At 62.1% G+C, this 115343-nt stretch carries 107 protein-coding genes and 1 pseudogene (1 of these 108 cut by a window edge); 51 read left to right on the top strand and 57 right to left on the bottom strand.

The genetic code is table 11. From position 1 onward, the window contains the following. The 3 genes from leuC to trmD all read right to left on the bottom strand — a co-directional run. Positions 1-582 carry the 5' portion of a 3-isopropylmalate dehydratase large subunit gene (gene leuC, locus ON753_RS21125; protein ID WP_265965172.1) on the bottom strand. 831 nt of this gene lie to the left of the window's left edge, so the window shows 582 of its 1413 coding nt (coding positions 1-582); the start codon lies at positions 580-582; its stop codon lies off the left edge, out of view. Positions 583-885: 303 nt separating this feature from the next. Then, entirely contained in the window at positions 886-1356 is a 471-nt protein-coding gene (rplS, locus tag ON753_RS21120) for a 50S ribosomal protein L19 (protein ID WP_265965171.1), read from the bottom strand. A 327-nt stretch (positions 1357-1683) separates the two neighbouring features. Further along, on the bottom strand, positions 1684-2394 hold the full coding sequence (trmD, locus tag ON753_RS21115; protein ID WP_265965170.1) for a tRNA (guanosine(37)-N1)-methyltransferase TrmD: 711 nt from the start codon (positions 2392-2394) through the stop codon (positions 1684-1686). A gap of 172 nt (positions 2395-2566) precedes the next feature. Between trmD and ON753_RS21110 the strand changes: the two genes are divergently transcribed. After that, positions 2567-3079 (top strand): VanZ family protein, encoded by a 513-nt coding sequence (locus ON753_RS21110; RefSeq protein ID WP_265965169.1) that lies wholly within the window; start codon positions 2567-2569, stop codon positions 3077-3079. On the opposite strand, the gene rimM is transcribed toward ON753_RS21110, so the two are convergent. The 8 genes from rimM to ON753_RS21070 all read right to left on the bottom strand — a co-directional run bounded on the left by rimM (position 3034) and on the right by ON753_RS21070 (position 10221). Further along, positions 3034-3579: a ribosome maturation factor RimM gene (gene rimM, locus ON753_RS21105; protein WP_265965167.1), complete on the bottom strand. Its 546-nt coding sequence runs from the start codon at positions 3577-3579 to the stop codon at positions 3034-3036. The two genes, ON753_RS21110 and rimM, sit on opposite strands and share 46 nt — an antisense overlap. Positions 3580-3626: 47 nt before the next feature. After that, positions 3627-4019, bottom strand: a complete 393-nt coding sequence (rpsP, locus tag ON753_RS21100; protein ID WP_265965165.1) for a 30S ribosomal protein S16 — start codon at positions 4017-4019, stop codon at positions 3627-3629. 18 nt (positions 4020-4037) lie between these two features. Then, positions 4038-4367 (bottom strand): chorismate mutase, encoded by a 330-nt coding sequence (locus ON753_RS21095; protein ID WP_265965163.1) that lies wholly within the window; start codon positions 4365-4367, stop codon positions 4038-4040. Beyond that, complete coding sequence (gene ffh, locus ON753_RS21090; protein ID WP_265965160.1) at positions 4364-5920, bottom strand: signal recognition particle protein; 1557 nt, start codon at positions 5918-5920, stop codon at positions 4364-4366. Before ffh ends, ON753_RS21095 begins: the two co-directional genes overlap by 4 nt. A 505-nt stretch (positions 5921-6425) precedes the next feature. Next, on the bottom strand, positions 6426-7298 hold the full coding sequence (locus ON753_RS21085; RefSeq protein WP_265965158.1) for an isocitrate lyase/PEP mutase family protein: 873 nt from the start codon (positions 7296-7298) through the stop codon (positions 6426-6428). An 11-nt stretch (positions 7299-7309) separates the two neighbouring features. Beyond that, positions 7310-8584, bottom strand: coding sequence for a TRAP transporter large permease (locus tag ON753_RS21080; RefSeq protein WP_265965156.1), 1275 nt, complete (start codon positions 8582-8584; stop codon positions 7310-7312). Continuing rightward, positions 8581-9075 carry a TRAP transporter small permease gene (locus ON753_RS21075; RefSeq protein ID WP_265965154.1) on the bottom strand — a complete coding sequence of 165 codons (495 nt, stop codon included), beginning with the start codon at positions 9073-9075 and terminating at the stop codon, positions 8581-8583. The genes ON753_RS21080 and ON753_RS21075 overlap by 4 nt, the downstream gene beginning before the upstream one ends. A 153-nt stretch (positions 9076-9228) precedes the next feature. Beyond that, on the bottom strand, positions 9229-10221 hold the full coding sequence (locus tag ON753_RS21070; RefSeq protein ID WP_265965152.1) for a TRAP transporter substrate-binding protein: 993 nt from the start codon (positions 10219-10221) through the stop codon (positions 9229-9231). Between the two features lie 225 nt (positions 10222-10446). Here ON753_RS21070 and ON753_RS21065 point away from each other — a divergent pair, with 225 nt between their 5' ends. After that, on the top strand, positions 10447-11886 hold the full coding sequence (locus tag ON753_RS21065; protein ID WP_265965150.1) for a TrkH family potassium uptake protein: 1440 nt from the start codon (positions 10447-10449) through the stop codon (positions 11884-11886). A 303-nt stretch (positions 11887-12189) separates the two neighbouring features. Here ON753_RS21065 and ON753_RS21060 read toward each other — a convergent pair whose 3' ends face one another. Next, positions 12190-12858: a YggS family pyridoxal phosphate-dependent enzyme gene (locus ON753_RS21060; protein ID WP_265965148.1), complete on the bottom strand. Its 669-nt coding sequence runs from the start codon at positions 12856-12858 to the stop codon at positions 12190-12192. A 312-nt stretch (positions 12859-13170) separates the two neighbouring features. Between ON753_RS21060 and leuS the strand changes: the two genes are divergently transcribed. The 3 genes from leuS to holA are packed head-to-tail and all read left to right on the top strand — an operon-like array spanning position 13171 to position 17415. Then, complete coding sequence (leuS, locus tag ON753_RS21055) at positions 13171-15792, top strand: leucine--tRNA ligase (protein ID WP_265965146.1); 2622 nt, start codon at positions 13171-13173, stop codon at positions 15790-15792. After that, positions 15779-16354 (top strand): hypothetical protein, encoded by a 576-nt coding sequence (locus tag ON753_RS21050; RefSeq protein ID WP_265965144.1) that lies wholly within the window; start codon positions 15779-15781, stop codon positions 16352-16354. Before leuS ends, ON753_RS21050 begins: the two co-directional genes overlap by 14 nt. Before the next feature lie 20 nt (positions 16355-16374). Beyond that, positions 16375-17415, top strand: a complete 1041-nt coding sequence (gene holA / locus ON753_RS21045) for a DNA polymerase III subunit delta (protein ID WP_265965142.1) — start codon at positions 16375-16377, stop codon at positions 17413-17415. Positions 17416-17534: 119 nt separating this feature from the next. On the opposite strand, the gene ON753_RS21040 is transcribed toward holA, so the two are convergent. From ON753_RS21040 to hemE, 9 genes are all read right to left on the bottom strand, one after another. Further along, positions 17535-18440, bottom strand: coding sequence for a ParB/RepB/Spo0J family partition protein (locus ON753_RS21040; protein ID WP_265965140.1), 906 nt, complete (start codon positions 18438-18440; stop codon positions 17535-17537). A 99-nt stretch (positions 18441-18539) separates the two neighbouring features. Then, on the bottom strand, positions 18540-19364 hold the full coding sequence (locus tag ON753_RS21035; protein ID WP_265965138.1) for a ParA family protein: 825 nt from the start codon (positions 19362-19364) through the stop codon (positions 18540-18542). Between the two features lie 20 nt (positions 19365-19384). Beyond that, positions 19385-20041: a 16S rRNA (guanine(527)-N(7))-methyltransferase RsmG gene (rsmG, locus tag ON753_RS21030; protein WP_265965136.1), complete on the bottom strand. Its 657-nt coding sequence runs from the start codon at positions 20039-20041 to the stop codon at positions 19385-19387. Then, positions 20041-21924, bottom strand: a complete 1884-nt coding sequence (mnmG, locus tag ON753_RS21025; protein ID WP_265965134.1) for a tRNA uridine-5-carboxymethylaminomethyl(34) synthesis enzyme MnmG — start codon at positions 21922-21924, stop codon at positions 20041-20043. The genes rsmG and mnmG overlap by 1 nt, the downstream gene beginning before the upstream one ends. A 399-nt stretch (positions 21925-22323) precedes the next feature. Continuing rightward, complete coding sequence (mnmE, locus tag ON753_RS21020) at positions 22324-23673, bottom strand: tRNA uridine-5-carboxymethylaminomethyl(34) synthesis GTPase MnmE (protein ID WP_265965132.1); 1350 nt, start codon at positions 23671-23673, stop codon at positions 22324-22326. 444 nt (positions 23674-24117) lie between these two features. Further along, positions 24118-24690: a GNAT family N-acetyltransferase gene (locus ON753_RS21015; protein WP_265965130.1), complete on the bottom strand. Its 573-nt coding sequence runs from the start codon at positions 24688-24690 to the stop codon at positions 24118-24120. A 114-nt stretch (positions 24691-24804) separates the two neighbouring features. Then, positions 24805-26070 (bottom strand): transcription termination factor Rho, encoded by a 1266-nt coding sequence (gene rho / locus ON753_RS21010; protein ID WP_265965129.1) that lies wholly within the window; start codon positions 26068-26070, stop codon positions 24805-24807. A gap of 304 nt (positions 26071-26374) precedes the next feature. Beyond that, positions 26375-26803, bottom strand: coding sequence for a protoporphyrinogen oxidase HemJ (hemJ, locus tag ON753_RS21005; protein ID WP_265965127.1), 429 nt, complete (start codon positions 26801-26803; stop codon positions 26375-26377). A 4-nt stretch (positions 26804-26807) separates the two neighbouring features. Continuing rightward, positions 26808-27836: a uroporphyrinogen decarboxylase gene (hemE, locus tag ON753_RS21000; protein ID WP_265965125.1), complete on the bottom strand. Its 1029-nt coding sequence runs from the start codon at positions 27834-27836 to the stop codon at positions 26808-26810. A 491-nt stretch (positions 27837-28327) separates the two neighbouring features. Between hemE and ON753_RS20995 the strand changes: the two genes are divergently transcribed. The 5 genes and pseudogenes from ON753_RS20995 (at position 28328) to dnaQ (ending at position 32060) form a co-directional block, all read left to right on the top strand. Further along, entirely contained in the window at positions 28328-29113 is a 786-nt protein-coding gene (locus ON753_RS20995; RefSeq protein ID WP_377047390.1) for a pyruvate, water dikinase regulatory protein, read from the top strand. A gap of 23 nt (positions 29114-29136) precedes the next feature. Then, positions 29137-29730 carry a Maf-like protein gene (locus ON753_RS20990; protein ID WP_265965121.1) on the top strand — a complete coding sequence of 198 codons (594 nt, stop codon included), beginning with the start codon at positions 29137-29139 and terminating at the stop codon, positions 29728-29730. Then, positions 29727-30572 carry a shikimate dehydrogenase gene (locus tag ON753_RS20985; RefSeq protein WP_265965118.1) on the top strand — a complete coding sequence of 282 codons (846 nt, stop codon included), beginning with the start codon at positions 29727-29729 and terminating at the stop codon, positions 30570-30572. The genes ON753_RS20990 and ON753_RS20985 overlap by 4 nt, the downstream gene beginning before the upstream one ends. After that, a pseudogene (gene coaE / locus ON753_RS20980) lies at positions 30569-31155 on the top strand (dephospho-CoA kinase). The gene ON753_RS20985 and the pseudogene coaE overlap by 4 nt, the downstream one beginning before the upstream one ends. Before the next feature lie 194 nt (positions 31156-31349). Then, positions 31350-32060 carry a DNA polymerase III subunit epsilon gene (gene dnaQ, locus ON753_RS20975; RefSeq protein ID WP_265967221.1) on the top strand — a complete coding sequence of 237 codons (711 nt, stop codon included), beginning with the start codon at positions 31350-31352 and terminating at the stop codon, positions 32058-32060. A gap of 89 nt (positions 32061-32149) precedes the next feature. On the opposite strand, the gene ON753_RS20970 is transcribed toward dnaQ, so the two are convergent. Further along, a complete protein-coding gene (locus ON753_RS20970; RefSeq protein ID WP_265965116.1) occupies positions 32150-33037 on the bottom strand; it encodes an aminoglycoside phosphotransferase family protein in 888 nt (295 codons plus the stop codon). A 33-nt stretch (positions 33038-33070) separates the two neighbouring features. Next, positions 33071-34057, bottom strand: a complete 987-nt coding sequence (locus ON753_RS20965; RefSeq protein WP_265965114.1) for a 2-hydroxyacid dehydrogenase — start codon at positions 34055-34057, stop codon at positions 33071-33073. A gap of 309 nt (positions 34058-34366) precedes the next feature. Here ON753_RS20965 and ON753_RS20960 point away from each other — a divergent pair, with 309 nt between their 5' ends. Next, complete coding sequence (locus tag ON753_RS20960) at positions 34367-34864, top strand: SH3 domain-containing protein (RefSeq protein WP_265967220.1); 498 nt, start codon at positions 34367-34369, stop codon at positions 34862-34864. Positions 34865-34942: 78 nt separating this feature from the next. Here the strand turns inward: ON753_RS20960 and fabI are convergent, their stop codons facing one another. The 3 genes from fabI to fabA form a co-directional block, all read right to left on the bottom strand. Beyond that, positions 34943-35758 (bottom strand): enoyl-ACP reductase FabI, encoded by an 816-nt coding sequence (gene fabI / locus ON753_RS20955; RefSeq protein WP_265965112.1) that lies wholly within the window; start codon positions 35756-35758, stop codon positions 34943-34945. A 10-nt stretch (positions 35759-35768) separates the two neighbouring features. Further along, complete coding sequence (gene fabB / locus ON753_RS20950) at positions 35769-36992, bottom strand: beta-ketoacyl-ACP synthase I (RefSeq protein WP_265965110.1); 1224 nt, start codon at positions 36990-36992, stop codon at positions 35769-35771. A gap of 137 nt (positions 36993-37129) precedes the next feature. After that, a complete protein-coding gene (gene fabA, locus ON753_RS20945) occupies positions 37130-37636 on the bottom strand; it encodes a 3-hydroxyacyl-[acyl-carrier-protein] dehydratase FabA (RefSeq protein WP_265965108.1) in 507 nt (168 codons plus the stop codon). Between the two features lie 351 nt (positions 37637-37987). Here fabA and irrA point away from each other — a divergent pair, with 351 nt between their 5' ends. Further along, positions 37988-38407: an iron response transcriptional regulator IrrA gene (gene irrA, locus ON753_RS20940; RefSeq protein ID WP_265965106.1), complete on the top strand. Its 420-nt coding sequence runs from the start codon at positions 37988-37990 to the stop codon at positions 38405-38407. Positions 38408-38420: 13 nt separating this feature from the next. On the opposite strand, the gene ON753_RS20935 is transcribed toward irrA, so the two are convergent. Continuing rightward, positions 38421-38981, bottom strand: coding sequence for a GNAT family N-acetyltransferase (locus tag ON753_RS20935; protein ID WP_265965104.1), 561 nt, complete (start codon positions 38979-38981; stop codon positions 38421-38423). Next, on the bottom strand, positions 38978-39793 hold the full coding sequence (gene nth, locus ON753_RS20930; RefSeq protein ID WP_265965101.1) for an endonuclease III: 816 nt from the start codon (positions 39791-39793) through the stop codon (positions 38978-38980). Before nth ends, ON753_RS20935 begins: the two co-directional genes overlap by 4 nt. A 22-nt stretch (positions 39794-39815) precedes the next feature. Here nth and ON753_RS20925 point away from each other — a divergent pair, with 22 nt between their 5' ends. Beyond that, the gene (locus ON753_RS20925; protein WP_265965100.1) at positions 39816-40337 is read left to right on the top strand and encodes a DUF2244 domain-containing protein; all 522 of its coding nucleotides are present in this window, start codon (positions 39816-39818) and stop codon (positions 40335-40337) included. A 2-nt stretch (positions 40338-40339) separates the two neighbouring features. On the opposite strand, the gene ON753_RS20920 is transcribed toward ON753_RS20925, so the two are convergent. Then, entirely contained in the window at positions 40340-41536 is a 1197-nt protein-coding gene (locus tag ON753_RS20920; RefSeq protein WP_265965098.1) for an MFS transporter, read from the bottom strand. Between the two features lie 103 nt (positions 41537-41639). Beyond that, on the bottom strand, positions 41640-44366 hold the full coding sequence (gene mutS, locus ON753_RS20915) for a DNA mismatch repair protein MutS (RefSeq protein WP_265965097.1): 2727 nt from the start codon (positions 44364-44366) through the stop codon (positions 41640-41642). 133 nt (positions 44367-44499) lie between these two features. Between mutS and ON753_RS20910 the strand changes: the two genes are divergently transcribed. The 5 genes from ON753_RS20910 (at position 44500) to ON753_RS20890 (ending at position 49711) form a co-directional block, all read left to right on the top strand. After that, a complete protein-coding gene (locus ON753_RS20910) occupies positions 44500-46782 on the top strand; it encodes an NADP-dependent malic enzyme (RefSeq protein ID WP_265965096.1) in 2283 nt (760 codons plus the stop codon). A gap of 185 nt (positions 46783-46967) precedes the next feature. Then, positions 46968-47255, top strand: a complete 288-nt coding sequence (locus tag ON753_RS20905; protein WP_265965094.1) for a GIY-YIG nuclease family protein — start codon at positions 46968-46970, stop codon at positions 47253-47255. A 159-nt stretch (positions 47256-47414) separates the two neighbouring features. Beyond that, positions 47415-48059: a phosphoribosylanthranilate isomerase gene (locus tag ON753_RS20900; protein WP_265965092.1), complete on the top strand. Its 645-nt coding sequence runs from the start codon at positions 47415-47417 to the stop codon at positions 48057-48059. 34 nt (positions 48060-48093) lie between these two features. Beyond that, entirely contained in the window at positions 48094-49308 is a 1215-nt protein-coding gene (gene trpB / locus ON753_RS20895; RefSeq protein WP_265965090.1) for a tryptophan synthase subunit beta, read from the top strand. 232 nt (positions 49309-49540) lie between these two features. Beyond that, complete coding sequence (locus ON753_RS20890; RefSeq protein WP_265965088.1) at positions 49541-49711, top strand: hypothetical protein; 171 nt, start codon at positions 49541-49543, stop codon at positions 49709-49711. A gap of 78 nt (positions 49712-49789) precedes the next feature. On the opposite strand, the gene ON753_RS20885 is transcribed toward ON753_RS20890, so the two are convergent. Continuing rightward, positions 49790-50026, bottom strand: coding sequence for a hypothetical protein (locus tag ON753_RS20885; protein ID WP_265965086.1), 237 nt, complete (start codon positions 50024-50026; stop codon positions 49790-49792). 316 nt (positions 50027-50342) lie between these two features. On the opposite strand from ON753_RS20885, the gene trpA reads away from it, so the two are divergent. The 5 genes from trpA to ON753_RS20860 all read left to right on the top strand — a co-directional run bounded on the left by trpA (position 50343) and on the right by ON753_RS20860 (position 55465). Further along, positions 50343-51176, top strand: coding sequence for a tryptophan synthase subunit alpha (trpA, locus tag ON753_RS20880; RefSeq protein ID WP_265965084.1), 834 nt, complete (start codon positions 50343-50345; stop codon positions 51174-51176). Positions 51177-51244: 68 nt separating this feature from the next. Next, complete coding sequence (gene accD / locus ON753_RS20875; RefSeq protein WP_265965082.1) at positions 51245-52213, top strand: acetyl-CoA carboxylase, carboxyltransferase subunit beta; 969 nt, start codon at positions 51245-51247, stop codon at positions 52211-52213. A gap of 166 nt (positions 52214-52379) precedes the next feature. Continuing rightward, positions 52380-53696 carry a bifunctional folylpolyglutamate synthase/dihydrofolate synthase gene (locus ON753_RS20870; RefSeq protein WP_265965080.1) on the top strand — a complete coding sequence of 439 codons (1317 nt, stop codon included), beginning with the start codon at positions 52380-52382 and terminating at the stop codon, positions 53694-53696. 88 nt (positions 53697-53784) lie between these two features. Then, positions 53785-55047 carry a hypothetical protein gene (locus tag ON753_RS20865; protein ID WP_265965077.1) on the top strand — a complete coding sequence of 421 codons (1263 nt, stop codon included), beginning with the start codon at positions 53785-53787 and terminating at the stop codon, positions 55045-55047. A gap of 232 nt (positions 55048-55279) precedes the next feature. Next, positions 55280-55465, top strand: coding sequence for a transposase (locus tag ON753_RS20860; protein WP_418068011.1), 186 nt, complete (start codon positions 55280-55282; stop codon positions 55463-55465). A 523-nt stretch (positions 55466-55988) separates the two neighbouring features. On the opposite strand, the gene ON753_RS20855 is transcribed toward ON753_RS20860, so the two are convergent. Then, complete coding sequence (locus ON753_RS20855; protein WP_265965074.1) at positions 55989-56123, bottom strand: hypothetical protein; 135 nt, start codon at positions 56121-56123, stop codon at positions 55989-55991. Here ON753_RS20855 and ON753_RS20850 point away from each other — a divergent pair. Next, positions 56122-56718: a hypothetical protein gene (locus tag ON753_RS20850; RefSeq protein WP_265965071.1), complete on the top strand. Its 597-nt coding sequence runs from the start codon at positions 56122-56124 to the stop codon at positions 56716-56718. The two genes, ON753_RS20855 and ON753_RS20850, sit on opposite strands and share 2 nt — an antisense overlap. Before the next feature lie 160 nt (positions 56719-56878). Here the strand turns inward: ON753_RS20850 and ON753_RS20845 are convergent, their stop codons facing one another. Continuing rightward, on the bottom strand, positions 56879-57796 hold the full coding sequence (locus ON753_RS20845) for a bifunctional helix-turn-helix domain-containing protein/methylated-DNA--[protein]-cysteine S-methyltransferase (RefSeq protein WP_265965069.1): 918 nt from the start codon (positions 57794-57796) through the stop codon (positions 56879-56881). Between the two features lie 100 nt (positions 57797-57896). Then, entirely contained in the window at positions 57897-58358 is a 462-nt protein-coding gene (locus ON753_RS20840; protein ID WP_265965068.1) for an Lrp/AsnC family transcriptional regulator, read from the bottom strand. A 130-nt stretch (positions 58359-58488) separates the two neighbouring features. Here ON753_RS20840 and rocF point away from each other — a divergent pair, with 130 nt between their 5' ends. Both rocF and ON753_RS20830 read left to right on the top strand, forming a co-directional pair. Beyond that, a complete protein-coding gene (gene rocF, locus ON753_RS20835) occupies positions 58489-59430 on the top strand; it encodes an arginase (RefSeq protein WP_265965067.1) in 942 nt (313 codons plus the stop codon). Positions 59431-59442: 12 nt separating this feature from the next. Further along, complete coding sequence (locus ON753_RS20830; protein WP_323054761.1) at positions 59443-60525, top strand: ornithine cyclodeaminase; 1083 nt, start codon at positions 59443-59445, stop codon at positions 60523-60525. A gap of 88 nt (positions 60526-60613) precedes the next feature. Here the strand turns inward: ON753_RS20830 and pyrF are convergent, their stop codons facing one another. Continuing rightward, positions 60614-61342: an orotidine-5'-phosphate decarboxylase gene (gene pyrF / locus ON753_RS20825; protein ID WP_265965065.1), complete on the bottom strand. Its 729-nt coding sequence runs from the start codon at positions 61340-61342 to the stop codon at positions 60614-60616. 313 nt (positions 61343-61655) lie between these two features. Here pyrF and hisB point away from each other — a divergent pair, with 313 nt between their 5' ends. Genes hisB through coaA form a run of 8 tightly spaced genes read left to right on the top strand, consistent with a single transcriptional unit; the run spans position 61656 to position 66617 of the window. Beyond that, on the top strand, positions 61656-62249 hold the full coding sequence (hisB, locus tag ON753_RS20820) for an imidazoleglycerol-phosphate dehydratase HisB (RefSeq protein ID WP_265965063.1): 594 nt from the start codon (positions 61656-61658) through the stop codon (positions 62247-62249). A gap of 15 nt (positions 62250-62264) precedes the next feature. After that, complete coding sequence (locus ON753_RS20815) at positions 62265-62765, top strand: DUF2628 domain-containing protein (RefSeq protein WP_265965061.1); 501 nt, start codon at positions 62265-62267, stop codon at positions 62763-62765. Next, on the top strand, positions 62762-63415 hold the full coding sequence (gene hisH / locus ON753_RS20810; RefSeq protein ID WP_265965059.1) for an imidazole glycerol phosphate synthase subunit HisH: 654 nt from the start codon (positions 62762-62764) through the stop codon (positions 63413-63415). The genes ON753_RS20815 and hisH overlap by 4 nt, the downstream gene beginning before the upstream one ends. A 21-nt stretch (positions 63416-63436) precedes the next feature. Then, entirely contained in the window at positions 63437-63724 is a 288-nt protein-coding gene (locus ON753_RS20805; protein ID WP_265965058.1) for a DUF1330 domain-containing protein, read from the top strand. A 6-nt stretch (positions 63725-63730) separates the two neighbouring features. Beyond that, complete coding sequence (gene hisA / locus ON753_RS20800; RefSeq protein ID WP_265965055.1) at positions 63731-64474, top strand: 1-(5-phosphoribosyl)-5-[(5-phosphoribosylamino)methylideneamino]imidazole-4-carboxamide isomerase; 744 nt, start codon at positions 63731-63733, stop codon at positions 64472-64474. Then, complete coding sequence (gene hisF / locus ON753_RS20795; protein WP_265965053.1) at positions 64471-65250, top strand: imidazole glycerol phosphate synthase subunit HisF; 780 nt, start codon at positions 64471-64473, stop codon at positions 65248-65250. Before hisA ends, hisF begins: the two co-directional genes overlap by 4 nt. 34 nt (positions 65251-65284) lie before the next feature. Then, complete coding sequence (locus ON753_RS20790) at positions 65285-65608, top strand: phosphoribosyl-ATP diphosphatase (protein WP_265965051.1); 324 nt, start codon at positions 65285-65287, stop codon at positions 65606-65608. A gap of 43 nt (positions 65609-65651) precedes the next feature. Then, positions 65652-66617, top strand: coding sequence for a type I pantothenate kinase (gene coaA / locus ON753_RS20785; protein ID WP_265965049.1), 966 nt, complete (start codon positions 65652-65654; stop codon positions 66615-66617). A 95-nt stretch (positions 66618-66712) separates the two neighbouring features. Here the strand turns inward: coaA and ON753_RS20780 are convergent, their stop codons facing one another. After that, positions 66713-68119 (bottom strand): NAD-dependent succinate-semialdehyde dehydrogenase, encoded by a 1407-nt coding sequence (locus tag ON753_RS20780; protein ID WP_265965047.1) that lies wholly within the window; start codon positions 68117-68119, stop codon positions 66713-66715. Positions 68120-68306: 187 nt separating this feature from the next. After that, the gene (locus ON753_RS20775) at positions 68307-68705 is read right to left on the bottom strand and encodes a RidA family protein (protein ID WP_265965044.1); all 399 of its coding nucleotides are present in this window, start codon (positions 68703-68705) and stop codon (positions 68307-68309) included. Positions 68706-68913: 208 nt separating this feature from the next. Here ON753_RS20775 and ON753_RS20770 point away from each other — a divergent pair, with 208 nt between their 5' ends. Further along, positions 68914-69483, top strand: coding sequence for a TetR/AcrR family transcriptional regulator (locus ON753_RS20770; RefSeq protein WP_265965042.1), 570 nt, complete (start codon positions 68914-68916; stop codon positions 69481-69483). A gap of 78 nt (positions 69484-69561) precedes the next feature. Here ON753_RS20770 and ON753_RS20765 read toward each other — a convergent pair whose 3' ends face one another. Together ON753_RS20765 and ON753_RS20760 are read right to left on the bottom strand one after the other, a co-directional pair. Next, entirely contained in the window at positions 69562-71253 is a 1692-nt protein-coding gene (locus ON753_RS20765; RefSeq protein ID WP_265965040.1) for a methyl-accepting chemotaxis protein, read from the bottom strand. A gap of 179 nt (positions 71254-71432) precedes the next feature. Continuing rightward, positions 71433-72854, bottom strand: a complete 1422-nt coding sequence (locus ON753_RS20760; RefSeq protein WP_265965038.1) for a VHL beta domain-containing protein — start codon at positions 72852-72854, stop codon at positions 71433-71435. A gap of 28 nt (positions 72855-72882) precedes the next feature. Here ON753_RS20760 and ON753_RS20755 point away from each other — a divergent pair, with 28 nt between their 5' ends. Next, the gene (locus ON753_RS20755; protein WP_265965036.1) at positions 72883-73392 is read left to right on the top strand and encodes a hypothetical protein; all 510 of its coding nucleotides are present in this window, start codon (positions 72883-72885) and stop codon (positions 73390-73392) included. A gap of 165 nt (positions 73393-73557) precedes the next feature. On the opposite strand, the gene ON753_RS20750 is transcribed toward ON753_RS20755, so the two are convergent. Both ON753_RS20750 and ON753_RS20745 read right to left on the bottom strand, forming a co-directional pair. Continuing rightward, positions 73558-74115 (bottom strand): ActR/PrrA/RegA family redox response regulator transcription factor, encoded by a 558-nt coding sequence (locus ON753_RS20750; RefSeq protein WP_265965033.1) that lies wholly within the window; start codon positions 74113-74115, stop codon positions 73558-73560. 125 nt (positions 74116-74240) lie between these two features. Beyond that, positions 74241-75572, bottom strand: coding sequence for an ActS/PrrB/RegB family redox-sensitive histidine kinase (locus ON753_RS20745; protein WP_265965032.1), 1332 nt, complete (start codon positions 75570-75572; stop codon positions 74241-74243). A gap of 176 nt (positions 75573-75748) precedes the next feature. Between ON753_RS20745 and secB the strand changes: the two genes are divergently transcribed. Next, complete coding sequence (gene secB, locus ON753_RS20740; protein ID WP_265965031.1) at positions 75749-76249, top strand: protein-export chaperone SecB; 501 nt, start codon at positions 75749-75751, stop codon at positions 76247-76249. Positions 76250-76396: 147 nt separating this feature from the next. Here the strand turns inward: secB and ON753_RS20735 are convergent, their stop codons facing one another. Together ON753_RS20735 and hrcA are read right to left on the bottom strand one after the other, a co-directional pair. Then, on the bottom strand, positions 76397-77200 hold the full coding sequence (locus ON753_RS20735; RefSeq protein WP_265965029.1) for a HesA/MoeB/ThiF family protein: 804 nt from the start codon (positions 77198-77200) through the stop codon (positions 76397-76399). Between the two features lie 60 nt (positions 77201-77260). Continuing rightward, on the bottom strand, positions 77261-78331 hold the full coding sequence (gene hrcA, locus ON753_RS20730; RefSeq protein ID WP_265965028.1) for a heat-inducible transcriptional repressor HrcA: 1071 nt from the start codon (positions 78329-78331) through the stop codon (positions 77261-77263). A 150-nt stretch (positions 78332-78481) separates the two neighbouring features. On the opposite strand from hrcA, the gene rph reads away from it, so the two are divergent. From rph to ON753_RS20695, 7 genes are all read left to right on the top strand, one after another. Continuing rightward, positions 78482-79195 (top strand): ribonuclease PH, encoded by a 714-nt coding sequence (rph, locus tag ON753_RS20725; RefSeq protein ID WP_265965027.1) that lies wholly within the window; start codon positions 78482-78484, stop codon positions 79193-79195. Positions 79196-79207: 12 nt separating this feature from the next. After that, the gene (gene rdgB, locus ON753_RS20720) at positions 79208-79846 is read left to right on the top strand and encodes an RdgB/HAM1 family non-canonical purine NTP pyrophosphatase (protein WP_265965026.1); all 639 of its coding nucleotides are present in this window, start codon (positions 79208-79210) and stop codon (positions 79844-79846) included. Next, positions 79843-81012 (top strand): radical SAM family heme chaperone HemW, encoded by a 1170-nt coding sequence (gene hemW / locus ON753_RS20715; protein WP_377047383.1) that lies wholly within the window; start codon positions 79843-79845, stop codon positions 81010-81012. The genes rdgB and hemW overlap by 4 nt, the downstream gene beginning before the upstream one ends. A gap of 321 nt (positions 81013-81333) precedes the next feature. Beyond that, on the top strand, positions 81334-82857 hold the full coding sequence (gene phaZ / locus ON753_RS20710) for a polyhydroxyalkanoate depolymerase (protein ID WP_265967218.1): 1524 nt from the start codon (positions 81334-81336) through the stop codon (positions 82855-82857). A 154-nt stretch (positions 82858-83011) separates the two neighbouring features. Then, a complete protein-coding gene (locus ON753_RS20705; RefSeq protein WP_265965023.1) occupies positions 83012-83698 on the top strand; it encodes a glycosyltransferase in 687 nt (228 codons plus the stop codon). 227 nt (positions 83699-83925) lie between these two features. Further along, positions 83926-84354, top strand: a complete 429-nt coding sequence (locus tag ON753_RS20700; RefSeq protein ID WP_265965021.1) for a DUF2852 domain-containing protein — start codon at positions 83926-83928, stop codon at positions 84352-84354. A gap of 136 nt (positions 84355-84490) precedes the next feature. Next, positions 84491-85228: a M48 family metallopeptidase gene (locus ON753_RS20695; RefSeq protein ID WP_265965019.1), complete on the top strand. Its 738-nt coding sequence runs from the start codon at positions 84491-84493 to the stop codon at positions 85226-85228. A gap of 57 nt (positions 85229-85285) precedes the next feature. On the opposite strand, the gene ON753_RS20690 is transcribed toward ON753_RS20695, so the two are convergent. The 10 genes from ON753_RS20690 to ON753_RS20645 all read right to left on the bottom strand — a co-directional run bounded on the left by ON753_RS20690 (position 85286) and on the right by ON753_RS20645 (position 100365). Continuing rightward, entirely contained in the window at positions 85286-87517 is a 2232-nt protein-coding gene (locus ON753_RS20690) for a transglycosylase domain-containing protein (RefSeq protein WP_265965017.1), read from the bottom strand. A 196-nt stretch (positions 87518-87713) separates the two neighbouring features. Beyond that, complete coding sequence (olsB, locus tag ON753_RS20685) at positions 87714-88664, bottom strand: l-ornithine N(alpha)-acyltransferase (protein WP_377047392.1); 951 nt, start codon at positions 88662-88664, stop codon at positions 87714-87716. A gap of 396 nt (positions 88665-89060) precedes the next feature. After that, entirely contained in the window at positions 89061-91484 is a 2424-nt protein-coding gene (locus tag ON753_RS20680; RefSeq protein WP_265965015.1) for a PAS domain-containing hybrid sensor histidine kinase/response regulator, read from the bottom strand. 247 nt (positions 91485-91731) lie between these two features. Next, the gene (gene trpS / locus ON753_RS20675) at positions 91732-92811 is read right to left on the bottom strand and encodes a tryptophan--tRNA ligase (RefSeq protein WP_265965013.1); all 1080 of its coding nucleotides are present in this window, start codon (positions 92809-92811) and stop codon (positions 91732-91734) included. 122 nt (positions 92812-92933) lie between these two features. Further along, positions 92934-94496 carry a murein biosynthesis integral membrane protein MurJ gene (murJ, locus tag ON753_RS20670; RefSeq protein ID WP_265965012.1) on the bottom strand — a complete coding sequence of 521 codons (1563 nt, stop codon included), beginning with the start codon at positions 94494-94496 and terminating at the stop codon, positions 92934-92936. 30 nt (positions 94497-94526) lie between these two features. Continuing rightward, positions 94527-97361, bottom strand: coding sequence for a [protein-PII] uridylyltransferase (locus tag ON753_RS20665; protein ID WP_265965010.1), 2835 nt, complete (start codon positions 97359-97361; stop codon positions 94527-94529). A gap of 100 nt (positions 97362-97461) precedes the next feature. Continuing rightward, positions 97462-97833: a helix-turn-helix domain-containing protein gene (locus tag ON753_RS20660; protein WP_265965007.1), complete on the bottom strand. Its 372-nt coding sequence runs from the start codon at positions 97831-97833 to the stop codon at positions 97462-97464. Positions 97834-97837: 4 nt separating this feature from the next. After that, entirely contained in the window at positions 97838-98407 is a 570-nt protein-coding gene (locus tag ON753_RS20655; RefSeq protein ID WP_265965005.1) for a Smr/MutS family protein, read from the bottom strand. A 3-nt stretch (positions 98408-98410) separates the two neighbouring features. Then, positions 98411-99640, bottom strand: coding sequence for a murein transglycosylase A (gene mltA, locus ON753_RS20650; protein WP_265965003.1), 1230 nt, complete (start codon positions 99638-99640; stop codon positions 98411-98413). A 2-nt stretch (positions 99641-99642) separates the two neighbouring features. Further along, positions 99643-100365, bottom strand: coding sequence for a Tim44/TimA family putative adaptor protein (locus ON753_RS20645; RefSeq protein ID WP_265965001.1), 723 nt, complete (start codon positions 100363-100365; stop codon positions 99643-99645). 238 nt (positions 100366-100603) lie between these two features. Between ON753_RS20645 and ON753_RS20640 the strand changes: the two genes are divergently transcribed. The 3 genes from ON753_RS20640 (at position 100604) to polA (ending at position 105420) form a co-directional block, all read left to right on the top strand. Further along, positions 100604-101119 (top strand): FxsA family protein, encoded by a 516-nt coding sequence (locus tag ON753_RS20640; protein WP_265964999.1) that lies wholly within the window; start codon positions 100604-100606, stop codon positions 101117-101119. A 228-nt stretch (positions 101120-101347) separates the two neighbouring features. Continuing rightward, the gene (locus ON753_RS20635) at positions 101348-102379 is read left to right on the top strand and encodes an acyltransferase family protein (protein ID WP_265964998.1); all 1032 of its coding nucleotides are present in this window, start codon (positions 101348-101350) and stop codon (positions 102377-102379) included. Between the two features lie 56 nt (positions 102380-102435). After that, positions 102436-105420: a DNA polymerase I gene (polA, locus tag ON753_RS20630; RefSeq protein ID WP_265964996.1), complete on the top strand. Its 2985-nt coding sequence runs from the start codon at positions 102436-102438 to the stop codon at positions 105418-105420. Positions 105421-105517: 97 nt separating this feature from the next. On the opposite strand, the gene ON753_RS20625 is transcribed toward polA, so the two are convergent. Then, positions 105518-106426, bottom strand: coding sequence for a LysR family transcriptional regulator (locus ON753_RS20625; protein WP_265964995.1), 909 nt, complete (start codon positions 106424-106426; stop codon positions 105518-105520). A 164-nt stretch (positions 106427-106590) separates the two neighbouring features. Here ON753_RS20625 and ON753_RS20620 point away from each other — a divergent pair, with 164 nt between their 5' ends. From ON753_RS20620 to ON753_RS20605, 4 genes are all read left to right on the top strand, one after another. Next, entirely contained in the window at positions 106591-107625 is a 1035-nt protein-coding gene (locus ON753_RS20620; RefSeq protein ID WP_265964993.1) for a hypothetical protein, read from the top strand. 7 nt (positions 107626-107632) lie between these two features. Then, the gene (locus tag ON753_RS20615; RefSeq protein ID WP_265964991.1) at positions 107633-108757 is read left to right on the top strand and encodes an MFS transporter; all 1125 of its coding nucleotides are present in this window, start codon (positions 107633-107635) and stop codon (positions 108755-108757) included. Positions 108758-108882: 125 nt separating this feature from the next. Continuing rightward, a complete protein-coding gene (locus ON753_RS20610; RefSeq protein ID WP_265964989.1) occupies positions 108883-109110 on the top strand; it encodes a hypothetical protein in 228 nt (75 codons plus the stop codon). A gap of 177 nt (positions 109111-109287) precedes the next feature. Then, a complete protein-coding gene (locus tag ON753_RS20605) occupies positions 109288-110814 on the top strand; it encodes a YifB family Mg chelatase-like AAA ATPase (protein WP_265964986.1) in 1527 nt (508 codons plus the stop codon). A gap of 233 nt (positions 110815-111047) precedes the next feature. Here ON753_RS20605 and ON753_RS20600 read toward each other — a convergent pair whose 3' ends face one another. From ON753_RS20600 to ON753_RS20590, 3 genes are all read right to left on the bottom strand, one after another. Then, positions 111048-113174 carry a methyl-accepting chemotaxis protein gene (locus ON753_RS20600; RefSeq protein ID WP_265964984.1) on the bottom strand — a complete coding sequence of 709 codons (2127 nt, stop codon included), beginning with the start codon at positions 113172-113174 and terminating at the stop codon, positions 111048-111050. Between the two features lie 284 nt (positions 113175-113458). Continuing rightward, complete coding sequence (locus tag ON753_RS20595; protein WP_265964983.1) at positions 113459-114223, bottom strand: DUF1326 domain-containing protein; 765 nt, start codon at positions 114221-114223, stop codon at positions 113459-113461. A gap of 435 nt (positions 114224-114658) precedes the next feature. Beyond that, positions 114659-115081: a VOC family protein gene (locus ON753_RS20590; RefSeq protein WP_265964981.1), complete on the bottom strand. Its 423-nt coding sequence runs from the start codon at positions 115079-115081 to the stop codon at positions 114659-114661. Between the last annotated feature and the right edge of the window lie 262 nt (positions 115082-115343).

The following is a 115343-nucleotide window of genomic DNA, read 5'->3' as shown; positions in this document are numbered from 1 at the left end:
GCCGATCTTGCCGATGATCGCCAGTACGATGTCCTTGGCGGTGACGCCGGCCGGAACCTGGCCGTTGACCTTCACCAGCATGTTCTTGGCTTTCTGCTGGATCAGGGTCTGCGTGGCGAGCACGTGCTCGACCTCGGAGGTACCGATGCCGTGCGCCAGCGAACCGAACGCACCATGGGTGGACGTGTGGCTGTCACCGCAGACGATGGTCATGCCGGGCAGGGTAAAGCCCTGTTCGGGACCGACGATATGGACAACGCCCTGACGCAGATCGAGCTCGGAATAATATTCGATATCGAATTCGGCCGCGTTCTTGGCCAGCGTGTTGACCTGCAGCGCGGATTCCGGATCGTCGATGCCGTGGCTGCGGTCGGTGGTCGGAACGTTATGATCGACCACGGCCAGCGTCTTCTGCGGCTGGCGCACCTGGCGTCCCGTCATGCGCAGGCCCTCGAAGGCCTGCGGACTGGTGACCTCGTGCACCAGATGACGGTCGATATAAAGCAGGCCGGTGCCGTCCGGCTGCATGTCGACCACGTGGTCGTCCCAGATTTTGTCGTAAAGCGTCCGTGCCTTGGCCATGGGTCTCTCCTCATTCCGGCCGGATCGGCCGCGCGCTTGTCCGCTGCGCTTGCCTCCGGCGCTTCTTGCCGCGTCCATGTAAAGCCGCAGACAAGATGCTCTGACATTTCAAGAGCGATCAACTTTCCGCCTTCACGCAGGATGCGCATGAAAGCAGGTCGACCTAGTGAATGACGCAGCTCCGCTTCAAGGTCAAGCGTTGCGAGTTGAGCTGAATTCAACTGAGATTGACCGGGAGTGCGCCTTTAACAAAAAAAGGCGGCCCGAGGACCGCCCTTTCGTGAACTTGCCTGCCGTGCCGGCTTATTCGGCTGCGTTCTCTGCAGCGTCCTTCTCGGCCTGCTTCGCTTCGGCCTTTGCAACCTTGGCAGCGGTGGCTTCGGCGCGGGTCTCTTCGTTGAGACGCTTGGCGCGAACATTGGTGTTTTCGACGATACGGGCGGACTTGCCGCGGCGGTCGCGCAGGTAGTAGAGCTTCGCACGGCGGACTTTACCGCGGCGGACAACCTCTACGCCTTCCAGCATCGGCGAGAAGATCGGGAAGACACGCTCGACGCCTTCGCCGTAAGAAATCTTGCGGACCGTGAAGCTTTCGTTGATGCCGCCGCCGGAACGGGCGATGCAGACGCCTTCGTAAGCCTGGGTACGGGTCCGGGTACCTTCGGTGACCCTCACGTTGACGCGGACGGTGTCACCCGGAGAAAATTCGGGAAGCTTGCGCTGATCCTCGATTCTCGCCATTTCCTCAGCATTGAGCTGCTCGATGATATTCATGGCATTTTTCCCTTTTCAATTACAAAGCGGTCAGAGCGTTCCCCGCTCGGGGCCAGGAACGAATTCACCGACTTTGGGCCATGTCGCATATCCGCCGGATTTCATGGGCTTTTCGGGTGTTCAGGTACCCTCGCTCACATTCGGGGGAGCCTGAGACAGGCCCCTGCCTTCATCCTGCTTGGCGGGCGTATACAGGATTTTCCCGGCCATGTCATGCGCTTTTTCGGGCACAGCCGCGTCTGCCAGGCAAACCGCATTCCGACCTTGGCCGGAGAGCAAGCCGGCAGAAAAGGCCCACAGTTCGTATCCACCGGAGCTGACCGGAGCCTAATCCACGTCGTCCTCGTCCGCCATATAGGCCTCCCAGAGATCGGGCCGGCGCTGGCGGGTCAGGCGTTCGGCCTCGGCCATGCGCCACTCATGGATTTTCCGGTGGTTGCCGGAGGTCAGAACCTCGGGGATCGGCATGCCTTCGAAATCGGCCGGGCGCGTATAGTGGGGATGTTCCAGCAGCCCCGTCTCGAAACTTTCCGTATCGCCGCTTTCCTTGTTGCCCATCACGCCGGGAATGAGGCGGACCACGGCGTCCAGCATGGTCATCGCGCCGATTTCACCGCCAGAAAGGATGTAGTCGCCGATGCAGATTTCCTCCAGCCCACGGGAATCGATCACCCGCTGGTCCACCCCCTCGAAACGGCCGCAGACAATGACGGCGCCCTGCCCTTCGGCAAGCTCGCGCGCCCTTGCCTGGTTGAACGGATGGCCGCGCGGGCTCATCAGAAGCTTCGGGCGCGGATCATCTGCCGGCGCGGCCGCATCGATCGCCCTGGCAAGGACATCGGCCCGCAGCACCATGCCGGCGCCGCCGCCGGCCGGCGTATCGTCGACGGACCGGTGCTTGTCGGTGGCAAAGTCACGGATCTGGCGGGTTTCCAGCTCCCACAGGCCCTTTTCCAGCGCCCGGCCGGAAAGGCTGTGGCCCAGAGGCCCGGGAAACATGTCCGGATAGAGCGACAGGATCGTTGCTTTGAAGGCCATGAGCCGGTCCGTTCTCGTTCAACCACCAGATGCTGCAGCCGAACCGCAGCAAGACTTTGTTAACCAAACCCGCGAAACACGCCTTTTTCAGCGGGGTCATTTGCCGGCTGGAAAGCTCTGATTAAGGCTCCCTGTCTAAACTGACAAGCGCGTTTCAATCGGGTATCCGGCCGTGCTCAAGTTCCCTGTCATTCGTTTCAAGCTTCCCGCCTTTATGCAAGGACGCATCGCTCGGCATTATATCGATTTTTCCCTGAGCCGGGTGCTGCCGCTGACGGCTCTGATGAGCTTCGGCATCCTGATGGGCCTGGTGTTCAATACCGGCGTCGGGCACCCTTATGACAAGGTCATTCATATCGGCTTTTACGCCCTGCTGACCCTTTCCATCCACGCCCTGTTCTGCTGCCGCTTGCGCATTTCCGCCGTTGTCGCCTTCACATTGGGCCTGGGGGGCGAAGTGATGCAGGGCTTCCTGCCACATCACGAAATGTCGCTGTCCGATACGGTGGCAAACGGCATCGGCGTCGCGCTGGTGGTGGCGCTTATCGCATTGGTCCGCTCGGAATCGCGACAGGCCCTGCTCGACGACACGCAAGACCTCGATCTCGGGAAAATGGGACTGCAGGCGGTGCCGACCCGTTACCTGTCCGGCGCTTCTTCCGAAGGCTCGCCCTCGGACAAATAGTCCTCCGGCAGGTCGATCTTCACCAGCTTCTCGTCCAGGTCGATTTCCGGAACGAAGTCCTTCGTGAAGGGAATATAGAAGCTCTTGCCGCGCGCGGGGCGGATCTCCAGGAGATCGCCTGCGCCGAAATTCTGGACGGCGACGATCTTGCCGCGCGTCTCGCCGCTCCGGTCAAGAACGGTCAGGCCGTTCAGATCGGAATAGTAGAATTCGTCTTCTTCAGGTTCGGGCAACTGGTCGCGGCTGACATAAAGATCCAGCCCGTTCAGTTCCTCCGCCTGATTGCGGTCCGTGATCCCCTTGAACTTGGTGACCACGACCGTCTTCTGCACCCGCGCCTTTTCGACTTCGAAGGATCTGCCGTCCTTCGTGGTCAAAACGCCGTAGTCGGTGAAGGACAGCGGGTCATCGCCGAACGGCTTGACCCGCACCTCCCCGCGAATGCCGTGCGCCGCGCCGATTTTGGCCATCAGGACCTTTTGATCCTCTGACGAAGTCATGTCATCGGGCCTCTGACTGGAAAGCCGGTGCGGCACAGGTCATCTGGTTATTCGGCGGCAGCTTCTTCGGAAGCGGCTTCCTCGGCCGGAGCGGCGGCGGCTTCTTCATCGGCCAGACGCTTGGCTTCCAGGCGTTCCTTCGCCTTTGCGCCCGGCGCGGCTTTTTTCGGGTTGTTGCGCGGCTCACGCTTCACGAGGCCGGCAGCGTCCAGAAAGCGCAGAACGCGGTCGGTCGGCTTTGCACCGTTGTCGAGCCAATACTGGATGCGTTCCACATCCAGCTTTACTCGCTCTTCGGATTCCTTCGGCAGCATCGGGTCGTAGGAACCGACCTTTTCGATGAAGCGGCCATCGCGCGGAGAGCGGATGTCAGCAACAACGATGCGGTAGAACGGGCGTTTCTTGGAACCGCCGCGTGCCAGGCGAATTTTCGTAGCCATTTTGTATCTCCAGTTTTTTCAGTTGCCGGCTTCAGCGGCAATGGCTTCATGGTGCCGGATCACTTCGTGAACGATGAAGTTCAGGAACTTCTCGGCAAAGTCAGGATCGAGATTGGCGTCGCCAGCAAGCTGCCGCAGCCGCTCGATCTGAATCTTTTCCCGCGCCGGATCGGCCGGCGGCAGATTGTTGGTCGCTTTCAGAACACCCACCTTCTGGGTGCATTTGAACCGTTCGGCGAGCATGTGAACGAGCGCCGCGTCGATATTGTCGATGGAAGCCCGGAGCGCCTTCAGCTCCTCGAGGGCCTCGCTCTGGCCCAGCCGGGTTTCGGCTTCGCTGACGCTCATCGTTTCTTGCCTTTGCCCGTGCCCGGCAGGCCGGGAAGTTTCGGCCCTCCGAGGCCCGGCAGGCCGGACATTCCAGGAGGCAGCCCGGGGCCGCCCATGCCGCCGGGGAGACCGGACATTCCGCCCGGAAGGCCCTTCGGCAGGTCCACGCCGCCCGGAAGCTGGCCAGATTTCGCCATTTCATCAAGCTGCTTGGGATCGACATTCGGCATGCCGCCGCCCAAGCCGCCCATCAGCTTGCCCAGCATGCCTTTTTTCTTGCCCATGGACTTCATCATGTCGCCCATCTGGCGGTGCATCTTCAGCAGCTTGTTGACCTCGGCCACCTCGACGCCGGAACCGGCGGCAATGCGCTTCTTGCGGCTTGCCTTCAGAAGGTCCGGCTTGTGGCGCTCGGTCGGGGTCATGGACTGGATGATGGCGATCTGGCGCTTGAAGACCTTGTCGTCGATATTGGCCGCCTCGATCTGCTTCTTCATCTTGCCGACGCCCGGAAGCATGCCCATCATGCCCGACATGCCGCCCAGCTTTTCCATCTGCTGGAGCTGCTCGGCGAGATCCTCCAGGTCAAAATGACCCTTCTGCATCTTCCTGGCCATCTTGGCGGCTTTTTCCGCATCGATGGCTTCCGCCGCCTTTTCGACGAGCGAGACGATATCGCCCATGCCCAGAATGCGGTCGGCGATCCGCTTCGGATGGAAGTCTTCCAGCGCATCGGCTTTTTCGCCGGTACCGACCAGCTTGACCGGTTTGCCCGTGACGGCGCGCATGGAAAGTGCAGCACCGCCGCGCCCGTCACCGTCCATACGGGTGAGCGCAATGCCGGTGATGCCCACGCGTTCGTCGAAACTCTGGGCCAGATTGACCGCGTCCTGACCGGTGAGGGAGTCGGCGACGAGCAGGATTTCATGGGGCCGGGTGGCGGCCTTGACGTCCGCCATCTCCACCATCAGCGGCTCGTCGATATGGATCCGGCCCGCCGTATCGAGCAGGACCACGTCATAGCCGCCCAGCTTGGCGGCGGAAATCGCCCGCTTGGCGATCTCGACCGGTCCCTGGCCCTGGATGATCGGCAGCGTGTCGATGTCGTTCTGCTCGCCCAGGATCTTCAGCTGTTCCTGGGCCGCCGGACGGCGGGTGTCGAGCGAGGCCATCAGCACCTTGCGCTTGTCGCGCCGGGTCAGGCGCCGCGCAATCTTGGCCGTCGTCGTGGTTTTACCCGAGCCCTGCAGACCCACCATCATGATCGGCACGGGTGCCGGGGCGTTCAGGTCGAGCGGCTCGGCTTCCGTTCCCAGCATCTCGACGAGCTGGTCATGCACAATCTTGACGACCATCTGGCCGGGGGTCACCGATTTGACCACTTCCGCGCCAACCGCCCGGTTGCGGACCTTGTCGGTGAAGGAGCGAACGACCGGCAGGGCGACGTCAGCCTCGATCAGCGCGCGGCGGATTTCGCGCAGCGCTTCATTGACGTCATTTTCCGACAGCGCACCGCGGCCGGTTAGCTTGTCGAAAATTCCGCTTAGTCGATCGGACAGGCTTTCAAACATCAACTGGTCCTTACAGTCATCGGTTTCGGGAGATCTCCCGAACCATATGGGCAACCGTGCTTCAAATCCAAGCCGCGGCGCTTGCGCAAAGCGGTTTGCCACCCGAGGGCGCAACGCGCTGTCGGGTGTTGACCTCCGGGCTCTCTTTAGACCTTTGCGGGTCCCGGTCGGCGGATCAGATTGTCGGTCACTCGTATGGAGTTGGCGGGTCTATGCCTGAAAGAACCGGAAGAGTCAAGGAATGCGCCGGATTTCGTGAGAGCCGGTGATCAGGGGCCTGTCGCAGGAGCCACGTCGCTGGCGGAGATCAGGGATGTCCGTCATTCCGAACAAGTGCAGCAACGCTGCGCGCAGATCCGGAATCCAGAAATGGGCGTGAGCGAAGCGAACTCATTATTCATGCAAAATTCAGACGCGCCTGCGGCGCGACATATACCTGGATTCCGGATCTGCGTTCGGCTCCGCCTCCCTTGTCCAGAATGACGGTTGCAGACAATGCTGCCCCTCAATCACGCCTGGACGTTTCGTACCGCGAAGACACCTCGTAATAGTCGTTGAACCCGATCCGTTCGCGCAATTCGCCGAAATCCATCAGATCCGCAGTCCGGTCCTGACCGGATTTCAACCGCTCCAGCGTGTGGACCATGGCCTTCATCGCGCTTGCCATCAGCGTCAGCGGATAGGCGGCGATCGCGAAACCGAGGTCTTCCAGTTCCTTGTGCGGCAGGTCTGGCGTCTCGCCGCCCTCGACGATATTCGCCATTTTCGGCCCCGGCAGCTCGCGGCAGATGGTCTCCATTTCCTGGACGGTCCTCGGCGCTTCCACAAAGAGGATATCCGCGCCCAGTTCGCTGAACTTCGCCGCCCGCCCGATCGCTTCTCCGAGCCCGTGTTCGTGGCGGGCGTCGGTGCGGGCGAGGATCAGGATATCAGCGCCCGCCGCTTTGGCGTCATTGGCGGCCCGAATCCGGTCAAAGGCCTCCTCGCGCGCGACGACGGCCTTGCCCGGCGTGTGGCCGCAACGTTTTGGTGCCACCTGATCCTCGATCATCACCGCTGCGGCGCCGGCCTTGGCAAAACCGGCCACCGTCCGGCGCACATTCATCGCGTTGCCATAGCCGGTATCGCCGTCGGCCAGCAGCGGGATCCGGACCGCATCGGCTATATTGCGGGTCTGGTCCAGCACTTCGCCATAGGACATCAGGCCGAGATCAGGCTGGCCGATCCGCGAGGCGGATGCGGCAAAGCCGGACATGAAGGTCAGTCCGAAACCCGCCTGCTCGATCAGCCTGGCGGACAGCGCATCGAAACAGCAGGGCATGACGTGCAGCTTGTCCTGCGCAAGCAGGGCGCGGAGCTTGTCGGCCGGAGACGGCATGGCTTGGAACCTCAGAGCTTGAACGGGATGTAAAGGGCAAGATCGGTCCAGACGTAGAGGATCGCAACCGTTATCAGCATCAGCAGCAGAAACGGCAGCACGCCTCGGGAGACTTCCGACAGTCTGGCGCGGGCAACCGACTGGATCACATAGAGATTGAGCCCGACCGGCGGGGTGATCAGCGCACATTCCACCATCACCACCATATAGACGCCGAACCAGATGGGATCGAAGCCGAGCGTCAGGGCAGCCGGCAGCAGGACCGGCGTCATGATCAGCACCATGGACAGCGCCTCGAACACCAGCCCCATGATCAGCAGCACCACGGAAACGACGAGGATAAAGGCAAGCGGCGTATCGATGTTCTGGCCGATGAATACGGAAATATCCTGCGGGATCCGGTAGAGCGTGATCGCCTTGCCGAAGACCTTTGCCCCGGCGACGATCAGCAGGATGGCGACCGTCGTCACCATGGACTCCAGCGCCGCCTCGGTGAATGTCTTCAAGGTCAGGGTGCGCAGAAAGAGTCCGGTGATGAGCAGCGCCACCGCGAAGCCGATGGCCGCCGCTTCGGTCGGCGTCGCAACGCCGGTATAGATGACGCCGATAACGATCAGCGCAAGGGCAATCGACGGCAAGGCGCGCACCGTGCTGTCGATGCGTTCGCGGGTACTTGAGGCCGGTTCCGGCGTATAGCCGCCGAACCAGCGCGCATAGATCATGGAAAAGCCGATGAACACCACGACAAGCAGGAGCCCGGGTCCGATGCCGGCCAGGAACAGTGCGATCACCGACTGTTCCGTGACAAAGCCGTAGACGATCATCGGAATGGAGGGCGGAATGAGGATGCCGAGCGTGCCGCCCGCCGCCAGCAGCCCGTAGACGAACTTCCGCTCATACCCGCGCTGGATCATTTCGGGAATGGCGACCGTGCCGATGGTTGCGGCGGTGGCGACCGAGGAGCCGGAAATGGCGGCGAAGATGGCGCAGGAGACGATGGTTGCCACCGCAAGACCGCCGGGCCAGTGGCCGACCCAGGCATGGACGGCGGCAAAGAGGTCCCTGCCGACGCCGCCCTTGAGCAGGATGTTGGACATCAGCAGGAACAGCGGAACCGCCAGCAGGATAAAGCCGTCCAGCGTGGAAAGGATCGCCTGCGGTGCCATGAGCGGCGAAAATCCGCCGAAGATCAGCAGGGCAAGACCGAGTCCGCCAAGCGAAAAAGCCACCGGCACGCGGATGAGCAGCAGGGCGAAAAGCGCCGCGAGAATGAGGAGCGTCGTCATTCCGGCACCGCCTCTTCGGCATTCGAGCCCTTTGGCTCGCTTGCCACTTCAATCAAAGCCTGGACGAACAGGAGCGCAAACCCGACCGGAATGGCCAGCTCGGCGACCCAGGTCGGCAGGTCGAGCATGGATCCGGTTGTCCGGCCGCGCGCGAACGACTCGTGGAAGATGGCGCCGCCCTTCCAGGCGACCACCGCGCTGAAAGCGGCAATGACGAGCATGGCGAGCACATGGCACAAGCGCCTGCCCGCCGGACCGAGGCGGTCCGTCATGGCATCGACGGAGATATGCCGCCCCGTCTTCAGGAGCCAGGGCATTCCGATCATCGTGCCCCAGATCAGGCACAGCTGGGCAAGCTCGGCGGCCCAGATGGTCGGCGCGATGAACAGGTACCGTGCCAGAACCTCGTAGGTGAGCATGCAGCCGGCGAGAATGAACAACAGCGCAGCAGTCCAGGCGAGCGCCTGAAGAAACAGGAAAAAGGCTCTCATGAGACCATCGGACGGTGGGGCAAGATCGATTGCCGCTGGATGAAGGCGTAAGGCGAGCAGGGATGTTTGAGGCGATCCGGACGGCTCCGGATCATTTGTCGCGGGGCGGACGGCTGAGCGTCCGCCCCGCGATGTGACTGTCGTCAGGGTGGATCAGAGTGCGCTGGCCGCCTCCATGACCTTTTGGCCGAGAGGCCCGGCCTTTTCGACAAACGTGTCGTAGACCGGCTGACTGACGGCCTTCCAGGCGGTCATTTCCTCCTCGGTCGGGGTATAGACCGTCATGCCGTTTTCCTTCGCAGCTTCATAGGCCTGCGCTTCGATCTCGGACATGCGGTCCCGCACATCGGATTCGGCCTTCAGGGCGGCGGCCTGGATGATCGCCTTGTGTTCCTCGGGCAGACCGTTCCAGAAATCCGTGTTCACGACCACGATGAATTCGATATCCGCATTGTTGGTGACGGTTATCGTGTCCATCACTTCCCAGAGCTTCCTGGACTTGACCCCGGAAACGCCGGTCATGCCGACATCGACCGTGCCGCGCTGGTAGGCGAGATACTGCTCGGATCCCGAAATGAGTGTCGGCGCCCCGCCGGCCGCCGTCACGAAATCGCCGAGCGTCTTGCCGAAAACGCGGACCTTCTTGCCCTTCAGGTCGTCCGGCGTCTTCACCGGCGCCCCCTTGGACAGCATGATCGCGCCGCCATAGGCCTGCCACCACAGGACCGTCGATCCGGTCTCCTTGATGGCTTCGTCCAGGGGACCCCGCACGGGCGACCCGGGAGCGACCGCGGCCCGGACCTTTTCTTCCGTATCGAACAGGAACGGCTGGTAGAATATGTCGACGGCCGGAATGTCGCCGACATAACGGGTCAGCGAGGCGACGCCCATCTCGATGGATCCGGACCCGACGGCCGCGGGAACTTCCTTGTCCTTGTAGAGCTGAGCGGAATCATAGATTTCAACCGCAATCTCGCCGTTTGCATTCTTCTCCACTTCCTCTTTGAACAGAAGAACGTTCTGACCCAGATGGCTCGTCAGCGGCAGTTGAAGGGAAATGCGCAGTGTCGTGTCTGCGGCGCCGGCGGAGCCGACCGACACGCCAAGCGCGAGCGCGGCACCAAGTGCCCAGGAAAATGCTTTCATAATTCATGTCCTCCCAATCTATGGGGGCAGTCTGGCAAACGGGCAATCACTGGTCAATACAGGTCGCGGCTGCCCGGGAGGTATAAAAATTCAACAATCAATTGAGACGTTTAACGCGTCGCGATAGCCGGACCTTGCTTTTTGCAGTGCACGCGCAGATAAGGAGGCCAACCTGCAACTTCGACTGCCGCCCTGACAGCCGATGGTCCCGGGATTGTACGGTACATGAATTTTCGCGCCATAGCGTTGCCGATCGGTCGGTTGCTGCTGCTGATTTCGCTCCTGATGATCATCCCGGCGATGGCGGATGTTTTCGCGTCAAATCCGGACTGGCAGGTCTTCCTCACATCCGCGCTGGTTCTCGGCACCACGGGCGTCCTGATGACCCTGGCGTTCCGGGGCGAACGCCCGCCCGGCAATTTCCGCGAGGCGCTCATCTTCGTGAATGCCGCCTGGTTCGCCTTTTCCTTCGCCGGCGCGATCCCCTTCTATTTCAGCGGCCTCGGCATCAGTTTCACCGACGCGTTTTTTGAAACCGCTTCAGGCGTGACCACGACCGGGTCCACCATTCTCACCGGCCTCGATGTCCTGCCGCCCGGCATCCTCCTGTGGCGCAGCCTCCTGCAGTGGATCGGCGGGATCGGGGTTATCGCCATCGGCATCTGGCTGTTGCCGGGCCTGCGTGTCGGCGGAAGCCAGCTCTTCGCGCTGGAGTCGTCTGAGAAAACCAACAAGCCTTACGGTCATGTTGGTCCGTTCGTTTACCGGCTGCTGGCGATTTACGGCGGGCTGACGGTGTCCTGCGTCCTGCTCTACCTGATGTGCGGCATGAGCTTCTTCAACGCCGTGAACCATGCCATGACCACGGTCTCGACCGGCGGGTTTTCGACATCCGACCAGTCATTCGGGCAGTTTCCGGGTCTTGCCGCCTATTGGGTGGCCATTTTCTTCATGCTGGCCTCGGCCGTGCCGTTTCTCTATCTGATCAGGAGCATCGAGCACAGGCGCTTCGGCGAGGACATCCAGATTATCCTGCTGCTGGGCATCGTGGCCGCCGCTGCCTTTACTGTCTTTCTGCTCCAACGGTTCATGGTGGAAGACGCGCCGTTCCAGACCTTCACCTTCGCGGCCTTCAATGTCGTCTCGGTCATTACGACAACCGGCTATGCGGCCAACGACTACCTTCAATTCGGCACCGCCGTCATCGCGATCTTTTTCGTGCTGACATTCTTCGGCGGCTGCAGCGGATCGACCTCGGGCGGTTTCAAGATGTTCCGGGTCGCGATCTTGACCAGCTACATCAGGGCCCTCCTCCGCAGAATTGTCCGTCCGCACCGCGTCATCGACGCCCGGTACCAGGGACATGCCGTCAGCAACACCGTTCTGGAAGGCATTCTCGTGTTCGCGGTGCTCTACACCGGCGCGTTCGCGGCCTTTTCCGTAGTCTATATGATGCTGGGCATGGATCTGGAAACCGCCTTGAGCGCCTCGATCACCGCCCTGGCAAATGTCGGCCCCGGCATCGGCGAGACGATCGGCCCCTCGGGAACATTCCAGTCGCTTTCCGACACCGCGAAATGGTTTCTGGCCAGCGAGATGATCCTCGGCCGGCTCGAGATCCTCGCCGGAATCCTGCTGCTGAGCCCGGATTTCTGGCTGGAATAAACGGAAACCACCGCCGGCGTGGCCGTCCGGCGGTGGCTCCAAATCAGGCAATCGCGCCGCTTTCACGGACTACGGGGGGTATGATTGCCTGAAGCCGGCCTATGGATGAACGGTTGAAGACTCTCCGGATCCAACAGGCTGCGCTGGTTGAATCCTTGCGGCGCGGCTCACGAAAAACTCTGCTGCCCAATCCCGGCTGCTGAAAGGCTTCTCTTGGGAAAGATCGCGGCAATGTTGTGACCGGCGGCCGGGCGCAGCCACAAGCGGGTCAGATTTACGTCACTTTGCAGCGTATCCGGCAGGTCACGCGTAGTCGCGTGCGCCAAAGATCGCCGATCCGACACGCACATGGGTCGCCCCGAAGCCGATGGCGATCCCGTAGTCGGACGACATGCCCATGGAAAGACCGCTCAGGCCATTGCGCCTGGCGATTTTTTCAAGAAGCGCGAAATGCGCGCCCGGCGCTTCGTCGATCGGCGGAATGCACATCAGGCCGACGATGTTGAGCCCGACCTCGCCGCGGCAGTCTTCGACGAAGGCGTCGACGTCCCCCGGGGCGATGCCGGCCTTTTGCGGCTCCTCCCCGGTATTCACCTGGATGAAGCAGGCAAGATCCCTGCCCTGTTTGTCCATCTCCGCCTTGAGCGCCCGGGCGATCTTCGGCCTGTCGACCGTGTGAATGACGTCGAAGGTCGCCACCGCTTCCTTTGCCTTGTTTGACTGCAGCGGCCCGATCAGGTGCAACTCGATGCCGTCATAGTCCTCCCTGAGCCCCGGCCATTTGCCCATGGCCTCCTGGACCTTGTTTTCCCCGAAGATCCGGTGACCCGCGTTCAGGACCGGGCGGATATCCGCGGCCTCGAATGTTTTCGACACGGCGATCAGCGAAACGGAACCGTCCGCCCGACCATATTCGGCCTCGGCACTGCGGATATCGGCCTTAACCTCGGACAGACGGTCGGCAGCGGACATGAGTTGCTCCAGTTTTGTTCGGAAAAGATCTTCCGTGACGGTTGTCGAACTCTTAGCAGATTACCGAAAAGCACTTCAAACCCGTTCTCCTCAATCCGATTGTCCCCGGAGCGAGGGTGGGGAAGCGGGCCCGGTTTGCCGGCCGCCCGCGACCCAAGAGCTTTACGAATGCGGCAATGCGAAATAAACAGACATCTGCAAGACCAACAACTTTTCGCATGTTGACCGCGGAGCTGATTTCTGGTGACAGTCCGCCAGTCAATCATACAGGAATTCCGCCGGTCCCGGCGGTAGCAACAGACGGCACATTTGATGGCAACGGAACGGTACAATGCGCGCGAAGTGGAAGCGCGCTGGCAGAAGATCTGGAACGACAAGGACGTCTTCGTCACCCATAACGACGACCCTCGCGACAAATATTATGTCCTCGAGATGTTCCCCTATCCGTCCGGCCGCATTCACATGGGCCATGTGCGCAACTATGCGATGGGTGACGTCGTCGCCCGCTACAAGCGCGCCAGGGGCTTCAATGTCCTGCACCCCATGGGCTGGGACGCATTCGGCATGCCGGCGGAGAATGCCGCCATGCAGAACAAGGTCCATCCCAAGGACTGGACCTATGAAAACATCGCCACCATGCGCGACCAGCTCAAGATCATGGGACTTTCCCTGGACTGGAGCCGCGAATTCGCGACCTGCGACGTCAGCTACTACACCCAGCAGCAGCGCCTGTTTCTGAAATTCCTCGACGCCGGCCTCGTCTATCGCAAGAACGCCAAGGTGAACTGGGATCCGGTCGACATGACCGTTCTGGCCAATGAACAGGTGATCGACGGCCGCGGCTGGCGCTCCGGCGCCTTGGTGGAACAGCGCGAACTGACCCAGTGGTTCTTCAGGATCTCCGATTATTCGGAAGATCTCCTGGAGGCGATCGATACGCTGGACCGTTGGCCGGACAAGGTGCGGCTTATGCAGAAGAACTGGATCGGCCGGTCCGAAGGCTTGCGCGTCCGCTTTGAATTCACCCAGCCGGCTCCCAACGGCGACAAGACGCTCGAGATCTTCACCACCCGTCCGGACACCCTGTACGGCGCGTCCTTCATGGGCCTGTCCCCGGACCATCCGATTTCAGCCCGGGTCGCCGAGACCAATCCGGAAATCAAAGCCTTCATCGAAGAATGCCGGCGGATCGGAACTTCCGAAGAAGCTATTGAAAAAGCTGAGAAAAAGGGCTTGGACACCGGCCTGCGCGTCAAGCATCCGCTCGACGATTCGATCGAACTGCCGGTTTATGTCGCCAACTTCATCCTGATGGATTACGGCACCGGTGCGATCTTCGCCTGCCCGGCGCACGACCAGCGCGACCTGGATTTCGCCCGCAAGTACGGACTGCCGGTCAAACCCGTCGTGCTGCCGAAGGACGCCGATCCGGCGAGCTTCGACGTGGATGATGAAGCCTTTACCGATGACGGCGTCATCTTCAATTCCGATTTCCTAGACGGACTTTCCATTGCCGACGCCAAGGAAGCCGTCGCCCGGAAGCTGGAAGGCGTAAAGGTGGACGGTGCACCCCAGGCCGAGCGCCAGGTAAACTACCGCCTGCGCGACTGGGGCATTTCCCGTCAGCGCTATTGGGGTTGTCCGATCCCGGTCGTTCATTGCGACGACTGCGGCGTCGTTCCGGAAAGGGACGAAAACCTGCCGGTCCAGCTGCCGGACGACATCAATTTCGACAAGCCGGGCAACCCGCTCGACCGTCACCCGACCTGGCGCGACACCTCCTGCCCGAATTGCGGCAAGGCGGCAAGGCGCGAAACGGATACCATGGACACGTTCGTGGATTCCTCATGGTATTTCGCCCGCTTCACCGCGCCTGACTGCGACCAGCCGACCGACCCGGAGGCGGCGAACGGCTGGTTGCCGGTCGACCAGTATATCGGCGGCATCGAGCACGCGATCCTGCACCTGCTCTATTCGCGCTTCTTCACACGGGCGATGCAGAAGGTCGGGGCGCTGGATCTGAAGGAACCCTTCAAGGGCCTCTTCACCCAGGGCATGGTGACCCACGAGACCTATCGTCTGGGTGAAGGCGGCAACGGCCGCTGGATCGCCCCGGCCGATATCCGCATCGAGGACGTCGACGGCAAACGCCGCGCCACCCTCATCGACACCGGCGAGGAGGTCGCGATCGGCTCGATTGAAAAAATGTCGAAGTCGAAAAAGAACACCGTCGACCCGACCGACATCATCGACACCTACGGCGCCGACACGGCACGCTGGTTCATGCTGTCCGACAGCCCGCCCGAGCGCGACGTCATCTGGACCGAAGACGGCGTCCAGGGCGCCTGGCGCTTCGTTCAGCGCGTCTGGCGCCTGATCAGCGACATTGCCGAAAAGACCGAACCGCGCAGCCGCTCCGCACCGAATGTCGAAGGGAAGGCCCTCGATCTGCGGCGCGCAAGCCACAAGACGCTGGCCGCCGCTTCGGCCGATCTCGACAGTCTCGGCTTCAACCGGGCGGTCGCGCGCCTCTACGAGCTGGTCAACATGCTCAGCAAGGTCTGCAATGAGGGCGTGGAAGATGCCGGCACCGAATACGCGGTCCGGGAAGCGGCGGACTATCTGGTCCAGATGATGGCGCCGATGATGCCGCATCTTGCCGAGGAATGCTGGTCGGTTCTCGGCCACGACAACCTGATTTCCGATGCCAAGTGGCCCGAAGCCGACGAAGCTTTGCTGAGCGAGGACACGGTTACCTATCCCGTTCAGATCAACGGCAAGAAGCGCGGCGAACTGACGATTGCAAAAGAGGCTTCCAAAGAGGAGGTCGAAGCAGCTACCTTGGCGCTGGATGTCGTTCAAAAAGCGCTGGCCGGGAACCCGCCGAAAAAGCTCATCGTGGTGCCGCAAAGGATCGTGAATGTCGTTGCTTGACAACCTCCTCGAAAACAAGGGCGCGCTGCGGCGGGCCGCCTTTTGCGCAGCCATTGCGGTGGGCCTGACCTTGAGCGGCTGCCAGGTGCGCCCGCTCTACGGCACAAGCACCGGCGAACTCGGCTCGACGCCGTCGTCGGTCGCCGGCGAACTTGCCGCAATCGATGTGGACGAGATTTCGGCCAGGTTTGCAAACGACGAAGGCGCCCGGGTTCTCTACAACGAACTCATCTATCACTTCGAACGCGGCGCCGCGGTACCGCCCAAGAAATACAGTCTCAAGGTGCTGATGGATGTCAATAACGCGGAAGTCGGTGTCGAGCGGTTTGCAGACGTTCCCTCCGCCTACACGACCACGATGAACTCCACCTTCATCCTGAGCGACATGGAGACCGAAGAAACGCTGATGACCGGCCGGACATTCAAGTCCGCCTCCTATGACTTCTCGAACCAGCGTTTTGCCAATCAGCGCGCCTACCGGGACGCGCAGGAACGGGTGGCCAAGGCCGTCGCCGATGACATCGCCTCGCGTGTCGCCGGCTATTTCGCCAGCAAGTCCTAAGGGTCGGGAGCCCCTCTGCCGTGACCGTCCTGAAAGCAGGCGACATTGACCGCTACGTCGCCAACCCTCCGGCGGAAGGCGGCGTTGTCCTGATTTTCGGCCCCGATACGGGCCTGGTTTCGGAGCGGGCCGCAAGGCTGGTGGCAAAAGCCTCCGAAGGCCAGGACGATCCTTTCAATCTCATCAAGATCGACGCTTCCGACATCAGCTCGGATCCGAATCGATTGATCGACGAAGTGCTGACCGTGCCGCTTTTCGGCGGGCGGCGGGTCGTCTGGGTGAAAGACGCGTCGGCCAAGAACCTCAATCCGGCTGTCGAGCCGGTGCTCAAGCTGGACGACTGGCAAACGCTGGTGGTGCTGGAAGCCGGTGACATCAAGAAGGGTGTCGGCCTCAGAAAACTGATCGAAGCTCACAAACGCGCCGTCGCCCTGCCATGTTACGCCGACAGCGACCGCGGCATTGACCAGCTGATCGACGAGGAAACGCGAGAAGCCGGCCTTTCGATCAGCCGCGAGGCCAGGGCTGCCCTTCACAGCCTGCTTGGCGGCGACCGCATGGCGAGCCGCGGAGAGCTCAAGAAGCTCTGCCTCTATGCACTCGGCAAGGGCCGCATCGACAGCGAGGATGTCGAGGCGATTATCGGCGATGCCTCCGCTTTCGAAACCTCCCAGCTGATAGATGCCGCCGCATCCGGCGATCTCGCCACGCTGGATCACGGGCTGGAACGGTTGTCGGAAGCCGGATCGAAAGCCTCCGTGATCGCCAACCAGGCCCTCAAGCATTTCCAGCATTTGCATCGGATGCGAATCGATATCGACAAGGGCAGGAACGCCCAGCAGGTGGTCGATAACCAGCGCCCGCCGATCTTCTTCAGCCGGAAGCCGAAATTCGCGCAGCAGCTACGCATCTGGTCCCTGAATGATCTGGAGCGGGCCATGGGCATTCTGAGCGAAGCCACGAAGATATCGCGCCTGAATGACGCGCTCGGCGTCCCGGTGCTCTCCGAAGCCCTGCTGAAACTCGGCCGCGCCGCCCGGGCGCGCAACCAGCGGCGATAGCGGACGTTACCAAGCAGGCCGTTCCGCTGCCGTTATTGTCGATCACGGCAAGGATGAAAAACGGCAAGGGCCGAGACCTGTCCCCGGTCCCGGCCCTGCAAACACTTCCGGATGATCTATCAGCGTGTCTCGACGCCCAGCTTCCGGCAGATTTCGTCGAGCTGCTCCAGCGACGTGTATTTGATCTTCAGATCGCCGGATTCCTTGCCCGGCTTATGACCGACGATGACCTTGAGCCCCAACGAGTCGGACAGACGCTTTTCCAGCGCCTTCGTATCGGCATCCTTTTGCGGCTTCTCACTCTGCGTCTTCGCGCCCTTCAGCCGTGCCAGGGCTTCCGGATCCTGGGAAATCTTTTCAGCATCACGAACCGTCAGTCCTCTTTCGACGATCAGCTCGGCAAGCGCCGCAGGATCGTCGACAGTGATCAGCGCCCGCGCATGACCGGCCGTCAACAGGCCTTCCGCCAGATAATCCTTCACCGAATTGGGCAGCTTGAGGAGCCGCATGGTATTGGCGACGTGGCTGCGGCTCTTGCCGATGACCTTCGCCAGCTCGCCCTGGCTGTAGCTGAACTCCGCCGTCAGCTGCTCATAGCCCATGGCCTCTTCGATCGGATTGAGGTCGGCACGCTGAACGTTTTCGATGATGGCAAGTTCGAGCGCTTCCTGATCGGTGACCTCGCGGATGATGATCGGCGCTTCGTGCAGGCCGGCCTTCTGCGCCGCGCGCCAGCGCCGTTCGCCTGCGATGATCTCGAAGCGGTTCTCCTTGCCCGCTGCCGGACGCACCAGGATCGGCTGGACGATGCCCTTGGACTTGAGCGACTCGGCCAGGTCCATCAGATCCTTTTCCGTGAAGGTCTTTCGCGGGTTACGCGGGTTCGGCTCAAGATGCTCGATCGGAACCCTGCGCGAGTCGCGAATGAACTTTTCCGGCGGCGGCGCAGTCTCCTGGGCGGAATCCCCGATCAAAGCGGCCAGACCTCTGCCCAATCGTTTGTTCTTGACGTCTCTTTCCGCCATTACCGCACCTATTTCTTCTTATATTTCAATGGATTAACCCATAGAACCCGTCGTCTGAGCGCCGCCTGACGAAAGGTTTTCGGTTCGGAACCGAACCTCTCAGGCGGCCACGCGGCGCAACTCGCGTTCCCTCTGGATGATTTCAGAGGCGAGGCGGAGATAGGCCTGACTGCCGGCGCATTTCAGATCGTAGAGCAGCGCCGGCTTGCCATAGGACGGCGCTTCGGAAATGCGCACGTTTCTGGGTATCACCGTCTCGTAGACCGCATCGCCCATGGTCTCGCGCACATCGGCGACCACCTGGCTCGAGAGATTGTTGCGGCTGTCATACATGGTCAGAACAATGCCGTGGATGGTGAGCTCCGAGTTCAGCGCGTTTTTCACTTGCTCCACCGTGCTCAGCAGCTGGCTCAGACCTTCGAGCGCGAAAAATTCACACTGCAACGGCACCAGAATGGAATGGGATGCCGAAAGGGCGTTGATTGTCAGCAGGTTAAGGGACGGCGGGCAGTCGACAAGAACGTAGGTAAATCCGATTTCCTGAAACAGGCGCGACCTGGTGAGGCCCTCGACAGCATTTCGCAGCCGGAACGCCCGGTCGCTGGTCGAGGCGATCTCCAGCTCGAGACCCAGCAGGTCCATGGTCGACGGCGCCACCCACAGGCGCTGCACGGCGGTTTCCCGCACGGCTTCGGCCAGTGAGCAGTCGCCGCTGAGGACCTCGTAGGTCGACACGCCGCGATCCCGGTGCTCGATTCCGAGGCCGGTCGATGCGTTGCCCTGCGGATCGAGATCGATCACCAGAACCTTTTCCCCGATCGCCGCCAGGGCCGTTCCGAGGTTGATAGCCGTGGTGGTCTTGCCCACCCCACCCTTTTGGTTAGCAAGCGCGAGAACGCGCGGTGATTCGGGAAGCATGCTCATTGCCACCACACCTTCCTGAGCTAATGGGGCCGGGCTGAAATGTTTGAAAATATTAGCATCCGGCTCACGGGATCGACGAGACTTATCTTTTCTACCAGATCGAAGTGCCAACGGGCAGATACTTCATCGACTTCCCGCTGAAAATCCTGTCCTTTGTGGAAAACAGCCTTTGCCCCTTGCGCGGTAAACGGCTCCGCAAGGCGGAAAAGAAGATCCAGGGATGCCAGAGCGCGCGCGGATACTGCATCGACCGGGCCGTGGGGCCAGTCTTTCGCAACCGATTCGATTCGGCCCGCATGGACGGTACCCCGAGATCCGGTTTCCCTGAGAGCGGTGCGCAGGAAAGCCGCCTTGCGCTGGTTGCTTTCAATCATATGGACATGCCCGTCGGGATCGTCCGCCAACAGAATGGCGGTCACCACGCCGGGAAATCCCCCGCCGCTGCCGATATCGACCCACGTCCTCGCCTCCGGATAACTCCACTGGGTCTGAAGGCTGTCGGCCACGTGACGTGTCCAGATATCCGGTATCGTCGAGGGAGAGATGAGGTTTTGTGCCGGCTGCCACTTGAGGACGAGGTCTACGAAGACCTGCAGACGCTCCAGAGTTTCACGTGAAACATCCCCATACTTATGCACAACCTGTCCAGAACTGTTCAACACAACAGGGGCGCTCATCAGGCCGCCCCACGCTGGCTGTTGCGCTTGAGATGGGACAGGATCAGCGTCAGAGCAGCTGGCGTCATGCCATCCATACGGGAGGCCTGGCCGAGCGTCGCCGGCCGGATATCCGTGAGTTTCTGGCGGATTTCGTTGGAAAGCCCGATGATCGCCTCGTAACTGAAGCTGTCCGGAATGGCCAGGGCTTCGTCGCGCTTCAGCGCTTCGATATCCGCCATCTGCCGATCGAGATAGACCGCATAGAGCGCGTCGGTCGCCACCTGCTCGGCAATCGCTGCATCGATGCCGCCAAGCTCCGGCCAGATCGCCGTCAGGCCTTCATAGGTGACGTTCGGATAGGAAAGCAGATCAAAGGCCGACCTGCGGATGCCGTCCTGGTTGACCGGCAGACCCTTCTTCTGGGCCTCGGACGGCGTCACCGTCAGCCGTGTCAGCAGATCCCTCGCCTCGGAGATCTTCCGCAACTTGGCTTCGAACGCCTTGTGCCGGGTTTCCGACACGCAGCCGGCCAGGATCCCCAGCGGCGTGAGACGCTGATCCGCGTTGTCCGCCCGCAGCGACAGACGGTACTCGGCGCGCGAGGTGAACATCCGGTAGGGCTCGCTGATGCCCCGCGTGATCAGATCATCGATCATCACGCCGATATAGCCCTGCGAGCGGTCCACCACGAAAGGTGCCTTGTCCGCGGCGCGCAGCGCAGCGTTGAGACCGGCAACCAGCCCCTGCGCACCAGCTTCTTCATAGCCGGTCGTGCCGTTGATCTGGCCCGCCAGATAAAGACCCGGGCAGCGTTTGGCTTCCAGCGTCGGCCGCAGCTCCCGCGGGTCCACATGATCGTATTCGATCGCATAGCCCGGCTGCAGGACCTTAACATCCTCCAGACCCGGAATGGTCCTCAGGAAAGCCACTTGGGCGTCCTCGGGCAAGGAGGTCGAGATGCCGTTCGGATAGACCGTGTGATCGTCCAGGCCTTCCGGCTCCAGAAAAATCTGATGCCCGTCCCGGTCGCCAAAGCGGACGATCTTGTCCTCGATGGACGGACAATAGCGCGGGCCGCGCCCCTTGATCTCGCCGGAATACATGGCCGACCGGGAGAGATTGTCCCGGATGATCCTGTGCGTTTCCGGCGTGGTGCGGGTGATATGGCACGGCACCTGCGGCGTGGCGATCCTGTCCGTGAGCGTCGAGAACGGGATCGGATCCTCGTCACCGGGCTGCACTTCCAGCCGGTCCCAGTGGATCGTCCGGCCGTCGAGGCGCGCCGGCGTCCCGGTTTTCAGGCGTCCAAGCTGAAAGCCGATTTCCTCCAGGGACTCCGACAGCCCCATTGCCGGCGCCTCGCCAGACCGGCCCGCCGGGATCTGCCTGTCGCCGATATGGATAAGACCGCGCAGAAACGTGCCGCTGGTCAGAACGATGGCCTTGCACGAAATGGTTCGGCCGTCCGCCAGGTCCAGACCGGAAATCATCCGGTCGCTGCCTTCGGCAAACCGGATGCGGTGCGCCTCGCCTTCCACCACGGTCAGGTTTTCCGCGGCCGCGATCTCCCTCTGCATCGCTTCCCGGTAGAGCTTTCGGTCGGTCTGGGCGCGCGGGCCACGAACCGCCGGTCCCTTGCGCCGGTTGAGCATCCGGAACTGGATACCGGCCTGGTCGGCGACACGGCCCATCAGACCATCCAGGGCATCGATCTCGCGAACCAGATGACCCTTGCCCAGTCCGCCGATGGCCGGATTGCACGACATCACCCCGATCGTATCGAAGCGGTGCGTCACCAGCGCGGTGCGTCCGCCGGCACGCGCGGAGGCCGCGGCCGCCTCACAGCCGGCATGGCCACCGCCAATCACCACAACGTCAAATGTCAGTTCGTGTTCGCTCATATTCTCACCGCTCACAGGTACAGGGCGAAGCCTCATGCACCCGGCACCATCCGGATCGATTTTCGGGATCGGCCTCCGGCGCCCTGGCGCCAGATTATCACAAGGCCGATATCACGGCACTTGGTTGGCGCAACTTATAAGGGGTGGCGCGCGTGAGGTCAAAGCGGAATTCCTTGCGCAGCGCTCGCCCGCATGAGCTCGCCGGGATCGATGCGTTCGCACCAAAAGAACGTCATGTCCAACGAATAACAGGGACAAACATGACTGTCCGAGCCGACGTTGATCCGCCACGGAGAAGGATGGTTTCGGCGCCGGTGCTTCTTCAAAACGGATTCACGTGAAACATGTTCCGGTTATGAATCGATCCTTTGAACTGCTCAATGATTCACGTGAAACAGGTCACTTGCCGATACAGAAATCCCGGAAGATGACATCCAAAAGATCCTCCACATCAATCCGCCCGGTAATCCGGCCAAGCGCATCGGCGGCCCGTCTCAGATCTTCCGCCCGCAACTCCGCGGGAAGATCGGCAGCTTCGACCGCCGACTTCAATCCGGCGAGACACGCATTCAGATAATGCCGGTGCCGCTCCCGTGTTGCCAGCGGGGCTTCGCTGAGCGAAATCGTTTCCTCTGCAAAACGGGTTAAACGGGAAAAGAGGTCCGCCATTCCTTCCGGACTTTTGATCGAACAAGGGATTTGCTGGATCATTCCGGAAGAGTCTTGTTCCGGAAGAGTCTCAAGATCTGCCTTTGTGCGGACCGTCCAGACCGGAACGTTGTCGCGCAGGTCCTCCGGTAAACCGGAAGATGGATCGTCCTTGCCCACGCCGCCCGGCTCGACCGCCCACAGGATCAGATCCGCCTGCCGGCCCATGGCCTCCGCCCGCCGGATCCCTTCCCGCTCGACGATACCGTCCGTCTGTCGCAGCCCTGCCGTATCGACCAGCGTGACGGGATAGCCACCGAGATCGAGATGAACCTCGATCACATCCCGCGTCGTTCCGGCTTCTTCGGTGACGATGGCAACGTCCCGCCCGGCGATCGCGTTGAGGAGGCTCGACTTGCCGGCGTTGGGCGCCCCCATCAGCACCACCTGCAGTCCGCTGCGCAGGCGTTCGCCGCTTCTGGACTTTTCCAGATGATCGGCGATCTCCGCGTAGACCCTGGCCGCCTGCGCCCAGACCTCATCCGCCACGCTGCCGGGCACGTCCTCTTCATCAGCGAAATCGAAATCGGCTTCGATCATCGCCCGCATATGGATGAGCCGCTTGCGCCAGTCCTCGTAAAGCTGCCCGAGCGCACCGTCCATCTGGCGCATCGCCTGGCGGCGCTGGCTCTCGGTTTCCGCGGCGATGAGGTCGGCGAGGCCCTCGACCTCCGTCAGGTCCATGCGCCCATGATCGAAGGCCCTGCGGGTGAATTCGCCGGCATCCGCCGGTCGGCAGCCCGCGACGGATCCGAGTACCCCGAGCAGGCTGCTCACCACGGCCCGTCCGCCATGACACTGGAATTCGGCCACATCCTCTCCGGTAAAGCTTGCCGGTCCTTCGAAGAAGAGCACCAGCGCTTCGTCCAGGATATCCCTGGTCTCGGGATGACGCAGCCTGGCAAGCAGCGCCTTGCGCGGCTCCGGCACCCGCCCGCACAAACCCTCCACGATCTCTCTCGTCCTGCTGCCCGACAGCCGGATCACCGCAACACCCGAAGGCACGGCCCCGCTTGAAAGTGCATAGATCGTGTCAGCCATTTGTTTCCTTCCGAAGGGCCGGCGCAGCGCCCCCATGAGCCAGATCTGGTTCGCCTCTTTATCAATAACCATTGAGGACGGGAAGACGGGTCAGACGCGAGGTGATATTCCGTGGGCAGATCGATAGACGCTCAAGCCGGCCGGATCTGTTTCACGTGAATCATTTTCCTGGAAAGCGCTGTCGGTCGGACGCTCGAGCGGGTCGGACTGACGGCGTACTTTTGGCACCGGAAGAGGCCAGACGGCAACCGGTCCAGACCGCTTCCCCCGATGTTGAGAAATGACTTTACTTCCGCACCGCAAGGCTCTGTCCCGGCGTGACAATTCCGGCGCTTCGGAACGGATCCGATTCAAACGGACGGTTCCCCTGGCCCGAGACCGCTCCGCCGGTCGACCTCAGTGTTTCACGTGAATCGCAGTCGATCCGAACCGAGGCGTCCCGCTTCACCGATCCGACAACCGCCAGTCGTCCTTCGTCAGGCGATAGAGCACATGAAGCGCCATCGCGTGGTCTGCCGGAAGGGCCGGGTGAAGAAAGTCGCCCTTAAGATCCCTGCTCATGCAGAGACGCTTCATCACCGCTTGGGAGGGCGTGTTGTCGGGGAGCGTGAAGGCGACGATTTCGTCGAGATCCAAGGTTTCATATCCGAATCGAAGCCACGCCCGGGAAGCCTCGCTCGCATAGCTTTTGCCCCAGGCAGATCGTTTGAGCCGCCAACCGATCTCGACGCAAGGATCGAAGGGCAAAGGCCCGCCATAGGTGGGAACACTCAAGCCGACAAAACCGAGAAATTCGCCGGTGTCTTTCACTTCAACCGGACTGAAACAAAAACCGTCCGCGTCGGCCTTTTCCCGGCACCTGGAAATCAGAAAGGCTGATCGGTCCCGGGACAGAGTCTCGGGAAAATAACGCATGACCTCCGGATCGGCACACATTTCGGCAAGGGGGTCGAGATCCTCGTTCCGCCACGGCCTCAGTAGCAGCCGTTCGGTTTCCAGAAGAATGTCCATGCTCATGAAATCGGATCCGAATCAAAGGAAGGGATTCACCTGAAACAAGGTTTAACAAAACGTTAAAGGCGCGAACCCTTTCGGGCCGCGCCTTCTGATAACGTCCCGATCCCGCTGGGATCAAGTGTTCATGCTGTCGAAGAATTCGTCGTTGGACTTGGTCTGCTTCAGCTTGTCGAGCAGGAACTCGATCGCATCAACGGTCCCCATCGGGTTGAGGATACGGCGCAGCACGAATGTCTTCTTGAGACGCTCGGGCGACACCAGCAGCTCTTCCTTGCGGGTACCGGACCTCTGAATGTCGATCGCCGGATAGACGCGCTTGTCGGAGATCTTCCGGTCGAGGATGATTTCGGAGTTACCCGTTCCCTTGAACTCTTCGAAGATGACTTCGTCCATGCGGCTGCCGGTATCGATCAGCGCCGTTGCGATGATGGTCAGCGAGCCCCCTTCTTCGATGTTACGGGCCGCACCGAAGAAGCGCTTGGGACGCTGCAGCGCGTTGGCGTCGACACCACCGGTCAGGACCTTGCCCGAGGATGGCACGACGGTGTTGTACGCACGGCCGAGGCGCGTGATGGAGTCCAGCAGGATGACGACATCGCGGCCGTGCTCGGTCAGGCGCTTGGCTTTCTCGATCACCATTTCGGCCACCTGGACGTGGCGGGCCGCTGGTTCGTCGAATGTGGAAGACACCACTTCGCCGTCCACGGTCCGCTGCATGTCGGTCACTTCTTCCGGACGCTCGTCGATCAGAAGAACGATCAGGTAGCACTCGGGATGATTGGCGGTGATGGATCTTGCGATGTTCTGCAGGAAGACCGTCTTACCGGTCCGCGGCGGCGCGGTGATCAGTGCGCGCTGGCCTTTGCCGAGTGGCGCCACCAGGTCGATGACCCGGGCGGACAGATCCTTGATGGTCGGATCTTCGATTTCCATCCGGAAACGTTCATCCGGATAAAGCGGCGTGAGGTTGTCGAAGTGAACCTTGTGCCGCGCCTTGTCCGGATCTTCGAAATTGATGGTGTTGACCTTGAGAAGCGCGAAATACCGCTCACCTTCTTTCGGGCTGCGTATCTGGCCTTCTACCGTGTCCCCTGTCCGCAATGAAAAGCGGCGGATCTGCGAGGGCGAGACGTAAATATCGTCCGGGCCCGGCAGGTAGTTGGCATCCGGAGATCGCAGGAAGCCGAAGCCGTCCTGCAGAACTTCGACGACACCTTCGCCGATAATGTCCACATCCTGAGCAGCAAGATTTTTCAGGATGGCGAACATCAGCTCCTGTTTGCGCATGGTGCTCGCGTTTTCGACTTCGAGTTCCTCTGCGGTCTGCAGCAGCTCGGTCGGCGTTCTTAGTTTCAGGTCTTTGAGTTTCATTTCCCGCATCGAGTTGGGGTCTTTGATCTTGTTATGGATATTGGTTTGGAAGGTCGCTCTGGGCCGTCTCGCAATGGGAGGCCAGAAGCTATCTGAGAGACTTTTGGACGTGTCCAGATTGTTCGGCGTTTGCTGAGTGACTTGATACAACCACAGCGCCGTTTTGGAAGTGGCCGGAAGATACGTTGTTTTCCGGTAAAGCGCAAGCCCCGGATTTCTGCGGATTTATCGCGGGTTTTCGGGCCGTTCGACACCCGAAAAACCGGCAGCCGCATCGCCGCGGCCACCGAGGCCGGCACGGAAGCGGACCGACCTAGAACGGCTTGCCGATCACCAGAATCACGATCACGATCATCAGAACCGTCGGAACCTCGTTGAGGATCCGGTAGAACCGGGCCGGCCTGGTGTTCTCGTCCTTGGCGAATGTCTTCACGCACCGCGAAAAGTAGCCATGAACGCCCGACAGGATGAACACCAGCGTGAACTTGGCGTGGAACCATCCGTCCCGCCAGGCCTCCAGTTCGTAGGCCATCCACAAGCCGAAGATCCAGGCGGCGATCATCGCTGGATTGATAATGGCCTTGAGCAGCCTTCGTTCCATCACCTTGAAGGTTTCCGACTGGACGGACCCCGCTTCCGCCTCCGCGTGATAGACGAAAAGCCGCGGCAGATAGAGCATGCCGGCCATCCAGGCGATGATCGAAATCACGTGGAAGGACTTGATCCAGAGAAACAGATCCATTCGCTTAGCCCCGCCTTACCTGTTCAACCATGCGCGCCACGTTGTCCGGATCCGCATCCGGAGTAACGCCGTGGCCGAGATTGAAGATCAGGGGTCCCTTGTCGAATGTGCGAAGGATATGCTCGACACCCTCCTCCAGCGCCTTGCCGCCGGCAACCAGCCGCATCGGGTCGAGATTGCCCTGGATCGGAACCTTTTTCTGGATTTCGAGAGCAAGATGATCCGGTGCCGTCCAGTCGAGCCCGGCCGCATCGATACCCGTGCCCTCGATATAGGCGCTCATCCTGGCCGAAGATGCTTTCGGGAAACCGATGATCTTGGCATCCGGCCGTTCCGCCTTGACGCCTGCCACGATCTTCCGGGTCGGCTCGATGCTCCAGCGCTGGAAACCTGCATCGTCCAGGACACCGGCCCAGGTGTCGAAAATCTGGACAGCGTCCGCGCCTGCATCCAGCTGGCGGATCAGATAGCGGATCGAAGCCGTGACGAGCTGATCGATGAACCGCTGCATGAGATCCGGATCACGATAGGCCCCAACGCGGGCGGCCACCTGGTCCTGCGTCGTGTGTCCGGCCACGGAGTAGCACGCAACGGTCCAGGGCGCGCCGCAGAAGCCCAGCAGCGTCGTTTCCCTGGGCAGCTCCGCCCGCAACCGCGAAACCGTCTCTATGACCGGTTTGAGATGATCCTCGGCCCTGTTCTGTTCCAGCCGATCGAGAATGCTGGAGGAAAGCGGTTCGAGGACCGGACCACGCCCTTCTTCAAAACGAACCGGATAGCCGATGGCGTCGGGAACCACGAAGATGTCGGAGAAAAGGATGCTTGCATCAAAACCGTACCGGCGGATCGGCTGGAGTGTGGCCTCGGTTGCAAGATCGGGGGAATAGCAGAATTCGAGGAAACTCGACGCCTTGGCTCTGACTTCCCGGTATTCAGGCAGGTAACGTCCGGCCTGGCGCATCATCCAGACGGGAGGCGGCCAGAGCTTTTCTCCTGAGAGAACCCGCATCACGGCCCTGTCTTGAGACTTCATGAGGTAGCGCCTTTCCCATCTTCCCAATCTAAAAAAGATTCTTATTTTGAATCTGTTTTTTTTATTAGAGCGTGGATTACCGGGATCATTTTCTATCCACAATCCGTCCGCTCTAATTTCTCGCTGGGAAAAACTCCGCCGGTTGCGTGGCAGAATCTTTCCCTAGGGAGTCGATAACAGGAATAGATACGATTTTACAATCACTTGTTCGCTTGTTTACCTTTCGTTAAGAAATTTGGCGTTGGTGGACAATCTGTCGATATGTCACAGCGCTCCTGTGAATTCACACCAATGCACAACCATTTCGGGATCGGTTTGCGCGCGTTTAGGTTTTGTTAACAAATGATGCGGAGCGGGGACAAACTTCATGCTAGGCAGGGGCCAGGCGGAAAGACTCCCAATTCATCAACAGCCCTGGGGATGACAGCGTGAATAAGTCGAGACACTATTTCCATCTGCACCTTGTGTCCGACTCCACCGGTGAAACGCTGATGACCGTGGCGCGCGCGGCAACGGTTCAATACGAGAATGTCCAGGAAATCGAGCACGTCTATCCGCTCGTGCGCTCCCACAAGCAGCTCGACCGGGTGATCACCGAAATCGAAAAAGCCCCCGGGATCGTGCTTTACACCCTTGTCGACGATGATATCGCCAGGCGGCTCGAGCAGAAGTGCCGGGAACTCGGCGTGCCTTTCGTGAACATCCTGGATCCGGTGTTTGCCGTCTTTCAGTCCTATCTGAACGTAACCCAAACCCACCGGATCGGCGGACAGCACGAGCTGGATGCCGAGTATTTCCGCCGGATGGAGGCGCTGAACTTCACGATGCTGCACGATGACGGCCAGGAATGGGACGATCTGGAATCGGCCGATATCGTGCTGATCGGCATATCCAGAACCTCCAAGACGCCGACATGCATCTATCTCGCCAACCGGGGCATCAAGGCGGCCAACGTGCCACTGGTGCCGGGCATTTCGCTGCCCCCTCACGTGGCCAGGCTGAAAAAGCCGATGATCGTCGGACTGATCGCCTCCGTCGAGCGCATCCAGCAGATCCGCCGCAACCGCGTCTTGTCGCTGAACCGGGACGGCTATGCCGACACCTACATTGACCGTAAGGAAATCTCTCAGGAGATCAACATGACCAGGCGTCTTTGTACGGAACATGACTGGCCGCTGATTGACGTCACCCGCAGATCGGTGGAGGAAACGGCCGCTGAAATCATGACGCTGTTCAAGGAACACAAATCCCTGCAGGAACGCAGCTCCGGAAGCTGATTCCGCGCAAACTGGAGGTTTTCATGGCACTGGTACTGGCAAGCGGCAGCAGGATCCGCGCTGAACTCCTGAAGAACGCCGGACTTGGCATCGAGGTCGATCCGTCGGATATCGACGAGCGCGCGGTCGAGGCTCCGCTTCTTGCCGCCGACATGCCGCCGGACGATCTGGCCGGCATTCTCGCCGAAGCCAAGGCAAACGACGTCAGCAGCCGCCGTCCCGGCGACCTGGTGATCGGCGCGGACCAGATCCTGGCTCTGGACGGCGAGCGGAAGACAAAACCCGAGGATATGGAGGCCGCCCGCCGGCAGCTGCTCGCGTTCTCCGGCAAGACCCACGAGCTTCATTCCGCCGTGGTGATTTCCCAGGACGGCGAGGCCATATGGCGGCACGTTTCCACCGCCAGCCTGACGATGCGCCGTCTCACGCCGGAATTCATCGGGCATTACCTGGCGTCGGCCGGCAACCCGGTGCTTTCAAGCGTCGGTGCCTATCAGCTGGAAGGCCTCGGCATACAGCTCTTCGAGCGCATCGAAGGCGACTATTTCACCATTCTCGGTCTGCCGATGCTGCCTCTCCTGAACCAATTGCGCACCCTTGGAGTGATTGAAACATGAGTGAAAACCGGAAAGCGGCGATCACCGGACATCCGGTCATCCATTCCAGGTCTCCGCTCGTCCATGGTTACTGGCTGAAGAAGCACGGGATCGACGGCGAATACGGCCGTCTCGATGTTCCGCCAGGTGAGGCCGAAACGTTCTACCGCAACTTCTCCGCATCCGGCCTGATCGGCGCGAATATCACCGTGCCGCACAAGGAGACGGCTGCTGCTGCCTGCGACTGGCTCGACGATGCGGCCAAGACCATGGGCGCAGCCAACACGATATGGCTCGACGAGGACGGCAGACTTTGCGGCGCGAACACGGACTGGCTCGGGTTCCTGGGCAATCTCGACCAGCTGGCGCCCGGTTGGGACGTGGAGCCGGGCACCGCTGTGGTGCTGGGCGCCGGCGGTGCGGCCCGCGCTGTCGTCTTTGCGCTTCTGTCACGAAACTTCAAGGCTGTGCATATCGTCAATAGGACGATCGAAAAGGCGCAGAAAATTGCCGGCGAGTTTGGCTCCAAAACGATTGCTCACGGCTGGGATAAGCTGGGGGAACTGCTTGGAAAGGCGGATCTTCTGGTGAACACCACGTCGCTCGGCATGACCGGAAAACAGCCACTCGAAATCGACCTGTCGCCCCTGCCCGGAACCGCGCTCGTCACCGACGCGGTCTATGCGCCTTTGGAAACCGATCTGCTCAAGCAAGCCGCGGCACGAGGCAACCCGACGGTCGACGGTCTCGGCATGCTGCTCCACCAGGCCGTTCCAGCTTTCGAGCGCTGGTTTTCCGTGCGCCCGCAAGTGGACGATGAGCTTCGCGGTCTCATCGTCAAGGATCTCGGAGGCGGATCGTGATCCGTATCGGCCTGACCGGTTCGATCGGCATGGGCAAATCAACCACCGCAAGAATGTTCGCGGCCGAGGGCGTTCCTGTTCACGACGCGGACGCGGCCGTTCACGCGCTTTATGGCGGACGGGCCGCCCCCTGATAGAGGCCGCCTTTCCCGGAACCGTTGTCGGCGGCAAGGTCGACCGGGCGCGGCTTTCCCTCCATGTGCTGAACAAGCCGGAAGCCATGAGGCGGCTGGAGCAGATCGTGCATCCGCTGGTGCGCGAGGAAGAGGAAGCCTTCCTTGAGCGGGCGAGAGCCGCCGGGAGGCGCATGGTCATGATGGATATCCCGCTTCTGTTCGAAACGGGCGGCGACCGGCGGATGGATGTCTCGGTCGTGGTGACGGCCGATGCCGACATTCAACGCCAGCGGGTGCTGGCCCGCCCGGAAATGACCGCGGAACGGTTTCAGGCGATTTTGGCAAAGCAGATGCCGGACGCCGAAAAGCGGCGGCGCGCCCACTTTCTGGTCGATACCGGCCTTGGAATGGAATCCGCGCAGCGCAGCGTGCGCGCGATCCTGAAAGCGCTCGCCTCCGCGGCCTGATTTACGCCTGATCTTGCGTGGAAAACCCACGCGTCGTCTTGAAGATTTCCGCAAGGCCTGCACAGTGGCTTCAGGACTTTGAAAACGATCAGCCGATTGAGCGTTCGCTGATCCGGACCGGCCTGCAGCCAGGCTGGTTCACCCTTGTGCGGAAAGCCGGCGCTTTCGACGTGCCGGGGCAACGGGGCGAAAACATGCGCGAAATATCCTTCGATACGGAAACCACGGGCCTCAATCCCCGCACCGGCGACCGTCTGGTCGAAATCGGCGGCGTGGAACTGATCAACCACGTCCCAACCGGCAACGTCTACCACGTCTACATCAACCCCGAGCGGGATATGCCGGAGGAAGCGTTCCGGGTGCACGGCCTCTCGGCAGAGTTCCTGTCCGACAAACCTCTGTTCGCCCATATTGCCGACGAGTTCCTCGAGTTTGTCGGCGATGCAACGCTGGTCATCCACAATGCGGCCTTCGACATGGGCTTCATCAATTTCGAGCTGGAAAAAGTCGGACGGCGGAAGATTCCCAACAGCCAGGTGATCGACACGCTGGAAATTGCCCGGCGCAAACACCCCACCGGCCCGAACTCCCTCGACGCGCTGTGTTCCCGCTACGGCATCGACAATTCCAGGCGCATCAAGCACGGAGCGCTACTCGACGCCGAGATCCTTGCCGAGGTCTATCTGGAACTGATCGGCGGACGGCAGACCGCGCTCGGCCTCGTTCTGGTGGAAGAAGAGATTACCGTCAGCGGCATCGTTTCCGAGCCGGGCCAGCTCGGCCCGTTCAACGCCAGATCAAGGCCGGCGCCGCTTCCGCCCCTCCTCCTGGAACAGGAATATCAAGCGCACAAGGTGTTCGTGGAGGGCATGGGCGAGGACGCCATCTGGGAAAAGTACCGCTGATTCGGGGTCCTGCCGCCAAGCCACTCGCAGGCGTGCGGGAAAATTGGTGTTGTGGGACACTCAGGCTGCGGCCTTGTATGTCCTGACGGTCAGCGCACCAGAAGCCAGCGCGCGGTGTCGAAATGCCGCTCGGGACAAGGGCTGCTGAAGCTCCAGGCCATTGTTTGGCCGATGGTCCAGAAGCGAGCCCGCTCGCGATCAAGCTCCAGGTCCTCGGACAACCGGTCCAGACGGAGAAGCGCGGCGGACTTGCTGTGGCCGATTTCGAAACTTCGCACGATGGGGCTCAGGCAAAATGCGGGGTCGCCGACAAGCGGCTTCGGATCGATCGCCAGCCATGGTTCACGTTCCGCCGACAGAATATTGTGCCCGTGAAGATCCTGGTGCAGGAGGGTCCCGCCTGGATCATCGCACGATAGTGCCCCCAATGCGGAAACGGCAGCCTCCACCAGATACTTCTCGCAAGGCTTGCCCGCAGCTCTCCAGTTGTTCTCCATCGATTGAGCCCACCGGCCCGCTTCCTCCTGCAGGCGGGCAAAAGGCGCATCCGCCGGTATCAGCAGCCGGCGAAGCAAGTCCGCAAGGATGTCAAGCTTGTCGGCCCGCGGACCTTCCGCCAGAAAACGGCCCGGGCGGCAGCGCTCCAGCAGCAGGGCTCCGATCTCCGGCGCGTGGTCAAGCAGCCGGATGGCGCCATTGCCGTTCCAGGCCTTGAGCGCATCTGCTTCGTGGCGTGTTTCCCGGTCGAGGAATTGCAGCTTGAGGACGGCGTCGGCGCCAGGGCGGGTGACAGGAAGAACGAAGGAGACACAGCCGCCTGCAAAGGGGGGTCCGGCCACGTCCACGTTGAAGCGATTGCAGGCCGCGGCCAGCAAATCCGGAAGAGACGCCAGCCAGGCTGCTCCGGCCTCGGTCTTCTCCAGCCAGCAAAGGCTTTCCGGAATGGGAAGGCCGGATGGGGATGGAACGCCTGACAAGAACCTGTTCCGGATGGTTACCTTCCTGCCGCTCTACAGCATGGACGGCAGAACGCGGTCCGGCGGACGGTGGCCGTCCATGAAGGTCTTGATGTTGATGATGACCTTTTCGCCCATCTCGATGCGGCCCTCGATCGTCGCCGAGCCCATATGCGGCAGCAGGAGGACGTTTTCCATCCTCGCCAGCTTCGGATTGACCGCCGGCTCGTGTTCGAAGACGTCGAGACCCGCACCCGCCAGTTCGCCGGCTTCCAGCATCCGGATCAGGGCATTTTCGTCGATGACTTCACCGCGGGCCGTGTTGACCACGTAGGCGTCTTTTTTCAGCAGTTTCAGGCGCCGGGCGGACAGCAGATGGAACGTTGCCGGCGTATGCGGGCAGTGGATCGAAACCACGTCCATGCGTGCCAGCATCTGGTCGAGGCTGTCCCAATAGGTCGCTTCGAGTTCTTCCTCGACGCTCTCCATCACGCGGCGGCGATTGTGATAGTGGATCGACATGCCGAAGGCCTTCGCCCGGCGGGCAACGGCCTGGCCGATGCGTCCCATGCCGATGATCCCGAGCCGTTTTCCCCAGATCCGGTGGCCGAGCATCCAGGTGGGCGACCAGCCGGCCCAGTCGCCGTCTTCGAGCGCCTTGATGCCTGCGGCAAGTCGCCGCGGCACGGCGAGCATTATCGCCATGGTCATGTCGGCGGTGTCTTCGGTCAACACGCCCGGGGTATTGGTGACGTTGATTCCCCGGTTGTTGGCGGTCACCACATCGATATTGTCGACGCCGTTGCCGAAGTTCGAAATCAGTTTGAGGTTTTCGCCGGCCTGGGACAGGACCGAGGAATCGATCCGGTCGGTCACCGTGGGGACGAGGACATCGGCAGTCCGGACGGCTTCCACCAGTTCCGCCTGGCTGTAGGGCCTGTCATTTTCATTGAGACGCGTTTCGAAAAGCTCACGCATTCTGGTTTCGACGACGTCCGGGAGCTTCCGGGTCACAACGACGACAGGCTTCTTCTTCGCCATACCAACTGCCTTTCGCGCTTCGTTGAGGAATTGTTAACCTCAACGGTTCCACCTTGACGCTGCGCGTTGCGCGAGCGGAAGAGACATCCCTTTCCTTACCAGATGGTCCGCCAGAAACAAGGGATCGGTTTCAATCGCCTCGCTTTCGGTCCGGCCAGAATCGGCCCGCTGGTTTTTGCGCAGCTTTTTCGGTACAGGTTTGCCTCGACGCAACGAACAATAACAGTTGGACATCCGGACAATATGGCCCGCTCAGTGGAATGCACCCGCCGTCTCTCCAGTCTGATCGCCAGACTGCTCGCCTGCGCAATGACAGTCATTGCCGCAACGGGTGGCACTGCTCTCGATGCTTCGGCGCAAGGCACGACCACCGGCGCGAGCGGCTTGCCGGTTCCCCGGTTCGTCAGTCTGAAGTCGGACCGCGTGAATGTCCGTGTCGGGCCCTCCCGCGACCACGATATTGCCTGGACGTTCGTCCATTCCGGACTGCCGGTCGAGATCATCCAGGAGTTCGACAACTGGCGCCGGATTCGCGATTGGGAAGGCAAGCAGGGTTGGGTGTTTCACTCGCTGCTGTCGGGCCGGCGCACGGCCCTCGTCACACCCTGGGAAAAGAACGACCGTACCCCGCTACGCGCCCGCGCCCGATCGGATGCGGATATCGTCGCGGAGCTTCAGCCCTTCGTGCTGACTTCCGTCAGCGAATGCGCGGGAGGCTGGTGCCGGGTGAATGGAGAGAAGTATGACGGCTGGCTCGACCAGACCCGGCTGTTCGGCGTCTATCCGGACGAAGTGATCGACGACTGATCGTCAAGGCGGACTGAATAAGCCAAAGGCGGCCGCCTGGCCGCCTTTTTGTTATTTGAAACCTGCCGGTGGCGGATTTTATTCCGCCTTCACTTCTTCCTGAACCTTCAATTCGCCCAGGCGCGGCATGGACATGATGTTGTAGCCGCTGTCGACGAAATGAATTTCGCCGGTTACGCCGCCCGACAGGTCGGAGAGCAGATAGAGCCCCGTGCCGCCGATCTCATCCAGCGAGACCGTCCGGCAGAGCGGCGAATTCCGCTTCTGGTAGTTGAACATCAGCCGGGCGTCCGAAACGCCCGAACCGGCGAGCGTACGCACCGGCCCGGCGGAGAGCGCGTTGACGCGGATATTCTGCTCGCCATAGTCGACCGCCAGGTAGCGCACGGAGGACTCCAGCGCCGCCTTTGCAACGCCCATGACGTTGTAGTTCGGCATCACCCTGGTGGACCCGCCATAGGTCAGCGTCACCATGGAGCCGCCATTCGGCATCAGCGCCGCGGCCCGCTTGGCAATTTCCGTGAAGGAGAAGCAGGAAATCAGCATCGTGCGGGCAAAGTTTTCCCGCGTGGTGTCGGCATATTTGCCGCGCAGTTCCGACTTGTCGGAGAACGCGATGGCGTGCACCAGGAAATCGATGCTGCCCCATTCTTCCTTCAGCGCATCGAAGACACTGTCGACAGAGGCGATGTCTTCAACGTCGCACGGAAGCAGGATGTTGGAGCCCACGGAGTCGGCCAGCGGCTTCGTCCGCCGCCCGAATGCCTCGCCCTGATACGTGAATGCGAGTTCCGCCCCTTGATCGGCAAGGGCCTTGGCGATCCCCCAGGCAATGGAATGATCGTTGGCAACGCCCATAATCAGGCCGCGTTTGCCCTTCATCAAATCAGACATTCAAAACTCCTCAGCCGTGGTAACGCGACAGCGCGAGCGACGCGTTTGTGCCGCCGAAGCCGAAGCTGTTGGAGAGCACGGTATCCAGTCCGGCGTCGTCAACACGCTCCATCGCGATCTCGCCAGGCTTGAGGGCCGGATCGAGCTCGGTGATGTTGGCCGAGGCGGCGATGAAATCATTTTGCAGCATCAAGAGACAGTAAATCGCTTCCTGAACCCCGGTGGCCCCAAGGCTGTGGCCGGTCAGGGACTTGGTGGAAGACGCCGGCGGCTGGTCTTCTCCGAAGACGCGGCGGATGGCTTCGATCTCGCCGAGATCGCCGACAGGTGTCGAGGTTCCGTGGGTGTTGATGTAGTTGACCTTGCGCTCGCCCAGGGATTCGATGGCAAGACGCATGCAGCGCTCACCGCCCTCGCCGGACGGGGCAACCATGTCGTAGCCGTCGGAATTGGCGGCATAACCGGTCACTTCGGCGTAGATCTTGGCGCCGCGGGCCTTGGCATGTTCCAGCTCTTCCAGAACCACGACACCGCCGCCGCCGGCAATCACGAAGCCGTCGCGGGTTGCGTCATAGGCGCGGGAGGCGCTCGCCGGCGTGTCATTGTACTTGGAGGACATGGCTCCCATGGCATCGAACAGGCACGACAGGGTCCAGTCGAGCTCCTCGCCGCCGCCGGCAAACATCACGTCCTGCTTGCCGAACTGGATCTGCTCGGTGGCCGCGCCGATGCAATGCGCGGAGGTGGAGCAGGCGGAGGTGATGGAATAGTTGATGCCCTTGATCTTGAACGGAGTCGCAAGGCAGGCGGAGTTGGTCGAACTCATGCAGCGGGTCACCATGAACGGACCCATGCGCTTCGGCGAGCCTTTTTCCAGAACCGTCTGGTGAGCCTGGAACAGGTTCTTGGTGGACGGTCCGCCGGATCCCATGATCAGGCCGGTGCGGGTGTTGGAAACATCGGTTTCTTCCATGCCGCTGTCGGCGATTGCCTGCTGCATGGCGATGTAGTTGTAGGCCGCGCCCTCGCCCATGAAGCGAAGCTGGCGCTTGTCGACCAGAGACGCGATATCGATGTCGGGTTTACCGTGGACCTGGCTTCTGAAGCCGTGTTCCGCATAATCCGGGGCGAAAGTGATACCGGACTTGCCCTCCCGCAGGCTCGTCAGCACTTCCTGTGCGTTCGATCCGATGGACGACACGATTCCAATGCCGGTGACGACAACGCGTCTCATTGCGGCCTCCTACTTTTCTCTCAAGTGCAGCATAGCTCCGAAAGGATTTAGAGCACGCATGCCTGTACACAATGTGCAAACCGGCGCTCCCGGGAAAGAAGAAGCGCCGGCCTGATATCGAACTCTATGGCCTGGGGTCAGGCCTGCGCCAGGCCCACGCGCAGGTCGGTCGCCTTGTAGATCTGTTCGCCGTCGGCCTTCAGCCAGCCATCGGCGATGCCGAGCACCAGGCGACCCTTCATGATCCGTTTGAAGTCCACGCCGTATTCGACCAGCTTGACTTCCGGCGTCACCATGCCCTTGAACTTCACTTCGCCCGTGGAAAGTGCCATGCCCTTGCCGGGCAGGCCCTGCCAGCCGAGATGGAAACCGGTCAGCTGCCAAAGCGCGTCGAGGCCGAGGCATCCGGGCATCACCGGATTGCCCTGAAAGTGGCACGGGAAGAACCACAGGTCCGGTTTGATGTCGAACTCGGCGCGGACATAGCCCTTGTCGAATTCGCCGCCGGTTTCGGAAATATCCGTGATCCGGTCGAACATCAGCATCGGCGGAAGGGGCAATTGCGCGTTGCCTTGGCCAAACAACTCGCCGCGGCCGCAGGCGAGGAGTGCTTCATAGTCGTAGCTGGAGCGGCGCTCGGTCATTCAAGATCCGTTTTCTTGTATCCTGCCCGGGGCATCCGGAGGCGGAACGGGTTTGTTTTCATTCGTTTGTGGCGTCTTCGTAACACAGGGGAACCCCTTTCGAAAGATACCTGTTACGTGATGTTACTCGGTTTTTCGGCTCAATTTGACAGATTTGAGCGTCATTGCGGCCAATGCTGCGACATTCGGCCGGAATCCGGCGGAGCGTTAAAAACTTGCATCTTGGGTACAAGAAATGGCAGATATAGGCCAATAGCTTCAAGAGACGGCGTCGCGCACCGCGTGTGCGCATTATATGATGCCGTTTGGAACGCGACTTGAGATCTGGACCAGACTGGAATGACGACACATATGGCGACTGAAACTGCCGGCAGGAATGTGACCGACATGCTGCGGGCCGCAGGTCTTCGGCCGACGCGCCAGCGGGTGTCACTGGCCGAGCTGCTTTATTCCAGGGGCGACCGGCACATCTCGGCCGAACTCCTGCACGAGGAAGCCGTTGCGGCGGATGTCCCGGTGTCGCTGGCCACGGTCTACAACACCCTGCACCAGTTCACCGAAGCCGGCCTTCTGCGTGAAGTCGCGATCGACGGCAACAAGACCTATTTCGACACCAACGTCTCCGACCACCACCACTTCTTCATCGAGGGCGAGAACCGGGTCATCGACATACCGGGCGAAGGGGTCGGCATCGGCAGGCTGCCGGAAGCGCCGGCCGGGATGGAAGTGGTGCGGGTCGACGTCGTCGTCCGCCTGCGCGAAAGACGCTGATCGCAACCGATCCTCACGGGGCCGCCTGCGCAAGTCCGCTCTCGACGTCGCTCTGCTGCCATAAATAGTAGTCGGATGTCTCGCCGATCTCGGTGAGATGCCGCTGGCCGTGGGCCTCGAAGCCGATTTTCTTGAGCAGATTGGCCGAGCGCACGTTGTCCGGATGCGTGATCGCGCAGAGTGTGCGCAGCTTCAGGCCGTCTGAGGCAAGGGTCAGCACTGCCTGGCCGGCCTCCCGGCCAAGGCCCCGTCCGCGAAACGCCGCCAGAAACGCAAAACCCAGATCCGGATAGGTGAGCTCCTTGCGCACAACCAGTCCGCAAATGCCGATCGGTTCTGCGGTCTCCTTCAGTTCCACCACCCACAATCCGACGCCAAAGGTGGCGAACCGGGCAAGGGACTTGGCTTCGATATACCGGCTTGCGTCGTCGATCGTTTTCACGCCGTGGTCGGCGATGAAGCGGATGTAATCCGGCTCATTCATCAGCCGATGATAAAAGGCCGCGTCATCAGGGGACGGCAGGCGGAAGCGCAGCCGCTCGCCGGCCGGAAAGGATCCGGACGGAAAGCTCACGCCGCGCTCTCCTTGTCGACCAGCGCCCTGGTCCGCAGCGCGATCTCCGGAACGGCGTCGAACTTTTCCTTCTCCGGGCTCTTGCAAAGATCATAGATCAGGCAGCGCCGGCATTCCGGCTTGCGCGCCTTGCAGATGTAGCGGCCATGCAGGATCAGCCAGTGGTGCGCGTGCAGGGCAAATTCCTTGGGAACGGTTTTCTCCATCGCCTTTTCCACGTCCAGCGGCGTCTTCCCCGGGGCGAGGCCGAGACGGTTGCCCAGCCGGAAAAGATGCGTGTCGACGGCGATCGTCGGATGGCCGAAATAGATGTTCAGCACCACATTCGCGGTCTTGCGGCCGACGCCGGCCAGATTTTCCAGCGCTTCGCGGTTTTCCGGAACGTCGCCGCCATGGTCGCGGATGAGTTGTTGGGACAGCAGGATGACGTTCTTTGCCTTGTTCTTGTAAAGGCCGATCGTCCTGATTTCCTCCCGCAGCCGGTCTTCGCCGAGCGCCACCATCTTCTCGGGCGTATCGGCGATCTCGAACAGGTGTCTGGTCGCCCTGTTCACGCCGACATCGGTCGCCTGGGCGGACAGGACCACGGCCACCAGCAGCGTGAAGGCGTTGACATAGTTCAGTTCGCCCTTCGGTTCCGGATTGTCCGCGTGAAACCTCTGGAAGATCTCGTATATTTCGGCCTTGCTGTAGCGCGAGCGCTTCAGCACCCTGCCGGGGTTATCGACCGAGGGCGTCTTTTTCCGGTTCGGGGCTGATTTTGCGGAACGCCCGGTTGCGGCGCTGGAGGGAGAGCTCTTTGCTTGCGTCATGTTCCTTCTATAATCTGAGCCCATGAGCGAGAACAATCCGAAACCTGATCCAGGTGATGAATCGGCCGATTTGAACCGGCCGTTTTTTTCCGCCGTCCTGACGCCCTACCGCTCTCTGGGGCCTCGTGGATTCCTGACCCTGATGGCATTCTTCGGTGCCGTCAGTTTCGTTGCCGGCATTCTGTTCTGGCGCATCGGCGCCTGGCCCGTGTTCGGGTTCTTCGGTCTGGACGTTGCGCTGATGTGGATGGCGTTCCGGATGAACTACAGCTCGGCGCGCGCCTTTGAGGAAGTCGTGATTTCCCGGCACGAAATCACGATCCGCAAGGTCGGCCCGGGCAACCGGTGTCAGGAATTCCGGTTCAATCCCGTCTGGGTGCGGCTGACGATCGACCGGCTCGAGGATGAGGGCGTTGTCAGGATTTCTCTGACCAGCCGCGGCGAAACCGTCGATATCGGCAATTTCCTGAATCCCGACGACCGGACAAGTTTCGCCGGAGCCATCGCGAATGCCCTGGCAACCGCAAAGGCCGGCGGCGTCTGACCTCAGCTTCGCTGTTCCGCGAGGGCCCTGGTCTTGCGGATCACCATCGGCTCGATTGCCAGAAGCAGGCCGGCGCAAACGGAAATCAGGCTGGCGACAAAGACCACGGTCCGGTAATCGAAGCTGTCCGCAATCAGCCCCATGGAAATGCTGCCGAGCATGCCTCCCAGGAACAGGCTGTTCATGAAGACGGCGGTTGCCCGGCCCGGCTTGTCCGGTGCGAAACTCTGCACATAGGTGATGGCAACCCCCGCAAACAGGCCGTAATAGGTGCCCTCGAGCATTGCGACGGCAACGACGCCGGCGATGCTGGTCACTTGCGTGAAGAGCATCATGGTCGTGAAGGCGGTGCAGGCCGCGGCGATCAGGACCGTGCGCACACCGGTGCGAAGCGCAATGCGCGCGGCGGAGTAAATCGTCACGACTTCGAAGAAGCATTTCACGCTGAGGGAAAGACCGGGCGTATATTCGGGTAGATTGATTTCCGTCACCAGATAAAGCGGCATGCTGCTGACGAAGAGCGAATTGGTGACCACGAAGCTGAGGCAGCACAAAGCGGCAAACAGCATGCCCCAATTGACGGCGCCGTTGCCGGACGGATGCTTTTCTCTCGGAGGCGCCCTGAAATCTCCGGGAATGCTGAAGAACCAGAAGGCGAGCCAGCCCAGGCCCATAAGCCCTGCAAGCCGGAACACGGCGTCGAATCCGAATAGCCCGATAAGGGAATAGGACAGCGCCGGCCCGGTCATCCAGGCCAGCGACGTCGCCATCCGCAAGGTCGCGTTGGTCTTGGTGACGTCCAGCCCGTTTCGTTCCGCATAGAGACGGCCATAGGTGAAGCTCGTGCTCAGCGCGGTGTTGGCGACGCTCATGAAAAGGCCGCCCAACAGCACCAGCGCCAGCAGATTCGGCCCTTGCAGCATGAGCAGGCAGAACATGAGAAACGCCAGGATCGCCACCAGCAACAACGGCTTGACCCGCATGCCGCTATCCAGCCATTCCCCAACGCGCCGGTTGCACAACAGCGTCAGCGGCGCGGTGAAGCCTGTATAGAGGCCGATCTTCCAGGGCGGTTCGCCGAGCCCGGTCACGATGAAGAAGCCGATCATCGGAATCAGCGACGACGCGCAAACCGTGCCGACGAACAGAAACAGAAAGATCAGCACCCCCTGGCGGGGCAGCTGCGGCAGAAATCTCATGAGATGGAAACCGGGTAGGCGGGAAAGAGGCAGGACACCAAGCCTAAACCTCCGGTTTCGAGATGTCACTAGGGATATCCGCTCAGGCCGCCACGCTCGGCAGTCAATCGTCCCTGCCCGCCTGAAGGGTCTTCAGGCGGTAAAGCGCTTCGAGCGCCTCGCGGGGCGTCATGTCGTCCGGATTGATCTCTTTCAACGCTTCGGTCATCGGATCCGGCTCCGCTGAGCCACCGGTTACGCTGGGCTGTCGTGCGGCGAGGCTTGCGAACAGCGGCAATTCGTCGATCAGGGTTTCGGGCGGCGCCCGGCGGTCCTGCTCTTCGAGCTGGCTCAGCACCTGCCTGGACCGCTCGACCACCGTTGCCGGCAATCCGGCGAGCTTGGCCACCTGTATGCCGTAAGACCGGTCGGCTGCGCCCGGCACGATCTCGTGCAGGAAGATCACGTCGCCCTTCCATTCCTTCACCGACACGGTGGCGTTGGACAGCCGGTCGAGCTTGGCGGAAAGCGCGGTCAGTTCATGATAATGGGTCGCGAACAGCGCCCGGGACCTGTTGACCTCATGCAGGTGCTCGATCGTTGCCCAGGCGATCGACAGACCGTCGAAGGTCGCCGTGCCCCGGCCGATTTCGTCTAGAATGACCAGCGACCGGTCGCTCGCCTGGTTGAGAATCGCCGCCGTCTCGACCATTTCCACCATGAAGGTGGAGCGGCCGCGGGCAAGATCGTCCGCCGCCCCGACGCGGGAGAACAGCCGGTCGATCACGCCGATATGGGCGCTCGAAGCCGGCACGAAAGCCCCCGTCTGGGCAAGGACGGCAATCAGCGCGTTCTGGCGCAGGAAAGTTGATTTACCGGCCATGTTCGGACCGGTGATCAGCCAGATATGGCCGATCTCTTCTTCGCCGCGCGGACCGAGATCCGCGTCGTTTGCAACGAAACCGTCGCCGCCGGATTTTCTCAGCGCCTGCTCGACGACGGGATGGCGGCCGCCCTTGATGTCGAAGGCGCGGCTGTCGTCGACCAGCGGACGGACGTAGTTATCCTCCTGGGCCAGTTTTGCCAGCGCCGCCGACACGTCGAGGATGCTCAGGCCGTGGGCGGCCGCCTTGATGGCGTCGCCCGCGTCGATGACCGCCCTGGCCAGGCGGTCGAAGATTTCCAGTTCGATGGCAAGCGACCGTTCCCCCGCGCTGGCGATCTTGGATTCAAGATCCGCCAGTTCGCGCGTGGTGAAGCGCATGGCGCCCGCCATCGTCTGGCGGTGGATGAACCGGCCGGGATCCGATGTCAGCTTCTCGGTCTGTGCGCTCGGCGCCTCGATGAACCAGCCCAGCACGTTGTTGTGCTTGATCTTCAGCGAGCGCAGGCCCAGTTCCTCGGCATATTCCGCCTGCAGCCTGGCGATAATCTTGCGGCTCTCATCGCGCAGCGAGCGCAATTCATCGAGGTCGGCGCTGTAGCCGGTGGCGACGAAGCCGCCGTCGCGCTTCAGAAGCGGCGGCTCTTCGCGGATGGCCGAGGTGAGCTCCGCGCCGAGTTCGTGGGGAGCCTGTTCCAGGCTTGCCCTTGCCGCGGCGATTTCCTCCGGAATGACGCCCGCCGTTGCACTGGTCTGGTCGAGAACGGCCCGGGCCGCCGCCAGCCCCTGGGCGACGGCGAGAATGTCGCGCGGCCCGCCCCGGTTCAGCGCAATGCGCGACAGCGCCCGCGCCATGTCCGGCGCGCCCTTCAGCATCTGGCGCAGGCCTTCGCGCATGATTTCGTTTTCGAGGAAGAAGGCGACGGCGTCGTGCCGGCGATGGATGCCGTCGACATTCACCAGCGGCCCGGCAAGCCGGCTTGCCAGAAGCCGGGAGCCGCCGCCGGTAACCGTCCGGTCGATCGTGGCGAGCAGCGAGCCCTGCCGTTCGCCGGAAAGCGTGCGGGACAGCTCGAGATTGGCGCGGGTTGCCGGGTCGATCAGCATTCGTCCGGCGCCGGCCTCGCGCACCGGCGGGTCCAGCGGCGGACGTTCGCCCAGCTGGGTCTTCTCGACATAGGCGAGGATCCCGGCAGCGGCTGAAAGTTCCGCCCGGCTGAAGGTTCCGAAACCGTCGAGCGTCTTCACGCCGAAATAATGCGCCAGCCGGTCGGCGGCCGTGGAACTGTCGAAAAACGCGCGGGGAACGGGCGACAGAGCCCCGCCCGCCTGCTCGGCCATCAGGCGGAGTTCGCGTTCCTGGAGCAGGTTGTCCGCCAGGATCAATTCGCGCGGCGACACCTGGGCAAGATCGGCCGCGAGCCGCTGATGGTCGGTTTCCGAGACCTGGAAAGAGCCCGTGGACATGTCGATCCAGGCGAGGCCGTAGACCGCGTCGCCCTCCAGGGAACCGCCCTTGAGGCGCGTGAGCGCCATCAGGTAGTTGTTGGCGCCCGCATCGAGCAGACGTTCTTCCGTCAGGGTGCCCGGCGTGACGAGCCGGACGACATCGCGCCGGACGACGGATTTCGAGCCGCGCTTGCGGGCTTCCGCGGGGTCCTCGGTCTGCTCGCAGACGGAGACCCGGTGGCCTTTCGCGATCAGCTTCTGCAGGTAGTCGTCGGCCGCGTGAACCGGAACGCCGCACATCGGGATGTCCTCGCCCTGATGCTTGCCGCGTTTGGTGAGCGTGATGCCCAGGGCCTTCGAGGCCACTTCGGCATCTTCGAAAAACAGCTCGTAGAAATCGCCCATCCGGTAAAACAGCAGGCTGTCCGGATTGGCGGTCTTGATCTCGATATACTGAGCCATCATCGGCGTGACTTTGGCGTCCGCCGGGGCCAATTCTTGCGCGCTCTGTCCACTCATGCCTGATACCTAACAAACTTGGACGCTCATTCCACAAAAGCGTTAGGGCATCTCGGCTTGAGGCTTCATTTTCCAGGGGATAAGGTCAAGCGCCGCGATACAACGAACACGATAAAGAGGGAACGCCCGCGCCATGGCCGCCGACAAGAAACCGACCAAGACAGCTGTCAGCTTTACCGATCAGGAAGCGCTCCAATTCCACCAGGAAGGGCGGCCGGGAAAACTGGAGATCACGCCGACCAAACCGATGGCCACGCAGCGCGACCTGTCGCTGGCCTATTCCCCCGGCGTGGCGGTTCCAGTGCTGGCGATCGCGGAGGATCCGAGCCGCGCCTATGACTACACCACCAAGGGCAACCTAGTGGCGGTGATTTCCAACGGAACCGCCATCCTGGGGCTGGGCAATCTGGGCGCACTGGCGTCCAAGCCGGTGATGGAGGGCAAGGCGGTGCTCTTCAAGCGCTTTGCCGATGTCGATTCCATCGACCTGGAGATCGATACCCAGGACGTCGATGAATTCATCAATTCCGTGCGTTATCTCGGCCCATCCTTCGGCGGCATCAACCTGGAAGACATCAAGGCGCCGGACTGTTTCATCATCGAGCAGCGCCTGCGCGAGGTGATGGACATTCCAGTCTTTCACGACGACCAGCACGGCACGGCCATCATCGCCGCGGCCGGTCTCATCAACGCCCTGCACCTGACGGGCCGGGACATGAAGGACACGAAAATCGTCTGCAACGGTGCCGGCGCCGCCGGGATCGCCTGTATCGAACTCATCAAGGCCATGGGCATTCCCCATCAGAACGTCACGCTCTGCGACACCAAGGGCGTGATCTACCAGGGCCGCGAGGAGGGCATGAACCAGTGGAAATCCGCCCATGCCATCGAAACCAAGGCCCGCTCGCTCTATGACGCGCTGAAGGGTGCGGACGTCTTCTTCGGCGTATCGGTCAAGGGAGCGCTCACGGCCGACATGCTGCGCGTGATGGCGCCCAATCCGATCATCTTCGCCATGGCCAACCCGGATCCGGAAATCACCCCGGAGGAAGCCGCGAGCATCCGCGATGACGCGATCGTCGCGACCGGCCGCTCCGATTACCCCAACCAGGTCAACAATGTCCTCGGCTTCCCGTATATCTTCCGCGGCGCGCTGGACGTTCAGGCAACCACCATCAACGACCAGATGAAAGTGGCCTGCGCCGAGGCCCTGGCGGAGCTTGCCCGCGAAGAGGTTCCCGACGAAGTGGCGGCCGCCTACCGCGGCACGCGGCCGAAATTCGGTCCCGAATACATCATTCCCGTTCCGTTCGACCCGCGCCTGATCCACACGATTCCGCTCGCGGTCGCCAAGGCCGCCATGGAGTCGGGCGTTGCCCGCCGGCCGATCGTCGACATGGAGGCCTACAAGCACCAGCTGTCCGCGCGGCGCGATCCGGTGGCCGGCACCTTGCAGCGGATCTTCTCCAAGGTCCGCCAGCAGCCGAAACGGGTTGTCTTTGCCGAAGGCGAGGAGGAACCGGTCATGCGCGCGGCGGTCAGCTTCGTATCGCAGGGTCTCGGCGAGGCGATCCTGATCGGCCGCGAGGACGAGATCCAGGCCATGGCCGAGCATGCGGGAATCGATATCGAGCGGCCGGGAATCTCCATCGAGAACGCGCGTCTGTCGAACCGCAACGCCGACTATGCGCAGTATCTCTACGGCCGCCTGCAGCGCCAAGGCTACCTGCTGCGCGATTGCCAGCGCATCGTCAACAACGACCGCAACTACTGGGGCGCCATCATGGTCGCGCGGGGCGACGCGGACGCCATGGTCACCGGTCTCACCCGCAACTATTCGGTTGCCCTGGAAACGGTCGCCGCCACCATCGACCCGAAGCCGGGCCACCGGGTCATCGGCGTTTCCCTGGCCCTTGCGCGCGGCCGCACGGTGCTGATCGCCGATACCGCCGTCATCGACATGCCGACTTCGGAGGAACTGGCCGATATCGCGGAGGAGGCGGCCCATGTCGCCCGCAAGCTCGGTTACGAGCCGCGGGTCGCGATGCTGGCCTATTCGACATTCGGCCACCCGAAGGGCGAGCGCTCGGAAAAGGTCCAGGAAGCCGTGAAGATCCTCGACCGGCGCCGGGTCGATTTCGAGTATGACGGCGAAATGGCCGCCGATGTCGCCCTCAACCTGGACCGGATGGCCGTCTATCCGTTCTGCCGCCTTACCGGCCCCGCCAACGTCCTCGTGATGCCCGCCTTCCACTCTGCGTCCATCTCCACCAAGATGCTGCAGGAACTGGGCGGCGCCACCGTCATTGGCCCGCTCCTGGTCGGCTTCGACAAGCCCATCCAGATCGTGCCCCTCGGCGCCAAGGACAGCGACATCGTCAACATGGCGGCAATCGCGGCGTTCAATGTGACGTGATCGCCTTCCCGACAGCGAAAAACAGCGGAGGTTCGGGCTCTCCGATCCCGGATCTCCGCTACGCTGCGTCCGGGATGATGAGGAGAAGACAGTGCGTCCCTCGCTCGTTCGTCATCCCGGCCAAGCGCGGCGCGAGCCGGGATCGGAGAGCCACAGTATTCGATTGGTGAAATAGGTCTGAATCCTTGTCAGCCTGGGTCTACATCCTCGCATCACGTCCCTACGAAACGCTCTATACGGGCGTGACCACCGATCTGGCCCGCAGGATTTACGAACACCGCGAAGGGCTGATCGAGGGGTTTTCGGAACGCTACGGCGTAAAATCACTGGTCTGGTATGAAAACTATCCCGAGATTGCCACGGCGATAAAGCGCGAAAAACAAATAATACGTTGGCGACGCAAATGGAAATTTGAGCTGATCGAGGCAATGAATCCGCGATGGGACGACCTCTATCTCGCCCTGAATTGCTAGACGCCACCGCGTCTTCCCGGCCAAGCGCGGCACGAGCGGGTACGCAGAGGTGCATTTCTCTCCTTATCAGCGGAAGTTCGGGCTCTCCACACCGGCAATTGCCCGGCCGGATCCATTCTCTTTTGACAAACCCGGCCGCAAGGGCGATATCTCCAGATTATGTCGGATATGAAAGTCAAAATCTGCGGTCTCTCCACCGAGGACACCATGGAAGCTGCCCTGGACGCCGGGGCGGACATGGTGGGTCTGATGTTTTTTCCAAAGAGCCCGCGCCATGTTACGCTGAGCCAGGCCTGCAGGCTGGCGGACATGGCCCGTGGCAAGGCGGAGATCGTGGCGCTGACGGTCAATATGGATCCGGACGGCCTGTCGCGGATCAACGAGCTTGTGAAGCCCGACATCTTCCAGCTGCACGGTACCGAGGCCCCGGAAGCCTGCGCGGCAATAAAGGTCATGCAGGGCACGAAGGTCATGAAGGCGGTGCCGGTTGCCGAAAAGGCGGACCTGGAACAGGCGCATTATTATGACATTGTCGCGGACTGGCTCCTGTTCGACGCCAAACCGCCCCCCGGGTCCGAACTGCCTGGCGGCAACGGCGTCTCCTACGACTGGACCCTTCTGAAAGACCTTGACCTTCAGAAGCCCTTCATGCTTTCCGGGGGACTGGATGCGGACAATGTCAGGGAGGCCATCCGGCAGAGCGGGGTGACGGCGGTCGACGTCTCCTCCGGTGTCGAGCGGGAAAAGGGCGTCAAGGACGCCGATCTCATTCGCGCTTTTGTGGCTGCGGCCAAAGGCGTCTGATTTCCGGGCAACCGGTTACTCGAGGAGTTTACGCGTGAACGATTTGGCGAACAGCATCCGGAAGGGTCCGGACGATCGCGGGCATTTCGGCATTTTCGGCGGTCGCTATGTCGCCGAAACGCTGATGCCGCTGATCCTGGACTTGGAGCAGCACTACAAGGATGCCAAGAACGATCCAGCCTTCCATGCCGAGATCGAAAATCTCAACAAGCACTACACGGGCCGCCCGTCGCCGCTCTATTTCGCCGAGCGCCTCACCGAGGAGCTTGGCGGCGCGAAGATCTATTTCAAGCGCGACGAGCTGAACCACACCGGCTCCCACAAGATCAACAACTGCCTCGGCCAGATTCTCCTGGCCAAGCGCATGGGCAAGACGCGCATCATCGCGGAAACCGGCGCCGGCCAGCATGGCGTGGCAACGGCCACGGTCTGCGCGCGCTTCGGCCTGCCCTGCGTCGTCTATATGGGCAAGACCGATGTGGAGCGGCAGAAGCCGAACGTCTTTCGCATGAAGCTGCTTGGCGCGGAAATCGTTCCGGTCACCGCCGGTGCCGGCACGCTCAAGGATGCCATGAACGAGGCGCTGCGCGACTGGGTGACCAATGTCGACGACACCTATTATCTGATCGGCACCGCCGCCGGCCCGCACCCCTATCCGGAAATGGTGCGTGATTTCCAGTCGGTGATCGGTAAGGAACTGCGCGAGCAGATGATGGAAGCCGAGGGCCGTCTTCCGGACGCGCTGGTGGCGGCCGTCGGCGGCGGCTCCAACGCCATTGGCCTGTTCCACCCGTTCCTGGATGACAAGGACGTCAAGATCTACGGCGTCGAAGCCGGTGGCCGGGGTCTTGAAGGCGAAGAGCACTGCGCTTCGCTGACCGCCGGGAAACCCGGTGTTCTGCACGGCAACCGGACATATCTTCTCCAGGACGACGACGGACAGATCCTGGAAGGCCACTCCATCTCCGCCGGCCTCGACTATCCGGGCATCGGGCCGGAGCATTCCTGGCTGAAGGAAATCGGCCGCGTGCAATATGTGCCCGTCATGGACGATGAAGCTCTGGAAGCCTTCCAGCTTCTCACCCGCGTCGAAGGCATCATCCCGGCGCTCGAGCCGGCCCACGCACTTGCCCACGTCGTCAAGCTGGCGCCGCAGATGGACAAGGACCAGATCCTGGTCATGAACCTGTGCGGACGCGGCGACAAGGACGTCTTCACGGTCGGCAAGATGCTGGGCTTCGATCTCTGATCGGCTTCTGCCGACGATTTCAGCGTTAACAGACGTAGCCGCGCGCTTTCAAAGACGCGCGGCTTTTCGTTTGGATCGACCGCCTCACGGTGCCGTCGAACTATTCGGTTAACCAGCCCTACGTTTTTGGAAATGCTGCAATGCAAACTTGTCGGTTGTGACTTGCCCGGCAAGGATTAGATCTGGGCCAAGGAAACGGGCTCCGATGTGCCCACTGCGAAGGAACAAGGAAATGGCATTCGATCTTTTGAGCGGCTTCTTCCGCGACATTCGCGCTGCTCGCCGGGTCGCCAGCGAAATCGAGCGCATGAACTACATGTCCGATGCTCAGTTGTCCGATCTCGGCCTGGAGCGTAACCAGATCGCCAGCCGCGCCTTCAACAGGCATTTCAAGCGGCGTTGACCGGACCGGACTGATCACACGACGACGCTTGCCTCGGGAATGGGGCCGGGTCTCTTGATCGACTCGAAAGCCGTGCGTTCAGGCGCGCGGCTTTTGTTTTGCGATCGGCTTGGCCGTCAGAACCGCCTCGAGAAGCTGCTGGCGGCCGCGCGCATCCAGATTTGCCGCCTGCTGCAGCAAGACAGGATCTGTCTGTTCGATGGCGCCATGGACCTGGGCCGCATGCGGCGCACGACCAGTGCCGATGCCTATCATGCGCCGCCAAAGCTTTTCGCTCAGCGGGGCCGGGGCGGGTTCGAAGAGGGAATGGGCCAATTTCGGCTCCTTGTTTTTGTTCGATGGCTTGATAATACCGAACATAGGCGCACGCAGTGCATTTTTCCAGCAGTCAATCGTGCGTAACTCGCGGTTGAGCCATGCAGAAACGGCAATCCTGCGCCGGAATGCCGGAAGGCTGCGCGATCCGGGGTCGCCGGTGCTCCGGATTTCTGGTGAACGTGCCGGAATTCACGACGGCTATTCCGTCCCGTTTGTGCATTGATAGATTGACATAGGACGCGCTGCCCTCGTACATCGCAGGAACGAAAAAGCCTGAAACACGTGAGAAAGGCTTGAAGAAGGGTAGCAGTGAATGACGGAAACGCGTATCGACCGCCGTTTTAAAGCCTGTGCGGATGCCGGCCGGCCGGCTCTGGTCACGTTCATCACCGCGGGCGATCCGGATCTGCAGACCTCGCAAGCCGTTCTCAACGCCCTTCCCGCCGCCGGCGCCGACGTGATCGAGCTCGGCATGCCGTTTTCCGATCCGATGGCGGAAGGCATTCCGATCCAGCTTGGCAACCAGCGGGCCCTGGCCGCCGGCCAGACCATGGACAAGACGCTGGACATGGTGCGCGCGTTCCGCAAACAGGATCAGGACACACCCATCATCCTGATGGGCTACTACAATCCGATCTATGTTCGCGAGCCGAAAAAATTCGTCGAGGTTGCAAGGGACGCCGGGGTCGACGGCTTCATCATCGTCGACATTCCGGCAGAGGCCGACGATGAACTCTGCATTCCGGCGATCGAAGCGGGACTGAATTTCATCCGCCTGGCGACCCCGACCACGGACGACAAGCGGCTTCCCGCCGTTCTGGCCAATACGTCCGGTTTCGTTTATTACGTCTCGGTGACCGGTATCACCGGTGCCGACATCGCCGATACGGGCCGGGTCACCGCGGCGGTCAATCGCATCAAGAAGCACACCGACCTGCCGGTCGCCGTCGGCTTCGGCGTCAAGACCGCGGAACAGGCTGCCGTCATCGGCAAGGACGCCGATGGCGTCGTCGTCGGGTCGGTTCTGGTCAACGCCATCCGCAACAGTCTGGACGAGGCCGGCCGTGCAACGGACGGGACCGTTCGGGCCGTGACCGACCTGGTTGCCGATCTCGCCGCCGGCTGCGCCCGGGCACGCTCGGCGTGAATTGAAGATTTCCGGCGGAAGCCCATATCTCCGCCAGACGACAACTCGAACACACGGACGCGTTTGACGTGAACTGGATCAACTCTATCGTACGCCCCAAGATCCGAGATCTTTGGAAGAAGCGCGAAGTTCCGGAGAACCTCTGGATCAAGTGCCCGGAAACTGGCGAGATGGTGTTTCACCGGGATCTGGAGGCCAATCTGTGGGTCATTCCGAATTCCGGCCACCACATGCGCATCCCGGCGCGCAAGCGTCTGGAATCGTTTTTCGACGAGGGCCAGTATACCCGCGTCAAGACGCCGGACGTGCAGGCAGATCCGCTCAGGTTCCGTGACAACAAGCGCTATAGCGAACGCATGAAGGAAGCCCGGTCCAAGACCGGCGAGGAAGAAGCCATCCATGTCGCCCAGGGCAAGGTCAACGGCGTGGACATCACCGCCGCCGTGCAGGATTTCAGCTTCGTCGGCGGATCCCTCGGCATGGCCGTTGGCGAGGCCATCCTTGCAGGCATGCTGAAGGCCGTGGAAGACGGGACCCCGTTCGTGATGTTCGCCGCCTCCGGCGGTGCCCGCATGCAGGAGGGCATCCTGTCGCTGATGCAGATGCCGCGCACCACCGTTGGCATTCAGATGCTGCGCGAAGCGGGCCTTCCCTATATCGTCGTCCTGACCAACCCGACCACCGGCGGCGTGTCCGCCTCCTATGCAATGCTGGGCGATGTGCAGATCGCCGAGCCGGGTGCACAGATCGGTTTTGCCGGCCGGCGGGTCATCGAGCAGACGGTGCGCGAAAAGCTTCCGGACGATTTCCAGACGGCCGAATACCTCCTCGACCACGGCATGATCGATATGGTCGTGCCGCGCCAGCAGATGAAGGATACCGTCTCCCGGATCTGCAGCATCCTGATGAAGCGTGAGGTCGAGCTGCCGCACATGGCGCTGGAGGCCCCCGCGGAACCGGAGCCGGAACCGGCAGTCGAAGTCGAGCCCGACGAACCGGCCGACAAACCCGAAAAAGAGACCGGAACAGCCGGTTGAGATTCATTTTTCCCGCCAGATGTCGTGAAAGCGGCATGAGATGACGATTAAGAGCTGTCCGCTTGTCTTGCCGGCGGCCATCTCGTAAAGGCGTATCTGAGGGACTGACCCCGGTACAATCGGTAACATGCTGAACACGGGACGAAGGGACCCTGCGGAGGGCGCCTTGGATCAAATCACCACAATCCTCGACCGGTTGCTGGCTCTGCACCCGAAGGAGATCGACCTCTCGCTCGGGCGCATGCACCGGCTGCTTGCGGCGCTTGGCAATCCGGAAAAGCGTTTGCCACCGGTCATCCATGTTGCCGGGACCAACGGCAAGGGCTCCGTGACCGCCACCATGCGCGCGGTCCTGGAAGCCTCGGGCAGGCGCTGCCACGTCTATACGTCGCCGCACCTGGTCTCGTTCAACGAGCGCATCCGGCTTGGAACGGACGGGAAGTTCGTGTCCGATCCCCTGCTCTATGACGCGCTGCACCGCTGCGAGGAAGCCAATTGCGGCGAGGAGATCACGTTTTTCGAGATCACCACCGCCGCCGCCTTCCTGCTGTTCGCCGAGAATCCGGCGGACGTTCTGCTTCTGGAAGTGGGACTTGGCGGGCGTCTGGACGCGACCAACGTTATCGACCGTCCGCTGGCATGCGTCATCACGGCCATCTCCTTGGATCACGAAAAGTTCCTGGGAGAGGATGTGGCGGCGATCGCGGCCGAGAAGGCAGGTATCATCAAGTGGGAGACGCCGGTCGCGTGCGCGGAGCAGGACGATGCGGCCCTGCGCGTGATCGCACGACAGGCGGCCCGCAACCGCGCGGACCTGAGCGTCTGCGGCCAGGATTTCGCCGCCCAGGAGGACCAGGGCCGGCTCGTCTATCAGGATGACGAGGAACTGATCGACCTGCCGCTGCCGGTGCTCAACGGCCGCTATCAGATCGCCAATGCGGGCCTGGCGCTCGCCGCCTTGAAAACGGCCGGGCTGCTGCCGGAGCCGGGCGTCATCGCCGAGGGTCTGAAATCGGTGAACTGGCCGGGCCGGCTCCAGCCGCTGATGCACGGCCCGATCTTCGACCTGTGCCCGCCCGATTCGGAAGTCTGGGTCGATGGCGGCCATAATCCGAGCGCCGGTATTTCCGTCGCCGAATTCATGGGCGAACAGGAAGAGCGCGCCCCGCGCCCGCTCTACCTCGTCACCGGCATGCTCACGACCAAGGACCCGGTCGGGTTTTTCCGGGCCTTTGAAGGGCTGGTGCGCCATGTCGGCACGGTGCCGGTGTCAACGGCGACAACCGGAAGAACGCCGGAGGAACTCGCTGATCTTGCCCGGTGCGCCGGGCTGGAGGCAACGCCGTTCCCCTCGCTGGACGCGGCGCTTGCGGACGTGGCAGCCTGTGCGGCAAAGGACGGTGAAGCGCCGAGGATCCTGATCTGCGGTTCGCTTTATCTCGCCGGCGAAATACTGGCCCGCAACGCCATGGCGCCGACTTAAGGGGACGTCCTGAGACGAGGTCCCGGCGCGCCACCAGCACTTGAAGAAAGATCGACCTGAAAGCAGGTCGGTCCAGGAGGCCCCAATGATGCGTCACTTGTTTAAGGCTCCAGCCTGGCTTGCCGGGCTGATGACAGGAGCGTTTGTCCTGGCCGGCCCCGCCCTGGCGCTTTCCGGACAGTATGAAACGCCGCCGGAACAGGACCCGGCCGTCGTCCTGGACGGCAAGGAGCTGGGTCCCGGCTATGCGGTTCTGCCGCCCGTGCGCAGTGACGGTTTCCTGCGCATCTATCAGCTCCAGACGGATCTCGGCGTCGAACAGGTCGAGGGCGACGGCCTCTTGAAGCTCCGGCTGTCGGAAATGCGCGTGCTCGTCGCGCTGGAAGGGCTCAAGAAGGACGCAAGTTTCATGGCTGGCCTGAAACAGGCGGCGATGAAACCCGTCGACTTTGTCGGAAGCACCGTGACGGACCCGGTCGGAACCGCAAAAAGCACCGTCTCCGGCGTCGGGCGCATGTTCGGCCGCCTGGCCAAGGGCGTGGAAGCCGTGGCGACCGGCAAGGGCGGCTCGCCGGCCGAGATTGCCAGCACGATCACCGGTCAGGGCAGTGCGCGCCGGGAACTCGCCGTCGACCTCGGCGTCGACCCGTACACCTTCTATCGGCCCCTTTCGGACAAGCTGAATGAAACCGCCAGCGTCACGGCCGCGGGAAGCTGGACCGTCAAGGCAATCACCGGCCTGTTGCCCGGGGGCCTCATCGTCAACACGGCCAGCGCCGCCGACGATTACCGCAATCTCGTTGTCGACAGCACCCCGTCGGAATTACAGGACCGCACGGCGGCCGCGTTCCGCAATGCCGGGGTCTCGGAAGCCACGATCACGAACATTTCGGCCAGTCCCTTTTACACCGCCACCGAAAAGGCGGTCATCGCCTATCAGCTTCAGGCGATGCCCGGCGTCCGGGACCTGGAACTGGTCGCCGCCAAGGCCGCCGAGGCGGACAGCAGGGACGTCGCCTATTTCCAGCTCCGCCGCGTGGTTCTGCTTGAGACGTATAATCGCAGCATATCTCCTCTCGGCGACATGAAGCTGGTGTCCGGCATCCCGGTCGCCATCCGGCGGGACGGAATCGCGGCCGTCGTCATGCCGCTGGATATCGTCGCCTGGACCGAAACGGCCGCCCGGACCTTTTCCACCCTGCAGGAAGGCCTCAGGGACCTGGCCTTGCCGCCTTCGGGCGTCGACTTCCTGGTCACCGGCGACGTGACGCCCATGGCCGCCGAACGCATCGCCTCCTTCGGCTGGGAAATCACCGGCAACTACCCGATGCCGGCGGGGTCGGTTCACTAAACCACCATGTCGCCACGCGGATCAGCGGCTCGACCAGGCGCCTCGCAAGAAAGCTCCGGTCCGATCAGACGAAGGGCGAAAGGGCGTTGTGGCGGATGCTGAGAGAGCTGAAAGCCGACGGCAGGAGTTTGCCCGCCATGAGAAGGTTGACCCACAGCGCTCGTGAGTACGTGCGCGGCCATGCCTATTCCAACACCGCAGAGGGCTACTTTGCCATTCTCAAGCGCGGTATATCATAGGTGTTTACCACCACGTCTCAGAAGCTCACCTCAAGCGCTATCTGGCGGAATTTAATTTCCGTTACAACTACCGTGCTTCCCTCAAGATTTCCGACAAAGAGCGCGCCGATAAGCTTCTTGAAGGCGCTCGCGGTAAGCGTCTCACCTATCGGCGGATTGACGAAAGCGCGCACGCTTAAGCAGAAGGCGCGTAAGTTATTTCGAAAACGAACGAAAACACCGGGGACAACCTGATATGCAGCTTGCCCATGCGTAAGAATCGGTTTTCGGTGAAAAGTGGTGGGCACCTGGACCGTGCCCACCACTCACTGAAACAAGCCGATAGAGGGCTCGCTAGTGATTACGGAACCGAAATTACCTGACTCGTTCGAGTATGCAAGCCCTCTCTCTGCGAACAGCACAGAAAGGGCCTTTAATGGTCAAAACGCCAAAAAACCACGGCAAGTCGTGGTCTAAAGATGATATTCAGGCGCTAAAGAAACTTGCTGACGGGAACACTCCAACAAGGGTTATCGGCCTGAAGTTGGGGCGCTCAGAGGACTCGATATATTCGAAGGCAAGTTCTGAAAATGTGTCGCTGAAGCCGACAAATCAAAGCCCTTACGGGACAAAGAAGTAACAGCATCCTCGTAAAGCGAGCGCTCGCGGGTGGACCAACTATGGCCATGCTCCGCGAGCGCTGTCGCTAACGCATCTAACGCATCAATCTCCAGGCTCATCACCATCCTCATTTTTGCGCGGTGGTTTCTCTGTATGCGGCTTCGGGGGCGTGTTGAGCATCCGCCTTAGGATCTCGTCGCCCTTTTCCTGATCTGGTTTTTTATCGGTGTCTGACATGCCTAGCTCTACTAAATTTGTCGAAACCGGACTTATCGAGTCCAAAGCTCGATACGATCTTCCAGAGAAGATGAGTGCCGGAATAGGCCGAATTGTAACCCGCTGGTCATACGCCGAGGAGAGCATTCAACGACTCATTTATGAATTAATCGACGTTAGCGATATCGTTGGTCGCATAGCAATAAGAGAGCCGCGCCTTACTGATCGTTTGGCAATGATACTCGATTTGATGGAAGCCGATGGAGTTGAACTAGCTGGCGACCTGCTTAAAGAATACAAAGCGATTTATAAGCAAGCCGAGGAACTGTCATCCTTTCGAGACTTGTGTGTTCATGGAACCTGGAGCCGACCAAAAGAACTCAAAAGCTGGTGCGTAACGAACACCCGCGGAAAATGGGAACAAGACGCCCACAAACAAGGCCTGAAGGGAAAAAAGCGCATAAAACCAGAAGGACGCATGCTGTGTCCTGAGGTGCTTAAAGAGGTGTCAGATGAAATTGACGAGTTCATCGAACGCTTGAAGGGCATGCATGTAATTGTTGGCATCGCGTATCACGCATCGCGCGAAAAACTGCCTCTACCATCTGGGTCTTAGGATCACCTTCTTCAAACCGAGACAGGGCAAATAGCCCCGCCTCAATCATCTCAGGCGTGACTTCGATTTCCTCAGGGGAATCAGACTTATCACGATCTTGGTACGTCAAGTATATAATTCCCCTTGTGGGGAGGGGTTAGGGGTGGGGGTAATCACCCTCTCAAACGCACTCCAGAACCGGCGCCGACAGCCCGCTTTCCCAGCCGAGGATGGCGCGTTTGCGGGTGAGGCCCCAGTGATAGCCGCCGAGCTTGCCGCCTTTTGCCAGAACCCGGTGACAGGGCACGACGAAGGAAAGTGGATTGCGCCCGACCGCCGTTCCGACCGCCCGGGACGCCTTGGGATTGCCGAGGCTGGCGGCGATGTCGGAATAGGTGGTTGCCTGGCCCATCGGGATTTTCAGAAGCGTCCGCCAGACACGGATTTCGAAATCCGTGCCGATCATGACGACATTGAGCGGCTGGTCCTGCCGCCATTTTTCCGGGTCGAAGACGCGGGCCGCAAAGCGGGTCGTGGCTTCCTGGTCCTGGAGGAACTGCGCGGCGGGCCAGCGGCGGCACATGTCCTCCAGCGCGGCGCTCTCGCTGCCCGGATCGGCAAATCCGAGCCCGGCAAGGCCCTTGTCCGTCGCCATGACGAGAACCTGCCCGAAGGGCGAGGGGTGAAAGCCGTAGGCGATGCTCAGGCCGGCGCCCCGGCTGCGGTAATCGCCCGGGGTCATGGCTTCATGGGTGACAAAGAGGTCATGCAGGCGGGAGGGGCCGGACAGGCCGACTTCGTAGGAGGCGTCGAGAACGCTTGCCGAGTCCCGCAGCATGGCCTTGGCGTAATCCAGTGTAATCGCCTGCAGGAACTGTTTCGGCGTCAGGCCCGCCCAGCGCGAAAACACCCGCTGCAACTGGATGGGTTGCAGGTTCACTTCCCGGGCCAGTTGCTCCAGCGTCGGCTGCTCGCGCCAGTCCAGGGTGATTCGCTTCAGGGTCTGTCGGACGACGGCATAATACTCCGCGGCTTCCGCGCCCACGGAAATCGGCTTGGGATCCGGCGCGAGGCCGGCAAGGTCGAACGCTCTGGTCATTTCGGATACTTCATGTCTTGAGCCTGGTCCGATGTTAGGCCGCGCACATGCCGAGCGCGACCCGATTTGCGAGCCTGCCGCCGCAAACCGCGCCCCTGTCCTAACGGACCGCGTCCTTGAACTCGCTTGCGGACACGGCAGGCCCCTTGCGCGTGGTCAGCAGAAGGTTGGTTTCCGTGCCTGCGATCCCCTCGATCAGCCGGATCCGGTTCAGCGCATCGTCGAACGCGGCAAGGTCGCGCGTGGCGATGTCGAGCACCAGGTCCCACTTGCCGTTGGTGGTGTGTATCGCGCGGATTTCCGTCATCGCGCTTAAGGAGCGCGTCACCGGCCCGGTATTGTGCCCGTCAACCACCACGAGGGTGACCGCGCGGATAGGCAGGTCGCGCCAGTCGTCGCGCAAAACGGCCGTGAAGCCGAGGATTTCCCCGGTGTCCACCAGCTTTTCCATTCGGGCCCTCACGGTCGCCCGGGAGACCTTCAGGTCACCTGCCAAATCGGACACCGAACGGCGGCCGTCATGACGCAGCAGCGAGATTAATCGGAGATCCAGATCGTCCATATTACCATTTCGGCCAATTGAGCTTATCGGAATGGTAAATCCGGCTGCGCATTTTATCAAGTCGCCGGATTTACTCCGCCGCGCCGGTCCGACACAATTTTCGCAATATGAAATTCGGGCGGAGGGCAATGTGAACGTGGTCAGGAGAGAGATCGTTCTGGTGGGCGCGCCGGTCAATGACGGCGCCGGTCAGAAAGGCTGCGTCATGGGGCCGGATGCTTACCGGACCGCGGGATTGGGCGAGACGCTGAAGGCGCTGGGCCATTCGGTCACCGATCATGGCAATGTCAGGCTCGTTCACCCGGGAAACGTGGCTCCGCCCAATCCGGTCCTGAGGAACTACGAGACCTATATCGGCTGGACCCGGGCTCTTCACGCCAAGGCGGCGGATCTCGGCTCTTCGCCGGTTTTCCCGATTTATCTCGGCGGCGACCACTCGATGGCGGCCGGTACCGTATCCGGCCAGGCCAGAGCCGCGGCGGCGCAAGGCCGGCCGCTCTTCGTGCTCTGGCTCGACGCCCATTCGGATTTTCACACCCTGGACAGCACCGCCAGCGGCAATCTTCACGGGACACCCCTGGCGTTTCTGTGCGGCCTGTCCGGCTTCGACGATCTGCTCGGCGCGCCGCTGGAACACCCGGTGAGCCCCGAAAATGTCGAGATCATGGGCGTGCGCTCTGTCGATGATGCCGAACGCGAGATGCTGATCGGCCTCGGTGTCGGTGTCAGCGACATGCGCCGCATCGACGAATCCGGCGTCGGCACCCTGCTCACGCCGTTTCTGGACCGGGTCCGCGAGGCCAACGGTCTTCTGCATGTCAGCCTGGATGTCGATTTCCTCGACCCGGAAATCGCCCCGGCCGTCGGCACCACCGTGCCGGGCGGCGCCACTTTCCGCGAGGCGCATCTGGTCATGGAAATGCTCCATGACAGCGGCCTCGTCACCTCGCTCGACCTGGTTGAGCTCAACCCGTTCCTGGATGAACGCGGAAAAACCGCGCGCCTGATGGTCGACCTGACCGGCAGCCTCTTCGGCCGCCGCGTCTTCGACCGTCCGACAAGAAGCTTCTAGAGGATCTGAAACATGACCGTGACCCCCATCAACCTGAATCCGTCGGACCTGGCTTACGTTCCCTTTGTCAGCGTCGACAACATGATGCGCAACGTGCGCGCCGTCGGCGTGGAAGCCTTCATGCGCGGCCTTGCCGAGTACATCGAGCAGGATTTCCTGCGCTGGGAGAGTTTCGACAAGAAGCCGCGTATTCCCGCCCACGCGCCCCAGGGCGTGATCGAACTGATGCCGACCAGCGACGGCAAGACATTCGGCTTCAAATACGTCAACGGCCATCCGGGCAATACCAGCTCCGGCCTGCAGACCGTGACCGGCTTCGGTGTCCTGGCCAACCTGACCACCGGATATCCGGTTCTGTTCACCGAGATGACCATCCTCACCGCCCTGCGCACGGCGGCGAACTCGGCCCTGGCGGCGAAATATCTCGCGCCCAAGGGCTCCAAGACGATGGCGATCATCGGCAACGGCGCCCAGTCCGATTTCCAGTGCCTGGCCTTCAAGGAGCTGCTCGGGATCACGGATATCCGGGCCTACGACATCGAAACGGGCGCCAGCCTCCGCCTCGCCCGCAATCTGGCCGATAGCGGCCTCAACGTGACCATCTGCAAGACGCCGGAAGACGCCATCGAGGGCGCGCAGATCATCACGACCGTCACCGCGGACAAGAAATCCGCGACAATCCTGACCGACAACATGGTCGGGGCCGGAGTTCACATCAACGCGGTCGGCGGCGACTGTCCGGGCAAGACCGAGCTGCACCGGGACATCCTGCTGAGATCCGACATTTTCGTCGAATTTCCGGATCAGACCCATATCGAGGGCGAATTCCAGCAGCTGGACCGCGATCATCCGGTTACCGAGCTCTGGCAGGTCTACGCCGGCAGGGCCCAGGGCCGCACCTCGCCGGACCAGATCACCCTTTTCGACAGTGTCGGCTTCGCCATAGAGGATTTCGCCGCGCTCCGTTACGTGCGCGATCTGCTTCCCAGGACAGGGCTCTTCGAAAAACTCGATCTCCTGGCGGACCCGGACGATCCGCGCGATCTCTTCGGCATGATCCTGCGCTCCGCCGGTGCCGATGATCGGGCGGCCTGAGACATCCCGGCAGCCTCGACAAGTGCGTGGCTGCGCATCCTCACCGCAGCCAAGTCCGACCATCGGAAAACCTGACGCGGGCCCAGGGCTAGCCGAGAGCGGCCTCGATTTCGGCGACAACCGCGTCGGCCGCGGCGCCGGGGTCGTCCGCCCGGCTGATCGGGCGGCCGACGACCAGAAAGTCGCTGCCGGCACTGATCGCGTCGGCGGGCGTCATCACCCGTCGCTGGTCGCCGGCATCGCTGCCCGCCGGCCGGATGCCGGGGGTCACGATCACCAGGTCGTCGCCCAGGATCGACTGCATCTTTTCCGCTTCCGTCGCCGCGCAGACGATGCCGCCCATTCTGGCCGCCCTGGCGTCGCGCGCCCGCGCCTCCACCACTTCGGCAAGCGGCCCGCGATATCCGGCGGCGGCCAGATCGTCCTCGTCCATGGAGGTGAGCACGGTTACCCCAAGCAGGCAGAGATTGGGGTTGCCTTCTTCTTCCAGCCCCTTCACCGCCGCGCGCATGGTCTTGGGATAGCCGTGAACGGTCATGAAGGTCATGCCCATCCTGGCAACGTTCCGGACAGCCCTGGTGATGGTGTTGTCGATATCGTGCAGCTTGACGTCCAGAAAGATCCGTTTGCCGTCCTCGGCCAGCTCGCGAGCAAATTCAAGGCCGCCGGCGAATTGCAGCTCCATGCCGATCTTGTAGACGCCGACCTTGCCGTCCGTCCGGTTCACAAGCGCTTCCGCTTCCCCGACGGTGGGGAAATCCAGCGCAAGCATCAGGCGGTCGCGTGCGGATTGCGGGGCAAACGGGCTGGTCGGCATGGGGTGGCTCCTTCTGGCAGGCGGCAAGGCGTCTCGTCCATAGCATCACACCGGAGGGAGTGCCAGAGCACCCTCAAGGGTGTGAATGCGGGCAAAGCCGCTAACTGATTATGAATCATAACATTATCTGCATTCAAGTATTCCCGAATGTGCCCATCTGCCTTGAGACGGGCGGGATCGCTCAGCTTTGATTGAAGAATTACGCATTCCAGATCAGTCCTGCCGCGAGCCTGAGGTCACGTGGCTATTTCATTAGGCGGTTCAGGCTGCTACAACACCGCCGGTTCTTCTCAACCCTCGGGGACAACAGCACATGCGCACAGCGAGTGTATCGCGCGATACCAAGGAAACCCGCATTTCCGTCGAAATCAATCTGGACGGCACGGGCGCTTACGACGTCAAGACCGGTATCGGCTTTTTCGACCATATGCTGGAGCAGCTGTCGCGCCATTCGCTGATCGACATCAACGTCCGCGCCGAAGGCGATACCCATATCGATTTTCACCACACGGTGGAGGATACCGGCATCGCGCTGGGGCAGGCAATCACCAGCGCGCTGGGCGACATGGCGGGCATCACCCGTTATGCCGACACGCATCTGGCGATGGACGAAGCCCTCACCCGATGCGCGCTCGACGTTTCCGGGCGGCCGTTTCTTGTCTGGGATGTGACCTTCGACCGGGACAAGGTCGGCGATTTCGACACCGAACTCTTCGAGGAGTTTTTCCGGGCATTTGCCATGAATGCCGGGATCACCCTTCATATCGCCAATCTTTACGGTTCAAATTGCCACCATATCGCGGAAACCTGCTTCAAGGCGGTTGCCCGCACGCTGCGCAAGGCGGTCGAGATCGACCCGCGGCAGGCGGACCGGATTCCAACCACCAAGGGCCAGCTTGGCGGCTAACTGACGGATCGGCACATGGGCACCTACATCGTGATGGCACCGCCCGAATATGAAGACCTGACGGGAGATCCCCGCCAGACGGACAGGCTTGAATTCGTGCCGGACCGCTTCTCGTTCCTGGCGTTCCTGTTTTCGCTCGTCTGGCTCCTGTTTCACCGCATGTGGCTGGTATTCCTCGGCTATCTTGCCTTGACCCTTGCCATCGAACTGCTGGCACTGTCCGTCAGCAGCCAGGTGGTGGGTACCCTGGCGCTGCTGGTGTCGCTTCTGTTCGGCTTCGAGGCGCAGGCCCTGCGGCGCTGGTCGTTGGAGCGCAAGGGCTGGCGCATGATCGGCATCGCCGACGGTTCCGGCCGGGCGGAGGCTGAAATGCGCTTCCTCAACAAGGCAGCCCGGCACATGCCGGAGCAAAAGCCGCAGACGCACCGGCCGCGTCCGGCTCCAACCCCCATCATCCCGAGGATCGGCAGCGAGCAGGTCGTGGGCCTGACGCTCGGTCCGGAGACCCGTCAATGACAATTGCAATTATCGACTACGGTTCGGGCAATCTGCGCTCGGCGGAGAAGGCATTCGAGCGCGCGGCCCGCGCTCATGCCCATATGCCGGACGTGATCGTCACCGCCGATCCGGAGCGGGTCCTGAAGGCCGACCGGGTGGTCCTGCCGGGCGTCGGCGCCTTTGCCGACTGCAAACGAGGCCTGTGGGCTGTTGAAGGCATGCCCGAGGCTCTGGAGGAAACCGTCCGCAGGCAGGGCAAGCCGTTCTTCGGCATCTGCGTCGGCATGCAGCTGATGGCAAGCCGGGGCCTGGAATTCGAAACCGTGGAAGGTCTCGGCTGGATCGACGGCGACGTGACGGCGATGAAACTCTCCGATCCGTCCCTGAAGATCCCGCATATGGGCTGGAACACCATCGATGTCCGGCCCGAGGGCCATCCGGTGTTCGCCGGCATCGAAACCGGGCCGGACGGCCTGCATGCCTATTTCGTCCACTCCTATCACTTCGCCTGCGCCAACGAGGCGGACCGACTGGCGACGTTCGACTACGGCGGACCCTTCACGGCAATGGTGGCGAAGGACAACATGATCGGCACGCAGTTCCACCCGGAAAAGAGCCAGCGCCTCGGCCTGGAGCTGATCGCCAATTTCCTCGACTGGAACCCGTAGAACCCCTGGGAGGTCATTATTATGAGCAAAGGATACTGGATTGCGCGTGTGGACGTGCACGATCCGGACAATTACCCGAAATATGTCGAGACCGCGAAACCGGCCTTCGAAAGGTTCGGGGCGAACTTCCTGGCCCGCGGCGGCAAGACCAATGCCATCGAAGGCCCGGGCCGCGCGCGCAACGTCATCATCGAGTTTCCGAGCTTTCAACACGCCGTCGATTGCTATAACTCGCCCGAATACCAGGAAGCGGTCAAAATCCGCCAGCAATATGCCGATGGCGAAATCGTCATCGTCGAAGGAACTTGAGACGATATGATCCTCTTTCCCGCCATTGACCTGAAAGATGGCCAGTGTGTCCGTTTGAAGCTTGGCGACATGGACCAGGCAACCGTGTTCAACGACAACCCCGGCGCCCAGGCGAAGGCTTTCGAGGACCAGGGGTTCGAGTGGCTGCATGTGGTCGACCTGAACGGCGCTTTTGCCGGCGAAAGCGTCAACGGGACTGCCGTTGATGCCATTCTGGCCGCGACAGCGAAACCGCTTCAGCTCGGCGGCGGGATCAGGGCCCTGGATCATGTCGAAACCTGGCTCGCGAAAGGCATCGCCCGGGTCATTCTCGGCACCGTTGCCGTCCGCGATCCCGATCTGGTGAAGGAGGCCTGCCGGAAGTTTCCGGGCAAGGTCGCCGTCGGCATCGATGCCAAGGGCGGCCACGTTGCGGTGGAGGGCTGGGCGGAAACGTCGGAGCTCACCGCTGTCGATCTTGCCGGAAGGTTCGAGGACGCGGGCGTTGCCGCGATCATCTACACCGATATCGACCGCGACGGCGTCCTGAAGGGCCTCAACATACCCTCGACGCTGGACCTGGCCCGGTCCGTCTCCATCCCGGTCATCGCCTCCGGCGGCCTCGCATCGATTGACGACATCCACCGCCTGCTGGAACCGGACTGCGCCATCCTGGAAGGCGCCATTTCCGGCCGGGCACTTTATGACGGGCGGCTCGATCCGAAAGAAGCGATGGATCTGATCCGGGCACAGCGGAGTAAAGCATCATGACCCTCAAAGCCCGCGTCATTCCCTGCCTGGACGTGAAGGACGGCCGTGTCGTCAAGGGCGTCAATTTCGTCGATCTGGTCGATGCCGGCGATCCGGTGGAAGCGGCCAAGGCCTATGACGCGGCCGGGGCCGATGAGCTGTGTTTTCTGGACATCACCGCAAGCCATGAGGGCCGGGACACGATCTACGACGTGGTCCGGCGCACCGCCGAAGCCTGCTTCATGCCCGTGACCGTCGGCGGCGGCGTTCGCACGGTCGAGGATATCCGCAAGCTCCTGATCGCCGGGGCGGACAAGGTGTCCATCAACACGGCGGCGGTCAAAAACCCGGATTTCGTGCGCGAAGCGGCCGAAAAGTTCGGTGCCCAGTGCATTGTCGTCTCCATCGACGCCAAACAGGTCAATGAACCGGGCGAGCCGGAAAAATTCGAGATCTTCACCCATGGTGGCCGCACTGCGACCGGCATCGACGCGGTGGAGTTCGCCAGGAAGGTGGTCGAACTCGGCGCCGGCGAACTGCTTGTCACCTCCATGGACCGGGACGGCACCAAATCCGGCTATAACATCGCGCTGACACGGGCGATTGCCGATGCCGTGCCGGTTCCCGTGATTGCCTCAGGCGGTGTCGGCACCCTGGACCATCTGGTCGAAGGCATTCGCGACGGCCATGCGACGGCCGTGCTTGCCGCCTCCATTTTCCATTTCGGAGAATATGCCGTCCAGGAGGCCAAGCATTATATGAGCGATGCGGGCATACCCATGCGCCTGGACGCCTGATGCAGACAAAATCCCCGACGCGGAACCTATCCTAATGACCAAGTTCACTCTGGACGATCTGGACGCCATTATTGCTGCACGTGCGAAGAGTGCGGACGAGACGTCCTACACGCGCAAGCTCGTCAACAAGGGCGTTGCCAAATGCGCACAGAAACTGGGAGAGGAGGCGGTTGAAGCGGCGATTGCCGCAGTCAGGGAAGACCGGCAGGAATTGACGGCAGAGGCCGCTGATGTGCTGTATCATTTGCTGGTGGTTCTAAACGTGTCCGAAGTTCCGCTTGACGATGTTATGAAGGAGCTTGGCAGGCGTACGGGACAGACCGGACTTGAAGAAAAGGCCTCGCGGCCGCAGGAATAAACCGGTTCCCCCGATCAGCCGCCGCAGCAGAACTGCGAGTAATATGGATCAGAAAGTCGCCACGGCCCTGGAAATGGATTTATCCCCCTACATGGTGTTCACCGAGCGCCAGTGGGCCCGGCTGCGTGCCGACACACCCATGACGCTGTCGGAACACGAAGTTTCGCAGCTCCAGGGCCTGAACGCGCCGATGTCCATGGAGCAGGTCGAGACCATCTACCTGCCCCTTTCGCGCCTGCTCGCCTTCTATGCGGAAGCCACGATCAGCATCCATCAGGCCACCCAGAGCTTCCTGGGCACCCGCGACGGCAAGACGCCGTTCATCATCGGCGTCGCCGGGTCGGTCTCCGTCGGCAAGTCGACCACCTCGCGTGTGCTGCGTGAGCTTCTGGCCCGCTGGCCGGCCAGTCCGAAGGTCGACCTGATCACCACCGACGGGTTTCTTTATCCCAACGCGATCCTGGAAGCCGAAGGGCTGATGAGCAAAAAGGGATTTCCGGAAAGCTTCGACCGGCCGAGGCTTCTGAAATTCCTGTCGGACATCAAGGCCGGCCGGCGCCACGTGCGGGCCCCGGTCTATTCGCATTTCTACTATGACGTCATGCCCGGCAACTCGGTCACCATCGACCGGCCGGACATTCTGATCGTCGAGGGCCTCAACGTGCTGCAGACAAGAGAATTGCCGAAGGATGGCCGGGCCGTTCCGTTCGTCTCCGACTTCTTCGATTTCTCGGTCTATATCGATGCCGACGAGGACCTGCTGCTGAAATGGTATGTGGACCGTTTCATGCGTCTGAGAGAGACCGCTTTCCGCGATCCCGGATCCTATTTCCATAAATATTCCCATATTTCCGACGAGGAGGCCGTGATAACGGCGAACCGGATCTGGAACGAGATCAACCTCGTCAACCTGCGCGAAAACATCCTACCGACACGGCCGAGAGCGGACCTGATCCTGACCAAGGACGACAGCCATAGAATTTCCAAGGTCGCCCTGCGCAAGGTCTAGAATACGGGCCCATACGCAGCACCGATAAGATACTGGGACTCGTCGGTCCGCCCATCTCGGCAAGACGCGGCCCTTGGCGAGTGGACTTCCTGACGTTATTCGCTTTGCGCCGAGGGCGTTTCAGGCGCACTTCCGTCCGACACCACGACCGTTTTGATATTGACGAATTCCTTGATCCCGTAGTGCGAAAGCTCGCGGCCATAGCCGCTCTCCTTGATGCCGCCGAAGGGCAGTTTGGGATGGGATTGCACCGTCGCATTCACGAACACGGAGCCGGCCTCGACCGCTTCGCGGGCAAGGCGCTCGCCGCGCTCGAGATCCCGCGTGAAAATGCCGCCTCCCAGCCCGAAAACCGTGTCATTGGCCACCTTGACCGCCTCGGCTTCGTCGGCAACCGAGATGACGGCGGCCACGGGCCCGAACATCTCTTCGTCATAGGCCGGCATGCCTGGCTTCACTCCGGAGAGCACGGTGGGCGGATAATAGGCGCCCGGCCCTTCCGGAACGGAGCCGCCCAAAAGGCAGTTTGCGCCCTTGGCAAGGCTGTCCTCCACCTGCCGGTGCAACGCGTCGCGCAGGTCGCGGCGCGCCATCGGACCGATGGTGGTGTCCTCCGACAAGGGGTCGCCCATCTTTGCCTTGCGCATTTCCTCCACGAAGGCCTCCTCGAAGGCGGCGCGAACGCTCTCATGCACGATGAAGCGCTTGGCCGCGATGCAGCTCTGGCCGGAGTTGATCAGACGGCCCTTGGCCGCCGTTTCCGCGGCGAAGGCGATATCCGCATCCTCGAGCACGAGATAGCCATCGCTGCCGCCGAGTTCGAGGACGGTCTTCTTCAGGGCCCCTCCGGCCTTGCTCGCCACCGCCCGGCCGGCCGCGCCGCTGCCGGTAAGCGTGACGGCGCGCACGAGCGGGTCCTCGATCACCTCATCGACGGCGCCGGAGCCGATCAGCAGCGTGCGGAAGAGGTTTTCCGGAAATCCGGCCTTGCGGAAGACGTCCTCGGTTGCGAGTGCGCAGGCCGGAACGTTGGAGGCATGCTTGAGCACCGCGGCATTGCCGGCCATCAAGGAGGGAGCGGCAAAGCGGAACGCCTGCCAGAACGGGAAGTTCCAGGGCATGACGGCCAGGATGACGCCCAGAGGCTTGAAAGTGACAAGGCTCTTGCGGTGTCCCGTTTCGACGATCTCCGGCGCGAGGAACATTCCTGCGTTGTCGGCGTAGTAGTCGCAGCACCAGGCACATTTCTCCGCCTCCGCAACCGCCTGGGCAATGGGCTTGCCCATTTCCTCGCTCATCAGCCGTCCGTAGTCGCGCGCACCCTCGCGCAGGATATCGGCGGCTTTGCGCATCATGTGGGCCCGCTCGGCGATCCCGCGGCGGCGCCAGTCCTTCCAGGCAGCGTTCGCCTCTTCGATCGCCTTGCGGACATCTTCGGCGGAGATCTCCTCAAAGGTTTCGCGGGTTTCGCCCGTCGCGGGGTTGATCGACTGGAGAGGCATCGGTCTGTCCCTTCAACATGTGGTTTTGGTCATTGCAGGCAGATTTCCGGCCTGCGTGCCGTGGCCGTCAGTGCGGCAGGTACTAATAGAACCACTTGAGCGGGCACGTGTTCCCGCTTGAGACTGCAATCAGGCGAAGGGCCGGGGAGATCGCGCGCCGTTCGGTCCCCCCGATTGGCCCTGCCGGTCACGCGGATTGCGGAACGCGGGCGATGACCTTGATCTCGAAATCGAAGCCTGCCAGCCAGTTCACCCCGACCGCCGTCCAGTTCGGATAGGGCGGATCACCGATCACCTCGTCGCGGACCTTCATCAGCGTTTCAAACTGGTTGGCCGGATCAGTGTGGAAGGTCGTGACGTCCACCACGTCCTGAAGTGTGCAGCCGCCAGCCTGCAGGACTGCGGCCAGGTTGTCGAATGCCAGACGGACCTGGCGCTCGAAATCGGGCTCGGGAGAACCGTCCGGACGGCTGCCGACCTGGCCTGAGACGAAAAGCAGATCGTCCGAACGGATCGCGGCCGAATAGCGGTGCTGTTCATAAAGTGCATTGCGGCCATCTGGAAAAATCGCCTGGCGTTGGGGCATGATGTGCATTCCTTTGAGTTTGAGGCTGAAGTGACATAAGGATGTCGGCCCGCTCGTACCGTCCATGATCGAGGTGGGGCAGACGGCCGGGCGTATTTGATATACGCAGCGTATGTTAATATCGCGCATACGCCGCGTATGTCAAATTGAAATACAGGACGTATGTGAAATCAGAAAGGCGCAGATGGCCGTAAAGCGAAGAGCTCAGATGATGGAGGAGACCCGTGCCAGGCTGATCGGCGCCGCGCGCAAGGCCTTTGCCGAACAGGGGTATTCTGCCGCTTCGATGGACGATCTGACCGCCTCCGTCGGCTTGACGCGGGGAGCGCTCTATCACAATTTCGGCGACAAGAAGGGTTTGCTGCAGGCTGTGGTCAGCCAGATCGACGGAGAAATATCCGCCCAGGCGCGGGCTGTCGGACAAAAGGCCGAAAACGACTGGGAACGTCTCCTGGCGGAAGGCATCGCCTATATCGAGATGGCCCTGAAACCCGAGGTCCAGCGCATCGTGCTGCTCGACGGACCGGCCGTTCTGGGGGATCCCTCGCAATGGCCCAGCCAGAACAGCTGTCTCAAGGCCACGACCCAGGCGCTGGAGAGCCTGATTGCGAAAGGTATCGTAAAGCCGGTAGATCCCGAGGCGGCCGCCCGGCTGTTGAACGGGGCCGCCTTCAACGCCGCGCTCTGGATCGCCGCCAGCGATGATCCGCAAGCCGTGCTGGTCAGGGTGGTTGAGGCTTTTCGCTGCCTGGCCGAAGGTCTGCTGACACCGGATTGAGGACGGAACTCCGCAAGAATGCAAAAGCCCCGCGATCCTTGCCGGACCGCGGGGCTTTTTCGTTCGCCAGGATCGGGCTTACGCGGCTGACCGCCGACGCACTTCCTGCAGGAAGGTTGCAACCTGGGTCCGCAGCATGGTGGCGTTTTCCTTGAGCTGCTGCGCGGACGTATCGACCTTTTCCGCGGTATCGCGCGTGTTTTCCGCCGCCGCTGCAACGGACTCGATGTTGGTCGTCACTTCCACGGTGCTGCGGGATGCCTCTGTCGCGTTGACTGCGATTTCCTGGGTGGCCACCCCCTGCTCCTCCACGGAGGATGCGATCGAGGAGGCGATTTCGTTCATGTTGCTGATGATCTCGGTCACCGAAGAGATCGCGCTCGCCGCATGGCCGGTTTCTTCCTGGATCGCCGAGATCTGGCTGGAAATCTCCTCGGTTGCCTTGGAGGTCTGTGTCGCCAGTTCCTTCACTTCCGCGGCAACCACCGCAAAGCCCTTGCCGGCTTCCCCGGCGCGGGCGGCTTCGATCGTCGCATTGAGGGCCAAGAGGTTGGTCTGTTCGGCAATCGCCTGGATGAGCGTGACGACCTCACCGATCCGCGTGGCGGCGTCCGAAAGGCCGTTCATGCGCTGATTGGTGGATTTGGCTTCCCCGGCTGCGCGGGCGGCGATTTCGCTGGAGGACTTCACCTGCCTGCGGATTTCGTTGACGGAAGCCGACAGTTCTTCGGCGGCCGCGGCAACCGTCTCGACGTTGTGAGCCGCCTGCGAAGAGGCATTGGACACCACGCCGCTTTGTTCGGTCGTCTGGGCCGCAACGGCGGTCATGTCGCTCGAGGCGGCCTGCAGGCTCTGCACGGAGCTGTCGATGATACTCATCATCTCCATGATCTGCCGGTCGAACTCGCCGCTCAGATGTTGAATTTCCTCGCCCCTGCGGGCGGCGTCCTCCTGAGCGGCATTCTGCCGGTCTTCCATCTCCCGCCGGGCGGTTTCGTTGCGCACGAAGATCTGCATGGCGGAAGCCATCCGGCCGATTTCGTCACCGCGATCGGCACCGTCGATTACGATGTCCGTGTGCCCCTCGGCAAGTGTGCTCATATTCGAGGTCAGCGCGCGAAGCGGACGCACGGTGTTGCGGACGGCGGCGAATGCAACGGCAATGGCCACCAGGGCGCCGGCAACCGCAAGCGCGATGATCGTCATGGCCGCATTCCAGTAGGCCGAATCCACATCATCCATGTAGACGCCGGTGCCGATCATCCAGTTCCACGGCTCGAAACCGGTGCCCCAACTGTATTTCTCGACCGGCGCGGCGCCGCTTGTGCGCGGCCAGAAATAGAGTAGCGATCCGCCGCCTGTCTTGGCCTTCTTGATGAGCTCGGCAACGATCTTGACCCCGGTCTGGTCCGAGAAACCGATCATGTCGGTGCCGACCAGCTTCGGGTTCGAATGAACGAGGTTGATGCCCTTGTAGTCGTAGGCGAAAACGTAATTGTTGCCGTCTTCGAACCTGATGGCCCCGATCGCCGCCTTGGCTGCGGCCTGGGCTTCCTCGCGGCTCATGTCGCCGGCGGTCTCCAGACCGTGGTAATAGGCGGCGATGGAAACGGCGCTGTTGGAAATGTCTTCGATCTTTTTCAGCCGCTCATCAAACATCGCCGCATAAAGGCTGTTCAGGCTGATGGCGCAGATCGCAACGGTGAAAACCAGGATCGTTGCGATGGGAAGGCTCATTTTCCAGGTAATGGGCCAGCGTGCGAATGACATGATGGGCTGATTCCTCTCGAATTGCGTAATCAAGAGAAATCGGCCAAACAGTTGACCAAAAACTTAAAATCGGGACCGCGCCGCACAATTATTCAACATGCCCTCAAACAAATGACAGGGACGATTGCTGCAGGGCTCCCCTGATGGAACACGCTATGGCTGTTTGGCTTCTCCGGCCCTTACCGGCGCGCGCAGAAAACGTCCCGCAGCCCCGGCCGCGACCAGGTCGCGTTCCGGATCTGGCCTTTCAGGACATGCCCTTCCGATTCGAAATAGAACGTGCTCGGGCTGCCCTGGCGGTACAGCGTCACGGCACCGTAACCCATCTCCGAAACGGTCGCGCGTTGGCCGTCGGGAGAAAACACCACGTTCAGGTCGATGCCCGCCGTGCACAGATAGTCCGCGGCCCCGGCCCCGGCGGCATATTGCTCGATGCCCGGTTGGCCGGCTGCCCCGCCGACCTCTCCAGGCGGCACCGGACCAGCGGGAAGGCCGTTGTTGAACTGGTTGTTCTGAAACCCGCCCTGACCCCCGAAATTATCCTGACCCCCGAAATTATCCTGGCCCCCGAAATTGTCCTGACCGCCAAAGCCGCCCCCCTGGTTGCCGAAGTTGCCATTGCCGCCCACGGGGCCGAACTGGGCGGGCCCCTGAATGACGACTTCGCGATAGGGCGTGCGGGTCACGTAGATGCCGCGGCATTCGCCTCCGGCGCCGCGCACGGACCATGCATGAGAAACATAGGTCTGCTGCTCGAGGATCTGGCCCGGCTCCAGGCGGGCATAGGGCCGCTCGCCCCCGCGATAGTCGATCCAGTGGACGTCGACCGGCTGCTGGCTGGCATTGCGGAAGACGATCTGCCCGGGACGGACGGCTTCGACCGACCGGACACGCCCGAGTTCGCCGCAGGAAAGGTCCGAGCCGGGTTCTTCCCCGGGCGCCCCATCGGCGACGATCTGCTGCGGCAGGGAACAGGTCGCCACGAACAGGCGCACCGGATTGGCGCTCCCCTTCAGCGACACTGCGTAGGCGGGCATGCCTTCAACGGAGACCGACAGCTCGCTCTCCCGGATCATCGCCTCCCACAGGGGATCGGTCATCTCGATATTGACTTCCGGCAGGGAGATGCCGGCTTCGTTTGAAGCGGAAGAGCCGAAGGCATTGTACATGCCCTGGAATTCCCCCGCGGAGATGCGCACGGCCTGCGGCATGCCTTCCTGAAGGCCCGCAGGAGCCTGCTGGAAAATTAGCTTGGCAAACCCGGACTGGCTGGTGCATTCCGCCCGGAAGGTCCGGTCGTCGGTTTGGGTCACGGTGTGTTGCAGCACGGAGAGGGAACCCGGCTGGTTTCCGGGCTCCGTCAGCCATTGCCTGTCTTCCCGGGGGGTGACGAGTACCGGCTGGCCGTTGCCGTTGCCGTTGCCGGATCCGCCGATCCGCTCGCGAACGATGGTTTCCAGGTCCCCGGAAACGCCGGGCGTCTCCGAGCCCTCGGGGGCCGATATCGGCGTATCGCGCTGCTCGAGCGGTTCCAGGCCGCCGGATTCCGCGGGCGGATCGATCCTGGCAATGGACGAGATCCTCGTCTTCCGAAGGTGCATCGGATTGAGGTGTGGACGTGCCTGACGTTTGGGACGACGGGCTGTCGGCCGGGGATTTGCTGACCGGACCGGCCGCAACCCCCGTATCCGTGCCGACGACACGCGCCGCCACGCCGGGCTTGCCGTCGTTGGAAACGTCCACAACCAGGGTGTTGCCGCTGCAGATATTGGCGTCGCGGTGCAGGACGCGGCTGTTTTCCAGCGTCACTTCCAGCTTGATGTCACAGGGCGGCAGTTTGCTGTCGCTGCCCATCGTGTCGATGACGACGCCCTTGTCGTCCCGGCTGATGATCGGCCGGTACCCCTTGTTGACGGTAATCGATCGTATGCCGGGCTGCGACGGTTCCACGTTGATGCGCAGCGTTTCGGGTGCGGATTGGGCATGGGCCGCCGTGCCGCAAGCCAGGAAGACGAGGCCGCATGCGGCGAGGAGGCCGGATTTGAAGACGGGTGTAAAACGAGCTTGAGCAGCAACATGCCGCATGAGCGATCTCCATGGGAGCGCATGATCAACCTGCGTTCATGCGACTGTACATGAAAGCGGGAAAGTTGATCGATCTTAAAGAGCCGGAGCATCTTATCGGCGTCCGGATGAACGCAGGATGAACCGGAAAACCACCATTCGCGGTTAGACGTCACATGTTCTAGTTAGGCAAAGTGTTGCCGAAAGGGCAACCCTGCAATCGGCCTGGACCCACGGGTTTTACCGCGGCGCGCGCTTCGCCAGGATCCGCTGCAGCGTGCGGCGGTGCATATTGAGCCGCCGCGCCGTTTCCGAAACGTTTCGGTCGCACAGCTCGTAGACCCGCTGAATATGTTCCCACCGCACGCGGTCGGCCGACATGGGGTTTTCCGGCGGCAGGGCCCTGTCTTCGGGCGTGCGGGCCAGCGCGGCGGCGATATCGTCGGGATCCGCCGGTTTGGCCAGGTAATCGATCGCCCCCAGTTTCACTGCGGTCACCGCCGTTGCGATATTGCCGTATCCGGTCAGCACGATCGCGCGGGCATCCGGGCGCTTCTGACGGATCTGCTCTATCACGTCAAGGCCGTTTCCGTCCTCCAGCCGCATGTCGACGATCGCATAGGCGGGGGCGTTGCGGGTGATCTTGGCAACCGCGTCCTGCACGCTGTCGGCCGTTTCCGTAATGAAACCGCGCTTTTCCATTGCGCGGGCCAGGCGTTGCTGGAACGGCTTGTCATCGTCGACGATGAGAAGGCTCATGTCCTCCGAGGCGATCAAGGAAGTATTCTGGTCCGTCATGTCGTTTTTACCGTCTTATTCTGTCTTGCCGCGCCCGGGCTATTGAACCGGGTACCACCGTATCTTCTCGTTGCTGTTGTTATGGTGTGAAAAAGACGTTTCGTCCACTGTGGAGAGTACTGCCCTCAAGGTTTCAGACTGATCGCGTCATGCGCCGCGCCGCCTTCGAAGACCTCGCGCGGCCAGCTGACGCGGATATGGGCTCCCCTCAGCGGCGGCGGCTGGTTTTCCAGACTGATCTTTGCACCGGTGCGCTCCAGCAGCGTCTTGGCAATGAAGATACCCAGTCCCAGGCCGCCGCCGGTCGCCCGCTGCGGCGATTTGCTGCCGCGAATGGAGACATAAGGGTCACCGATCTTGCCCAGCACGTCGACGGAAAAGCCGGGGCCGTCGTCCTTGATCGAGATCGAAAGTGTCTTGTCGTCCCAGACCGCGGAGACATCGACCCGCGATCTCGCGAAATCGACGGCATTCTCGACAAGATTGCCGAGACCGTAGCGGATAGCGGCGTTCCGCGTGCCGACCGGTTCGGCCCCCTGCCCCTCGCGGCTGGAATGGATGGCAACGCCGGTTCCACGGTGCGGATCGATCACGTCTTCCAGGAGCTGGGATACGGGCATGCGCTGGTAGGTTCTGTCCTCCTCGCTGGAAAGGCTGGTCAGCTGACGCAGGATCCCCCGGCAGCGTTCCGACTGTGAGCGGATCAGCGCGACATCCTCGGCGCGGGTATCGCCGGCCTCGAATTCGTCGGAAAGCTCCTTGGCCGCCAGGTAAATCGTCGCAAGCGGCGTTCCAAGTTCGTGGGCGGCCGCCGTCGCCAGGCCGTCAAGCGCATTCAGATGCTGCTCACGGGCAAGGACCAGCTCGGTTGCGGCAAGGGCATCGGCAAGCTGCCGGGCCTCTTCCGCCACCCGGAAGGCGTAGATCGCCATGAACCCGAGCGTGGACACCAGCGCTACCCAGATGCCGACGGAATAGACCACCGGCAGGCTGAAATTCTCACCGGCCGGCCAGGGCAGCGGCAGGTGAAACACGGCCAGGAGCGTGGCGCAGGCCGTCGCCAGTATGCCCAGGATGATCGTGTAGCGGGCCGACAGGCCGGTTGCCGACACCATGACCGGCGCCATCAGCAGGAAGGCGAAGGGATTGCCGAGGCCGCCGGTGAGGAACAGGAGACCGCTCATCTGCAGGATGTCATAGGCAAGCTGCAGCATGGCGGCCCGCTCCGAAAGGCGTATGGCCGACGGCGAGCGGATCTTCAGGAAGATGTTCAGCCAGGCCGACAGGGCCACCAGGGCGAAGGCGATCCCGGCCGGCAGGGGATAACCGAGCCCCACATGCACCACCAGGAGCGCGGCCGACTGCCCGCCGACGGCAAGCCAGCGCAGGCGCACCAGCGTGTCCAGCTTCAGCCGCCGGTGCGGCAGGGTGATGTTCGAGGTCGGTTGGTCTGTCATGGGTCCCTTTTGACGGGCTTTCCCGGGACTGGCAAGGCTGTGGTACTTGTGTACAAGGGTGGTAGATGGTAGCCAGCCGGTAACAGGACTGACCGGATCACGCGGGCCGGCGGCCGTCTGGAGGGATTTTCAGGCTCTTCATTTCAGATCAGCACCGCGCAACGGAACGAGACACGATGACCGACACCAATGACGGCGGCGCGCAGCCGCAGGCGGAAGGCAATGCCGCACCGGGCATGCATATCCTTGGCCAGTACATCAAGGATCTGTCCTTCGAGAACCCGAATGCACCGCGCGCGCTGGCCCAGGGCGATCAGCCGAAGCTGGACATCAACGTGAATGTCGGCGCCCAGCAGATGGGGGACGATCAATTTGAAGTCGTCTTGACGCTTAACGCCAAGGCCGAGCGCCCGGATCTGGTCATGTTCAACGTCGAGCTGGTCTATGCAGGTCTCTTCAAGATCACCGGCGTTCCGAAGGAGCATATGCACCCCTTCATCATGATCGAATGTCCGCGCATGATCTTTCCGTTCGCACGCAACATTCTGTCCGAAGCCACCCGCAACGGCGGCTTCCCGCCGCTGATGCTCGATCCGATCGACTTCGCCCAGCTCTACCGCCAGAACATGGCCCAGCAGGCGGCCGCCCAGCCGTCCGGCGAGCAGAAGCCCAACTGAGTTTCTGGAATTCCGCGTTATTGAGCCCGCGCCAGGACGACCGGCGCGGGCTTTTTGTCTTTTGGCGGTGTTTCAGCGACGGGATTCACGAAGATATCTGCTGCCCTGGAAAGGCAATGACGGCTGGCGAGCTGAAAGCTCTCGCCTTCAAACCTCTTCCAGCATTTCCGCCCAGGTCTTCGGGTTCTCGCCGCTCAAGGGGTTCTTCGGGGAATACCTGTAGCGGATGGTTTCCATGCGGAAGCTGCGCGCGTCGAACATCATCAGCCGGCCGACCAGGCCCTCGCCCGTACCCGTCAGTTCCTTGATGACCTCCATGGCCTGCATGGCCCCGATGATGCCGGTCAGCGCACCGAGAATGCCGGCCTCCGCGCAGGTCGGCAGCAGGCCCTCGCGCGGTTTTTTCGGAAAGAGGCAGCGGTAGGTCGGATTGGGCATCCCGTCCGCGCCGGTTTCGAACGGCCGCAGCGTCGTGATCGATCCGTCGAATTGGCCGACCGCGGCCGTCACCAGCGGCTTGTGGGCAAAGAAACAGGCATCGGAAACCAGGTAGCGGGTGTCGAAATTGTCCGAGCCGTCCACGACGATATCGTAGTTCGTGACGAGTGAAATGGCATTATGCCCGGCAATGCGCGTCGGACGGGGCTCGACCTTCACATTCGGGTTGAGCCGGGCAATCGCTTCGGCCGCGCTGGCGACCTTCGGTTCGCCGAGCTGATAGGTGTCGTGGATCACCTGGCGCTGCAGGTTGGAAAGCGACACCGTGTCGTCATCCACGATGCCGAGCGTCCCGACCCCGGCGGCGGCCAGGTATTGCAGCACCGGCGCCCCGAGCCCGCCCGCGCCGATCACCAGAACGCGGGCGTTCTTCAGCTTCTGCTGCCCGGCCCCGCCGATCTCGCGCATCACGATGTGCCGGGCATAGCGTTCAAGTTCAGCGGGAGAAAGCATGTCGGGTTCTGTTCTCGTTGATCGGGTTAAATGGGGTCGGCCGGGGCAAGGGATCAAGCCTTATCCCAGGATCTTGCTCACCAGCCGGGCGGTGTAATCCACCATCGGGATGACCCGCGCATAGTTCAGCCGCGTCGGGCCGATGACGCCGAGAACGCCGACGATGCGCTGGTTGCTGTCCCGGTAGGGCGACACCACGAGCGAAGATCCGGACAGCGAAAACAGGTTGTTCTCCGAGCCGATGAAAATGCGCACGCCGTCGCCCCGTTCGGCAAGACCCAGAAGCTGTATGAGGTCCTTCTTGCTTTCCAGGTCGTCGAACAGCAACCGGATCCGCTCCAGATCCTCTACCGCATCGAGGTCGGTCAGCAGATTAGACCGGCCGCGCACGATCAGGGTGCCCGGATCGCTCACGCTTTCGCCGCTCCACACGGCAAGCCCCGCGTCGATGACCTTCCGGCTCAACTGGTCGAGTTCCAGCTGGTCCGCGTCACGGACCTTCTCGAGCTCCGCGCGGACTTCCGGGATCGTTCGTCCCTGGATCTGGGCATTCAGATAGTTGGTGGCTTCCACCAGCGCGGAAGACGGCAGGTCAGGAGGCAGGTCGATGACGCGGTTTTCGACCGACCCGTCTTCGCTGACCAGAATGACAAGGGCCTTCTGCGGTTCGATGCGTACGAACTCGATGTGTTTCAGCCGGATGTCCGACTTGTGGGTCAGCACGACACCGGCGCCCATGGAAAGGCCGGACAGCATCTGGCTGGCCTCGGTAAGCACCTGTTCGGTCGAATTCGCCTGTTTCGTGGCCCGCACCTGGACGTCGATCGCCTGGCGTTCCTGCTGGGTCAGATCGCCGACCTCCAGAAGCGCGTCGACGAAAAATCTCAGGCCGACCTGTGTCGGAAGACGGCCTGCACTGGTGTGGGGCGAATGCAGGAGGCCCATATGCTCCAGGTCCGACATGACGTTGCGGACCGAGGCGGGCGAAAGGGACATGGAAAGGTTCCGGGAAACATTGCGCGAGCCGACCGGTTCGCCGGTCTCCAGATAGGTTTCGACGATGGCACGGAATATTTCGCGGGATCTCCTGTCGAGGTCGCTGAGGCTCAAGGCATATTCTCCATCTGACATAAACCCGGCGGGTCTTACTCCCAAGATATAGGCGCAAAATGGGGCTCACGTGAAGCTGGGCCTTTACGGCGAATGAGCTTGGGGTCTACAAGGCGCGAAGGTTTGAGGGAAACAGCCGTTTCCGATAAGCGAAAGTCGAAGGGTATTTTCATGCGTCCGTCCAAACGCGCAGCCGACGAGCTCCGCGCCGTCACATTGGAACGCGGTGTTTCCAAACATGCGGAAGGCTCCTGCCTCGTCAAGTTCGGCGACACGCACGTTTTGTGCACCGCCAGCCTGGAAGAGCGGGTCCCGCCGTGGCTGCGCGGCCAGAACCGGGGCTGGGTGACGGCCGAATACGGCATGCTGCCGCGCGCGACCGGCGACCGTATGCGCCGCGAGGCGAGCGCCGGCAAACAGTCCGGCCGCACGCAGGAAATCCAGCGCCTGATCGGCCGCTCCCTGCGCGCGGTGGTTGACCTTCAAGCGTTGGGCGAGGCGCAGATTAGCGTGGACTGCGACGTCATCCAGGCTGACGGCGGCACGCGCACGGCCGCAATCACCGGTGCCTGGGTGGCGCTTCGCGACTGCGTTGAATGGATGAAGGCCCGCGACATGGTCTCCGGCGAGGTGCTGAAGGAGCATATCGCGGCGGTCTCCTGCGGCATCTACGAAGGCGCCCCGGTGCTCGATCTCGACTATGCCGAGGACAGCACGGCGGAAACCGATGCGAATTTCGTCATCACCGGCTCCGGCGGCATCGTCGAGATCCAGGGAACCGCCGAGGGCGCGCCGTTTTCCGAAGATCAGTTCGGAGAGTTGCTGGGCCTGGCGAAAACCGGCATCAGCCGGCTGATCGACCTGCAGAAAATGGCCATTCTTTAAGGACCCGAAAAGATGAGCCACCGGAAGCTGGAGCCAGGCAGGCTTGTTGTTGCAAGCCACAACAAGGGCAAGATCCGCGAAATCAACGAACTGCTTCAGCCCTTCGGGTTCGAGGTCGTTTCAGCCGCCGAGCTTGACCTGCCGGAGCCGGAGGAAACCGGACTGACGTTCGAGGAAAACGCCGCCCTCAAGGCGCAGGCGGCCGCGAAGGCATCCGGCCTTCCGGCCCTTGCCGATGACAGCGGCTTCTGCGTCGCCGCGCTGGACGGTGACCCGGGCATATATTCCGCGCGCTGGGCCGGTCCGGACAAGGACTTCGACATGGCGATGCGCACGGTTGAGGAAAAGCTCCAGTCGGAGGGGGCGGTGAACCCGCACCAGCGGCGCGGGTCCTTCGTCGCCGTCCTGTGCCTCGCCTGGCCGGACGGTCATCAGGAGCTGTTCCGCGGCGAAGTCGAGGGCGAGGTCGTCTGGCCGCCGCGCGGTACGCAGGGCTTCGGCTACGACCCGATCTTCCTGCCCGACGGCAAGGAGCGGACATTCGGGGAGATGACGTCGGAGGAAAAACACGGCTGGTCGCAAGACGCGCCCGCGCTCTCGCACCGGGCACGCGCCTTCCAGCTGTTCGCGAAAGGCTGTCTGGAAAGTTGAAACGGGTGACCCAAGCCGTCAGCGACGGAGGTTTCGGCATTTATGTGCATTGGCCGTTCTGTGCCGCCAAATGCCCCTATTGCGACTTCAATTCCCATGTCCGCCATCAACCGGTCGATCAGACCCGCTACACGGCGGCCTTCGAGCGGGAACTTGCCCATTTCGCCGAGCTGACCCGGGGCAGGACCGTTCAGTCCATCTTCCTGGGCGGTGGCACACCGTCGCTGATGGACCCGGCCACGGTCGAGCGTATCCTGACTGCTGTTTCCGGTCACTGGTCTCTGGATCCGGAGGTCGAGATTTCCCTGGAGGCCAATCCCTCCTCCGTGGAGGCGGAACGCTTCCGGGAATACCGCGGCGCCGGCGTGAACCGCGTTTCGCTCGGTGTTCAATCCCTGATCGATACGGATCTGAGGCTGCTGGGCCGCCTGCATGACGCCGAAACGGCGCGGCGCGCCATTGAAACCGCCCGTGCCACCTTCCCGCGCCTTTCCTTCGACCTGATCTACGCCCGCCCCGGCCAGACCCTCGAGGGCTGGAAACGGGAGCTGAAGCAGGCGATCGACCTTGCCGCCGATCACCTGTCGCTCTATCAGCTGACCATCGAGGAAGGCACGCCGTTCCACACCCTGTATCACGCAGGCAAGCTCCAGATGCCGGATCAGGACCTGGGTGCCGCGTTCTACGAGCTCACCCAGGACATCACGGCGGAAGCCGGGTTGCCGGCCTACGAGGTCTCCAATCACGCCAGGCCGGGCGCCGAATGCCGCCACAACCTGGTTTATTGGCGCTACGGCGACTATGTGGGCGTCGGGCCGGGCGCCCATGGCCGCCTCACGGTCGGCGCCAGCCGGCTTGCGACTGCCACGGAGCGGCACCCGGAGACCTGGCTTGAAAATGTCGAGGAGCATGGCCACGGTCTCGTTGAAAATGCGGGCCTCAGTGAAGAAGAGCAAGGCGACGAGTTCCTGCTCATGGGATTGCGACTCACTGAAGGCATTGATCTCGGCCGCTACGAGAGATTTGCCCACAGATCCATCGACCCGCGCCGCCTGAACGCGCTTCTGGAGCACCGAATGGTCGAAGAACTAGGGGAAAACCGCGTCCGGGCGACGCGTGAAGGATTTTTTGTTCTCGATGCGGTGGTGGCCGATCTGGCGTCCTGAGCCGCTGTTCACGATTTTGGCGGATGCCCCTACTGAATTGATTTAAAGATCCTATCTGTCTTGTGCAGCGCACACCGGTTCTGCGCCGGAAGCGCAATTGCCTGCGTCCTGAGGCGTCGGGGGCCGGGTCCACATAACAATTAGAAGTATTGCGGGCTCGCACTGCGCTGGCTATCTTGCTGCAATGCAATAGTGGTGCACAAACAGACGGGCCGCGGTGTGATGGATTTGGGTTTTTCCAATGGGGGCAGCAGCGGCTTCATAAACAAAGGAGATGCGCCTTTGCCTTTTTATCACCTGTACGAGCTCAATCATGCAGTCATGGGTCCGTTCCGGGCCTTCAACGACATGACGCGGCTCTACTTCCAGAACCCGCTCAATCCTCTCAGCCACACCGCATACGGCCGCTCCGTCGCTGCCGGCTGCGAAGTTCTCGAACGGGCGACCCGGCGCTACGGCAAGCCCGAATTCGGCCTGAAGGACACGGTTGTCGGCGGTGTCCGCGTTCCTGTGCGCGAGAACATCGTCTGGCAGCGGCCGTTCTGCGATCTGATCCATTTCGAGCGCGGCGTGACGAAGAGCCGGAACGATCCGAAAATCCTCGTCGTCGCTCCCATGTCCGGCCACTATGCGACCCTGCTGCGCGGCACGGTCGAAACCCTGATGCCGAATGCGGAAGTCTATATCACCGACTGGATAGACGCCCGTATGGTCCCCGTTCAGGACGGCAAGTTCGATCTCGATGATTACATCGAGTACATCATCGCGATGTTGCATTTCCTCGGGCCGGACACGCATATCATCGGTGTCTGCCAGCCGTCTGTGCCGGTTCTTGCAGCCGTCGCGGTGATGGAGGACTGGGAAGATCCCTACGTTCCCTCGACCACGACCCTGATGGGCGGCCCGATCGACACCCGTGTCGCGCCGACGGCGGTGAACGACCTGGCGGTGAGCAAGGGCATCGAGTGGTTCAAGAACAACGTCATCATGAAGGTGCCGTTCCCGCATCCGGGTTTCATGCGCGACGTCTATCCCGGCTTCCTGCAGCTGTCCGGCTTCATGAGCATGAATTTGGACCGTCACGTCACGGCTCATCGGGAGTTCTTCCAGCATCTCGTGGAAGGGGATGGCGACAGCGCCGAGAAGCACCGCGATTTCTACGACGAATATCTGGCGGTGATGGATCTGACCGCGGAATTCTATCTCCAGACCGTCGAGGCCGTGTTTATCGACCACGCCCTGCCCAACGGCACCATGATGCATAACGGCCGCCCGGTCGACTGCAGCAAGATTACCCGGACGGCCCTGCTGACGGTGGAAGGCGAGAAGGACGACATCACCGGCCGCGGTCAGACCAAAGCGGCGCACGCCCTTTGCACCAACCTGCCGGACGACATGAAAGCCCATTACGAGCAGCCGAATGTCGGTCATTACGGCGTTTTCAACGGCTCCCGCTGGCGGTCCGAAATCGCGCCGCGGGTGATGGATTTCATCCGAACCCACCGCACCGATCTGCCCAACAGGACCCCGGCGAGGCCGGCTGCCGTTGCTGAAACCGCAGCACCTGCCGGACCCGCGGCAGTGGCCGAGGTAAAGTCCGGTTCGCTGGAGGAAATTCTCCTGGCCAGGCCGGAAGGCGTCGCCGATGACCTGAAAGCGATCAGCGGCGTCGGGCCGAAGCTGGAATCCGCCCTGAACGAGGCCGGCATCTTCCACTACTGGCAGATCGCCTCGCTCACGCCGGAGCAGATCGAAGCCCTCGACGGCAAACTCGACTTCCGCGGCCGCATTGCCCGCGACAACTGGATCGGCCAGGCCCGCGAGCTGTCGGAAAAGGTCAGCTGAGCAGATTAAGGTTATGGGTGCCCGGATCGGGCGCCCATAACTTGGCCCACGGGGTTAGATTTTTCCCCGCGAACCGGCTGCCGCTATTGATTCTGGATTCTCGAGCCCATACAAGTCCGGCATATGGCGAGGCCGGAGGTTTCAACAGTGCTAAATGTTTTTATTGGATCTCGATACGCGCGAAGCGGTCGCCTACCATGTTTGCGTGAACAGCCTGACGCGGCAGTCGAGTGACGTGTTGGCGATTACTCCTCTCTCGCTTCACAATCTCAAGACCTATCAGGAAACCCATACCGACGGGTCGAACCACTTCATCTACAGCCGATTCCTGATCCCGCACCTGATGAATTACAATGGCTGGGCCTTGTTTATGGATGGGGACATGATTGTGCGGGACGATATTGCCAAGCTGTTTGCCATGCGCGACGAGAGCAAGGCGGTGATGTGCGTCCATCACGACTACAAGACCCGCCAGACCACCAAGTATCTCGGTTCCAAGAACGAGGATTATCCGCGCAAGAACTGGTCCAGCGTCGTCCTTTGGAACTGCGCTCATCCGGCAAACCGGGTTGTGACGCCGAATTTCGTCATGAATGGGACGGGCGCTCAATTGCACCGCTTCACGTGGCTGGAAGACGATCTGGTCGGTGAACTGCCCATCGAGTGGAACTGGCTGCCGGACGAATTCGGTGTTAATCCCGATGCCAAGCTGCTTCATTTCACCCTTGGCACGCCGTGTTTCCATGAATATGCCAATGCTCCTATGGCTGCCGAATGGCACCGGGAAAAGCTGTTGGCGAATTATTCCTCGCAACATGTCATCGACGGCCCGTTCGATTAGCGGCTGATGCAGGCCTCGCAGGTCCTGACAGTGTCACGACCTACGCGCTACTCAGCGTACTGCTGAACCTGATCTTTGGGGCCGCAAGGATCACGATCGAAGCCGGCGGTCGTGGTCGCAGGTCGGCGGCACGCCCCCGTTTTCGTCCGATTTCCGTCATCGATCCTTGAAGGAACCTGAGGCAATCCCTACCTGAAGGGGCGTGGATGTCTTGAATGGATGGAACGATGACAACGACCAAAAGTTGCATGATCAAACCTGCCTGGACACCGGCGACCATTGCTCTGATGGTACTGGGGTTCATGGTGTTCTGGCCGCTTGGCCTTGCCATGCTCGCCTACATTCTTTGGGGCGACCGTTTCGAGGCCATGTTTCGCGATGCAAGGGATCAATGGCGGGGAAGTCCGCTGAAGGGAGCATTTGATCAGATGTCAAATTCTGCTGGCTACGCCCGCACCGGCAATGCCGCCTTCGACGATTACCGGGAACGGGAACTGAAGCGTCTGGAAGAAGAACGGGCGAAACTCGACACGATGCGTGCCGAATTCGATGATTTCCTGAGGGAACTGCGCCGGGCGCGCGATCAGGAAGAGTTCGACCGCTTCATGGCCAACCGCGGCCGCAGCGCCGGTGGCAGCGACGCCTCGACCCTGTAATTTCCTCCCCCGACCGTTGCAGAACGGCCTGACCGAGAGCGGCGCCCTCAAGAGCGCCGCTTTCGTCCGTTTATTGCCGGATCAAAGTCTTTTACGCTGGGTGCAAGTCACCTGATTCGTTGGGCACCCGCTGTTCATGCTGTTACGCCGCCGCAAGACCCATCTGCCGGACCACATAGAAATCCAGACGGACACGCGAGCAGTGCGTATTCGCCTGCGCGCCAATCCCCGGGCGCAGCGCTATCTGCTGCGTCTGCCCGCGGACATGTCCGGCCCCGTTCTTACCGTTCCGCACGGCGGCAATCTGGAGCGCGCCGAGCGCTTCGCCCGCCAGCATATCGGCTGGCTGATCGAGCGCCTGCAGGACCGGCCGGACCATGTTGCCTTCCGGCCGGGAGATACCATTCCCCTGCGCGGAGAGGATCACATCATCATTCCGACGGGCAAACTGCGCGGCCTTGTCACGGTGGGGCGGTCGGAGGACGGGTTGCCGGCCCTGTTCGTTCCCGGTGCGGAAGACCATGTCCCGAGGAAAGTGACGTCCTGGCTCAAGGATCAGGCACGCGCCGACCTGAGCGGACGCGCCGGGCTCCACGCAAAGACCATCGGCCGGAAGATCGCCGCGATCAGCATCCGCGACACCAAGAGCCGCTGGGGCTCCTGTGCCTCCAACGGCCGGCTGTCCTTCTCCTGGCGCCTCGTGCTCGCTCCGTCCGATATCCTCGACTATGTCGCCGCCCATGAAGTGGCGCATCTGAAGGAAATGAACCACTCCGCCCGGTTCTGGCGGCTCTGCGAGCAATTGGCGCCGCAAACGCCAAGAGCGCGCCTGTGGCTTAAGGAAAACGGCCTGCAGCTGCACGGTTACGGTTAGAGCGGGCGCGCCGGTCATTGCGCATGCATGCTCTGTGGTACGGCCCTTGCGCCAGACTCAGCCGCCACCGAACAGGTTGCGGAGCAGATTGAGCGGGCCGCGGCGTTCTCCGCCGCCACCACCACCGCCAATCGGCGCCGGAGGAATGGGTTCGCTGCCGGATCCGACGGTCTCGATCGGCCCGGGCTTGCGCGGTGCGGCGACGGTCGCCGGAATGCTCGGCGCCCCGGGAAGGTCTGCGGCGGGCATGTCCTTGTGGGCGGCGTCCATCACTTCTTTCCACACCCCGGCCGGCAGGCCGCTGCCCGACGCCCGCTGGGTTGGCGAGTTGTCGTCATTGCCGAACCAGACCGCCGTGGTGAGGTTTGCCGTGTAGCCGATGAACCAGGCGTCGCGGAAATCCTGGCTTGTGCCGGTCTTGCCGCCGGCCGGACGGCCGCCGTCCAGCCTGGCCTTGCGGCCCGTGCCGGTCAGCAGCGTTTCGGACATCATCACGTTCATGTTGCCGACCATCTGCCGGTCGACCACCCTGCCGCGGCCATCGCCGGAGCGCGAATAGAGGAGCTTGCCGTCGACCGTCTTGATCCGGCGGATGATATGCGGCAGCACGCCGTAGCCACCATTGGAGAAGGGCACATAGGCGGAGGCGATTTCGAGCGGGGTGACTTCGGACGTGCCGAGCGCGATCGACAGGTTCTTGTTCAGGTCCGAACTGATGCCGAGTCGTTTGGCGGTGTTGATCACGGTTCCGGCGCCCACTTCATGGGCGAGCTGGGCGGCAACCGTGTTGAGCGACATGCTCAGCGCGCGGGTCAGCGTCACCGGGCCGTAATGTTCTTTGGTGTAGTTTTGCGGCGACCAGCCGCCGATGGTGACCGGACGGTCGTGACGGATTGTCTGCGGCGTGAGGCCGTTTTCAAGGGCCGCCAGATAGACGAACGGCTTGAAGGCCGAGCCGGGCTGGCGCTTGGCATAGACCGCGCGGTTATACTGGCTCTTCGAGTAGTCCGCGCCCCCGACCAGCGCCTTGACGGCGCCGGCGGTATCGAGCGTGACGATCGCGCCTTGCGTGACGCCGTATTTCTGGCGGTTTTCCTTCAAGGCATTGCGCAGCGCGGTTTCGGCCGCCTGCTGCATGGCCGGGTCGATAGTGGTGTCGACAATGATGTCGCCTTCAATCGAGCCGATGAAATGCGGCAGGACGTCCATCACCCAGTCGGCGGCATAGTTTTCGCTTGCGGTGGTGTAGCGGCGCACGACCTTGGCCGGGGCCGCCAGGGCGTTCTTGGCCTCCTGGCCATCGATGTAGCCCTCTTCATGCATCGCCGCGAGCACCAGCTGGGCCCGCTCCTCGGCAAGATCCGGATTGCGGGCCGGGGAATAGCGCGAGGGTGCCTTGAGCAGGCCCGCCATGGTCGCCGCCTCGGCGATGGTGACGAGCCGTGCCGATTTGCCGAAATACCGGCGGGCGGCCGCGTCCACCCCATAGCTGCCGGCTCCCAGATAGACCCGGTTCAGATACATTTCCAGGATCTCGTCCTTGGAGTATTCGGCCTCCAGCCAGAAGGCGAGCACCAGTTCCTGGATCTTGCGCTTGAGCGTGCGGTCCGGTTCCAGGAACAGGTTCTTGGCAAGCTGCTGCGTCAGCGTCGATCCGCCCTGAACCAGGCGTCCGGAGGTCACGTTGGTATAGACGGCCCGCAACAGGCCGATCGGATCGATGCCGAAATGGGATCGGAAACGGCGATCTTCGATCGCGACCACGGCATTCGGCAGATAGGGCGGCAATTGTTCCAGGCGGACCGCTTCGCCGCCCGTATCGCCCCGGTTCGCAAGGAGCTGGCCGTTGGCGGCGACGATCTTGACATTAGGCGGCCGGGCGGGGACCTGCCATTCGGAGGTCGGCGGCAGATAGGCCGCGTAATAGCCGACGATCCCGGCAACGGCGATGATGCCCCAGATGCCGAGAACCGCGCTCCAGTAGGCGCCGCGCCTGATCAGGCGGCCGAGGCCCGACGGGGTTCGCCGCCGGCTTTTCCCTCGTCCGCTGCGCCGCTTGGCGCCGGAGCGGCCGCCAGAACCGTTTCGTGATTTAGGGCGTTGGGATTTCGCGGGCTTGCCGGGTGATTTCTTCTTGGTTGTGCCGGATTTCGACGTCTTTCGGGACTTTGACTTGCCGCCCGGCGCGGAGGCGCGATCCTGCGGCGTCAGACGCAGGTCGAGCAGGCTGCTGCTCCCGCTTCCAAATGTCGGCTCAATTCGCGGCTGGCGTTTCGCCCTTGTCGCCATCGATCATCCGTCCCGTTTTCCGGCAGAACGCCGGTTTCCCCGGTGATGATCCTAGAATGCGGCAATTTAAGGGGGTGTTAAGTCTGACATCCTTCCCCGGCCGCCCGGCGGAAATTTTCCCCGTTGGCCGCGGTTTAGCTCCCACAGAGGGCCCGAGGATCTGCAGGCGATCCGGCTGTTCGGGCGGCGGGTGCCGTCAGGCCGGCTGCTCGCTCGAATAGCGGCTGGCGTCCGCTCCATAGTAATTGACGTAGCGCGTATTAAGCTCGGAGACCGGCATGATGATCAGAACGTCCGTCGTGCCGAATTGGTGATCGATCACCGCGCCGTCGCCGATGAAGGCACCGAGCCGCAGATAGCCCTTGACGAGCGGCGGCAGGGCGCGCAGGGCTTCCTTGGCATTGATTTCCTCAGCCGGCATGCGGTTCATCTCCACATACCTGTCTTCCACCGCGCGCACGCGCCATTCTTCCGGCGCGCGGGCATTGTGATGCAGAAAGGCAAGCTGGCCAGCGATCGCATCCGGGTTCGTGCTTTCGATGGAAGCGCATCCGAGCATCACGTCGATCTTGTGGCGCAGCACATAGGCCCAGATGCCGTGCCACAGCAGCTCGACGGTTTTCTTGTTGCGGTAGGGCTTCAATACGCAGGACCGGCCGAGTTCCATGAAACGCTTGCCCGAATTGGCGTCGACCAGGGACTGAACGTCGTATTCGCCCGCCGTGTAGAAGCCGCTGTGCCGGTCGGCGATTTCCTGGCGCAGAATGCGGTAGGTGCCGACGATCTCGGGCTTCAGCCTGCCGAGCTTGTTGCGCTTCATCGAGGCATGATCGACCACCAGAAGGTGATCGCAATAGTCATCGAACGGGTCGGCGTCACGGCGTGTTGCCAGGGTATGCGCATCCGCAATGGCCGACATCTCCTGATAGAAGACCTGGTAGCGCAGGCGCTGAGCCTTTTTCACTTCGTAGAAATTGCGCGCCATGCGGACTTCGAGAGAGCCGATCCGGCCGAGCGTTTCGCCGGTCTTCACCGGCGTTTGGAGCGGATGCGCGACGTGCGGTGCGTTTACCATCGCCGCGCCGGGCCACATTGCCGGTGTGAACTTCCGCACCAGCTTCTTCGGAGAAAACAGCCCTTGCCGCATAATGGACATTCCACCCCCTCTTACCGTTTTCCAGGGACACCGGCAGGCGACCGGCCGCGCCTCGTTCGCATGCCGTCCTGCGTGCGCCGGACCGAGCGCTCCGAATCAGGTCACCGTGCTTCGATCCTGCCGTAGACCACGTTAATCCGACAACCGGATGACACCGCGCGTTTCCGCACTCCTGCCACAGGATCACCCGGCCGATTTCCAGCCACCGGACAGTTCAAGCTTAGCTCACTCTTGTGGATTTGTGAAATCTATCGGAGCGGCATTCCGTGCCGCGCTGCAAAAGCAACGCACCCGCTTTGATTGTTGAGAAAGCCCAATGCAATCGTGATATGCTGGCCTCCCATGAAACCGGTAGGGCTCGCTCAGATGATGAGCGCCGCTCCCGGGTCAGCGGCCGATTTCGGCAAGTGCATCGGAAATGGATTCCACGGACAGCGGCTTCGTCAGATAGCCGGCAGCCCCGGCCTCCGTCGCCTTGTCGCGCGCATCCTGCATGACATCCGCCGTGACGATCAGGATTGGTACGGGCGCGCGGCCGCTCGCCTCTTCGTCTTCCCGAATCTTGCGGATCGCCTCGAAACCGTCGAGGCCGGGCATGTGAAGATCCATGAGCACTGCGTCGAACGAACCGCTCAAAGCTTCTTCCACCGCCCGTTCCCCATCGGCGACCATCACCGGCACATGACCGAGCTTGCGCAGCATCGCTTCGCTCAGGAGGCGATTGATGTCGTTGTCTTCCGCGACCAGGAGACGCAAGGGACGGCCGGGATTTCGGCTGCGGCTGGCGAGAAAGCCGTTGGTGACCGGTTCGGAGCTGACATCCCAGGCGTGGTCGATGCCCTCGCCGTTCAATAGCCCGGAAAAGATCTGGATGAGCGTTTCAATGCGCACCGGCCGGATCAGGTAGGCCGCATACCCGGCTTCACGCAGGTGCTCCAGCCGTTCCCGCTCCGGCGGAGCGATCATGATGACCGCCGGTGCCCGGCAGCCCGACAGGCGGGCGGTGGCCAGCCAGCCGCCGCCGTCGGAAAGCGCGGAGTTGTCGACGACCAGAAGATCCGCCGAACACAGAGCTTCATCGAGATCGGAATTGCCCGGTGCCCGGACGGTGACGTCCGAGCCGTGGCGCGCCAGGCGCCTGGCCAGAAGCGGACATTCGATCCGGCTGTTGCTGACAAGGACGATCTTGCGTCCCTCGAGGCCGGCAAGGCGCGGGTCATTGCTGGAAGAAAGGCCTTCGGGAATCGGCAGCGAGACGCGGAAAGTCGCGCCGCCGTCTCCGGTGGGCCGCGCCGTGATCGCCCCGCCCATGAGGCCTGCCAGGCGCTGCGCAATGGCAAGTCCCAGGCCCGTGCCGCCGAATTTGCGTGCCGGGCCGTGATCGATCTGCTCGAACTCCCTGAACAGGCGCTCCGCCTCGGCTTCGTCGAAGCCGATGCCGGTATCGCGCACGTCGATGTCAAGGAAGCTGCCGCCTTCGGGATTTGGCCGTCCCTCCAGTTCCACCGCCACCCCGCCATCGTCTGTGAACTTGATGCCGTTGCCGATCAGATTGAACAGGATCTGCCGCACCCTGGTGGCATCCAGGGTGACTTCCGCCGGAAGGTCCGGATCGACGAAAGCGCCGACCTCGAGCCGCTTGGCATGGGCCTTGGGGGCCAGAAGCTCGACGACGTTTTCCGCAAGCGCGCCCACCCGCACCGGAGTGGCCCGGATGTCCAGCTTGCCGGCCTCCACCTTGGAGAAGTCCAGCACTTCGTCTATCAGGAGCAGCAGCGTTTCGCCCGAGGTTTCCAGCGCCTCGATATAGGCGCTTTGTTCCTTGGTGAGACGCGTGTCGCGCAGCAGGGCGGCCATGCCGAGGACACCGTTCAGCGGCGTACGGATTTCATGGCTGACGGTGGCCAGGAAGCGGGATTTGGCCTCGTTGGAACTTTCCGCCGCATGGCGGGCGGCGAGCAGTTCCTCCTCGATGAGACGGCGCTCGGTGACGTCGCGCAGGACGCTTTGCACCAGTTGGCGGTCGGTGACCGTGTCGCGCACCGGAATGTCGATGCGCGAAAACCAGCGCGGCCCCTGCGCGGTTTCGATGTGAAGATCCTGAAAGTCCATGGCCTGCGCATCGTCATCGAAGGATTCGGTCCGCAAGCACCCAAGGCCTTCCACTTCGATCAGCGGCAGCTCCATTGCACTGCCGGGCTGCAGCGGATGATCTGCGCCGAAGACATCGGCCGCGGCGGAATTGACGTAAGTGATGATGCCGTCCTGGTCGCGCCGGATGACGACGTCCCCGAGCGTTGCCAGGATGCTGGCATGGCGCTCGTCGGACTCGCCGAGTTCCCATGCACGGTCTTCCAGTTCCTCGCATCGCGCCAGCAGGCGCCGGATCTTTTCGTCCTTGATCTGCACCGCCTGGACGGCGCGGAACATGTCGTCGGCGAACAGGCGCCAGACTGCCAGGCCGCCGGCGAAAAACGCCAGTCCCGCCCCGAGAAACCGGTTGAGGCCGTCGGTGGTCACCAGAAAGAGGGCGGCGCCCAGGCCGAGAACCAGTCCTGCCAGGGCCAGATGCTGAAGGACCCTGGCGGGAGCGGATAGCGGCCCGTCCGTGGCACGCCGGCCGGGACCGATCACGGGACCGGCATCATCCGTTTCGGACCTTGGATCGCCGTCGAAGGAGCTTCCGGAGGGTCTTGAGGAGCGCGCGCCTTCCGGCCGCGAGCGGGCCTCGTCCGGTGAAGCTGGTTGCTCCCGCCGGACGTCTTCATCCGGCGCGGCTTCGGCGGCACGCTCGCTGTTCTGGCTGATCAAGATCACTACTCTCTACAAGACCCCGTTGGTGAGAGAGTGACGCTTAAACTTTGAAAAACCGTTTCACTTGCCCCGACAACCGGTAAAAATTGCAAGTCCCGGCAGGGCCCTGGCGGAATATGCCCGCTATTCGGCTCGGCGTGTGCAGCCACAAACGGCAAGACGGGCACTCGGCCCGTCTTGCAATCTTGTCGCGTAGAAGCTTTTTCCGAAGATGCGCAGCGATGCGCCTCTGGCCGGCGCCGCGTTACCGGACGTCCAGAAAACCGATGATCCTACGCACGTCCTTCAGGATCGGTTCGGCGATCGCCGAGGCCTTTTCCACCCCGTCTTTCAGAACCGCATCGATCTGGGCCTTGTCGTCCATCAGACGGCGCATCTCGTCGGTCATCGGCGACAGCGTGGAAACCGCCAGTTCGGCGAGCGCGGGTTTGAAGGTGGAGAACTGTTGTCCGCCGAAATCCTTCAGGACCTCTTCCTTCGTGCGCCCGGCAATCGCTGCGTAGATGCCGACGAGATTGTCCGCTTCCGGGCGGTCTTCCAGGCCGGCCACTTCGCTCGGCAGGGCATCCGGGTCGGTCTTGGCCTTCTTCACCTTCTTGGCGATCGTGTCCGCATCGTCGGTCAGGTTGATGCGCGACAGGTCCGACGGGTCGGACTTCGACATCTTCTTGGTGCCGTCGCGCAGCGACATGATCCGCGTGGCCGGGCCGGCGATCATCGGCTCGGTCATCGGGAAATAGAGATATTCCGGCAGCTCGTTGGACGGTGTCGGGTTCGGCACGCCGATGCCTAAGTCCTTGATCCGGTCGCCGAAGTCGTTGTTGAACTTTGCGGCGATGTCGCGGGTCAGTTCCAGATGCTGCTTCTGGTCGTCGCCGACCGGCACATGGGTTGCCCGGTACGCCAGGATGTCGGCGGCCATCAGGTTGGGATAGGCGAACAGGCCGACGGAGGCGTTCTCCCTGTTCTTGCCGGCCTTTTCCTTGAACTGTGTCATGCGGTTGAGCCAGCCCATCCGCGCCACGCAGTTGAAGATCCAGGCGAGTTCCGCATGTTCGCGGACCTGGCTCTGGTTGAAGATGATGGATTTCTTCGGATCGATGCCGGCCGCCATGTAGGCGGCGGTCACTTCCCGCGTTGCATTGGTCAGCTCCTCCGGATCCGGAAATCCGGCGGTAATGGCATGGGAGTCGACGACGCAGAAGATGGTCGGCATCTGATCCTGCAACGGCACCCAGCGCGAAACCGCGCCCAGGTAGTTGCCAAGATGAAGATTGCCGGTCGGCTGGACGCCGGAAAAGACACGGGGCTGGAACTCCGCCATTTAAGATCCCTTTGATTGGTGCGGCCGGTTGGAAGGGCGCTGTGAACATTTGGGCGCGCCGGGTGTAAGTCCCGCAGGGCTTTGATGCAAGCGCGAAACGTAGGAAATCCCGCGTTTCGCGCTCATGTGTTGCGCCGTGTCAACGCTTTCAGCATTCCGGTCAGGTCCGCGCCGCCGCTGAGCTGGGTAAAGATGCTGAACGTGACCATGCCGATCAGCACGAGCAGGACGAGACTTGCCGCCCGGACGGCCAGCAACGGGTCGGTGAGATATGCGCTGAGGAGCCCGGCGGCGAAGTAGATGCTGACGCCCATGGCGAGGCTTGCCAGGAGCACCAGCACCAGCCGGCGCAGGAGCTTGAGATCCGGCGCAAAATGGCCGCGCTGCCACAGAACGATAATCAGCAGGCCGGTATTCACCCAGCCGGCCAGCGTCGTTGCCAGCGCTATGCCGACATGTTTCATCACCGGAAACAGCGCGATCGACAGTACGACATTCACCACCATGCCGATGCTGGCGAAGATCATAGGTGTCCTGGTGTCCTCGCGGGCGAAATAGCCGGGTGAGAAAACCTTGTTGAGTACGAAGGCCGGCAGGCCGAAGGCAAAGGCCGTCAGCGCCGCGGCCGTCCCGTCGACGGCGGCCGCATCGAAGCGCACGCGCTGGAACAGGACCGAGACGATTTCATGGGGAATGACGGCCAGCGCCACTGCGGCCGGCAGGGTGAGCACCAGGGCGAACTCCATGGCTCTGTTGAGACTGTGCTGGTAGGCGGCCGCATGGCCGGCCCGCAACTGCCGCGTCAGGCTCGGCAGCAGCACCACGCCGATGGCAATACCGATCACGCCGAGCGGCAGCTGGTAGAGCCGGTCGGCAAAATAGAGCATGGCATTCGCGCCGTCCTGAAGCGACGCGATGATCTGTCCCACGGCGATATTGATCTGCGTAACGCCGCCGGCAATAACGCCGGGAATGCCGAGAGCAAGAAGGCGCCGGGTCGACTTCGTGAAGCGGGGACGGACCACGGGAATTCGGAAACCGAGCCGCTTTAGATCGATGATCACGACCACCAGCTGCACGACGCCCCCCACGGTGACGCCTACCGCCAGAATGACGCCGAGCATGGTGGGGTCACCGACGCCGAGCATCAGCACGCCGGCAAGGACGATGCTCATCACCACGTTGAGCATGACAGGGGCGAAGGCGGCGGCCGCGAAGCGGCCATAGGTGTTCAGCATGCCGCCGATGAAGGCCAGCAGCGACATGAAGATGAGATAGGGAAAAGCGATCCGCGACATGAGCACGGTGAGATCGAACTTTTCCGGATCGCCCAGAAAACCGGGCGCCAGCGCCCAGACCACGGCGGGCATGAATATCTGGGCCAGCGCCGTCAGGATCAGCAGGCAGAACAGCAGCGCCGAGCCGATTTCCCCGGCGAATTTTTTCGCGCCGTCCTCACCCTCCTCTTCGACCGCCCGTCCGAAAAGCGGAATGAAGGCCGAGTTGAAGGCGCCTTCCGCGAACAGCCGCCGGAAGAGGTTCGGCAGGCGGAAGGCCACCACGAAGGCGTCGGCGACGGGCCCCGTCCCGACGGCCGCCGCCAGCAGAACGTCCCGGACGAAGCCGAGAAGGCGGCTCAGGAGGGTCGCGCCACCGACCGTTGCGAAATTGCGGACAAGACTCATTTCCAGGCGGGCTCCGAGTGACGATCCTGTTCAGGACGCTTGGCGTTGCGCTTTGCGGGCGACCGGCGCCGCCGGATCCAGCTCCACGTTCCCTTCCACGGCGTTGGCCAGACGTTCCCGGATGATGTCCTGCCGGCCGATATTGGCAATCTTCTGCCCGGTCAGATCCGTCACGTAGAACACGTCGACCACTTTCTCGCCGAAGGTGGAAATATGGGCGGAGCCGATATTCAGGTTGAGCGTGGCAATGCTGCGGGTGAGGTCGAAAAGCAGGCCCGGCCGGTCCAGACCGGAAATTTCCAGAACCGTGTAGTCATCGGACAGCGCATTGTTGACAAGCACTTCGGTGGCGACCTTGAACGCCTTCATCCGGCCCTTGACGGAGGATTTTCGCGCGATCGGGTCGGGCAGGCGTTCCTCGCCGCGCAATGTGGCCTCGATCAGCCGCGTGATCCGCTCGCCGCGCCGGCGCTCGTCCTTGTCGCCCGGCAGTTCCCGCCCGATGAAGATCGTGTCGAGGGCAAAGCCGTCGGTCGTGGTGTCGATCTGCGCATCGACGATATTGGCACCGGTGGCATGGCAGGCCCCGGCGATGACAGAGAGCAGCCTCGGGTGATCCGGCGCGAAGATCGTCAGCTCCGTCACCCCTTCGAATGCCCGGGGAACGACCTGGAACGCCAGGTGCTTGCCCTCCTGATCCGCCTCGTGAAGCAGCTCCGCGTGCGCCGCGAGCCGGTCCGGTTCGGTGCGGAGCCAGTAGGCCGGGTAGTGCCGGTTGAGATAACCGGACCTGGCTTCGTCGGGCCAGTGCTGGAGCCTGGCGCTGAGGTCTTCCTTGGCCTTCACGATGGTCTGGTTGTGGGAAAGCTTGGTGTGGCCGCCGGTCAGGTGCGGTTCGCTGGCGTAATAGAGCGTCCTCAGCAACTGGCCTTTCCAGCCGTTGAAGACGCCTGGGCCCACCGCCCGGATGTCGGCAACTGTCAGGATGAGCAGCAGTTTCAGCCGCTCGAGCGACTGAACGGTCTGGGCGAAATCGGTAATGGTCTTGCGGTCCGACAGATCGCGCGACTGGGCGATGGTGCTCATCTCCAGATGGTGCTCGATCAGCCAGGCGACGGTCTCCGTTTCCGCATCGTTCAGTCCGAAGCGCGGGCAGAGTTTGCGGGCGATCCTGGCCCCGGCAATGGAATGGTCTTCCGGCCGGCCCTTGGCGATGTCGTGCAGGAACATCGCGACGTAGAGAACCTTGCGGTTCTGCAGGGTCAGGATCAGATCGGTGGCCAGGGGATGGTCGTCGCCGGAATCGCCCCGTTCGATATCGGCCAGAACACCAATCGAGCGGATCAGGTGCTCGTCGACCGTGTAGTGGTGATACATGTTGAACTGCATCATCGCGACGACCTTGCCGAATTCGGGCACGAAACGGCCGAGAAGGCCGGTCTCGTTCATCTTTCGCAGGGTTTTTTCGGGAAAATGCCGGGATGTCAGGATCGACAGGAACAGGCGGTTGGCTTCCGGATCGTTGCGCACATTGGCATCGACAAGCTTCAGGGAATGACGCATCAGCCGCGTGAGTTGCGGATGCATGTTGTATTCGTGCTTGTCGGCAATCTGGAACGCCCTGAGGAGGTTGGTCGGGTCGCTTTCGAAGATCGTGGGGGAAGCTGCATTGAGGCGGTTGTTTTCGACCACGAAGTCCGGTGCCCCGTCCACCGTCTTGAGAGCGCCGGACAAGCGCCCCTTGCGCAGCCGGCGCATCATTCCGCTCAGGCCCTTGCCGCGCGGCTCCTTGACGTGCTCCTCCTCCAGGGCGGCACAGAGGATGCGGGTCAGATCGCCGACGTCCTTGGCCACCAGGAAATAATGCTTCATGAACCGCTCGACATCCTTCATGCCGGGATGCTGGGTATAGCCCAGCCGGATCGCGATCTCCCGCTGCACGTCGAAGGACAGGCGCTCTTCCGGGCGTGAGGTCAGGAAATGCAGGTGGCAGCGCACGGCCCAGAGGAAGTCCTCGGATTTTTTGAATCTCTTGTATTCGGAACGGGTCAGAACGCCCTTCTTGACCAGCTCCGACTGCCTGTTGACCCGGTAATGGTACTTGGCGATCCAGAACAGGGTGTTGAGGTCGCGCAGGCCCCCCTTGCCTTCCTTGATGTTCGGCTCGACGAGATAGCGGGACATGCCCTGGCGCTGGTGGCGCTCATCTCTTTCCTGCAGCTTCGCGGCGATGAATTCCGAACTGGTTCCCTCGACCACTTCCGTATCGAAGCGCTGCACCAGTTCGTCGTAAAGCGGCCGGTCGCCCCACACGTAGCGGGCTTCGAGGATGGCGGTGCGGATCGTCATGTCCGCGCGGGCGAGCCGGATGCATTCGTCGATGTTCCGCGTCGCGTGGCCGACCTTGAAGCCGAGGTCCCAGAGCATGTAGAGAATGTATTCGACCACCTGCTCGCCCCAGGGCGTCTGCTTGTAGGGCAGGATGAACAGCAGATCGATGTCGGATTCCGGCGCCAGGGTTCCGCGGCCATAGCCGCCGACGGCGGCGATCGACATGCGCTCGGCAGCCGAAGGATTCTTGACCCGGTAGACGTGGTGAAGGGCGAAATCGTAGATCACCCGGATCAGCTCGTCCTGGATGGACGATAGGCGCGCGGCACAAAGCAGCCCGCCGCCATCCTCGTTGAGCAGGGCTTCGACGTTCTCCCGGGCGGCTTTCACGGTCGACTTCAACTCGGCCAGCACCGCGGAGCGGACCTTCATGTCCCAGCCGTCACCGTCGTTCTTCGACGTGAGGGCGGTCAGGCGTTCCTTCAGGGCATCCGTATCGATCAGGCCGGCGATTTCTTCCTGGGAAAGTCTCATGCTGGTCAAGAATTCCGTTCAAAAGCGTCAGGGCTGGTTATACAGATGTCGCGAAATAAGGACAGGTAAATCCTTTTGGCTCCCCCGGTCGGGTCCGGCCCTAAATGTCATCCTTGGCCGCAGCCACCCGGAGCTGGTGCAGGAGCGTGTTGAGGGATTCTTCCGACAGGCCGCCGATCTTGAGCGCGAGCTGGTTGGCCAGTTCGGTCGCCCTCGGGTGCATGCCCGCCGTGTCGATGACCACCCGCGGGTCGGAGAGTTCCGCAAGGCGCTGGATTTCTTCCGCCTCGTCCCAGATGACGTTGAAATAGGTGATGATCCGCTGCACCAGGAACCATGTGGGTTTGCCGCGCTTGCCGTGTTCGAGCGCGGAGAGATACGCGCTGGAGACCGACAGCGCCGCGGCCATTTCCTTCAGCGACACGTCCCGTTTCGCCCTCAGTTCCCGGATCTTTGCGCCAAGCGGTGTCACGGCCCTACCTTTTTCTCCGAATGCGGACGTAAAGCGCCCCTGCCCCTCCATGGCTGGCATGCGCTTCCTCGTAGCCGATCACGACGGAACGCAGGTCAGGCATCGACAGCCATTGCGGCACCATTCTGCGCAAAATTCCCCGCTCGTCCATATAGGCTTGTTCCGGGCCTCCTCCCTTGCCGGTGATCACCAGGACCACCTTGGCCTGGCGCGCCTGGGCCTGGTAGAGGAAGCCGCGGAGCCGGTCGTGGGCCTGGTGCTGGGTGAGGCCGTGCAGGTCGATCCGGGCGTCGATCGTCTTCACGCCGCGGATGAGCTTTCTGCGGTAACGGTGTTCCAGGTGGTGCATCGGCAGGGGCGCGGGCGGCTGCGTGGCCGGTGACGGCGCCTTGATGGCGGTGGCCGTGGCCGGTGTCTTTACGCTGTCGTTCCGCGGCGCCTCGACGGCTTTGGCAAGCTCGTCCTCGATGGCCTTTGCCCGGTCCGGGTGCAGCGGGGTCAGCGTTCTGGTGACCTTGCCCCACAGGTCCCGGTCTTCCGGCGACAGTGTCCCTTTTTTGCCCCGCTTCGCCATCGTTCAGTCCGTCACCGCCGTTGCAGCCGGAAGCATCAAGTTCGGGACCAGAACCGTGAACGCCGCCTGGTGGTGAATATCTCCCGCCACGTCGCCGGCCGCCTGTCCGGAGCCGATGAAAATATCACCACGCGCAGGGCCCCTGATTGCGGATCCGGTATCCTCCGCCAGCATCAGGCGGGCGAAGGTCCGGCCGCCGTCCTCAGGATCTGCAAAGGACGAAGTGACGTAGATGAGCGCGCCATAGGGAAGATGCCGCGGATCGACGGCAAGGCTCCGCCCCGGCGTAAGGGGCACGCCCGCGGCACCGATGGGTCCCTGGTCGGGGCCGGTTTCGGTCACTTCGCGGAAGAAGATATAGGAACGGTTTTCCTTCAGCAGGGCATCGCGTTGGTCCGGATGCTCGGCCAGCCATCGGCGCAGGCCGGCCATGGTGAAGTCGTCCGGTGTGCCTTCGCCTCGATCGACCAGCAAGCGGCCGATGCCGGTATAGGGGTGGCCGGACTTGCCCGCATAACCGACCCGCATCACCGAACCGTCGGCAAGGCGCAGGCGGGCCGAGCCCTGGACGTGGATGAAAAAGGCATCGACCGGATCCGCGAGCCAGACCAGCTCGAGCCCTTCGCCGTCCAGCGCCCCGTCCATGATCGCGGCCCGGTCCGGCAACTGGGTCAACCGTTCCGAGGTCCGGCGGCCATGGCTCAGACCGTCCGGCCAGTCCCCGGGCCGGTTGTCTTCGGTCACGGTTTCAAGGCCGGCGGGTTTCTTGTGCAGCGGCACCTGAAAGGCGGCGGTTTTCGTGCGCGAGGCTGCGACTTCCGGCTCGAAATAGCCGGTCACGAAGCCCCGTTCGGTGATCCGGAATGGCGTGAAATGGGTTTCGAAGAAATCCCGGGCACCGGCGGGCCGCTCGTTGCGGAAGAGTTCCGCCGTCAGGCAGAGCTGCCGGAGGCTGGACCGGGGCACTTGCAGCCCGGCCGGGCCGTCACGGTTCGCGCCGGGATTGCCGCAAAAGCGCAGGAAGCCGGCCAGGGCCGCTGAATGATCGTCCCTTTCCCAATCGGCAAGACGGGCATAGGAAACCTGTTCGAAATGTTCCGGAAACTGCGGGCCTTGCTGCATGGCGGTGGCAGCTCCTGCAATGAAAAGCGGCGCGGCATATGCCGCGCCTTTCTGGAAGACGGCAAAGAGGGCGGCCAGCGGCGACCGCTTGGTCCGCCCCTTTCGCGGCATCACTATTCGGCGGATTCGGTTGCGACCAGCTTCCAGTTCGGGTCGCGGGAGGTGGTGTCCCGTGCAAAGGTCCAGATATCGACCACCTCGGTCACCTTGGCGGGATCGCCGTCGACGACCTCGCCTTCCTTGTTCCGTGTGGCGGAGATCAGCTGGCTGTGGATCTTCACCGTCACCTGGGCAGTGGTGCCCTTCAGGGCGGCTTCGACGATCTCGGCCTTGTCGATGCCGACAAAGGTGGACTCGATGGTTTCGCCACGTTTCTCGCGGTCTTCGATCGCGCTCACGAAGCCCTCGTAGACATCCCGGGACAGAAGGTTCTTGAGAGCCTTCTTGTCGCCCTCGGCAAAGGCCATGACGATCATTTCATAGGCCGCGCGTGCGCCTTCGACGAACTGCTCCGGCTCGAAGCTGCGGTCGACGGAGAGGATCCGCTTCAGGGCGCCGTTCAGCGCGGAGCCGGCAGGGGCAACCTTGTCGATCACGACGTCGCCGCCGCGGCCGCGCTGGTCCGCCGGCTCCGGCTGGTGCGTCACCTGGTCCGGCAGCTGGATTACGTTGTCCTGGCCGTTGGCCTTGCCGTTTGTCTGCTCCGGCTTGGAATAGGGGTCGAAGGGCGGACGTTCGTTGCCCGTGCGTTTGCCCAGCACGGATCGCAACTTAAACAGAATGAAAACCGCAAGTCCCAGGAGGAGAAGTGTCAGTGGGTCAAAAATCTCATTCATTTTACGTTCCGGCTACCCTTCTCAGGCCGTAGAAGCCGCCCCCCTTGAGCTATCAGGTGAGCGCCGCTCCGCGCTTGATGTTTGTTAGGTCCATATCTAGGGGGTCCTTGAACCAGCATCCAGACCCAAGAGCAAGACAGAATATTCGCCACGCTGTTATTCTGCGGTTGCCTGCTCGCATTTTTGCGGCCGAATGTCTACCTTAGGGCCTAACAGACTAACAGACGACGGAGTTCCCGTGGGATTTTATATCATTGCAGGCATCCTTCTGCTTCCCCTGATTGAAATAGCAGTGTTCATCTGGGTGGGCGGTCTGATCGGTGTCGTTCCGACGATCCTGCTGACGGTGGTCACCGCCCTGGCCGGCACGTTGATGCTGCGCCAGCAGGGGCTGTCTCTGCTCACGCGCATGCAGCGCGAACTGGATGCAGGGCGTGTTCCCGGCAACGAGGTCATGCAGGGCGCGATGATTGTTCTGGCAAGCATTTTCCTGCTCATTCCGGGCTTCGTGACCGATGCCGTCGGCCTGCTCCTGTTCGTTCCGCCCGTCCGCGAAGCCCTGGCCCGGTTCATCGTTTCCCGGTCGGATGTGGTCATCGTCCAGGACGGCAGGCGCCCCGGCAAGCCGGGCGAGCGGGTGGTCGATCTGGACGAGGGCGACTGGTCGGCCACCAACGAGGGTTCCGCGGATGGCGCCAAGGGCCCCGACCCCTCCAGGATCAGCCCCTGGCGGGACGGTTCGGACAAGGCCTGACCCGAAAAATCGCGCCGGCCCGCCCGGTCACCAAATCGTGACTGACCGCGTATGCGTAATATTTACCTGTTCCCGGTAGATCAGCGGAGGTTCGGTCGAAATCGATCGAACGTCAAAAGCTGATCGGTCACCCGCAGGAGAGCGTCTTGCCTGCGTTCGCCTGAACGCACAGTGCTCCTCCGGGCCGGCGGTCGATCTGCATGTCGTGCCGGCAAAGGCGGGGGCATCATGAGCGCACAGCGTGTCGACTGGGTGGATACGGCCAAGGGCATCTGCATCATCTTCGTGGTGATGATGCATTCCGTCCTCGGCGTCGAGGCCGCCGCCGGCGAAACCGGCTGGATGCATCCCGTCGTGGCCTTTGCCGCACCGTTCCGCATGCCCGACTTCTTCCTGATTTCCGGCCTGTTCCTGGCCAATGTCATCAATCGGGACTGGAAGCTCTATCTCGACCGGAAGGTCGTGCACTTCGCTTACTTCTACGCGCTCTGGATGACCATCCAGTTTGTCGTCAAGGCACCGGTCTTCGTCGATGAGATGGGAGCCAGCGGAACGCTGCAGTTCTATTTCCTCAGTTTCTTCGAGCCATTCGGCACGCTGTGGTTCATCTACATGCTGCCGGTGTTCTTCGTGGTCTGCAAACTGGCCCATGAAAAGGGCGTGCCCTGGCCGCTGGTGCTCGGCGCCGGCGCGGTGTTGCAAATCGCGCAGATCCATACCGGCTGGCTGCTTGTCGACGAATTCGCCAACCGGTTCGTTTTCTTCTATGCCGGCTACATCTTCGCCCCGCAGATCTTTTCCCTCGCCGGCTGGGCGCGCGAGCGCATCGGCGTGAGCCTCGGCTTTCTTCTGATCTGGGCCGGGATAAACGGCGCCCTGGTCTATCTCGGCTGGGCCGCGCAGCCGCTCGTCTCGCTTGCGCTCGGCGCGGCGGGCGCCGGAGCCATCATCCTGACCAGCGCATTGATCGTGAAATTCGGGCGGCTCGGCTTCCTGCGCCATTTCGGCGCCAACTCCATCGTCATCTATCTGGCGTTCTTCTTTCCCATGGGAGCCACCCGCGTCATTCTGCTGAAACTCGGGGTTCTGGATACCGGCACTATCTCGTTGATCGTCACCATTGTTGCCACCGTCAGCCCGATGATCCTGTTCTGGATGATCCGCAAGACCGATCTCGGCTGGTTCCTGTTCAAACGGCCGCGATGGGCCTACCTGAGAGGGACATCCACCGCCGGAAAACAGGCGCCCGCGGCTGAGTGACGGGAGCGGGCCGGAATTTTCATCTTTAGGACTTTTCTCCGGCGCTGGCTGCGGGCATGATCCGCGCCATGTCGACGCAAGATTCTTCCCCCGCCCTCACCGCCAACGACCATCTCATCCTGGTCGACGGCTCCACCTTCATCTTCCGCGCCTATCACGCGCTGCCACCGCTGACGCGCAAGCCCGACGGCCTGCCGGTCGGCGCCGTCTCCGGCTTCTGCAACATGCTCTGGAAGCTGCTGCAGGAGGGCCTTACCCCGGAAGAAGGCGACGAGCCGACCCATTTCGCGGTGATCTTCGATCATTCCGCCAAGACGTTCCGCAACGACATTTACCCGGAATACAAGGCCCAACGCCCGGAACCGCCGGAAGACCTGGTGCCGCAGTTCGGCCTGATCCGGGAGGCGACCCGCGCCTTTTCCGTGCATTGCATCGAGCAGGAAGGCTTTGAAGCCGACGACCTGATCGCGACCTATGCCCGCCAGGCCGCGGATATGGGCGCACGGGTGACGATCGTCTCCGGCGACAAGGACCTGATGCAGCTCATCGGCCCGAAGGTCGGCATGATCGACACGATGAAGAACAAGATCTTCGGCGAGGCGGAAGTCTTCGAGAAATTCGGCGTCGGCCCGGACAAGGTCATCGAGGTCCAGTCGCTGGCGGGCGACAGCGTCGACAACGTGCCCGGCGTGCCGGGGATCGGCCTCAAGACCGCGGCGCTGCTCATCAACGAGTTCGGCGACCTGGAGACGCTTCTGGCCCGGGCCGGGACCATCAAGCAGAACAAGCGGCGGGAAAACCTGATCGAATTCGCCGAGCAGGCGCGCGTTTCCAGGGAACTGGTAACGCTCAAGCTGGATGTGCCGGTGGAAGTTCCGGTCACCGACCTCTTCGTCAATCATATCGATGGCGCAAAAGCGATCAGCTTCCTGAAGACGATGGGCTTCAATACGCTGACCCGCCGCGTCGCCGAGACGACCGGCGCGGATCTGGAAAGCGTCGAAGCGGCGGAATTCCAGGTGCCGGGTTGGGACGTTCCGGACCACAAGGGACGCATGGTGGAGCGCGGGGAAGCCCCGGGCGGCGCGGAAGCGGCAAAGGCTGCGGGCGACCTGTCGCCCGGCAACGAGGGCATGATGGTGCCGCAGACCGTGGCCGATGCCCGGGCCGAGAGCATCAAGGCGATCCCGGTCGATTCAAGCGCCTACGAGACCGTCACCAGCCTCGACCGGCTGAGGGAGTGGTGCGACGCGGCCCGTGAGAAGGGCTATGTCGCCTTCGACACGGAAACCACGTCGCTTGATGCCATGCAGGCGGATCTCGTGGGGCTGTCGCTCGCCACCGAGCCCGGCAAGGCCTGCTACGTGCCACTGGCCCACGTGGACGGCGAGGCGGACCTTCTGGGCGGCGGAGGCCTTATTGCCGGCCAGCTCCCGCTGAGGGAGGCCCTGGAGGTCCTGAAACCGATGCTCGAGGACCGGTCGGTTCTCAAGGTCGCGCAGAACCTCAAGTATGACTGGCTGCTGATGAGCCGCTACGGCATCGAGATCGGCCCCTATGACGACACTATGCTGCTCTCCTATACGGTAGATGCGGGCAAGGGCGGCAACGGCATGGACGAGTTGTCCGAGCGCTGGCTGGGCCACAAGCCGATCCCGTTCAAGGAAATCTGCGGCTCGGGAAAGTCCCTGATCACCTTCGACAAGGTGCCGCTCGACAAGGCGACCGCCTATGCCGCCGAGGACGCGGATGTCACCCTGCGACTGTGGCTGATCCTGAAGCCGCGCCTTGCCGCCGACCGGATGGCAACCGTCTACGAGACGCTGGAGCGGCCGATGGTGCCGGTGCTGGCGCGCATGGAAAGGCGCGGCATTTCCGTCGACCGGCAGATGCTGTCGCGGCTCTCCGGAGATTTCGCTCAGGGGATGGCCGGGCTGGAAGCGGAAATCCACGAGCTTGCCGGCCAGAGCTTCAACATCGGCTCGCCCAAGCAGCTGGGCGACATCCTGTTTGGCAAGATGGGCCTGCCGGGGGGCAAGAAAACCAAGACGGGCGCCTGGTCGACCTCCGTCCAGGTGCTGGACGATCTCGCCGCCGAAGGCCATTTGCTGCCGTCGAAAATCGTCGCCTGGCGCCAGCTCTCGAAGCTGAAATCCACCTATTCCGACGCCCTGCCCGGCTACATCAACCCGGAAACGGGGCGGGTGCACACCTCCTACGCGCTGGCGGCGACCACGACGGGCCGCCTGTCGTCGTCCGAGCCGAACCTGCAGAACATTCCGGTGCGCACGGAAGAGGGGCGCAAGATCCGCAAGGCTTTCATTTCCGAAAAGGGCCACAAGCTGATCTCCGCCGACTACAGCCAGATCGAGCTGCGGGTGCTGGCGCACATGGCCGATATTCCGCAATTGAAGAAGGCCTTCGACGACGGGCTCGACATTCACGCCATGACGGCAAGCGAAATGTTCGGCACGCCGATCGAAGGCATGGACCCGATGGTCCGCCGCCGGGCGAAAGCCATCAATTTCGGCATCATCTACGGCATTTCCGCCTTCGGTCTCGCCAACCAGCTCGGCATCTCGCGCGGCGAGGCGGGCGATTACATCAAGACCTATTTCGAACGGTTCCCGGGCATCCGGGACTACATGGAAGAGACCAAGAAGCTGGTGCATGCCAACGGCTATGTCACCACGATCTTCGGCCGCAAGGCCCATTATCCGGAAGTGAACACCAACAATCCGAACCACCGCGCCTTCTATGAGCGCGCCGCCATCAACGCCCCGATCCAGGGCTCCGCCGCCGATATTCTCCGCCGCGCCATGGTGCGCATGGAGCAAAGGCTGCAGGGCTCGAAGCTGAACGCGCAGATGCTGCTGCAGGTGCATGACGAACTGATCTTCGAAGTGCCCGACGGCGAAGTCGAGGACACCATCCCGGTGATCCGCCACGTCATGGAAAACGCCTGCGACCCGGCCCTGAAGCTGTCAGTGCCCCTGCAGGTCGATGCAAGGGCCGCGGACAACTGGGACGAGGCACATTAGGCGCAAGGGGATTGCAGCAGCCGGTCCGGACGAACACCCGTTCGACGTGCTCGGAGCGGGGCAGGCACATTTCGCGACTGCCGGTCCGGCAGGTCTTTCACACCACCCTGAGGTCCGGCTGGGTCTTTCCCGCCAGGGCCGAATGCTGGGCCGTGACGTTCTGGAGGAGTTCGTTGAGATGTTCTTCCAGGTAATCGACGATCGGCGACTGGGTTTTCGACTGGGTGTAGATGGCCAGTTCGGTGCCCGGCAGTTTCGGGAAGCCGTGCTGTTCCTTCAGGACCCTGAACCCGTCCAGGATGGCGCCTGACGGCAGGCAGCAGACGCCGGCGCCGGACATCACCGCAACCTGGGCGGCGGCGACGCTTGTCGTGGTGATGCGCTCGTACCAGTGCCGTCCCGCGCGCGCCAGGGCGCTGAAGGCCTGTTCGCGGAAAGGGCATGGCTCGGGGAACATGATCAGCGGCAGCGGATCGGTCAGCGGGCAGTCTTCGCTGGCGGCCCAGTGCAGGGGTTCTTCCACGATCGTGCTCGACTTCGCCCGGCCGGGTCCCGCCAGCGCGATGGCGAGGTTGATGTCGTTGTTGGCCAGCATGTCGTGGAGGGTGGCGCTGTCCGCCACCGTCATTTCCAGTTTGACGTTCGGGTGGATCTTGACGAAGTTGCAGAAAATCGACTGCAACTGGCCCGTCGCGTACCATTCCGGCAAACCTACATGCACCGTTCCCGTCAGTTCCGGTGCCGACAGGCGCAGCCGCGCTTCCTCGTGGGACCTGAGAATGTCGAGGGCATGCTGATAGAGGATACGTCCGGCAGGGGTGAGGTTCATGGTGCGCGCATTGCGTTCGATCAGCGGTTTGCCGACACGATCTTCCAGCCGTCTGAGCTGCGTGCTTACGCAAGGTTGCGTGCGGTTCAGCCTGGATCCGGCATGAGTTACGTTGCCTGCCTCTGCAACAGCAACGAAGGCCTCCAGCAACTCAATGTTAAAACGGCCGATAGTCATTCCCGAATGCCTCCGTCTTATCCGAAATCCGGGCGTTGCGGATCCCGGTCCCCCAACATCAGCCAAGCATAACGTTCTATTATGAGGTGCTGCAATTATAAATTTATATTAGGAAAATATATCCCGTAATCCGAGAGTCTCTTTCATCAAAGTGGGTACCCGATATGACACTCGCGCTTACAATCGGCCAACCGGACCATCTGGATGTAAATGAGAGACCCCTGTCCCTGCAGCGCCGGGTGCATAGGGCAATCGCTTCACATACCGAATTCAGTCTCGACCGCATCGTCACCCAGGACAACCGGGTGAAATACACCAATGCCGGACGGCCGAAGTCCTCGGCGGATCATCTCGACGAGGTGTTCCGCCTGATGCGGGAACTGAACGAGGCCGGTGTCGGATCGCACGCGCTCGGCCGCCTGTCGGAAACGGGCAGTTCGTTCCGCAGGGCCCTTGAGGACATCTGCGCGAAGGTTGCGGAGACGTTCAGCGGCAAGCCGCTGATCTATGTCGAGCTGGGTCCCGAGCCGGTCAAGACCGGCTTCATCGTGAAGACGCTGCTGGAGCTGGGGGTCGAGATTGACCGCTACATCGCCGTCGACATCAATCCGATGTCGAGCGCCCATATGCGCGCGGCTCTTGAGGAAATTCTGCCCGACACGCCGCTGGAATTCGTCACCACGTCTTTCGATGCCTTCCGACTGAGCGATGCGGTGGAAGACGACGGGCCGGCCGCGCTCATCACCATGCTCGGCTTTCAGGAAGGCAATGACGATCCGTTCGTCGTCAACCAGTGGCTCCGCGACATTGCCCGGCCCGGCGACTATCTCCTGTCGGAAAGCCAGCTTTACGCGGACCGGCACATCGAAAACATCCCGGCTTTTTACGCGCACCCCGCCATGCAGCGCTTTTCGCGCATCGCCTTTGAACAGGCGGTGGACCGCAGTGCACCGTCGGTCAACCGGTTCTTTCTCCTGCCCGTGACCTTCCACGACGGTCAGACGGCGCAGGTCGCCATCCTTGGCGAAGAATTTTCGAGTACAATCAAGGGAAGAAACTTGCACGTTTCCAACTTCTGCCTGAAACTGAACCTCGATCAGTATCGCCACTACAGGCGGCACGGCGGACATTTCGAGATTACCGGCGAGACCCTGACTGATGACGAGACACTTCACTTCCAGCTCTCCCGCCGGATCTGACAGCACCGTGAAGGCCCGTAGTCTAACCGCTGCGGGCCTTGCCATTGTGGCCGCCACATACGGCCTCGCACGCTATTGCTTCGGCCTTTTCCTGCCCGAAATCCGTCAGGAATTCGGCCTGTCACCGGAAACGGTCGGGCTGATCGCCGGTTCGTCCTATCTGGGCTACCTGGCCGCGACCTTTGCCGGCTCATGGCTGTCCACCGTCGTCGGGCCGCGGTTGCCGATCCTCCTGGGCGGCCTGGCGGCGGCCTCGGGCATGGCGATCATCGCCGTTTCCCCGGATCCGCTGATCCTGGCCGTCGGCGTCTTCGTGGCCGGCACCAGTCCTGGCCTCGCCTATCCGCCCTTTTCCGATGTCATCGTCCGCCATACGGAGCCCCGCCGGCAGAACTCGATCTATGCCTGGATCAATTCGGGCACAGGTTTCGGCGTGGCTCTTGCCGGTCCGCTCGCCCTTTACGCGGGCGAAGACTGGCGTCTTGCCTGGATGATCTTTGCCGCCCTCGCGCTGGTCATCACGGTCTGGAACATGTTCACCCTGCCCAACCGCCACATCCGCTCCGGCAAGACCGCGGCGGCGGTGTCGATCCGGTTCCTGCTGCACAAAACCGCCAGGCCGCTGTTCATTGCCGCCCTGCTGTTCGGGGTGGTGACGGCGGTCTACTGGACCTATGCTGTCGAACTGTTATGGGCCCTGACGGGAAATCCGCGCGATTCCATCCTGTTCTGGATCGTGCTCGGCATGTCCGGCGTCACCGGCTGCTTTGCCGGCGGACTGGTCGACCGGTGGGGCTTGCGCAGAACCTACCGGACGCTGGCGATCGCGGTCGGGGCCGCCGTGGCCGCCCTGCCGCTGCTGATCGGCACCAAACTCGGCATCTACCTCTCGGCCGCAAGCTTCGGCACGGGCTTCATCGTGATGACCGCCCTGTTCGGCATGTGGAGCATGCGGATCTTCCGCGAGACACCGTCGATCGGCTTCGGCTTCACCTTCTTCCTGATTTCGCTGGGGCAGGGCATCGGGCCGGTCATCAGCGGCTTTCTGATTCCCGTCGTCGGGCTTTCCGCGCTGTTCGTGGCTGCCGGGCTGTTGTGCTGCGGGCTTGCCGTGTTCAGGTCCGCAGACTGAGGGACGTCCATAACAGTCCATTATGAACGCTCGACGGCGCATAACCGATATTTTGTGGCAAGTCCCGGAAATTGCGAGCATCCTTCAAGCACGCATTGATTGATATTACAAAAACGACCGGAACCATGATCCTGACCGACATAGAAGAAAACAACATTCAGCTCGACGTCGAGCTGTGCCGTGCCATGTTCGAAAAAGATCCGGACAAGATGATCGAGCTGGTTTCGGAATGGCTGGAAGCAAACCGGCTGATGACCAGCGAGCGGTTCTGTGTTCCCGAGTACCTGGACGAGATCCTCTCCCGCGCCCGCGGCTATTCCGGCGGCCGGACCTGGCACACGCTGGCGTCCTGATCATCGGCCCGTGCGGCTGGCGGCGCCCCGGCATGCGGGGTTCGGAACAGCCCGGACAAGCCAGGGACCTTTGCCTAACCTGAAAGGCGTTGCAGCGCGTGCGCGTTCCGCCTTTGTTCTTGCATCCCTTGGCGAGATATGGTTGGTTGATCCTCATCTGAAAGTTGAGGCTGGGGCATGGTCAGCAAGATAACGACGGTTGCCTTTCAGGGCATTGAGGCCGTGCCGGTGGACGTGCAGGTGCATGTCGGACCGGGCGCCGTTGCCTTCAACGTGGTCGGCCTGCCCGACAAGGCCGTCGGGGAAAGCCGGGAGCGCGTGCGCGCCGCCCTCTCCGCCTCCGGCCTGGCGCTTCCGGCAAAACGCGTCACCGTCAACCTCGCGCCTGCCGACCTGCCCAAGGAAGGCTCCCATTACGATCTGCCGATCGCGCTCGGCGTGATGACGGCAATCGGCGCGATTCCCGCGGAATTCCTGCAAGGCTATGTGGTGCTTGGCGAGCTCGGGCTCGACGGCACGCTGGCTCCGGTCGCCGGTGTGCTGCCCGCCGCCATGGGCGCCAATGCCCTCGCCAAGGGCCTGATCTGCCCAGAGGCAAGCGGCGGAGAGGCCGCCTGGGCCGATGCCGACATGGATATTCTCGCGCCCCGCTCGCTCATCCAGCTTGCCAATCATTTCAAGGGCACGCAGGTGCTCTCCCGTCCGGCCGCCAAACTTCAGGCGCGCCCGGGCGCCCTGCCGGACCTTGCCGAGGTCAAGGGCCAGGAAAGCGCGAGACGGGCGCTGGAAATCGCCGCGGCCGGCGGCCACAACCTCCTGATGACCGGTCCTCCCGGATCGGGAAAATCCATGTTGGCGAGCCGGTTGCCGTCGATCCTGCCGCCGCTCACCCCGCGCGAGCTTCTGGAAGTCTCCATGATCGCGTCCCTTGCGGGGGAACTGGCCGAAGGCAAGCTCACCGACCGCCGCCCCTTTCGCGCGCCGCACCACTCCGCCTCCATGGCGGCGCTTGTCGGCGGCGGCATCCGCGCCAGGCCGGGCGAGGTCTCGCTTGCCCATAACGGCGTGCTCTTCCTGGACGAATTGCCGGAATTCAACCCGCAGGTGCTCGACAGCCTGCGCCAGCCGCTGGAATCGGGCGAGGCCGTGATCGCCCGCGCCAACCACCGGGTCACCTATCCCGCCCGCATCCAGCTGGTGGCGGCCATGAACCCGTGCCGCTGCGGCCATGCGGGCGAGCCCGGCCACCAGTGCCGCCGGGGCGAGCGCTGCGTGAGCGACTATCAATCCCGCGTTTCGGGACCGTTCCTCGACCGGATCGATGTCAGGATCGACGTTCCCGCGGTCACCGCCGCGGACCTGATCGGCCCGGCGGCAGCCGAGCCCTCCGCCGCCGTGGCGGGCCGGGTCCTGGAAGCAAGAAAGATCCAGCAACAGCGTTTCCTCGAGCTTGGCCTCACCTGCCGCACCAACGCCCAGGCCCCGGCTTCCATCGTCGAGACCATGACCAGGCCGGACGCCAAGGGACTGGACTTCCTGCGCAACGCGGCCGAAACGCTGCAACTGAGCGCGCGCGGTTACCACCGGGTCATGAAACTGGCGCGCACCCTGGCCGATCTCGACGGCCAGGACATGGTCAGCCGCATCCATCTGGCGGAAGCCCTCAGCTACCGCGGCCAGGACATGTCCCGGCAGGCGGCATGATCTTTTGGTATGCTGGCGTTCGACCAGTCGTTGTGGGAATTGCATCGCCCTATCGCGCCGTAGCGGTGGACCTGTATGCCGCGGCTGCCGAGGATTTCCAACTCGTGGACGATGACACTGGCCACCGCACGACTGTCAGTATGCACGCCCGGCGCGGGACGCCGGGCGTGTGAAAAGGTGCGGGTGAAACGAACCGTCGTCGGCCGGGCGAGGCGGACGACGGTTGGTCAGGATCAGGCGGCGGTGACTTCGTTCAGGAATTCATCGACAACCTGGCGCATCCGTTCGGCAGTCGCCGCAACATCCCGCGTGGCAACGAGCATCTGCTCTGCGGAGTTCTGGCTTTCGACCGCGGAGCTGCTGACGCCGGTAATGTTGGCCGACACTTCGCTGGCGCCCGTGGCCGCTTGCTGAACGTTTTCCGAAATTTCCGACGTCGCCGCGCTCTGTTCTTCGACGGATGCGGCGATCGCTTCCGTGGCGCCCAGGATTTCCTGCATGGTCCCGGTAATGATGCCGATCGCCTGCACGGCGCTTTCCGTTTCCGCCTGTATGCCGGCGATCTGCGCGGAAATGCTGTCAGTGGCCTTGGAGGTCTGCGTGGCCAGTTCCTTGACTTCGGCCGCGACAACCGCAAAGCCCTTCCCGGCTTCCCCGGCCCGGGCCGCCTCGATGGTGGCGTTGAGCGCGAGCAGGTTGGTCTGTTCGGCGATATCCTGGATGAGCGAGATCACTTCGCCGATCTTCACCGCCGACTCGGCGAGGCCGCCGATCTTCACATTGGTCTCGCTGGTGGCGCTGTTCGCCCTTTCCACGGTCTCCTTGGTCTGGCTGATCTGCCGGGCGATTTCGTTGATCGAGGAATTCATCTCCTCCGAGGCGCTGGCAACGGATTGGACATTGGCGGAGGCCTGTTCGGAAGCCGCAGACACGTTGTTTGCCTGGGAAGAGGTTTCGTTTGCAAGATCCAGCAGCGATTCCGCAGTCGCCTTCATCTGGCCGGTGTTCGACGCGACCACTTCCAGCACCTCCCTGACGGCACCGCGGAAGGATGTGATCAACTCCTCGATCCGCTTCTGGCGCACGACCTGCGCCTGCAGTTCCGCTTCCCTTTCCGTTCTCAGGCGGAAGCGCTCGATGGCATTGTCCTTGAACACCTGCACCGCGCCGGCCATCTCTCCAAGCTCGTCGCTTCGATCAGGCGAGGGGATCTCGATCGCGTCCAGGACCTCTTGGTTGCCTTCGGCAAGCTCGGTCATTGCCGCCGTCATCTTCTGGATGGGTTTCGCCGCCATCTTTCCGACCAGCATGCCGAGACCGGCAACGCTTACCACGGCAAAGGCGATCACGATCATCATCACCCGGCCGACCTTGTCGACCATTGCATAGGCTTCGCTGGTGGGGATGCGCACCAGGACGGACCAGGCGAGCCCGGGATAGCCGTAGGCCCCGTCCGTATGCGCATAGCCCGCCGCCTGTTCGATTTGCTTGCGCGCATGAATGGAGTCCATGCCGCCCGTCTCGCCTGAGACGGCCATTTGCGCGGCTTCCACCTTGTCGGCCAGGTTGAACTCGCCGATAACTGCAGGGTCGCGGTGGTACTCCGTCCATCCCTGGCCGAGAGGATCGTAATCGACGATGATCCGGCCGTCGGGATCAAGCACGGTGATCTCCGTGCCCGCTTTACCGTCGTTGGCGAGCCCGGTGTAGAAGCTTTGCACGATCTCCTCCACCAGACCGAAATCCGCGAAGTTCACCCAGACGCCAACGGGATTTCCGTCCGCTCCGAAGATCGGCGCAGAAAACGGGATCACGTAGCCATCGTCCTTGTAGAGGGCTCCCACGATGTCGATTCGGGATGGCTGCTCGACGGCTGTTCCGGTCAGGCCGTTGCCGCCCTTGAGGAATTTTCCGTCGCGCGCGCTGGTGAACCAGCTTTCCGCAGCGAAATTCCTGCCGAGTAGCGAGGCGGTGTCGAGCGGCTTGCCGTCAGCGGTGACGGTATTGGCGGCGACGATGTTGCCATCGAGGTCGAACACAAGCATCAATCGGTATATGCCGTAGCCGGTCGTATAACCGTTCATCGAACGGATCAGCGGATTGTCGGCCGCGCTGCTGCCCCAGTTTGCCGTGTCCTTGACGGAGGTATTAAGGGCAAAGGCCTGAACGTCGCCATAGCGCTCGAACAGGTTGCGGTCGATCACGTCACCGATTGAAACGGCAAGCTGTTCAACCGGATCCCTGAAGGCACTGCGGAATTCCCCCTCTTCGAGTTTGTAGAAGAGGAAGACGGTGGCAGCTGGGGCCAAGCTGAACACCAGGAGCATCGCCACGAGCTTGTGGGCGATCCGGAGTTTCATTCGGTGCACTGGAACTCTACGTAATTCTTGCATGTTATCGTTCCTTGGTACGGCTTTCTTGGTTCGTGAATCACCGTCTGCAACCAAGCGTGAAGTAAATTGGTAAACAACGCATAAAACGACGATTACGTCAGCGTGCACTGAGAGTATTCGGCAACTCAATTTTCGGTATTTATTTGAGATGTGTGCAAAAAATACATTTTTTCCGGGTAGTGTGTATAATCTCTACCCAGTAAAAGTGCAAGAAAATGAGGATTGGTTCCGGAGGGCTTTATGGAGGTTCCTCAAGGAGAGGGGGCGGTTCGGCGACGCACGCCACAGTCCGCTGCAAGTCCGATCAGGCTGCAGGCTCTCCGATGACGGCCGGACCTTACAGTGCGGGCCCGGCGCCGTCGTCCCTTCAAGCGGCCGCGCTCAGGCGGCGGCGACCCCTGGCCGGTCAGGTGCAGATTGGCCAGATGGGCGTGGCTGGAATTGAATTCGAGCGAGATTGCGCTGTCCCCGGTGCGGGCCGAGCCCGAAGCCATCTCCGCATGGCGGAACTCGAAGCCGTGGGGCAGTTGTATGGACACCCGGTGAGGCGCTCCGGTGACGATGTTGGGGATCGGGCCAACCTTGACGGAGAAAGCGTTGCCGACCTTCGCATGCCCGGACCGCTCGTCCTGGTCCCAGTCCAGCTCGATCGGAGCGGTGAGCGTCGGATGTTTGTTGGGGGCCATGGCGGAGTAGACAAACCACATGGTGGCCATTTCCTCCGTGTCCTTTCCGGACATGATGGCTTCCAGGGCTTCCCTCTGATCGGCATCGGCACGCTCGTCGATGATCAACTGGCATTCACCGTTGCCTTCATGGATGGCGCCGGGCCATTTGTAGATGCCCGCCGCCCTCAGTCCGTCGAGCCTGGTGTCGCCATAGTGGCCTTTTTCAATATCGTAGACGACCACCGCTTCGCAGTTGCCGGTTGTCGGCAGAACGCCGAATTGGCACGGACAGCCGAAATTGCAATTGCAGTTCGCGAGTTCTCGAGCCTGTATGCTCCAGTCCTTCATGGCATCCTCCCGTCTTGTAAAACGCAGCTTACAGCGTTGATGCACGCGCCGGGATACCGGCGCGCAAGATAAAACAAAATGTCGAATGCTAGATTTTGGTCTGCCCAGCTTTGGGCATCAGAAATAATAGCATGGTTTCAAAAGTGACTGTAGGGGAGATGAAAGAAGAATCTGGCATCGAGCGCGAAAAACGCGAATTTCAACTTGAAGATGAAGAGTCTCTAGCGAAGCTCGAGCAGATGGCGAGCCGAAGCGCGAACTGCCGCGTTTATCGCCACGACAGCTTGCGCGGCGTCTTGGGGAACGATTTCGGTTCGGCCGGCCGGACAGGCAGGCCCGGGACGGGCCTGCCTGCGTTGGGCGCACAATACGTCCTCTCTGCGGGAAAGGGTCTCCATACCCCGTCCGCGAAGCAGTCCTTACCGGGATAGCCGCTCAGGCGACGCTCTTGTTGCCGTCGTAGTTGAGCATCCAGGGTGTACCGTAGCGATCGGTGAACATGGCAAAACGTTCCGCCCAGAAGGTTTCGCCGGGCGGCATCTGAATGGATTGCGCATCCCTGGAGAGCGCCGCGTGGACGCGGTCAAACTCTTCGAGCGAAGAAGGCGCGATCGAGACCCTGAACCCCTGGGGCACGCTGTACATCTCCTCCGGGGCGTCGGATCCCATGACGGTTGACCGACCCAGCGTGATGCTCATGTTCATGACAAGGTTGTCACCACCGGGCATGCGGCTTTCGGCATCCGGCGCATCGCTGTTGCGAAAGATCGGTCCGACCTCGCCGCCGAGCACTTCTGCGTAATGCGACATTGCCTCAAGGCAATTGCCCTTGAAGAAAAGATAGATTGTCGGTTCCATTATAGTCCTCCTGCGAAACTGGATTTCGGCTGCTTCCTGATTGACGCTCCGCGCGTGATGCCGTCCCCGGGAGCGTCTGCCCGCGTCACCACGAACTGAACATACCGACTGGTCGGTACCCTGGTCAAGCGAAAACTGTTGCGGGTCAGCGGTGGGACTGTCGGCACCCAGGGGCGAAAGATTAGTTGTGGAATGGCAGTTGATCAACCTGACAGTGAACAGACCGCCGAGGCAAGCAGTCCCGTTCGCCGATATCTTCCTT

Source organism: Roseibium salinum (assembly GCF_026240905.1).
Classification (GTDB): domain Bacteria; phylum Pseudomonadota; class Alphaproteobacteria; order Rhizobiales; family Stappiaceae; genus Roseibium; species Roseibium salinum.
The sequence above is the reverse complement of the archived record's forward strand: the minus strand, read 5'-3'. Positions and strand labels throughout refer to the sequence as shown.

Coding starts and splice junctions, on each gene's coding strand:
- ON753_RS21085 (WP_265965158.1), bottom strand. CDS start 7,298: ATGCCGTCTCCGGCCGACAAGCTCCGCGCCCTGCTTGCGCAGGACAAG.
- ON753_RS20625 (WP_265964995.1), bottom strand. CDS start 106,426: ATGACTATCGGCCGTTTTAACATTGAGTTGCTGGAGGCCTTCGTTGCT.
- ON753_RS20840 (WP_265965068.1), bottom strand. CDS start 58,358: ATGGACGATCTGGATCTCCGATTAATCTCGCTGCTGCGTCATGACGGC.
- ON753_RS20845 (WP_265965069.1), bottom strand. CDS start 57,796: ATGACCAGAGCGTTCGACCTTGCCGGCCTCGCGCCGGATCCCAAGCCG.
- ON753_RS20775 (WP_265965044.1), bottom strand. CDS start 68,705: ATGCCCCAACGCCAGGCGATTTTTCCAGATGGCCGCAATGCACTTTAT.
- ON753_RS20790 (WP_265965051.1), top strand. CDS start 65,285: ATGACCAAGTTCACTCTGGACGATCTGGACGCCATTATTGCTGCACGT.
- mnmG (WP_265965134.1), bottom strand. CDS start 21,924: ATGAGCGAACACGAACTGACATTTGACGTTGTGGTGATTGGCGGTGGC.
- hisF (WP_265965053.1), top strand. CDS start 64,471: ATGACCCTCAAAGCCCGCGTCATTCCCTGCCTGGACGTGAAGGACGGC.
- ON753_RS20665 (WP_265965010.1), bottom strand. CDS start 97,361: ATGAGACTTTCCCAGGAAGAAATCGCCGGCCTGATCGATACGGATGCC.
- ffh (WP_265965160.1), bottom strand. CDS start 5,920: ATGTTTGAAAGCCTGTCCGATCGACTAAGCGGAATTTTCGACAAGCTA.
- ON753_RS21040 (WP_265965140.1), bottom strand. CDS start 18,440: ATGGCGGAAAGAGACGTCAAGAACAAACGATTGGGCAGAGGTCTGGCC.
- ON753_RS20910 (WP_265965096.1), top strand. CDS start 44,500: ATGGCCGCCGACAAGAAACCGACCAAGACAGCTGTCAGCTTTACCGAT.
- fabI (WP_265965112.1), bottom strand. CDS start 35,758: ATGTCTGATTTGATGAAGGGCAAACGCGGCCTGATTATGGGCGTTGCC.
- leuS (WP_265965146.1), top strand. CDS start 13,171: ATGGCAACGGAACGGTACAATGCGCGCGAAGTGGAAGCGCGCTGGCAG.
- phaZ (WP_265967218.1), top strand. CDS start 81,334: ATGGGTCCGTTCCGGGCCTTCAACGACATGACGCGGCTCTACTTCCAG.
- ON753_RS21060 (WP_265965148.1), bottom strand. CDS start 12,858: ATGTCCGCTGCCGACCGTCTGTCCGAGGTTAAGGCCGATATCCGCAGT.
- ON753_RS20750 (WP_265965033.1), bottom strand. CDS start 74,115: ATGACGGACCAGAATACTTCCTTGATCGCCTCGGAGGACATGAGCCTT.
- ON753_RS20655 (WP_265965005.1), bottom strand. CDS start 98,407: ATGGCGAAGCGGGGCAAAAAAGGGACACTGTCGCCGGAAGACCGGGAC.
- ON753_RS20610 (WP_265964989.1), top strand. CDS start 108,883: ATGATCCTGACCGACATAGAAGAAAACAACATTCAGCTCGACGTCGAG.
- irrA (WP_265965106.1), top strand. CDS start 37,988: ATGGCGACTGAAACTGCCGGCAGGAATGTGACCGACATGCTGCGGGCC.
- mnmE (WP_265965132.1), bottom strand. CDS start 23,673: ATGGCTGACACGATCTATGCACTTTCAAGCGGGGCCGTGCCTTCGGGT.
- ON753_RS20590 (WP_265964981.1), bottom strand. CDS start 115,081: ATGGAACCGACAATCTATCTTTTCTTCAAGGGCAATTGCCTTGAGGCA.
- ON753_RS20990 (WP_265965121.1), top strand. CDS start 29,137: ATGGCACTGGTACTGGCAAGCGGCAGCAGGATCCGCGCTGAACTCCTG.
- nth (WP_265965101.1), bottom strand. CDS start 39,793: ATGACGCAAGCAAAGAGCTCTCCCTCCAGCGCCGCAACCGGGCGTTCC.
- olsB (WP_377047392.1), bottom strand. CDS start 88,664: ATGCGGCAAGGGCTGTTTTCTCCGAAGAAGCTGGTGCGGAAGTTCACA.
- ON753_RS20760 (WP_265965038.1), bottom strand. CDS start 72,854: ATGCACCTTCGGAAGACGAGGATCTCGTCCATTGCCAGGATCGATCCG.
- pyrF (WP_265965065.1), bottom strand. CDS start 61,342: ATGCCGACCAGCCCGTTTGCCCCGCAATCCGCACGCGACCGCCTGATG.
- ON753_RS21080 (WP_265965156.1), bottom strand. CDS start 8,584: ATGACGACGCTCCTCATTCTCGCGGCGCTTTTCGCCCTGCTGCTCATC.
- hisA (WP_265965055.1), top strand. CDS start 63,731: ATGATCCTCTTTCCCGCCATTGACCTGAAAGATGGCCAGTGTGTCCGT.
- hrcA (WP_265965028.1), bottom strand. CDS start 78,331: ATGTCAGATGGAGAATATGCCTTGAGCCTCAGCGACCTCGACAGGAGA.
- trpS (WP_265965013.1), bottom strand. CDS start 92,811: ATGGCGGAGTTCCAGCCCCGTGTCTTTTCCGGCGTCCAGCCGACCGGC.
- ON753_RS20765 (WP_265965040.1), bottom strand. CDS start 71,253: ATGTCATTCGCACGCTGGCCCATTACCTGGAAAATGAGCCTTCCCATC.
- ON753_RS20705 (WP_265965023.1), top strand. CDS start 83,012: ATGTTTTTATTGGATCTCGATACGCGCGAAGCGGTCGCCTACCATGTT.
- rho (WP_265965129.1), bottom strand. CDS start 26,070: ATGCGGGAAATGAAACTCAAAGACCTGAAACTAAGAACGCCGACCGAG.
- ON753_RS20850 (WP_265965071.1), top strand. CDS start 56,122: ATGCCTAGCTCTACTAAATTTGTCGAAACCGGACTTATCGAGTCCAAA.
- ON753_RS20645 (WP_265965001.1), bottom strand. CDS start 100,365: ATGAATGAGATTTTTGACCCACTGACACTTCTCCTCCTGGGACTTGCG.
- ON753_RS21050 (WP_265965144.1), top strand. CDS start 15,779: ATGTCGTTGCTTGACAACCTCCTCGAAAACAAGGGCGCGCTGCGGCGG.
- rplS (WP_265965171.1), bottom strand. CDS start 1,356: ATGAATATCATCGAGCAGCTCAATGCTGAGGAAATGGCGAGAATCGAG.
- ON753_RS20620 (WP_265964993.1), top strand. CDS start 106,591: ATGACACTCGCGCTTACAATCGGCCAACCGGACCATCTGGATGTAAAT.
- ON753_RS21095 (WP_265965163.1), bottom strand. CDS start 4,367: ATGAGCGTCAGCGAAGCCGAAACCCGGCTGGGCCAGAGCGAGGCCCTC.
- ON753_RS20920 (WP_265965098.1), bottom strand. CDS start 41,536: ATGAGATTTCTGCCGCAGCTGCCCCGCCAGGGGGTGCTGATCTTTCTG.
- ON753_RS20780 (WP_265965047.1), bottom strand. CDS start 68,119: ATGCCTCTCCAGTCGATCAACCCCGCGACGGGCGAAACCCGCGAAACC.
- hemJ (WP_265965127.1), bottom strand. CDS start 26,803: ATGGATCTGTTTCTCTGGATCAAGTCCTTCCACGTGATTTCGATCATC.
- ON753_RS20600 (WP_265964984.1), bottom strand. CDS start 113,174: ATGAAACTCCGGATCGCCCACAAGCTCGTGGCGATGCTCCTGGTGTTC.
- ON753_RS20805 (WP_265965058.1), top strand. CDS start 63,437: ATGAGCAAAGGATACTGGATTGCGCGTGTGGACGTGCACGATCCGGAC.
- ON753_RS20890 (WP_265965088.1), top strand. CDS start 49,541: ATGGCATTCGATCTTTTGAGCGGCTTCTTCCGCGACATTCGCGCTGCT.
- ON753_RS20745 (WP_265965032.1), bottom strand. CDS start 75,572: ATGACAGACCAACCGACCTCGAACATCACCCTGCCGCACCGGCGGCTG.
- ON753_RS20865 (WP_265965077.1), top strand. CDS start 53,785: ATGCGTCACTTGTTTAAGGCTCCAGCCTGGCTTGCCGGGCTGATGACA.
- ON753_RS20900 (WP_265965092.1), top strand. CDS start 47,415: ATGTCGGATATGAAAGTCAAAATCTGCGGTCTCTCCACCGAGGACACC.
- mutS (WP_265965097.1), bottom strand. CDS start 44,366: ATGAGTGGACAGAGCGCGCAAGAATTGGCCCCGGCGGACGCCAAAGTC.
- rimM (WP_265965167.1), bottom strand. CDS start 3,579: ATGACTTCGTCAGAGGATCAAAAGGTCCTGATGGCCAAAATCGGCGCG.
- rsmG (WP_265965136.1), bottom strand. CDS start 20,041: ATGAGCGCCCCTGTTGTGTTGAACAGTTCTGGACAGGTTGTGCATAAG.
- ON753_RS20815 (WP_265965061.1), top strand. CDS start 62,265: ATGGGCACCTACATCGTGATGGCACCGCCCGAATATGAAGACCTGACG.
- trpA (WP_265965084.1), top strand. CDS start 50,343: ATGACGGAAACGCGTATCGACCGCCGTTTTAAAGCCTGTGCGGATGCC.
- murJ (WP_265965012.1), bottom strand. CDS start 94,496: ATGAGTCTTGTCCGCAATTTCGCAACGGTCGGTGGCGCGACCCTCCTG.
- dnaQ (WP_265967221.1), top strand. CDS start 31,350: ATGCGCGAAATATCCTTCGATACGGAAACCACGGGCCTCAATCCCCGC.
- ON753_RS20635 (WP_265964998.1), top strand. CDS start 101,348: ATGAGCGCACAGCGTGTCGACTGGGTGGATACGGCCAAGGGCATCTGC.
- ON753_RS20735 (WP_265965029.1), bottom strand. CDS start 77,200: ATGCTTTCTCCCGCTGAACTTGAACGCTATGCCCGGCACATCGTGATG.
- ON753_RS20770 (WP_265965042.1), top strand. CDS start 68,914: ATGATGGAGGAGACCCGTGCCAGGCTGATCGGCGCCGCGCGCAAGGCC.
- rpsP (WP_265965165.1), bottom strand. CDS start 4,019: ATGGCTACGAAAATTCGCCTGGCACGCGGCGGTTCCAAGAAACGCCCG.
- hisH (WP_265965059.1), top strand. CDS start 62,762: ATGACAATTGCAATTATCGACTACGGTTCGGGCAATCTGCGCTCGGCG.
- hemE (WP_265965125.1), bottom strand. CDS start 27,836: ATGAAGTCTCAAGACAGGGCCGTGATGCGGGTTCTCTCAGGAGAAAAG.
- ON753_RS20965 (WP_265965114.1), bottom strand. CDS start 34,057: ATGGCGAAGAAGAAGCCTGTCGTCGTTGTGACCCGGAAGCTCCCGGAC.
- ON753_RS20605 (WP_265964986.1), top strand. CDS start 109,288: ATGGTCAGCAAGATAACGACGGTTGCCTTTCAGGGCATTGAGGCCGTG.
- mltA (WP_265965003.1), bottom strand. CDS start 99,640: ATGCCGCGAAAGGGGCGGACCAAGCGGTCGCCGCTGGCCGCCCTCTTT.
- ON753_RS20960 (WP_265967220.1), top strand. CDS start 34,367: ATGACAGTCATTGCCGCAACGGGTGGCACTGCTCTCGATGCTTCGGCG.
- coaA (WP_265965049.1), top strand. CDS start 65,652: ATGGATCAGAAAGTCGCCACGGCCCTGGAAATGGATTTATCCCCCTAC.
- ON753_RS20690 (WP_265965017.1), bottom strand. CDS start 87,517: ATGGCGACAAGGGCGAAACGCCAGCCGCGAATTGAGCCGACATTTGGA.
- ON753_RS20995 (WP_377047390.1), top strand. CDS start 28,328: ATGACCGTGGCGCGCGCGGCAACGGTTCAATACGAGAATGTCCAGGAA.
- fabA (WP_265965108.1), bottom strand. CDS start 37,636: ATGACCGAGCGCCGCTCCAGCTACGACTATGAAGCACTCCTCGCCTGC.
- ON753_RS20855 (WP_265965074.1), bottom strand. CDS start 56,123: ATGTCAGACACCGATAAAAAACCAGATCAGGAAAAGGGCGACGAGATC.
- ON753_RS20830 (WP_323054761.1), top strand. CDS start 59,443: ATGACCGTGACCCCCATCAACCTGAATCCGTCGGACCTGGCTTACGTT.
- ON753_RS20700 (WP_265965021.1), top strand. CDS start 83,926: ATGACAACGACCAAAAGTTGCATGATCAAACCTGCCTGGACACCGGCG.
- hisB (WP_265965063.1), top strand. CDS start 61,656: ATGCGCACAGCGAGTGTATCGCGCGATACCAAGGAAACCCGCATTTCC.
- rdgB (WP_265965026.1), top strand. CDS start 79,208: ATGAGCCACCGGAAGCTGGAGCCAGGCAGGCTTGTTGTTGCAAGCCAC.
- polA (WP_265964996.1), top strand. CDS start 102,436: ATGATCCGCGCCATGTCGACGCAAGATTCTTCCCCCGCCCTCACCGCC.
- ON753_RS21035 (WP_265965138.1), bottom strand. CDS start 19,364: ATGAGCATGCTTCCCGAATCACCGCGCGTTCTCGCGCTTGCTAACCAA.
- rph (WP_265965027.1), top strand. CDS start 78,482: ATGCGTCCGTCCAAACGCGCAGCCGACGAGCTCCGCGCCGTCACATTG.
- secB (WP_265965031.1), top strand. CDS start 75,749: ATGACCGACACCAATGACGGCGGCGCGCAGCCGCAGGCGGAAGGCAAT.
- ON753_RS21015 (WP_265965130.1), bottom strand. CDS start 24,690: ATGAGCATGGACATTCTTCTGGAAACCGAACGGCTGCTACTGAGGCCG.
- ON753_RS21070 (WP_265965152.1), bottom strand. CDS start 10,221: ATGAAAGCATTTTCCTGGGCACTTGGTGCCGCGCTCGCGCTTGGCGTG.
- fabB (WP_265965110.1), bottom strand. CDS start 36,992: ATGAGACGCGTTGTCGTCACCGGCATTGGAATCGTGTCGTCCATCGGA.
- ON753_RS20925 (WP_265965100.1), top strand. CDS start 39,816: ATGAGCGAGAACAATCCGAAACCTGATCCAGGTGATGAATCGGCCGAT.
- ON753_RS20595 (WP_265964983.1), bottom strand. CDS start 114,223: ATGAAGGACTGGAGCATACAGGCTCGAGAACTCGCGAACTGCAATTGC.
- ON753_RS20695 (WP_265965019.1), top strand. CDS start 84,491: ATGCTGTTACGCCGCCGCAAGACCCATCTGCCGGACCACATAGAAATC.
- ON753_RS21065 (WP_265965150.1), top strand. CDS start 10,447: ATGAATTTTCGCGCCATAGCGTTGCCGATCGGTCGGTTGCTGCTGCTG.
- ON753_RS20985 (WP_265965118.1), top strand. CDS start 29,727: ATGAGTGAAAACCGGAAAGCGGCGATCACCGGACATCCGGTCATCCAT.
- trmD (WP_265965170.1), bottom strand. CDS start 2,394: ATGGCCTTCAAAGCAACGATCCTGTCGCTCTATCCGGACATGTTTCCC.
- ON753_RS21075 (WP_265965154.1), bottom strand. CDS start 9,075: ATGAGAGCCTTTTTCCTGTTTCTTCAGGCGCTCGCCTGGACTGCTGCG.